At 60.0% G+C, this 115,343-nt stretch carries 97 protein-coding genes, 1 tRNA gene and 1 pseudogene (2 of these 99 running past the window's edge); 53 read left to right on the top strand and 46 right to left on the bottom strand.

The features are described from left to right. Positions 1-1,849 carry the 3' portion of an esterase EstP gene (gene estP / locus KVH01_RS07850; protein WP_217880971.1) on the top strand. Its footprint begins 74 nt before the window's first position, so the window shows 1,849 of its 1,923 coding nt (coding positions 75-1,923); its start codon lies off the left edge, out of view; it ends in the stop codon at positions 1,847-1,849. Between the two features lie 122 nt (positions 1,850-1,971). Here the strand turns inward: estP and trpE are convergent, their stop codons facing one another. From trpE to KVH01_RS07830, 4 genes are all read right to left on the bottom strand, one after another. Further along, positions 1,972-3,453: an anthranilate synthase component I gene (gene trpE / locus KVH01_RS07845; RefSeq protein ID WP_217880970.1), complete on the bottom strand. Its 1,482-nt coding sequence runs from the start codon at positions 3,451-3,453 to the stop codon at positions 1,972-1,974. Between the two features lie 68 nt (positions 3,454-3,521). Further along, a complete protein-coding gene (locus KVH01_RS07840; RefSeq protein WP_217880969.1) occupies positions 3,522-4,340 on the bottom strand; it encodes a phosphoglycolate phosphatase in 819 nt (272 codons plus the stop codon). Beyond that, positions 4,337-5,011 carry a ribulose-phosphate 3-epimerase gene (rpe, locus tag KVH01_RS07835; protein ID WP_043051161.1) on the bottom strand — a complete coding sequence of 225 codons (675 nt, stop codon included), beginning with the start codon at positions 5,009-5,011 and terminating at the stop codon, positions 4,337-4,339. The genes KVH01_RS07840 and rpe overlap by 4 nt, the downstream gene beginning before the upstream one ends. A gap of 83 nt (positions 5,012-5,094) precedes the next feature. Continuing rightward, positions 5,095-6,243, bottom strand: coding sequence for an iron-containing alcohol dehydrogenase (locus KVH01_RS07830; RefSeq protein ID WP_043051160.1), 1,149 nt, complete (start codon positions 6,241-6,243; stop codon positions 5,095-5,097). Positions 6,244-6,470: 227 nt separating this feature from the next. On the opposite strand from KVH01_RS07830, the gene KVH01_RS07825 reads away from it, so the two are divergent. Beyond that, a complete protein-coding gene (locus KVH01_RS07825) occupies positions 6,471-7,445 on the top strand; it encodes an alpha/beta hydrolase family protein (protein ID WP_217880968.1) in 975 nt (324 codons plus the stop codon). A gap of 145 nt (positions 7,446-7,590) precedes the next feature. On the opposite strand, the gene KVH01_RS07820 is transcribed toward KVH01_RS07825, so the two are convergent. The 3 genes from KVH01_RS07820 to KVH01_RS07810 are packed head-to-tail and all read right to left on the bottom strand — an operon-like array spanning position 7,591 to position 10,056. Further along, entirely contained in the window at positions 7,591-8,358 is a 768-nt protein-coding gene (locus KVH01_RS07820) for a TerB family tellurite resistance protein (RefSeq protein WP_217880967.1), read from the bottom strand. Position 8,359: 1 nt separating this feature from the next. Then, on the bottom strand, positions 8,360-9,034 hold the full coding sequence (gene murU, locus KVH01_RS07815; protein ID WP_217880966.1) for an N-acetylmuramate alpha-1-phosphate uridylyltransferase MurU: 675 nt from the start codon (positions 9,032-9,034) through the stop codon (positions 8,360-8,362). Continuing rightward, a complete protein-coding gene (locus KVH01_RS07810; protein ID WP_217880965.1) occupies positions 9,031-10,056 on the bottom strand; it encodes an aminoglycoside phosphotransferase family protein in 1,026 nt (341 codons plus the stop codon). Before KVH01_RS07810 ends, murU begins: the two co-directional genes overlap by 4 nt. Positions 10,057-10,186: 130 nt before the next feature. Here KVH01_RS07810 and KVH01_RS07805 point away from each other — a divergent pair, with 130 nt between their 5' ends. The 11 genes from KVH01_RS07805 to KVH01_RS07755 all read left to right on the top strand — a co-directional run bounded on the left by KVH01_RS07805 (position 10,187) and on the right by KVH01_RS07755 (position 24,286). After that, positions 10,187-12,964 carry an LPS-assembly protein LptD gene (locus tag KVH01_RS07805; protein ID WP_043049708.1) on the top strand — a complete coding sequence of 926 codons (2,778 nt, stop codon included), beginning with the start codon at positions 10,187-10,189 and terminating at the stop codon, positions 12,962-12,964. After that, on the top strand, positions 12,945-14,279 hold the full coding sequence (locus tag KVH01_RS07800) for a peptidylprolyl isomerase (RefSeq protein ID WP_152625184.1): 1,335 nt from the start codon (positions 12,945-12,947) through the stop codon (positions 14,277-14,279). The genes KVH01_RS07805 and KVH01_RS07800 overlap by 20 nt, the downstream gene beginning before the upstream one ends. Then, positions 14,276-15,265, top strand: coding sequence for a 4-hydroxythreonine-4-phosphate dehydrogenase PdxA (pdxA, locus tag KVH01_RS07795; RefSeq protein ID WP_217880964.1), 990 nt, complete (start codon positions 14,276-14,278; stop codon positions 15,263-15,265). The genes KVH01_RS07800 and pdxA overlap by 4 nt, the downstream gene beginning before the upstream one ends. After that, entirely contained in the window at positions 15,262-16,074 is an 813-nt protein-coding gene (rsmA, locus tag KVH01_RS07790) for a 16S rRNA (adenine(1518)-N(6)/adenine(1519)-N(6))-dimethyltransferase RsmA (protein ID WP_217880963.1), read from the top strand. The genes pdxA and rsmA overlap by 4 nt, the downstream gene beginning before the upstream one ends. A 190-nt stretch (positions 16,075-16,264) precedes the next feature. Continuing rightward, entirely contained in the window at positions 16,265-16,645 is a 381-nt protein-coding gene (apaG, locus tag KVH01_RS07785; protein ID WP_032879182.1) for a Co2+/Mg2+ efflux protein ApaG, read from the top strand. Then, a complete protein-coding gene (locus tag KVH01_RS07780; protein ID WP_217880962.1) occupies positions 16,645-17,496 on the top strand; it encodes a symmetrical bis(5'-nucleosyl)-tetraphosphatase in 852 nt (283 codons plus the stop codon). Before apaG ends, KVH01_RS07780 begins: the two co-directional genes overlap by 1 nt. Positions 17,497-17,505: 9 nt before the next feature. Further along, positions 17,506-17,835, top strand: coding sequence for a thiosulfate sulfurtransferase GlpE (glpE, locus tag KVH01_RS07775; protein ID WP_043049714.1), 330 nt, complete (start codon positions 17,506-17,508; stop codon positions 17,833-17,835). Between the two features lie 285 nt (positions 17,836-18,120). Then, complete coding sequence (locus KVH01_RS07770) at positions 18,121-20,043, top strand: PrkA family serine protein kinase (protein WP_003194732.1); 1,923 nt, start codon at positions 18,121-18,123, stop codon at positions 20,041-20,043. Positions 20,044-20,156: 113 nt separating this feature from the next. Continuing rightward, a complete protein-coding gene (locus KVH01_RS07765) occupies positions 20,157-21,428 on the top strand; it encodes a YeaH/YhbH family protein (RefSeq protein ID WP_217880961.1) in 1,272 nt (423 codons plus the stop codon). Next, positions 21,425-22,990, top strand: a complete 1,566-nt coding sequence (locus KVH01_RS07760) for a SpoVR family protein (RefSeq protein WP_043049715.1) — start codon at positions 21,425-21,427, stop codon at positions 22,988-22,990. The genes KVH01_RS07765 and KVH01_RS07760 overlap by 4 nt, the downstream gene beginning before the upstream one ends. Before the next feature lie 63 nt (positions 22,991-23,053). Continuing rightward, positions 23,054-24,286, top strand: a complete 1,233-nt coding sequence (locus KVH01_RS07755; protein WP_217880960.1) for a multifunctional CCA addition/repair protein — start codon at positions 23,054-23,056, stop codon at positions 24,284-24,286. Positions 24,287-24,358: 72 nt separating this feature from the next. Here KVH01_RS07755 and folK read toward each other — a convergent pair whose 3' ends face one another. Together folK and folB are read right to left on the bottom strand one after the other, a co-directional pair. After that, the gene (gene folK / locus KVH01_RS07750; RefSeq protein WP_217880959.1) at positions 24,359-24,877 is read right to left on the bottom strand and encodes a 2-amino-4-hydroxy-6-hydroxymethyldihydropteridine diphosphokinase; all 519 of its coding nucleotides are present in this window, start codon (positions 24,875-24,877) and stop codon (positions 24,359-24,361) included. Then, positions 24,868-25,221 (bottom strand): dihydroneopterin aldolase, encoded by a 354-nt coding sequence (folB, locus tag KVH01_RS07745; RefSeq protein WP_043049718.1) that lies wholly within the window; start codon positions 25,219-25,221, stop codon positions 24,868-24,870. Before folB ends, folK begins: the two co-directional genes overlap by 10 nt. Positions 25,222-25,295: 74 nt before the next feature. Between folB and plsY the strand changes: the two genes are divergently transcribed. Continuing rightward, complete coding sequence (gene plsY, locus KVH01_RS07740) at positions 25,296-25,865, top strand: glycerol-3-phosphate 1-O-acyltransferase PlsY (RefSeq protein ID WP_217880958.1); 570 nt, start codon at positions 25,296-25,298, stop codon at positions 25,863-25,865. Positions 25,866-25,897: 32 nt separating this feature from the next. Here plsY and tsaD read toward each other — a convergent pair whose 3' ends face one another. After that, complete coding sequence (tsaD, locus tag KVH01_RS07735) at positions 25,898-26,923, bottom strand: tRNA (adenosine(37)-N6)-threonylcarbamoyltransferase complex transferase subunit TsaD (RefSeq protein WP_217880957.1); 1,026 nt, start codon at positions 26,921-26,923, stop codon at positions 25,898-25,900. A gap of 203 nt (positions 26,924-27,126) precedes the next feature. Here tsaD and rpsU point away from each other — a divergent pair, with 203 nt between their 5' ends. From rpsU to pqqE, 14 genes are all read left to right on the top strand, one after another. Further along, entirely contained in the window at positions 27,127-27,342 is a 216-nt protein-coding gene (gene rpsU / locus KVH01_RS07730) for a 30S ribosomal protein S21 (RefSeq protein WP_002551877.1), read from the top strand. 443 nt (positions 27,343-27,785) lie between these two features. Then, complete coding sequence (gene dnaG, locus KVH01_RS07725) at positions 27,786-29,756, top strand: DNA primase (RefSeq protein WP_217880956.1); 1,971 nt, start codon at positions 27,786-27,788, stop codon at positions 29,754-29,756. Positions 29,757-29,823: 67 nt separating this feature from the next. Further along, a complete protein-coding gene (gene rpoD, locus KVH01_RS07720; protein WP_046069802.1) occupies positions 29,824-31,674 on the top strand; it encodes an RNA polymerase sigma factor RpoD in 1,851 nt (616 codons plus the stop codon). Positions 31,675-31,795: 121 nt separating this feature from the next. Further along, positions 31,796-35,539: an EAL domain-containing protein gene (locus KVH01_RS07715; RefSeq protein ID WP_217880955.1), complete on the top strand. Its 3,744-nt coding sequence runs from the start codon at positions 31,796-31,798 to the stop codon at positions 35,537-35,539. A gap of 15 nt (positions 35,540-35,554) precedes the next feature. Then, positions 35,555-35,631: transfer RNA gene (locus KVH01_RS07710), tRNA-Ile, on the top strand. 111 nt (positions 35,632-35,742) lie between these two features. Then, on the top strand, positions 35,743-36,189 hold the full coding sequence (locus tag KVH01_RS07705) for an Lrp/AsnC family transcriptional regulator (RefSeq protein WP_217880954.1): 447 nt from the start codon (positions 35,743-35,745) through the stop codon (positions 36,187-36,189). A 167-nt stretch (positions 36,190-36,356) separates the two neighbouring features. Beyond that, positions 36,357-38,039: a flavin monoamine oxidase family protein gene (locus KVH01_RS07700; protein ID WP_043049753.1), complete on the top strand. Its 1,683-nt coding sequence runs from the start codon at positions 36,357-36,359 to the stop codon at positions 38,037-38,039. Between the two features lie 10 nt (positions 38,040-38,049). Continuing rightward, positions 38,050-38,844, top strand: coding sequence for a carbon-nitrogen hydrolase family protein (locus KVH01_RS07695; RefSeq protein WP_217880953.1), 795 nt, complete (start codon positions 38,050-38,052; stop codon positions 38,842-38,844). Between the two features lie 48 nt (positions 38,845-38,892). Next, complete coding sequence (gene pqqF, locus KVH01_RS07690) at positions 38,893-41,268, top strand: pyrroloquinoline quinone biosynthesis protein PqqF (RefSeq protein WP_217880952.1); 2,376 nt, start codon at positions 38,893-38,895, stop codon at positions 41,266-41,268. A 158-nt stretch (positions 41,269-41,426) separates the two neighbouring features. Continuing rightward, positions 41,427-41,501: a pyrroloquinoline quinone precursor peptide PqqA gene (pqqA, locus tag KVH01_RS07685; protein ID WP_003194766.1), complete on the top strand. Its 75-nt coding sequence runs from the start codon at positions 41,427-41,429 to the stop codon at positions 41,499-41,501. Between the two features lie 71 nt (positions 41,502-41,572). Further along, positions 41,573-42,484, top strand: a complete 912-nt coding sequence (gene pqqB / locus KVH01_RS07680) for a pyrroloquinoline quinone biosynthesis protein PqqB (RefSeq protein WP_217880951.1) — start codon at positions 41,573-41,575, stop codon at positions 42,482-42,484. An 11-nt stretch (positions 42,485-42,495) separates the two neighbouring features. Beyond that, complete coding sequence (gene pqqC, locus KVH01_RS07675; protein WP_046069807.1) at positions 42,496-43,248, top strand: pyrroloquinoline-quinone synthase PqqC; 753 nt, start codon at positions 42,496-42,498, stop codon at positions 43,246-43,248. Further along, positions 43,245-43,520, top strand: coding sequence for a pyrroloquinoline quinone biosynthesis peptide chaperone PqqD (pqqD, locus tag KVH01_RS07670; protein WP_043049728.1), 276 nt, complete (start codon positions 43,245-43,247; stop codon positions 43,518-43,520). Before pqqC ends, pqqD begins: the two co-directional genes overlap by 4 nt. Further along, positions 43,513-44,643, top strand: coding sequence for a pyrroloquinoline quinone biosynthesis protein PqqE (gene pqqE / locus KVH01_RS07665; protein ID WP_043049729.1), 1,131 nt, complete (start codon positions 43,513-43,515; stop codon positions 44,641-44,643). The genes pqqD and pqqE overlap by 8 nt, the downstream gene beginning before the upstream one ends. Before the next feature lie 5 nt (positions 44,644-44,648). Here the strand turns inward: pqqE and KVH01_RS07660 are convergent, their stop codons facing one another. After that, entirely contained in the window at positions 44,649-44,807 is a 159-nt protein-coding gene (locus tag KVH01_RS07660) for a YqaE/Pmp3 family membrane protein (protein ID WP_003194776.1), read from the bottom strand. Positions 44,808-44,989: 182 nt separating this feature from the next. Then, on the bottom strand, positions 44,990-46,258 hold the full coding sequence (locus tag KVH01_RS07655; RefSeq protein WP_217880950.1) for an aspartate aminotransferase family protein: 1,269 nt from the start codon (positions 46,256-46,258) through the stop codon (positions 44,990-44,992). A gap of 209 nt (positions 46,259-46,467) precedes the next feature. Here KVH01_RS07655 and KVH01_RS07650 point away from each other — a divergent pair, with 209 nt between their 5' ends. Beyond that, positions 46,468-47,367 (top strand): LysR family transcriptional regulator, encoded by a 900-nt coding sequence (locus KVH01_RS07650; RefSeq protein ID WP_217880949.1) that lies wholly within the window; start codon positions 46,468-46,470, stop codon positions 47,365-47,367. Positions 47,368-47,593: 226 nt separating this feature from the next. Here KVH01_RS07650 and KVH01_RS07645 read toward each other — a convergent pair whose 3' ends face one another. The 10 genes from KVH01_RS07645 to bioB form a co-directional block, all read right to left on the bottom strand. Beyond that, positions 47,594-49,372 (bottom strand): acyl-CoA dehydrogenase C-terminal domain-containing protein, encoded by a 1,779-nt coding sequence (locus tag KVH01_RS07645; protein ID WP_217880948.1) that lies wholly within the window; start codon positions 49,370-49,372, stop codon positions 47,594-47,596. 119 nt (positions 49,373-49,491) lie between these two features. Next, complete coding sequence (locus tag KVH01_RS07640) at positions 49,492-51,264, bottom strand: acyl-CoA dehydrogenase C-terminal domain-containing protein (RefSeq protein ID WP_217880947.1); 1,773 nt, start codon at positions 51,262-51,264, stop codon at positions 49,492-49,494. Between the two features lie 90 nt (positions 51,265-51,354). Continuing rightward, positions 51,355-52,644 (bottom strand): GGDEF domain-containing protein, encoded by a 1,290-nt coding sequence (locus tag KVH01_RS07635; RefSeq protein WP_217880946.1) that lies wholly within the window; start codon positions 52,642-52,644, stop codon positions 51,355-51,357. Positions 52,645-52,961: 317 nt separating this feature from the next. Continuing rightward, on the bottom strand, positions 52,962-54,767 hold the full coding sequence (locus KVH01_RS07630) for a phenylacyl-CoA dehydrogenase (RefSeq protein ID WP_043049735.1): 1,806 nt from the start codon (positions 54,765-54,767) through the stop codon (positions 52,962-52,964). A gap of 318 nt (positions 54,768-55,085) precedes the next feature. Next, the gene (locus tag KVH01_RS07625) at positions 55,086-55,367 is read right to left on the bottom strand and encodes a hypothetical protein (RefSeq protein ID WP_044271747.1); all 282 of its coding nucleotides are present in this window, start codon (positions 55,365-55,367) and stop codon (positions 55,086-55,088) included. Positions 55,368-55,474: 107 nt separating this feature from the next. Continuing rightward, complete coding sequence (gene bioD / locus KVH01_RS07620) at positions 55,475-56,155, bottom strand: dethiobiotin synthase (protein ID WP_043049738.1); 681 nt, start codon at positions 56,153-56,155, stop codon at positions 55,475-55,477. After that, positions 56,152-56,964, bottom strand: coding sequence for a malonyl-ACP O-methyltransferase BioC (bioC, locus tag KVH01_RS07615; protein ID WP_043049739.1), 813 nt, complete (start codon positions 56,962-56,964; stop codon positions 56,152-56,154). The genes bioD and bioC overlap by 4 nt, the downstream gene beginning before the upstream one ends. Beyond that, positions 56,957-57,688 carry an alpha/beta fold hydrolase gene (locus KVH01_RS07610; protein ID WP_217880945.1) on the bottom strand — a complete coding sequence of 244 codons (732 nt, stop codon included), beginning with the start codon at positions 57,686-57,688 and terminating at the stop codon, positions 56,957-56,959. Before KVH01_RS07610 ends, bioC begins: the two co-directional genes overlap by 8 nt. Next, on the bottom strand, positions 57,681-58,862 hold the full coding sequence (gene bioF, locus KVH01_RS07605) for an 8-amino-7-oxononanoate synthase (protein ID WP_217880944.1): 1,182 nt from the start codon (positions 58,860-58,862) through the stop codon (positions 57,681-57,683). Before bioF ends, KVH01_RS07610 begins: the two co-directional genes overlap by 8 nt. Positions 58,863-58,941: 79 nt before the next feature. Then, on the bottom strand, positions 58,942-59,997 hold the full coding sequence (bioB, locus tag KVH01_RS07600; protein ID WP_043049742.1) for a biotin synthase BioB: 1,056 nt from the start codon (positions 59,995-59,997) through the stop codon (positions 58,942-58,944). A gap of 92 nt (positions 59,998-60,089) precedes the next feature. On the opposite strand from bioB, the gene KVH01_RS07595 reads away from it, so the two are divergent. The 5 genes from KVH01_RS07595 to rarD all read left to right on the top strand — a co-directional run bounded on the left by KVH01_RS07595 (position 60,090) and on the right by rarD (position 65,838). Then, complete coding sequence (locus KVH01_RS07595) at positions 60,090-60,827, top strand: ComF family protein (RefSeq protein WP_217880943.1); 738 nt, start codon at positions 60,090-60,092, stop codon at positions 60,825-60,827. 57 nt (positions 60,828-60,884) lie between these two features. Next, entirely contained in the window at positions 60,885-61,649 is a 765-nt protein-coding gene (locus tag KVH01_RS07590) for a TOBE domain-containing protein (RefSeq protein ID WP_217880942.1), read from the top strand. A gap of 79 nt (positions 61,650-61,728) precedes the next feature. Beyond that, a complete protein-coding gene (locus KVH01_RS07585; RefSeq protein WP_217880941.1) occupies positions 61,729-63,627 on the top strand; it encodes a PhoX family protein in 1,899 nt (632 codons plus the stop codon). 168 nt (positions 63,628-63,795) lie between these two features. Continuing rightward, on the top strand, positions 63,796-64,770 hold the full coding sequence (locus KVH01_RS07580) for a serine/threonine protein kinase (RefSeq protein WP_217880940.1): 975 nt from the start codon (positions 63,796-63,798) through the stop codon (positions 64,768-64,770). A gap of 183 nt (positions 64,771-64,953) precedes the next feature. Continuing rightward, positions 64,954-65,838, top strand: a complete 885-nt coding sequence (gene rarD / locus KVH01_RS07575; protein ID WP_217880939.1) for an EamA family transporter RarD — start codon at positions 64,954-64,956, stop codon at positions 65,836-65,838. A gap of 222 nt (positions 65,839-66,060) precedes the next feature. On the opposite strand, the gene KVH01_RS07570 is transcribed toward rarD, so the two are convergent. Beyond that, complete coding sequence (locus tag KVH01_RS07570) at positions 66,061-66,573, bottom strand: glycine cleavage system protein R (RefSeq protein WP_124402118.1); 513 nt, start codon at positions 66,571-66,573, stop codon at positions 66,061-66,063. 267 nt (positions 66,574-66,840) lie between these two features. On the opposite strand from KVH01_RS07570, the gene KVH01_RS07565 reads away from it, so the two are divergent. Beyond that, entirely contained in the window at positions 66,841-69,018 is a 2,178-nt protein-coding gene (locus KVH01_RS07565; RefSeq protein WP_217880938.1) for a malate synthase G, read from the top strand. A 161-nt stretch (positions 69,019-69,179) separates the two neighbouring features. Here KVH01_RS07565 and KVH01_RS07560 read toward each other — a convergent pair whose 3' ends face one another. Next, the gene (locus tag KVH01_RS07560) at positions 69,180-69,626 is read right to left on the bottom strand and encodes a response regulator (protein ID WP_043049748.1); all 447 of its coding nucleotides are present in this window, start codon (positions 69,624-69,626) and stop codon (positions 69,180-69,182) included. Positions 69,627-69,869: 243 nt separating this feature from the next. Between KVH01_RS07560 and KVH01_RS07555 the strand changes: the two genes are divergently transcribed. From KVH01_RS07555 to KVH01_RS29755, 9 genes and pseudogenes are all read left to right on the top strand, one after another. Continuing rightward, on the top strand, positions 69,870-71,792 hold the full coding sequence (locus KVH01_RS07555) for a putative nucleotidyltransferase substrate binding domain-containing protein (RefSeq protein ID WP_217880937.1): 1,923 nt from the start codon (positions 69,870-69,872) through the stop codon (positions 71,790-71,792). Then, positions 71,789-72,496 carry a 3'-5' exonuclease gene (locus KVH01_RS07550; RefSeq protein WP_217880936.1) on the top strand — a complete coding sequence of 236 codons (708 nt, stop codon included), beginning with the start codon at positions 71,789-71,791 and terminating at the stop codon, positions 72,494-72,496. The genes KVH01_RS07555 and KVH01_RS07550 overlap by 4 nt, the downstream gene beginning before the upstream one ends. Before the next feature lie 98 nt (positions 72,497-72,594). Further along, positions 72,595-73,113 carry an RNA polymerase sigma factor gene (locus KVH01_RS07545; protein WP_043049751.1) on the top strand — a complete coding sequence of 173 codons (519 nt, stop codon included), beginning with the start codon at positions 72,595-72,597 and terminating at the stop codon, positions 73,111-73,113. Next, complete coding sequence (locus tag KVH01_RS07540; protein WP_217880935.1) at positions 73,110-74,078, top strand: FecR domain-containing protein; 969 nt, start codon at positions 73,110-73,112, stop codon at positions 74,076-74,078. Before KVH01_RS07545 ends, KVH01_RS07540 begins: the two co-directional genes overlap by 4 nt. Positions 74,079-74,296: 218 nt before the next feature. Beyond that, positions 74,297-76,726 carry a TonB-dependent siderophore receptor gene (locus tag KVH01_RS07535; RefSeq protein WP_217880934.1) on the top strand — a complete coding sequence of 810 codons (2,430 nt, stop codon included), beginning with the start codon at positions 74,297-74,299 and terminating at the stop codon, positions 76,724-76,726. Positions 76,727-76,787: 61 nt separating this feature from the next. Further along, complete coding sequence (locus tag KVH01_RS07530; RefSeq protein WP_217880933.1) at positions 76,788-77,891, top strand: PepSY-associated TM helix domain-containing protein; 1,104 nt, start codon at positions 76,788-76,790, stop codon at positions 77,889-77,891. Next, entirely contained in the window at positions 77,888-78,070 is a 183-nt protein-coding gene (locus KVH01_RS07525) for a hypothetical protein (protein ID WP_124402125.1), read from the top strand. The genes KVH01_RS07530 and KVH01_RS07525 overlap by 4 nt, the downstream gene beginning before the upstream one ends. A gap of 112 nt (positions 78,071-78,182) precedes the next feature. Next, a complete protein-coding gene (locus KVH01_RS07520) occupies positions 78,183-78,812 on the top strand; it encodes a glutathione S-transferase N-terminal domain-containing protein (RefSeq protein WP_217880932.1) in 630 nt (209 codons plus the stop codon). Between the two features lie 22 nt (positions 78,813-78,834). Further along, positions 78,835-78,924, top strand: a pseudogene (locus KVH01_RS29755) (outer membrane lipoprotein carrier protein LolA); the annotation flags it as partial. 65 nt (positions 78,925-78,989) lie between these two features. On the opposite strand, the gene creD reads toward KVH01_RS29755, so the two are convergent. From creD to rloA2, 4 genes are read right to left on the bottom strand one after another with little or no spacing between them, the layout of a single operon-like run. Then, the gene (gene creD, locus KVH01_RS07515) at positions 78,990-80,339 is read right to left on the bottom strand and encodes a cell envelope integrity protein CreD (protein WP_217880931.1); all 1,350 of its coding nucleotides are present in this window, start codon (positions 80,337-80,339) and stop codon (positions 78,990-78,992) included. Between the two features lie 51 nt (positions 80,340-80,390). After that, entirely contained in the window at positions 80,391-81,830 is a 1,440-nt protein-coding gene (creC, locus tag KVH01_RS07510) for a two-component system sensor histidine kinase CreC (protein ID WP_217880930.1), read from the bottom strand. Next, entirely contained in the window at positions 81,830-82,498 is a 669-nt protein-coding gene (creB, locus tag KVH01_RS07505) for a two-component system response regulator CreB (protein WP_217880929.1), read from the bottom strand. The genes creC and creB overlap by 1 nt, the downstream gene beginning before the upstream one ends. Positions 82,499-82,506: 8 nt before the next feature. Then, on the bottom strand, positions 82,507-83,007 hold the full coding sequence (gene rloA2 / locus KVH01_RS07500; protein ID WP_057013965.1) for a retropepsin-like aspartic peptidase RloA2: 501 nt from the start codon (positions 83,005-83,007) through the stop codon (positions 82,507-82,509). Positions 83,008-83,180: 173 nt separating this feature from the next. On the opposite strand from rloA2, the gene KVH01_RS07495 reads away from it, so the two are divergent. Next, positions 83,181-84,059 carry an acyltransferase gene (locus tag KVH01_RS07495; protein WP_217880928.1) on the top strand — a complete coding sequence of 293 codons (879 nt, stop codon included), beginning with the start codon at positions 83,181-83,183 and terminating at the stop codon, positions 84,057-84,059. Between the two features lie 54 nt (positions 84,060-84,113). On the opposite strand, the gene KVH01_RS07490 is transcribed toward KVH01_RS07495, so the two are convergent. Together KVH01_RS07490 and KVH01_RS07485 are read right to left on the bottom strand one after the other, a co-directional pair. Next, complete coding sequence (locus tag KVH01_RS07490) at positions 84,114-84,818, bottom strand: hypothetical protein (protein WP_217880927.1); 705 nt, start codon at positions 84,816-84,818, stop codon at positions 84,114-84,116. A gap of 784 nt (positions 84,819-85,602) precedes the next feature. After that, a complete protein-coding gene (locus KVH01_RS07485; RefSeq protein WP_217880926.1) occupies positions 85,603-86,175 on the bottom strand; it encodes a DUF2780 domain-containing protein in 573 nt (190 codons plus the stop codon). Positions 86,176-86,311: 136 nt separating this feature from the next. Between KVH01_RS07485 and KVH01_RS07480 the strand changes: the two genes are divergently transcribed. Both KVH01_RS07480 and KVH01_RS07475 read left to right on the top strand, forming a co-directional pair. Continuing rightward, positions 86,312-86,770 (top strand): anti-sigma factor domain-containing protein, encoded by a 459-nt coding sequence (locus KVH01_RS07480; RefSeq protein ID WP_057022908.1) that lies wholly within the window; start codon positions 86,312-86,314, stop codon positions 86,768-86,770. A gap of 302 nt (positions 86,771-87,072) precedes the next feature. Beyond that, positions 87,073-87,468 (top strand): DUF3757 domain-containing protein, encoded by a 396-nt coding sequence (locus KVH01_RS07475; RefSeq protein WP_217880925.1) that lies wholly within the window; start codon positions 87,073-87,075, stop codon positions 87,466-87,468. Positions 87,469-87,569: 101 nt separating this feature from the next. On the opposite strand, the gene fdhA is transcribed toward KVH01_RS07475, so the two are convergent. The 8 genes from fdhA to KVH01_RS07435 form a co-directional block, all read right to left on the bottom strand. Next, on the bottom strand, positions 87,570-88,769 hold the full coding sequence (gene fdhA, locus KVH01_RS07470) for a formaldehyde dehydrogenase, glutathione-independent (RefSeq protein ID WP_005792122.1): 1,200 nt from the start codon (positions 88,767-88,769) through the stop codon (positions 87,570-87,572). A 182-nt stretch (positions 88,770-88,951) separates the two neighbouring features. Continuing rightward, positions 88,952-89,809 carry a formyltetrahydrofolate deformylase gene (purU, locus tag KVH01_RS07465; protein ID WP_005792124.1) on the bottom strand — a complete coding sequence of 286 codons (858 nt, stop codon included), beginning with the start codon at positions 89,807-89,809 and terminating at the stop codon, positions 88,952-88,954. A gap of 10 nt (positions 89,810-89,819) precedes the next feature. After that, positions 89,820-90,452 (bottom strand): sarcosine oxidase subunit gamma, encoded by a 633-nt coding sequence (locus KVH01_RS07460; RefSeq protein ID WP_217880924.1) that lies wholly within the window; start codon positions 90,450-90,452, stop codon positions 89,820-89,822. 130 nt (positions 90,453-90,582) lie between these two features. Continuing rightward, the gene (locus KVH01_RS07455) at positions 90,583-93,600 is read right to left on the bottom strand and encodes a sarcosine oxidase subunit alpha (protein ID WP_217880923.1); all 3,018 of its coding nucleotides are present in this window, start codon (positions 93,598-93,600) and stop codon (positions 90,583-90,585) included. Then, positions 93,597-93,899 (bottom strand): sarcosine oxidase subunit delta, encoded by a 303-nt coding sequence (locus KVH01_RS07450; protein WP_027605979.1) that lies wholly within the window; start codon positions 93,897-93,899, stop codon positions 93,597-93,599. The genes KVH01_RS07455 and KVH01_RS07450 overlap by 4 nt, the downstream gene beginning before the upstream one ends. A 156-nt stretch (positions 93,900-94,055) precedes the next feature. Then, a complete protein-coding gene (locus KVH01_RS07445) occupies positions 94,056-95,306 on the bottom strand; it encodes a sarcosine oxidase subunit beta (RefSeq protein WP_010207084.1) in 1,251 nt (416 codons plus the stop codon). Between the two features lie 22 nt (positions 95,307-95,328). Next, on the bottom strand, positions 95,329-96,582 hold the full coding sequence (gene glyA, locus KVH01_RS07440; protein ID WP_217880922.1) for a serine hydroxymethyltransferase: 1,254 nt from the start codon (positions 96,580-96,582) through the stop codon (positions 95,329-95,331). Between the two features lie 155 nt (positions 96,583-96,737). Beyond that, entirely contained in the window at positions 96,738-97,466 is a 729-nt protein-coding gene (locus KVH01_RS07435; RefSeq protein ID WP_217880921.1) for a TraX family protein, read from the bottom strand. 90 nt (positions 97,467-97,556) lie between these two features. Between KVH01_RS07435 and KVH01_RS07430 the strand changes: the two genes are divergently transcribed. Further along, positions 97,557-98,597 carry a threonine aldolase family protein gene (locus tag KVH01_RS07430; RefSeq protein ID WP_217880920.1) on the top strand — a complete coding sequence of 347 codons (1,041 nt, stop codon included), beginning with the start codon at positions 97,557-97,559 and terminating at the stop codon, positions 98,595-98,597. Between the two features lie 182 nt (positions 98,598-98,779). Next, positions 98,780-98,980 (top strand): hypothetical protein, encoded by a 201-nt coding sequence (locus KVH01_RS30415; RefSeq protein ID WP_046069846.1) that lies wholly within the window; start codon positions 98,780-98,782, stop codon positions 98,978-98,980. Between the two features lie 74 nt (positions 98,981-99,054). Here KVH01_RS30415 and KVH01_RS07425 read toward each other — a convergent pair whose 3' ends face one another. Continuing rightward, complete coding sequence (locus KVH01_RS07425; protein ID WP_217880997.1) at positions 99,055-100,872, bottom strand: flavin monoamine oxidase family protein; 1,818 nt, start codon at positions 100,870-100,872, stop codon at positions 99,055-99,057. A 276-nt stretch (positions 100,873-101,148) separates the two neighbouring features. Here KVH01_RS07425 and KVH01_RS07420 point away from each other — a divergent pair, with 276 nt between their 5' ends. Beyond that, positions 101,149-102,594, top strand: a complete 1,446-nt coding sequence (locus KVH01_RS07420; protein ID WP_217880919.1) for a purine-cytosine permease family protein — start codon at positions 101,149-101,151, stop codon at positions 102,592-102,594. Continuing rightward, positions 102,591-103,400: a nitrilase-related carbon-nitrogen hydrolase gene (locus tag KVH01_RS07415; protein WP_217880918.1), complete on the top strand. Its 810-nt coding sequence runs from the start codon at positions 102,591-102,593 to the stop codon at positions 103,398-103,400. The genes KVH01_RS07420 and KVH01_RS07415 overlap by 4 nt, the downstream gene beginning before the upstream one ends. A 4-nt stretch (positions 103,401-103,404) precedes the next feature. Here the strand turns inward: KVH01_RS07415 and gbcB are convergent, their stop codons facing one another. Continuing rightward, positions 103,405-104,505, bottom strand: a complete 1,101-nt coding sequence (gene gbcB / locus KVH01_RS07410) for a glycine-betaine demethylase subunit GbcB (protein ID WP_043046144.1) — start codon at positions 104,503-104,505, stop codon at positions 103,405-103,407. Positions 104,506-104,786: 281 nt separating this feature from the next. On the opposite strand from gbcB, the gene gbcA reads away from it, so the two are divergent. Both gbcA and KVH01_RS30410 read left to right on the top strand, forming a co-directional pair. Continuing rightward, positions 104,787-106,082 carry a glycine-betaine demethylase subunit GbcA gene (gene gbcA, locus KVH01_RS07405; RefSeq protein ID WP_043046145.1) on the top strand — a complete coding sequence of 432 codons (1,296 nt, stop codon included), beginning with the start codon at positions 104,787-104,789 and terminating at the stop codon, positions 106,080-106,082. Between the two features lie 761 nt (positions 106,083-106,843). Continuing rightward, positions 106,844-108,355 (top strand): lytic polysaccharide monooxygenase, encoded by a 1,512-nt coding sequence (locus tag KVH01_RS30410; protein WP_217880917.1) that lies wholly within the window; start codon positions 106,844-106,846, stop codon positions 108,353-108,355. 93 nt (positions 108,356-108,448) lie between these two features. Here KVH01_RS30410 and etfB read toward each other — a convergent pair whose 3' ends face one another. The 6 genes from etfB to KVH01_RS07370 all read right to left on the bottom strand — a co-directional run. After that, positions 108,449-109,219, bottom strand: coding sequence for an electron transfer flavoprotein subunit beta (gene etfB, locus KVH01_RS07395; protein ID WP_217880916.1), 771 nt, complete (start codon positions 109,217-109,219; stop codon positions 108,449-108,451). A gap of 10 nt (positions 109,220-109,229) precedes the next feature. Continuing rightward, positions 109,230-110,450, bottom strand: coding sequence for an electron transfer flavoprotein subunit alpha (etfA, locus tag KVH01_RS07390; RefSeq protein ID WP_217880915.1), 1,221 nt, complete (start codon positions 110,448-110,450; stop codon positions 109,230-109,232). Continuing rightward, the gene (gene dgcB, locus KVH01_RS07385) at positions 110,450-112,393 is read right to left on the bottom strand and encodes a dimethylglycine demethylation protein DgcB (protein ID WP_217880914.1); all 1,944 of its coding nucleotides are present in this window, start codon (positions 112,391-112,393) and stop codon (positions 110,450-110,452) included. Before dgcB ends, etfA begins: the two co-directional genes overlap by 1 nt. Before the next feature lie 172 nt (positions 112,394-112,565). Then, complete coding sequence (gene dgcA / locus KVH01_RS07380; RefSeq protein WP_124402142.1) at positions 112,566-114,626, bottom strand: dimethylglycine demethylation protein DgcA; 2,061 nt, start codon at positions 114,624-114,626, stop codon at positions 112,566-112,568. A gap of 16 nt (positions 114,627-114,642) precedes the next feature. Next, entirely contained in the window at positions 114,643-115,173 is a 531-nt protein-coding gene (locus tag KVH01_RS07375) for a DUF5943 domain-containing protein (protein ID WP_003194877.1), read from the bottom strand. A gap of 76 nt (positions 115,174-115,249) precedes the next feature. Continuing rightward, positions 115,250-115,343: the end of a dipeptidase gene (locus KVH01_RS07370; RefSeq protein WP_014720245.1), read on the bottom strand. 884 nt of this gene lie beyond the right edge of the window; the window shows 94 of its 978 coding nt (coding positions 885-978); the start codon falls outside the window, past its right edge; its stop codon occupies positions 115,250-115,252.

Here is a 115,343-nt window from a genome sequence, read left to right as displayed (position 1 = left end):
TCCGTCGCCATATTCAACGATGGTGGTTTTTGGTGACAGCCTGGCTGATGCCGGCCAGTTTCCCGATGGCTCGAATGGCTCCACGCTACGCTTTACCAACCGTACAGGCCCGACATTCCAGGGTGAATACGGCCTGGTTTCATCGACCCTGTTGGGCGCGAAACTGGGAGTAGCCCCCAACGACCTGAACGCCTCCACCTCACCGGTTCGCGCAGCCCAGGGCTTGCCAGATGGCAACAACTGGGCCGTCGGTGGCTACCGTACCGACGATATCCTCGACTCAATTACCTCGGTTTCAGATGCCGCCATCCCACCCGGCAACCCTGGTGCGGGCACAGTTTTGCGCAGCCGCCAGGGATATCTGCCAGCCAACGGCGGACGGGCCGACCCCAATGCACTGTACTTTCTCTCCGGCGGCGGCAATGACTTCCTCCAAGGCCGCGTACTCAGCCCGGAACAAGCGGTCGCCGCCGGCGGGCGCCTGGCTGACAGCGCCCAGGCGCTGCAACAAGCCGGTGCGCGTTACATCATGGTGTGGATGTTGCCCGACCTTGGGTTGACGCCCGCCATCAATGGCACCCCGCAGCAGGCCGCGACCTCGGCCCTGAGCAATATATTCAACCAGTCATTGGTTCAGCGCCTGTCGCACGTCGACGCCCAGGTTATCCCGTTGAATATCCCATTGCTGTTGAAGGAAGCTTTCGCCGATCCAGCGCGCTTCGGCCTGGCCACGGGGCAGAATTTGACCGGCACCTGTTTCAGCGGCAACAGCTGCACCGCTAACCCAACCTATGGCATTGGTGGTACCAACCCGGACCCGACCAAGCTGATCTACAACGACTCGGTCCACCCTACGGTGGCGGGGCAACAATTGATTGCCGACTACGCCTACTCGCTGCTGGCGGCGCCTTGGGAGCTGACCTTGCTGCCGGAAATGGCCCAAGGCACATTGCGCGCCCACCAGGACGAGCTGCGCAATCAATGGCAAGCAGACAACGGCAACTGGCAAGCCGTCGGTCAATGGCGTGCAATCGTGGCCGGCGGTGGGCAGCGTCTGGATTTCGACGACCAGAGCAGTTCGGCCAGTGGCGACGGCAGCGGCTACAACCTGAATATCGGCGGCAGCTACCGGCTCGATGAAAACTGGCGCGTAGGTGTTGCCGCCGGCCTGTATCGACAGACACTGGAAGCTGGCACCAACGACTCGGACTACAAGCTCAACAGCTACATGGGCACGGCCTTCGCTCAATACCAGCAAAATCACTGGTGGGCCGATGCCGCCGTGACCGGCGGCAAGCTGGACTTCGACAGCCTCAAGCGCAAGTTCGCCCTGGGCGTGAACGAAGCGTCCGAAAAAGGCGATACCGATGGCTGGCTCTGGGCCTTGAGCGGCCGACTGGGCTATGACCTTGCTGCACCGGGCAGCGACTGGCACCTGTCGCCGTTCATCAGCGCCGACTATGCACGCGTCGAAGTGAATGGTTACTCGGAGAAAAACAGCCGCTCCACCGCACTGACCTTCGATGATCAACAACGCGACTCCAAGCGTCTTGGCCTCGGCCTGCAGGGCAGCTACCGCATCACACCGCAAACCCAGGTGTTCGGCGAAGTGGCCCACGAGCACGAGTTCGAAAATGACACCCAGAAGGTGAATATTTCGCTCAACAGCGTGCAGGGAATCGACTTCAAGCTGGACGGGTATACGCCTCGCAGCAACTCTGACCGTTTGAGCCTGGGTGTCAGCCACAAGCTGACTCAGGACCTGGCGTTGCGGGCGGCGTATAACCTCAGGAAGGATGACAATTTGACCCAGCAAGGGGTCAATGTAGGGGTCAGTCTGGATTTCTAAATACTGCACAAAACAAATGTGGGAGCTGGCTTGCCTGCGATGGCGGTAGATCAGTCACTAAATATCTCGAGTGACACACCGCCATCGCGGGCAAGCCCGCTCCCACATTTTTTATTTCAGCTTTAGTCTTGTGGAGTTTGCTCCGCCAGCGCCACGGCACGGAACATCGCCCGGCGCTTGTTCAGGGTTTCTTCCCATTCAAGGGCCGGCACCGAGTCAGCCACAATCCCTCCTCCGGCCTGCACATGCAGCTCGCCGTCCTTGATCACCGCGGTGCGGATCGCAATCGCAGTGTCCATATTGCCGTTCCAGGCAAAATACCCCACGGCACCGCCATAGACACCACGCTTGACCGGCTCCAGTTCATCGATGATTTCCATGGCGCGGATCTTCGGCGCACCCGACAGCGTGCCCGCCGGCAGAATCGCCCGCAACGCATCCATCGCCGTCAATCCGGCTTTCAGTTCGCCGGTGACGTTGGACACGATATGCATCACGTTGGAATAGCGCTCGATGACCATCTTCTCGGTCAGTTTCACCGAGCCGATTTCAGAGACACGCCCGGTGTCGTTGCGGCCCAGGTCGATCAGCATCAGGTGCTCGGCGATTTCCTTGTCGTCGCTGAGCAGGTCTTCTTCCAGCGCCACATCCGCTTCTTCGGTCGCGCCGCGCGGGCGAGTACCGGCGATCGGGCGCACGGTGATCAGGTTGTCTTCGACACGTACCAGCACTTCCGGCGAACTGCCTACCACATGGAAGTCGCCAAAATTGAAGAAGTACATGTAGGGGGTCGGGTTGAAGCAACGCAGCGCCCGGTAGAGGTCAATCGGCGCAGCCTTGAAGTCGATGGACATACGTTGCGACGGCACCACCTGCATGCAGTCACCGGCAAGGATATATTCCTTGATGGTGTCGACCGCACGCTCGTAGTCGGCCTGGGTAAAGCTGGAACGGAACACCGGGTCGGCCGCCGGTGGTCGGCTGAGGTCCAGGCCGCGACGCGGGGTGATCGGCTGACGCAGTTTTTCCAGCAACGCTTCAAGGCTGGCCTGGCCTTGGTCGAAGGCGGCCTCTTGGGCAGGGTCGGCAAGAACAATCGCATGCATCTTGCCGGCAAGGTTGTCGAACACCACCACCGCGTCGGACACCATCAGCAAAATGTCCGGTACACCCAAAGGGTCCGGATTCGGACATTTCCCCAGGCGCTTTTCTACATAACGCACGCAGTCGTAGCCGAAATACCCCACCAACCCACCGTTGAAACGCGGCAGGCCAGGAATAGTTGGCACGTTGTAGCGTGCCTTGAAGGTTTCGACAAAGGCCAGCGGGTCGTCTACGTCATGGCTTTCGATCTCGACACCGTCATGGGTGATGCTCACATGATGGTCGTGTACCCGCAACACGGTGCGGCATGGCAAGCCGATGATCGAGTAACGGCCCCACTTCTCGCCGCCCTGTACCGACTCGAGCAGGTAGGAATTGGGCTCGTCGGCCAGTTTCAGGTAGATCGACAGTGGCGTATCGAAGTCGGCCAGGGTTTCGCAGGCCAGGGGAATACGGTTATAGCCGGCAGCGGCCAAACGCAGGAATTCTTCACGGATCATGGGGTGCCTCGTGGCATGAGGGACAAACGGTCAGGTAGGCAAACGTGCCGCAGCGCGGCGAGGATCAGTCAGGCGCGCCAACGCCAGCGGGCCAGGGCCTTGATGACTTTCATCCAGAGTTTGCGAGTAACCACCACGATGGCGTTTCCAGAAGGGGACGGATCAATGTCGGGCAACGTTATCTCAGCGCCCGCTCCCAGGCAACCGGGGATTAACAGTCGTAGGTCGTCAATCACCAGGGCCGGCGATTCTTCTGCAATCGGCCGCCCATGGTTGTAGCCGTAGCTCAGGGCCACGCACTTGACTCCGGCGGCCTTTGCCGCCAGTACATCGCTGCGCGAATCGCCGACAAACAATGATTGGGACGCGGGGATATTGGCCATTTTCATCACGAAGAACAGCGCAGCCGGGTCTGGCTTCTTCTGCGGCAAGGTGTCGCCACCGATGATCCAGCGGAAATAACGACCGATCTTCATCTGGTCCAACAAAGGTGCGACAAAACGCTCCGGCTTGTTGGTGATCAAGGCCATTTCCACCCCCTGCTTGCTCAACCATTTGAGCGTGTCACGCACACCGGGGTAGACAACGGTGAGCTCATGGCCATTTTCATAGGCCACATTGAACAACTCCAGGGCGTGTTCGGCCTCGACGTCATCCACGCCTTCGGCGTCGATATGGTTGGCAAGGGCCCGGCGCACCAGCATCTGCACACCGTTGCCCACCCATTCACGCACCGATTCGCCCCCCGCCGGCTTGCGTCCCAGCTTGAGCAGCATTTCATCCACCGCCGCCGCCAGGTCGGGCACCGAATCGATCAAGGTACCGTCCAGATCGAACATCACCAGCCGTGGCAGTTTGCCGGGGAACAACTGCTCAAAGCCGCTCATGGACGCGCCAGCGCCAGTTCGGCGCGCATCTTGTCGATGACGGCCTGGTAGTCCGGGGCATTGAAGATCGCTGAGCCAGCCACGAAGGTGTCAGCGCCAGCAGCAGCGATCTCACGGATGTTGTTGACGTTAACCCCACCGTCGATTTCCAGGCGGATATCGCGGCCGGACGCATCGATCAGTGCGCGAGCTTCGCGCAGCTTGTTCAAGGTGCCAGGAATGAACTTCTGCCCGCCGAAGCCTGGGTTGACACTCATCAGCAAGACCATGTCGACCTTGTCCATCACGTACTCAAGCACGCTCAGCGGGGTGGCCGGATTGAACACCAGGCCCGCCTTGCAGCCGCCTTCGCGGATCAGTTGCAGGGTACGGTCGACGTGCAGAGTGGCTTCCGGGTGGAAGGTGATATAGGTCGCACCGGCCTCAATGAAGTCACCAATAATGCGGTCCACAGGGCTGACCATCAGGTGCGCGTCGATCGGTGCGGTGACGCCGTACTTGCGCAGCGCGGCGCAGACCATCGGGCCGATGGTCAGGTTGGGCACGTAGTGATTGTCCATGACATCGAAGTGCACGAAGTCGGCGCCGGCGGCCAACACTTTGTCCACTTCTTCACCCAGGCGGGCGAAGTCGGCGGAGAGAATCGATGGAGCGATGACGAAGGGCTGCATGACGCACCTTTTTGAGCTAAATCACGATGGCGCGCATTGTATACCTCATGCTTTGCTGCGCGCACGGTGACCTATCTCAATGGTTAATAAGCCGCCCGGTAGATTTTCTCGATATCCGCCGCGCTGAGCTGACGCGGATTATTGCGCATCAGGCGCTCGATACCTGCCGCCTCCGTGGCCATGGACGCAATGGCATCCTCGGGCACTCCGAAACTGCGCAGCCCCGCCGGGATCTCCACTGCGGCACACAAGCGCGTCATGGCCTCCACGGCACGGTCGGCAGCATCGTTGACACTCAAGCCGGCCACGTTCACACCCATGGCCTGAGCAATATCCTGCATTCGTTCAACACATGCCAATTTGTTCCAATGCATCACATAGGGCAGCAGCAGCGCATTGCTCACACCATGGGCGATATTGAAGCGCCCACCCAGCGGATACGCCAGCGCATGCACGGCGCCGACCCCAGCGTTACCAAAGGCCATGCCGGCCATGAGGCTGGCGGTGGCCATGTCGTCACGGGCCTGCAGATTGGCCGGGTTGGCGTAAGCCTTGGGCAGCGCGCGGGCAATCAACTTGATCGCACCGATGGCCAGGGCGTCAGTAATTGGCGAGGCATTCAGTGACAGGTAGGATTCGATGGCGTGCACCAGGGCGTCCACACCACTGGCGGCAGTGACGCTGCGCGGGCAGGTCAGGGTCATTTGCGGGCTGATCAGCGCCACATCCGGCAGCAGGTAGTCGCTGACGATGCCTTTTTTCAACTGTGCGGCCTTGTCGGAAAGGATCGCCACATTGGTCACTTCCGAGCCGGTACCGGCCGTGGTGGGGATGGCGATCAGCGGCGGGCCCTTACGCGGCACCTGGTCGACGCCGAACAAGTCCGCCAGCGCGCCGTGGTAGCCGGCATAGGCTGCCACGCTCTTGGCAATATCAATGGCACTGCCGCCACCCACGCCAATAAGACCGTCATGCCCACCCTCGCGATACGCACGCATGCAGTCTTCGACGATGGCGATTTCCGGGTCAGGCAGCACACGATCAAAAATTTCGTAGGCGCGATCACCCAGGTGTTCCAGGGCCAACGCCACGGTGCCGGACTTGACCAGCGCGGCGTCGGTGACGATCAGCGGATTATCGACATCCAGGCGCGTGAGCTCAGCGGCCAGTTGTTCAATGGCGCCCGCACCGGTAAGCAGTTTGTGGGCGATCTTGAATGAGGAAGTACTCATGTGCGCGGCCTCTTATTAATGTTGGGCTGGCACAAGAATAGCTGTTCACAGGGTGTTGTCTGCCATTCATTGGTTGAATGGTCAGAGGGCTCAGGCATCGCCCTACCCTTCAAGGTAAAGCACCAACAGTCGATAACCCGCTGAAAGCGAAAACCACTCCTCGCGACGCTGACAAATACCGACCAACCCATTAGGCTGCTGGAACCACTTCTGGCCGGGAATCAACGATGCTTTTTCTCCACCGTTCGGCACTGCCAGCATTGTGCCTGTCGCTACTACTGACCAACACTTTGCCAGTACAGGCCGCCGACGCAGCGGCGCCCGCGGACGAAAAACCCGTTGAACGCCACCCCCTGCCCGAACGCAGCCAGGCAGAAGCCGGCGCGCTCGAGCGGCAGGTTCCCCATGAGCAACAACAACAGTTGCAAGCCGGCAGCGATTCGTTCCTGGCACTCTGGAAGCCCGCCAACAGTGCCGAAGCTGAAGGCGTGGTGATTATTGTGCCAGGGGCCGGGGAGAACGCTGACTGGCCGCAAGCCATCGCGCCCTTGCGGAGCAAGTTACCGGATGCCCACTGGGGTACCCTGAGCCTGTCGTTGCCGGACGTGAATGTTGACACACTGCCCCCACGCGTCATCGAACCGCCCAAGGCTGCGGTCGATACCAGCAGTAAAGAGGGCAGCACGGCCGCCAAACCCGTCGAACAGGCCGCCAGCGCCGAGGCGGAAGGCACTGACCCAGCGGTGGTGCCGGGTGCGGATGAACAGGACAAGACCGACGCCAAGCGTATCTTCGACCGTATCGACGCCGCCGTTGCCTTTGCCCAGACCCAGAGCGCCCGAAGCGTGGTCTTGCTCGGTCATGGCACCGGCGCCTGGTGGGCGGCACGTTACCTGAGCGAGAAACAACCCTCCCAGGTGCAGAAATTGGTCATGGTGGCCGGAAAGACGCCCGCCGCCCGTCAACCAGACCTGCAACAACTGGCGCCGAGCTTGAAGGTGCCTACGGCGGATGTGTTCTATCAAGACGACGCGCAGGAACGTAAAAACGCGCAGGAACGCATTCAAGCCGCCAAACGCTCGAAAAATGACGCCTATAAGCAGGTATCACTCACGGCTTTGCCCGGCAACAGCGCAGCAGAGCAGGAACAGTTGTATCGGCGGGTTCGTGGATGGCTGAGCCCGCAGGCCGGCGCCAACTGATCACAAATTCGAAATCAATATAGACCAATGTGGGAGGGGGCTTGCTCCCGATAGCGGTGTATCAGTCAACATATTCATTGGCTGACAGCTCGCAATCGGGGGCAAGCCCCCTCCCACATTAGCTTGGGTTTTCAGGCCAATAGCCTCAGCGAAAATCCCGCCGCTCGCGAATCAACGCATAGGCGTTATGCAGCTCCCGGGTGCGCTCCGTCGCCTCCCGTACCTGCGCGGGACTGGCACCGCTGCCGGCGATCTTGTCCGGGTGGTGACGACTGAGCAGGCGGCGGTAGGCGCGCTTGATCACCGAGGGTTCGGTGGTTGCCGTCACGCCTAGAATCCGCAACGCCTCCTGATAAGCCCCGCCACGACTTGCCAATGGCTTACGCTCCGGCGCGTAATCGACTGCCAGCGCCTGGAGTTGTTGCGGCGTCCAGCCCAGCCACCTGCCCCACTGGTCGATCAGATCGCGCTCGGCATCATCCGCCCGGCCATCCGCCCAGGCCATGCGCCAACAAGCACGCAAGACGCCTTCCGCCGCATGGGGCTGGGCCTTGAGTACACGCAGGTAACTGCGTACCCGGACACTGGCGGACTTACCACGGTTGAATGCCATGATGGCGCGGCGCTGGGCCGGCTCGTTCATGTCCAACGAGCGCATTTCCTGACGCGCCTGCTGGATATGCCCATCGACAACCCGTCCATTACTCTTGGCCAGTCGCCCCAACAGCACAAACAACAATTCGTCGTTGCGCAATGCCGGCCGCCCGCCCAGGCGTTCGCGCAACTGCGCCCAACTGTGCAGCTGCAGGCGACGATCCAACGCCTGCCCCAGCAATGCACCCAACAAGGCCCCCGGAATACTGGCAATGGCAAAGCCAGCCCCGGCGCCGATAAGCGTCCCTGGCCACAACATCCTACTGCCCCGCTGTCAGCAGAGTTTCGACCTGTGCCAGGCGCTCCAGCGTGCCGACATCAATCCAACGTCCTTTCATGTGCTCCCCCGTTACCCGCCCTTTAGCCATGGCCGCCCGCAACAGCGGGGCCAGCTTGAAGGCACCCGCGCTGCAACCCGCGAACAATTGAGGGTCGAGCACTGATATGCCACTGAAGGTCAGGTTATCGGCACCGGGCGCCGCATCATGAAGCACGCCCTGATCCAGGTAGAAATCACCACCAGAGGGATGATGCGCCGGGTTGTCGACCATCACCAGGTGCGCCAAGCCCTTGAGCGGTTGCTTGAGACGGGCGAAGTCGTAGTCGGTCCAGATATCGCCATTGACCACCAGGAACGGTTCATCCCCCAGTAACGGCAGGGCCTGGAAAATCCCGCCGCCGGTTTCCAGCGGTTCGCCCTCCGGTGAATAGCGGATGCGCAGGCCGAACTGCGCACCATCGCCCAGGTAGCTCTCGATCTGCTGGCCGAGCCAGGCGTGGTTGATCACGATATCGGTGAAGCCGGCCTTGGCCAGCGCTTCCAGGTGATATTCGATCAGACGCTTGCCACCTGCCTGTACCAGCGGCTTGGGCGTATGCAGGGTGAGCGGACGCATGCGCTCGCCTTTGCCCGCCGCCAGGATCATGGCCTTCATACGCTCGCCTCGGCGGGTTGGCGCAGGCTGGCAAGCAACTCGCCCAGTTCGCTCAACTCAGGCCGGTCGGCGAGCACTGCTTCTATATAAGCTAAGAAGCGCGGCACGTCCGCCAGGTAGCGTGGCTTACCGTCGCGGTGGCAAATGCGCGAAAAGATGCCTATGACCTTGAGGTGGCGCTGCACACCCATCAGGTCGCTGGCGCGCAGGAAGTCTTCAAAATCATCCTGCACGGGAATCCCCAACTTGCCGGCACGCTCCCAGTAGCCGCGCTGCCAATCCCGCACACGGGCCTGGGGCCAACTGATGAAGGCGTCCTTGAACAGGCAGGTAATGTCGTAGGTCACCGGGCCATAGACCGCGTCCTGGAAATCCAGCACGCCAGGGCTGGGCTCGCTGATCATCAGGTTGCGCGGCATATAGTCGCGATGCACCAGCACCTTGGGCTGCGCCAGGGCACTGTCGATCAACTGCTCGCTGACACGCTGCCAAAGGGCCTGTTGCTCGGTATCAAAGTCGATCCCCAAGTGCCGGCGTACATACCACTCAGGGAACAATTCCAGCTCGCGGCGCAACAAGGCCACGTCGTAGCTGGGCAGTGGTTGGTCCATCGGCAGTTGCTGAAACGCGAGCAGCGCATCGATGGCATCGGCAAATAATTGATCGGCGTTTTCACCGTCAATCACGTCCAGATAGGTTTTTCTGCCCAGGTCATTAAGCAAAAGAAAGCCACGGGGCAAATCTTCTGCATAAATTTTCGGCACATTTATTCCGGATTTCGCCAGCAGATGCGCGATATCGACGAAAGGTTTGCAGTTTTCCTGGGGAGGTGGCGCGTCCATGACAACGAACGTATGGTCACCGCCCTCCCAGCGGAAGTAGCGCCTGAAACTCGCGTCACTGCTGGCCGCGGTCAATGTGGCCGGGGGTACGGCACCCCAGTCCTGGGCGTTGAATAGGATTGGCAACTGCTCATCCAGCCAGACTTCCAGCTGTTGTAAACGTAGATCTTGCTCGGGCATTACAGAGGTCTCCGACGGCGCTAGCCGTCAAGCGGGGCATGCTTTATTATCACGCATCTTTTTCAGACCATCGAGAGGCGTGCGGCCCAAACCGCGGGCAGATGGCACGCAGGAAGCCCGGACTAATAAGATGGCATTGAAATCCCCCGCGTTTCGTAGAAAATTTCCGTTGCTGGTAACCGGCAGTCTGCTGGCCATGCAACCTTTCGCCACTTCACACGTGGTCGCCGCTGAGCAGTATGACTGCTCGGTCTCCGCTTCGGGTGCCTGGGATTGTGCGCCGAAGACCGCCGCCGCCCCGCTGCCGCCGCGCCCGGTGCATGACGGTTCCGCCGTCAGCTCGGCCAACGGTACGCCGCAAGGCGAAGCCGGCGGCAAGGTCGACGCAGAGCCGAAGACCATGCTGGTCACTGAATCCAAGGGCCGTGGCCTGCGTTCGCGCAGCGCCGACTACAGCCATCTGGACTGGGTGCCTCGCGAGAAGCTGACCGCAGCACAGCTGGCCGAAACCGGTCCTTACTGCAGTGGTGCCTACATCGAGCCTGTTCGTCCTGGCATGAACGACAAGACGAACAAGAGCGACGCGCCGACCTTCATCGGTGCCAAGGCCTCTCGTTACGAGCAGGAGCAGCAGGTTGCGACCCTGGCCGGTGACGTGGTCATGCGCCAGGGCAGCATGCAGCTGGAGTCGGACGAAGCCAGCCTGTACCAGGCCGAGAACCGTGGCGAGCTGAACGGCAAGGTGCGTTTGCGCGACAACGGTGCGCTGATCGTCGGCGACCACGCCGAGGTGCAGCTTGATACCGGCGCTGCCCAGATCGACAACGCCGAATACGTGATGCACAAGTCACGCATCCGCGGTAACGCGCTGTACGCCAAGCGTGCCGAGAACGCGATCATCCGTCTCAAGGACGGTACGTACACCACCTGCGAGCCGGACAGCAACGCCTGGCAGCTCAAGGGCAACAACATCACGTTGAACCCGGCCACCGGTTTCGGTACAGCCACCAACGCGACGTTGCGGGTCAAGAACATCCCGATCCTGTACACCCCTTACATCTACTTCCCGATCGACGACCGTCGTCAATCCGGCTTCCTGCCGCCGAGCTTCAGCACCGGTGGCGAGACGGGCTTCACCCTGGTGACGCCGTACTACTTCAACCTGGCGCCGAACTATGACGCTACGTTGTACCCGCAATACATGACCAAGCGCGGCTTGTTGATGGAGGGCGAGTTCCGCTATCTGACCAAGTCGAGTGAAGGGCAGTTTGGTGGGGCGTATCTCAACGACGACAATGACGAGCGCAAGAACCAGACCGATTACGAAAAAACCCGCTATATGCTCAATTGGCAGCATAAGGGTGGGTTGGATTCACGTCTGACTTCCCAGGTGGATTACACCAGGATCAGCGACCCTTACTACTTCCAGGATTTGAAGTCGTATGAGGAAGGGGTTGAGAGCCAGGACGCTCTGAACCAACAGGGCTCCCTGACGTATCGGGGCGACTCTTATCAGGCCCGCTTGAATGTGCAGGCCTATCAGTTGGCGACAATCACTCAGATCACGCCATATGACCGCCTGCCCCAGCTCACCTTGAATGGCCAACTGCCATTTCATCCGGGTGGCCTGGATTTCAGCTATGAAACCGAAGCCGTACGCTTTGATCGGGATCTGGAGAACGGTAACTTTACCGACGAAAACGGCCTGGTGTCGCGTCGACTCGATACCAACGTTACCGGCCTGACCCGTGCAAACGGTACGCGCCTGAACCTCGCGCCAGCTGTTTCGTATCCGATGAACTGGTCCTACGGCTTTTTGACGCCGAAGTTGAAGTACGTTTATACCAAGTACGATTTGGACCTTGACGGTACAGGTAAGAGCCAAATGGCTGCTGGAGGTCAGACCTTCAATAGCTCGCAGGATCGCTCAGTACCCATCGCAAGTATCGACAGCGGCCTTTACTTCGACCGCACGACCAATTGGTTCGGCAAAGACTACAACCAGACCCTCGAACCTCGTGCGTTCTACCTCTACGTGCCGAATAAAGACCAAACCGAGATCCCTGTTTTCGACACGAGCGAAAACTCGTTCAGCTACTCCTCACTGTTCCGGGATAACCGCTTCAGCGGCTCCGACCGCATCGGTGACGAGAACAAGCTGTCCTTTGGCCTTACCAGCCGCTGGATCGAAGAGAATGGTTTCGAGCGTCAACGCGCCTCCATCGGCCAAGCGGTGTACTTTAAAGACCGTGAAGTTCAATTGCCGGGCATCGATGCCAAGACGCGTGATGATGCGCATTCGAACGTTTCACCAGTTGCTCTGGAATACGAATTCCGTTTCAACCGCGACTGGCGCGCTACGGCCGACTACAACTGGGATACCGAAAGCCATAGCCCTCGTTCCGGTAGTGCGATGTTCCACTACCAGCCAGAAGACAATCCGAACAAGGTCGTCAACCTCGGCTACCGCTATCGTAATGACCAGGTCGTCTACAACCAACTGACCGGCAAATGGCAGTTCGGCGGCGACTTCGGCAGCCCTGGCCAAGAGAACTACGTGAAGGATTACTACAAAATCCAGCAACACGACTTCTCGATGATGTGGCCGATCATTCCTCAGTGGAACCTGATCACCCGCTGGCAGTATGACTATGCCCGCAACCGCACGCTGGAAGCCTTCGGTGGTTTCGAATACGACAACTGCTGCTGGAAGCTTCGTGTCATCAACCGTTACTGGGTTTCCAACGACGAATACACGCAGATCGCCCCTCAGAACGAAAAGGGTGACCACGGGCTCTTCCTCCAGATCGTCCTCAAAGGACTCGGCGGCCTGACCGGCGCCAAGGTAGAGAGCTTCCTCGACAAAGGCATTGAAGGTTATCGTGAACGTGAAGACAAAGCTTTCTGAGTGTTTGCGCCCGCTAGTGCTGGGCGCGCTGTTCCTGGGTACTGTGACGGCACACGCCGCGGTCCAACAGCTGGATAAAGTAGCGGCCATCGTCGATAACGACGTGATCATGCAGAGCCAGTTGGACCAACGGGTCAAGGAAGTCCAGCAAACCATCGCCAAGCGTGGCGGTGGCGTGCCGCCGACAAGTGTCCTGGAGCCCCAGGTGCTGGAGCGTCTGATCGTCGAAAACCTGCAACTGCAGATCGGCGAACGCTCCGGTATCCGAATCTCGGATGAAGAACTGAACCAGGCCGTCGGCACCATCGCTCAACGCAACAACATGAGCATTGATCAGTTCCGCGCTGCCCTGGCTCACGATGGGTTGTCCTATGAGGATGCCCGTGACCAGATCAAGCGCGAGATGATCATCAGCCGTGTGCGCCAGCGCCGTGTGGCCGAACGAGTCCAGGTGTCCGAACAGGAAGTGAAGAACTTCCTGGCCTCGGACCTTGGCAAGATGCAGCTCTCAGAAGAACTGCACCTGGCCAATATCCTGATTCCGACGCCAGACAGCGCCAGCGCTGAGCAACTGAATGCCGCAGCCGCCAAGACTCAAGCGGTGTACGACCGCCTGAAGGCCGGCGCTGACTTTGCCCAGACCGCGATTGCCGTCTCCGGCAGTGATAACGCACTGGACGGCGGTGACATGGGCTGGCGTAAAGCCGCGCAATTGCCGCCTCCGTTCGACCGTGAACTGAGCGCCATGAACGTGGGTGACATCACCCAGCCAGCACGTACGCCAGGCGGCTTCATTATCCTCAAGCTGCTGGGCAAGCGCGGCGGCGAGACCTCGCTGAAAGACGAAGTACATGTTCGCCACATCCTGGTCAAACCGAGCGAAATCCGCACCGAGGCACAAACCAAGGAACTGGCGCAGAAAATCTACGACCGTATCGAAAACGGTGAAGACTTCGCCACCCTGGCCAAAAGCTTCTCGGAAGACCCAGGTTCTGCCCTCAACGGCGGCGACTTGAACTGGATCGACCCAAAAGCCCTGGTACCAGAGTTCCAGCAGGTCATGGCCGACACCCCGCAAGGCGTATTGTCCAAACCGTTCAAGACCCAATACGGCTGGCATGTACTGGAAGTCCTTGGCCGTCGTGCCACGGACAACACCAACCAGGCCCGCGAACAGCAAGCCCTGACCGTACTGCGTAACCGCAAGTACGACGAAGAGCTGCAAACCTGGCTGCGTCAGATCCGTGACGAAGCTTATGTAGAAAACAAGCTGCCAGGCGCCGAGCAAACAGGCACCGACCAGGCCACCCAGTGAAACCCCAGCGTTTCGCGGTGACACCCGGCGAGCCGGCCGGCATTGGTCCAGACCTTTGCCTGCTGCTTGCCTCGCAACTCCAGCCACACCCCCTGATTGCCATCACCAGCCGCGACCTGCTCCTCGAGCGGGCCGCGCAACTGGGTGTGGCTGTCACCCTGCTGGACGTGGCGCCGGGCGACTGGCCCGACCTGCCGGCGCCCGCAGGCAGCCTGTATGTGTGGGATACCCCGCTGCACGCCAAGGTTGTTGCCGGGCAACTGGACAAGGCCAATGCGGCGTTTGTGCTGGAAACCCTGACCCGTGCGGGCCAAGGCTGTATCGACGGTGACTTCGCCGGCATGATCACCGCTCCGGTACACAAAGGTGTGATTAACGAATCCGGCATCGCCTTCTCCGGCCATACCGAATTCCTCGCCGAGCTGACCCACACCGCTCAAGTAGTCATGATGCTCGCCACCCACGGCCTGCGCGTCGCCTTGGTGACGACTCATCTGCCGCTGCGTGAAATCGCCGACGCCATAACCGTCGAGCGCCTTGAGCGTGTCACGCGCATCCTGCACGCCGACCTGCAACAGAAATTCGGCATTGCCCAACCGCGTATCCTGGTCTGCGGGCTCAACCCCCACGCCGGTGAAGGCGGTCACTTGGGCCATGAAGAAATCGACATCATTGAACCGACATTAGAGCGCCTGCGCCAAGAAGGCATGGACCTGCGCGGTCCATTGCCCGCAGACACTCTGTTTACCCCCAAATATCTGGAGCACTGCGACGCAGTGCTGGCGATGTACCATGACCAGGGGCTGCCCGTGCTGAAATACAAAGGCTTCGGCGCTGCAGTCAACGTGACGCTGGGCCTGCCGATCATCCGCACCTCCGTCGACCATGGCACTGCCCTGGACCTGGCGGGCAGCGGCAAGATCGATACCGGCAGCCTGCACGTGGCTCTGGAAACCGCCTATCAGATGGCCGAGACCCGTATATGACTGAGCATTACCAACACCGGGCGCGCAAGCGCTTCGGGCAGAACTTCCTGCACGACGCTGGCGTGATCGACCGCATCCTGCGCTCCATCCATGCCAAGCCCGAGGACCGCCTGCTGGAAATCGGCCCGGGCCAGGGCGCGCTGACCCAGGGCCTGCTGGCCAGCGGCGGGCAACTGGACGTGGTGGAACTGGACAAGGACCTGATCCCGATCCTGAACCAGCAGTTCGCTGGCAAGCCCAACTTCAACCTGCACCAGGGCGATGCGCTGAAGTTCGACTTCAATAGCCTGAATGCCGCCCCCAATAGCCTGCGGGTGGTGGGCAACCTGCCGTACAACATCTCCACACCGCTGATTTTCCACCTGCTGAACAACGCCGGGATCATCCGCGACATGCACTTCATGCTGCAGAAGGAAGTGGTGGAGCGCCTGGCCGCAGGTCCTGGCGGTGGTGACTGGGGCCGTTTGTCGATCATGGTCCAGTATCATTGCCGCGTGGAGCACCTGTTCAACGTCGGCCCGGGCGCCTTCAACCCGCCGCCGAAGGTTGATTCAGCCATCGTACGCTTGGTGCCGCATGCCGTGCTGCCCCACCCAGCCAAGGATCACAAGCTGCTGGAGCGCGTTGTGCGTGAAGCGTTCAACCAGCGCCGCAAGACCTTGCGTAACACCCTCAAGGCCCTGCTGAGCAATGCCGAGATCGAAGCTGCCGGCGTTGATGGCAGCCTGCGCCCCGAGCAACTGGACTTGGCCGCGTTCGTACGCCTGGCTGACCAACTGGCGATTCAGCCTGCTCCGACAGAAGAATAAGGCTCAACGCGATCCAATGTGGGAGGGGGCTTGCTCCCGATAGGGGAGTATCAGTGGATACATTTTCAACTGACACATCGCTATCGGGAGCAAGCCCCCTCCCACATTTGGATCACGTATCTGGCCTAGTGCCCACCTCATGGCCTAGACTGACCCGCATCTGCTGTCCCCTGCTTTTAAGGCCTCTTGCATGTCCGATCCTCGCTATCAGATCGACGTCAGCGTCGTCACCCGCTTCCTGGCGGACCAATCGCAACCCGAACAGAACCGCTTTGCCTTTGCCTACACCGTCACCGTAAAAAACAACGGGTTGGTCCCGGCCAAGCTGCTGTCGCGCCACTGGGTCATTACCGATGGCGACGGCCAGGTCGAGGAAGTGCGTGGAGCAGGCGTTGTCGGCCAGCAACCCTTGATCAACAGCGGCGCCAGCCATACCTACAGCAGCGGCACGGTCATGACCTCCAAGGTCGGCACCATGCAGGGCTCGTATCAGATGAAAGCTACCGACGGCCACTTGTTCGATGCAACGATCAAGCCCTTCCGCCTCGCGGTGCCCGGAGCCCTGCACTGATGGCGACGTACGCGGTCGGCGACCTGCAAGGTTGCCTTGAACCTCTCAAGCGCCTGCTCGAGCGCGTAGCCTTTGACCCCGCAAGCGATCGCCTGTGGCTGGTGGGCGACCTCGTCAACCGAGGCCCGCAGTCACTGGAAACCCTGCGCTACCTCTATAGCCTGCGTGACTCGCTGGTATGCGTGCTCGGCAACCACGACCTGCACCTGCTCGCGGCCGGCAATAACATCGAGCGCCTGAAAAAGGGCGACACCCTGCGCGAAATCCTCGAAGCGCCGGACCGCGCCGAGTTGCTCGACTGGCTGCGCCGGCAGAAACTCATGCACTACGATGAGGGCCGCAACATGGCCTTGGTGCATGCAGGCATTCCACCTCAGTGGACGCTGAAAAAAGCCCTCAAATGCGCCGCTGAAGTCCAAAGTGCACTGGCCGATGACACCCTGTACACCACCTACCTGGACGGCATGTACGGCAACGAACCGGTGAAGTGGGACAACGACCTCACGGGCGTAACCCGCCTGCGCGTGATCACCAACTACTTTACGCGGATGCGCTTCTGCACCGCTGAAGGCAAGCTGGACCTCAAGAGCAAGGAAGGCGCCGACACCGCGCTACCCGGCTACAAGCCATGGTTCGCCCATAAGGAGCGCAAGACCCGTGATACGAAGATCATCTTCGGTCACTGGGCCGCCCTGGAAGGCAAGTGCGACGAGCCCGGCGTGTTCGCCCTTGACACCGGTTGCGTGTGGGGCGGCGCCATGACCCTGATGAACATCGACACCGGCGAGCGCTTCGGCTGCCAGTGTGAGCCCCTCCTTTCCAATACCCAGCCGGCCGCCGCCAAGCCATAGGAGCCCGCCATGACCGATTTCAAACGTATCCCTCCCCAAGAAGCCCAAGCGCTGCGCGAGCAAGGTGCAGTGGTCGTCGATATCCGTGACCAGCCTACTTACGCGGCGGCTCACATCAGTGGCGCCAAGCATTTGGATAACGTAAACATTGCCGATTTCATCCGCGCCGCCGACCTCGATGCGCCGCTGATCGTAGCCTGCTACCACGGCAACTCCAGCCAGAGCGCAGCCGCATACCTGATCAGCCAGGGCTTCTCCGACGTCTACAGTCTGGACGGCGGCTTTGAGCTGTGGCGTGCGACCTACCCTTCGGAAATTTCTTCCGGCGATTCGCAATAATTTTTTTTACACCCCGCTATCCCGCGTGACGCTTGGGCTTGCGCCGTTTCTGACGAACGGCGCAACCAAACTAATTGCGCATCGCGCCTTGACCTCCCGGATTCCGAACTATCCTTAAGCGCAGGCCATCCGAATCAGGGGAGAGCCGGTACACCGGCGTACGGGTCATCGGTAGCGTTTCAGGGTGTTCTGGGGGGAAAACAGCCATTGGCGTCCGTCAATGACTGCCAGCATCGACTGATTGATCCGGCGTCGGCTCCACGTATCGAGCGAGGTGACGACGTCATGAGTATTTTCAGCCACTTCCAACAACGCTTCGCGTCCACGCAGCAGGAGGAACTCACCCTTCAAGAGTACCTCGAGCTGTGCAAGCAGGACCGCAGCACCTACGCCTCAGCCGCCGAACGCCTGCTACTGGCGATCGGCGAGCCGGAGCTGGTGGAAACCGCCAACAATTCGCGCCTGTCGCGTATATTTTCCAACAAGGTGATCCGCCGCTACCCGGCCTTTGAAGACTTCCATGGCATGGAAGAATGCATCGACCAGATCGTGTCCTACTTCCGCCATGCCGCCCAAGGCCTGGAAGAGAAGAAGCAGATTCTCTACCTGCTCGGCCCCGTCGGCGGTGGTAAGTCGTCCCTGGCCGAAAAACTCAAGCAATTGATCGAGAAGGTGCCTTTCTACGCGATCAAGGGCTCGCCGGTCTTCGAGTCGCCCCTGGGCCTGTTCAACGCCACGGAAGATGGCGCGATCCTTGAAGAAGACTTTGGCATTCCGCGGCGCTATCTCAATACCATCATGTCGCCGTGGGCTACCAAGCGCCTGGCCGAATTCGGCGGCGATATCAGCCAGTTCCGCGTAGTAAAACTCTACCCGTCAATCCTCAACCAGATCGGCGTCGCCAAGACCGAACCAGGCGATGAAAACAACCAGGACATCTCGGCGCTGGTGGGTAAGGTCGATATCCGCAAACTCGAAGAATTCCCGCAGAACGACGCCGACGCCTACAGCTACTCGGGCGCACTGTGCCGGGCCAACCAGGGCCTGATGGAATTCGTGGAAATGTTCAAGGCACCGATCAAGGTGCTTCATCCCCTGCTCACCGCCACCCAGGAAGGCAACTACAACAGTACCGAAGGCCTCGGCGCGATTCCGTTTACCGGGATCCTGCTGGCCCACTCCAACGAATCGGAATGGCACACCTTCCGCAACAACAAGAACAACGAAGCCTTCATCGACCGGATCTATATCGTCAAGGTGCCGTACTGCCTGCGGGTCAGCGATGAAATCAAGATCTACGACAAGCTGCTGTTCAACAGCTCCCTGGCCAAGGCCCACTGCGCACCCGACACCCTGAAGATGCTCGCCCAGTTCACCGTACTGTCGCGCCTCAAGGAGCCGGAAAACTCGAATATCTATTCGAAGATGCGCGTATACGACGGCGAAAACCTCAAGGACACCGATCCCAAGGCCAAGTCGATCCAGGAATACCGCGACACAGCGGGCGTGGACGAGGGCATGAACGGCCTGTCGACTCGCTTTGCGTTCAAGATCCTGTCCAAGGTCTTCAACTTCGACCCCCATGAGATTGCGGCCAACCCAGTGCACCTGCTCTATGTACTGGAACAGCAGATTGAACAGGAACAATTCCAGGCCGAAACCCGTGAACGCTACCTGCGCTTCCTCAAGGAATACCTGGCACCGCGCTACATCGAATTTATCGGCAAGGAAATCCAGACCGCATACCTGGAGTCCTACAGCGAGTACGGCCAGAACATCTTCGACCGCTACGTGCTGTATGCCGATTTCTGGATTCAGGATCAGGAGTACCGTGACCCGGAAACCGGCGAGATCCTCAATCGTGTAGCCCTCAACGAGGAACTGGAAAAAATCGAGAAACCCGCAGGCATCAGCAATCCGAAGGATTTCCGCAACGAAATCGTCAACTTCGTATTGCGTGCCCGCGCCAACAACAATGGCAAGAACCCTACCTGGCTCAGCTACGAGAAGCTGCGGGTGGTCATCGAGAAGAAAATGTTCTCCAACACCGAGGACCTGCTGCCGGTCATCAGCTTCAACGCCAAGGCCAGCAAGGAGGATCAGCAAAAACACAACGACTTCGTTACTCGAATGGTCGAGCGCGGCTACACCGACAAACAGGTACGGCTGCTCTCCGAGTGGTATCTGCGGGTACGTAAATCGCAGTAAGGCAGCGACAGGCGTGTGCTGCCAGGCAATCGACCTGGCAGTTGACCGCTTGTCCCGAAGCTTCCAGCTAGCCGCTTGAAGCTTGTAACGTGAAGCTGCCCGGAGGGCTCCCTATGAGCTATGTGATCGACCGACGCCTCAATGGCAAGAACAAAAGCACGGTAAACCGCCAGCGTTTCCTGCGGCGTTACCGTGACCACATCAAAAAGGCCGTCGAAGAGGCCGTTAGCCGCCGCTCCATCACTGACATGGAGCACGGCGAACAAATCAGTATCCCGGGACGCGATATTGACGAACCCGTGCTTCACCACGGCCGCGGCGGCAAACAGACCGTCGTGCACCCCGGCAACAAGGAATTCACCACCGGCGAACACATCCAGCGCCCACAAGGTGGGGGGGGCGGAAAAGGCCCGGGCAAGGCCGGCAACTCCGGGGAAGGCATGGATGAATTCGTATTCCAGATCACCCAGGAAGAATTCCTTGAGTTCATGTTCGAGGATCTGGAACTGCCCAACCTGGTCAAACGCAACCTGACCGGGACCGACACCTTCAAGACCGTACGCGCCGGGATCAGCAACGAGGGTAACCCATCGCGCATCAACATCATCCGCACCTTGCGTTCAGCCCATGCCCGGCGCATCGCCCTGTCCGGCAGCAGCCGCGCAAAACTGAAGCAGGCCAAGGAAGAGTTGGTACGCTTGAAGCGTGAAGAACCGGATAACTTCGGCGATATCCAGGAAATCGAGGCAGAAATAGAGAAGCTCAGCGCGCGCATCCACCGTGTGCCATTCCTCGATACCTTTGATTTGAAATACAACCTGCTGGTCAAACAGCCCAACCCCAGTTCCAAGGCCGTGATGTTCTGCCTGATGGACGTGTCCGGCTCCATGACCCAGGCGACCAAGGATATTGCCAAGCGCTTTTTTATCCTGCTGTACCTGTTCCTGAAACGGAACTACGACAAGATCGACGTCGTGTTCATTCGCCATCACACCAGCGCCCGGGAAGTGGATGAAGAAGAGTTCTTCTATTCGCGGGAAACCGGCGGCACCATCGTTTCCAGTGCACTTAAGCTCATGCAGGAGATCATGGCCGAGCGCTACCCCGCCAACGATTGGAACATTTACGCCGCCCAAGCTTCCGATGGCGACAACTGGAACGACGACTCGCCGATCTGCCGCGACATCCTGATCAACCAGATCATGCCGTTCGTGCAGTACTACACCTACGTCGAAATCACCCCCCGTGAGCACCAGGCCCTGTGGTTCGAGTACGAGCGCATCGGCGAAGTCTTTGCCGATACGTTCGCCCAGCAGCAACTGGTCTCGGCCGGCGATATCTACCCGGTCTTCCGTGAACTCTTCCAGCGCAGGTTAGTGACATGACCGCCAAAAAAGAGAACAAGCGCCAACCCATTTCCACCGGCTCCGAGTGGACCTTTGAATTGATCCAGGCTTATGACCGGGAAATCAGCCGCATTGCGGCGGGTTATGCCCTGGATACCTACCCCAACCAGATCGAGGTCATCACCGCCGAGCAAATGATGGATGCCTATGCCTCCGTGGGCATGCCGCTGGGTTACCACCATTGGTCCTACGGCAAACACTTCCTCAGCACCGAGAAGTCCTACACGCGAGGGCAGATGGGCCTGGCCTACGAGATCGTGATCAACTCCGACCCGTGCATCGCCTACCTGATGGAAGAAAACACCATCTGCATGCAGGCGCTGGTGGTGGCTCATGCCTGTTATGGGCACAACAGTTTTTTCAAGGGCAACTACCTGTTTCGCACCTGGACCGACGCCAGCTCGATCATCGACTACCTCGTGTTTGCCAAGCAGTACATCATGCAATGTGAGGAACGCCACGGTATCGATGCGGTGGAAGACCTGCTGGACTCCTGCCATGCACTGATGAATTACGGGGTCGACCGCTACAAGCGCCCGTATCCGATCTCGGCCGAGGAAGAGCGCCTGCGCCAGAAGGAGCGCGAGGAGCACCTGCAGAAACAGATCAACGACCTGTGGCGTACCATCCCCAAACGCGCCGACAAAAACAACGACAAGGACAATGCGCGCTTCCCCACCGAACCTCAGGAAAACATCCTGTACTTCCTGGAAAAACACGCACCGCTGCTGGAGCCTTGGCAGCGCGAGATCGTGCGCATTGTGCGCAAGATCGCCCAATACTTTTATCCACAGCGCCAGACCCAGGTGATGAACGAAGGTTGGGCGACCTTCTGGCATTACACTCTGATGAATGACCTGTACGACGAGGGCTTGGTCACCGATGGCTTCATGATGGAATTCCTGACCTCCCACACCAGTGTGGTATTCCAGCCCGGCTTCGACAGCCCGTATTACAACGGCATAAACCCCTATGCCCTGGGCTTTGCCATGTACCGCGATATCCGCCGCATGTGCGAACATCCAACGGACGAAGATCGCCGCTGGTTCCCGGAAATCGCCGGCAGTGACTGGTTATCAACCATCAAGTTCGCCATGAGCAGCTTCAAGGATGAGAGTTTTATCTTGCAATACCTCTCGCCCAAGGTAATTCGCGACCTCAAGCTGTTCAGCATTCTCGATGACGACCTCAAGGACGACCTGGTGGTACCGGCCATCCACGACGAACCGGGGTACCGCATCATTCGCGAAACCCTGGCCGCCCAGTACAACCTGGGCAATCGCGAGCCTAACGTGCAGATCTACAGCATCGATGTACGCGGCGACCGTTCGCTGACCCTGCGTCACCAGCAGCATGATCGCAAGCCTTTGGGCGAATCCACCGAGGAAGTGCTCAAGCACCTGCATCGACTGTGGGGGTTCGACATCCACCTGGAAACGCTACAGGGCGATCAGGTCATGAAAACCCATCATGTGCCGCCGCGCAGCGATCACAACGACAATGACTACGGCCGCCTGGACATGGCCGTCGTTCATCTCTGAAGCAGCAAAGCCTCCATTGACCAGGCACAGGCGTTATCCTGTGGCGCTAATGGAGGCTTTTTCATGAAAATCTACAAAGTCGGCGGCGCCGTGCGTGATCGCCTTCTGGGCATCAAGGTCACCGATATCGACCGCGTCGTCGTCGGCACAACCACCGAGGAAATGCTCGCCAAAGGCTATAAGCCGGTGGGCGCCGATTTCCCGGTATTCCTCGACCCAAAAAACGGTGATGAATACGCCCTCGCCCGCACCGAACGCAAGAGCGGCCGGGGTTACGGTGGCTTTGTGTTTCACGCTAGCCCCGACGTTACGCTGGAAGAGGACCTGATCCGGCGTGACCTGACGATCAATGCCATGGCGGAAGATGACGATGGCAACCTGACCGATCCTTATCACGGCCAACGCGATCTTGAAGCGCGCATCTTGCGTCATGTTTCTCCCGCATTCGCCGAGGATCCACTCCGAGTGCTGCGTGTTGCCCGCTTTGCCGCACGTTATGCACACCTAGGCTTCAAAGTCGCACCTGAGACGCTGGAATTGATGCGTCAGCTCAGTGATTCCGGCGAACTCGAGGCCCTTACCCCCGAGCGCAGCTGGAAAGAAATCTCACGAGCACTGATGGAAGATCAACCCCAGGTATTTATTCAGGTACTACGCGACTGTGATGCGCTGAAGACCCTGATGCCGGAGGTAAACGCACTGTTTGGTGTGCCCCAACCCGAGGCGCATCATCCGGAAATCGATACCGGCGTTCACACTTTGAGCGTGCTGGAACAAGCCGCTTTGCACAAACAACCACTGACAGTACGCTGGGCCTGCCTGCTGCACGATTTGGGTAAAGGCCTGACGCCTGTGGATAAGTTGCCGCAGCATATTGCCCACGAACACCGCGGCTTAAAGCTGATCAAGGCGGTGAATGAGCGCTTCAAGGTGCCCAGGGATTGCCAGGAATTGGCATTGCTGGTGGGCGAATTTCATACCCACGGTCATCGCGCACTGGAACTCAAAGCCTCGACATTACTGGAATTACTGCAGAGTTTTGACCTGTACCGGCGGCCGCAACGCTTCGAAGAGTTTGTAGTAGCCTGCGAAATGGATGCCCGTGGCCGCAAAGGCTTTGAACAACGCAGTTATCCACAGGCAGATTATTTGCGCGGCGCGGCAAAGGTTGCACGCGAAGTACCGGTTGCACCATTGCTGGAAAAAGGTTTCAAAGGCCCAGAGCTGGGAGCGGCACTCAAGCGCGAACGGCTGAACGTGCTGAAAGCCTACAAGGAACAACACAAGCCTTTGTAGGAGCGAGCTTGCTCGCGAAAAACGTCAACGATAACGCAGCGCCCTCAGGTTTTTCGCGGGCAAGCTCGACCCCTACAAGAGAGCTGGCGGTGTCAGTTGTCGGCCTTGCCACTTAAAGCCGACAGGCGCCAGCACTTGGTCGATCTGAGCATCGCGCCACAGCTCGGCCATTGTCTTGCCGGCCTCAGGGTGCACACGATCGGGCGCCATCATCGACAACGGCCACAACACGAAAGCGTTTCTGAGGATTTCTGCCCGCGGCAGGATCAACCCATCGAAATTTCCCACCAAATCGCCATACAGCAACACATCGATGTCCAGCGGCAGGCCTTTGCGATCAGGCGCATAGCGACCGTTATCGGCCTCGATGAATTTCAGCCGGCGATCCAGCTCCATCAACGGCAAGTCGGTATAAGCCGACACCACCAGATTAAAAAAAGGCCCACTCTTGATCCCCACTGGCTGGCTTTCGAACACTGGCGAACAGCGCATGTCCGTCAAGAAACCCGCCAGGGCATCGAGGCCGGCGCTCAGACGCCTTTCGCGCTCGATATTGCTGCCAAGCCCAAGGTAAATCCGAGTCAAAGACATCCGCGCTCGATCTCCACGCCCACGCCCTTGGCAGCCGGCACGGCGCCCGGCTTGGTCAATTTGAGGTGCAGCCAGGGAATTTGGAATTCGCTCATCAGCACTTCGGCCAGGCGCTCGGCGAAGGTTTCTACCAACTGATACTGGGACTGCTCGGCAAAAGCCTGGATACGGGAGGAAACACTGGCGTAATCCAGCGCCAGGGTCAGGTCATCACCAGCGGCGGCCGGGCGATTATCCCAGGCGAAGTTCAGGTCCAGGCGCAGGCATTGCCGGATCCCGCGCTCCCAGTCGTAGGCCCCGATCACGGTGTCGACTTCCAGGCCTTCGATAAACACTCTGTCCAAGTACTCTTCTCCGCAGCACGACAAGGGCGCTATGCCCCGTTAGAATCAGGGCGTCCTCGCCCGGAATAGTTAGCATGTTTTGGTCACTGGCGATTCTCGCCTACCTGCTCGGCTCGCTGTCCTTCGCCATTTTGCTCAGCCGCCTGACGGGAAATCCCGACCCGCGAATGAGTGGCTCGGGCAATGCCGGTGCCACCAATATGTTGCGCCTGGCCGGCAAGAAGCTCGCCATCCTTACCCTGCTGGGCGACGTGTGCAAGGGCTTGTTGCCCGTGCTGATCGCGAGCGTCCTCGGCCTGACCTTGCAACAGCAGGCCTGGGTGGGCGTATGCGCCGTCCTGGGCCACCTCTTCCCGCTGTACTTCCACTTTCGCGGCGGTAAAGGCGTTGCCACGGCAGCCGGGATGCTGCTGGGCATCTACCCACCGGCGGCGTTACTGGCAATGCTCGCCTGGCTGCTGACCTTCTACCTGACCCGAACCAGCTCGCTGGCCGCGCTGATCGCTACACCGCTGACCCTGCCGCTGTTGGCCTGGCAGGCACCGGAAGCCTTGCTGCCGATGAGTGTGCTGACACTGCTGATCGTCTGGCGTCACCGCGGCAATCTACGCGACCTGTTTGCCGGTCGCGAACGGCATTTTTAATTACCCCAGATGAACCAGGTTCAGGTAGAGCCTTACAATGGCGGCAGTTGCTCCATCGGCCAGCGCGCCTGCACGCTGATCGCCAGACTCTCATGCTGCCCGGCCTGCAGGCGCTGGCAACCGGCATAGGCGATCATGGCGCCGTTATCGGTGCAGAACTCCGGACGTGCATAGAACACATGGCCATTCATGTCACCAAGCATTTTTTCCAAGGACGCCCGCAGCGCCTTGTTGGCACTGACGCCACCGGCAATCACCAGTCGCTTCATACCCGCCTGCTTCAAGGCGCGCTTGCACTTGATGGTCAAAGTCTCCACCACGGCCTGCTGGAATGCCAGCGCGATGTCGCAACGGGCTTGCTGACCGTCGTCCCCGGCACTGACGCTCTGCTGCCATGTGTTCAACGCGGAGGTTTTCAACCCACTGAAACTGAACATCAGGCCGGGCCGATCACACATCGGCCGCGGGAAAATATAGCGACCCGCCACGCCTTTCTCGGCAAGACGGGCGATTTCCGGGCCACCTGGATAATTGAGCCCCATCATCTTCGCAGTTTTATCGAAAGCTTCGCCGGCGGCATCGTCCAGGGACTCACCCAGCAAGGTGTATTGGCCGATACCATCGACCTGAACCAGCTGCGTATGGCCGCCCGAAACCAACAAAGCGACGAACGGGAACTTCGGTGGTGTTTCTTCCAGCATGGGCGCCAGTAAATGGCCTTCCATATGGTGCACACCAAGCGCCGGGATGCCCCAGGCAAAAGCCAGCGCCTGGGCACAAGAGGCCCCAACCAGAAGGGCTCCGACCAATCCAGGGCCCGCGGTGTAGGCGATGGCATCGATCTCGGTCGCCACACAATCGGCCTCGTCCAGCACCTGGCGAATCAACGGCAGCATGCGCTTGACGTGATCACGGCTGGCAAGCTCCGGCACCACGCCACCATAGGCGCGGTGCAGGTCGATCTGACTGAACAGCGCGTCGGCCAAAAGCCCGCGTTCACTGTCGTATAGGGCGACGCCGGTTTCGTCGCAGGAGGTTTCAAGTCCCAGTACTAGCATGGGTTTGCGCCTTGTAGAGGCTGAATTCGAAGGCGCGCATGATAGTCCCCGCTCCCCCTCCCGACTAGCGGTTTTCGATCAGAGGCTTTGCATTCCGGGCAATGAGGGGTTAACATCCGCAACCCTTAAAAACCGACGACCTCAGCCGCGAATTTTTTGCGACGAGAACGTTGATTCCCGGTAATGAAAGAAGGTAGCTCTGGATGCCAGCCGTCAAAGTAAAAGAGAACGAACCCTTCGACGTAGCTCTGCGTCGTTTCAAGCGCTCCTGCGAAAAAGCCGGTGTTCTGGCTGAAGTTCGTAGCCGCGAATTTTATGAGAAGCCAACTTCTGAGCGTAAGCGTAAAGCAGCAGCCGCTGTTAAGCGTCACGCCAAGAAAGTTCAGCGCGAACAGCGCCGCGCCGTTCGTCTGTACTAATACACAGACGTTCGTAGCAAGCTTCTGCCAAGCCCGGCCCTCAGCCGGGCTGTTGGCATTTGCGGATATCGCTTGATGCTTCACCGTCGACGCCGCACATGCGACCGAGACACTGTTTCAAACGTCAGGGCTGGCTCTTTTGCCAGCAGTGCGCGTCTCTTCTGACGAGCCTTACAAGGCTACTGACGAGCACACCTATTCTTCAAGCAGGCGATCAAATGTGTCGACTGTGCCCATCGATGCGTTTCCGAGGCCTTTCATCGGCCAGGACCGGACGCCCGGGCAACATTTCCATGCCGAAAACTGATCAGAAACTATCGTCAGTGAATGCTCGGCAGATACACTTCCTGACAACCCATGCAGACAATGATGATCGAGCACTCGATACGTGCGCTTGAACACTTCACGGGCCCTCATTTACACGCAGTGATGACGAGAACGCCATGGCCGGGCTGATTCCCCAGAGCTTTATTGACGACCTTCTGAACCGCACCGACATCGTCGATGTTGTCAGCTCACGCGTACAACTGAAAAAAGCCGGCAAAAACTACACTGCCTGCTGTCCGTTCCATAAAGAAAAAACCCCATCGTTCAGCGTCAGCCCCGACAAGCAGTTCTATTACTGCTTCGGTTGCGGCGCCGGCGGTAACGCCCTTGGCTTCCTGATGGACCATGACAACCTGGATTTCCCCCAGGCCGTCGAGGACCTGGCCAAAGCCGCCGGCATGGAAATCCCCCGCGAAGAAAGCGGCCGCCCGCACAAACCCAGGCAGCCCACCGACTCGCCGCTCTATCCGCTGTTGACAGCTGCTGCTGATTTTTATCGTCAGGCGCTCAAGAGCCATCCGCAGCGCAAGGCCGCCGTCGACTACCTCAAGAGCCGCGGCCTTACCGGTGAAATTGCCCGCGACTTCGGCCTGGGGTTCGCCCCGCCGGGCTGGGACAATCTATACAAGCACCTGAGCAGCGATACCCTCCAGCAAAAAGCCATGATCGATGCCGGCTTGTTGGTGGAGAACGCCGAGACCGGCAAACGCTACGATCGCTTTCGCGACCGCGTGATGTTCCCGATCCGCGACAGCCGTGGCCGTATCATCGCCTTTGGTGGCCGTGTGCTCGGAGACGATAAGCCCAAGTACCTGAACTCCCCGGAGACCCCGGTGTTCCACAAGGGCCAGGAACTCTACGGCCTGTTCGAAGCGCGCAAGAACAACCGCAACCTCGACGAGATCATCGTGGTTGAAGGCTATATGGACGTGATCGCCCTGGCCCAGCAAGGCCTGCGCAACGCGGTGGCAACCCTCGGCACCGCCACCAGCGAAGAGCACTTGAAGCGCCTGTTTCGCGTGGTGCCCAGCGTGCTGTTCTGCTTCGACGGTGACCAGGCCGGCCGCAACGCCGCCTGGCGAGCACTAGAGGCCACGCTGTCGAGCCTGCAGGACGGGCGCCGCGCACGCTTCCTGTTCCTGCCCGAAGGCGAGGACCCGGATACACTGGTGCGCTCGGAAGGCACCGACGCGTTCCGTGCGCGCATCAATCAACATGCGCAACCACTGGCAGATTATTTTTTCCAACAACTGACCGAAGAAGCCGACCCGCGCTCCCTCGAAGGCAAGGCCCATATGGCCACCCTCGCCGCGCCGCTGATCGACAAGGTCCCGGGCGCCAACTTGCGCACCCTGATGCGTCAGCGCCTGCTGGAAATCACCGGCCTGAGCGGCGAAGCCGTAAGTCAGCTGGTGCACAGCGCACCACAGGATGCGCCGCCGGCCTACGACCCCGGCATGGATTACGACGCCATGCCGGACTATGCCGACTTCCACCAACCCCAGGAGGCCTTTGCGCCCCAGCAGGAGTGGACGCCGAAGAAACCCGGCGCAGGCGGCAAGAAATGGGACAAGAAACCCTGGAGCAAAAACGGTAAGCGCGGTGATCGCGATGAAGCCTACGCTCCACGCACGCCGGTGGCGGTAGAAGCCCCGACACTTATTGCGCTACGCACATTGATTCACCACCCGCAATTGGCGGGCAAGGTTGAAAGCGCCGACCATTTTGCCAACGAGAGCAACACCTATGCCCAGGTGCTTATTGCCCTGATAGAGGCGGTGCAAAAAAATCCTAGGCTAAACTCAATTCAGCTGATGGCTCGTTGGCACGGCACGGAACAGGGCCGTTTATTGAAAGCCCTGGCGGAAAAGGAGTGGCTAATTGACGGCGATAACCTTGAACAACAGTTTTTAGACACCATTAATAGGTTATCTACGGGTCAACATACGCAGACCCTAGATGAACTCATCAAGAGAGCCAGGCAGCCGGGATTGTCGGCTGAAGAGCAAATTCAGATAGCAAAACAGATGCGTGACCTCTTAAAACAGAATGTTTCCGCATCAAACCCGACCTCAGCTGGCGTGTGAGGTCATAGCTCGGGTATAATCCTCGGCTTGTTTTTTGCCCGCCAAGACCTTCAGTGGATAGGGTGTTATGTCCGGAAAAGCGCAACAGCAGTCTCGTATCAAAGAGTTGATCACACTAGGTCGTGAGCAGGGTTACCTGACTTACGCGGAGGTCAACGACCATCTGCCTGAGGATATTTCAGATCCAGAGCAGGTGGAAGACATCATCCGCATGATTAACGACATGGGGATCAACGTATTCGAAGTCGCGCCAGATAAGGACTCCCTTATGCTGGCCGACGCTGATACCGACGAGGCCGCCGCTGAGGAAGCTGCTGCCGCGCTGGCTGCAGTAGAGACCGATATCGGCCGCACGACGGACCCCGTACGCATGTATATGCGTGAAATGGGTACCGTCGAGCTGCTGACACGCGAAGGCGAAATCGAAATCGCCAAGCGTATCGAAGAGGGCATCCGTGAAGTGATGGGCGCAATTGCGCACTTCCCTGGCACGGTTGACCACATTCTCTCCGAGTACACTCGCGTCACCACCGAAGGTGGTCGCCTGTCGGACGTCCTGAGCGGTTATATCGACCCGGACGACGGCATTGCGCCGCCTGCTGCCGAAGTACCGCCGCCTGTCGACCCGAAAGCCCCTAAAGCGGACGACGACACCGACGACGACGAGGCTGAAGCCAGCAGCGACGACGAAGATGAAGTCGAAAGCGGTCCGGACCCTGTTGTCGCGGCCCAGCGTTTTGGTGCGGTTTCCGATCAAATGGAAATCACCCGCAAGGCTTTGAAGAAGCACGGCCGTGGCAACAAGCAGGCAATCGCCGAGCTGGTAGCCCTGGCTGAGCTGTTCATGCCGATCAAGCTGGTGCCCAAGCAGTTCGAAGGCCTGGTTGAGCGCGTTCGCAGCGCACTTGAGCGTCTGCGCGCCCAAGAGCGTGCAATCATGCAACTCTGTGTACGTGATGCGCGTATGCCGCGTACTGACTTCCTGCGCCAGTTCCCGGGCAACGAAGTTGACGAAAGCTGGACCGACGCACTGGCCAAGGGCAAGGCGAAATACGCCGAGGCCATCGGTCGCCTGCAGCCGGACATCATCCGCTGCCAGCAGAAGCTGATCGCGCTGCAGACCGAAACCGGTCTGACGATTGCCGAGATCAAGGACATCAACCGTCGCATGTCGATCGGTGAGGCCAAGGCCCGCCGCGCGAAGAAAGAGATGGTTGAAGCGAACTTGCGTCTGGTGATCTCCATTGCCAAGAAGTACACCAACCGTGGCCTGCAGTTCCTCGATCTGATCCAGGAAGGCAACATCGGCCTGATGAAGGCAGTGGACAAGTTCGAATACCGTCGCGGCTACAAGTTCTCGACTTATGCCACCTGGTGGATCCGTCAGGCGATCACTCGCTCGATCGCCGACCAGGCCCGCACCATCCGTATCCCGGTGCACATGATCGAGACCATCAACAAGCTCAACCGTATTTCCCGGCAGATGTTGCAGGAAATGGGTCGCGAACCGACCCCGGAAGAGCTGGGCGAACGCATGGAAATGCCTGAGGATAAAATCCGCAAGGTATTGAAGATCGCTAAAGAGCCGATCTCCATGGAAACGCCGATTGGTGATGACGAAGACTCCCACCTGGGTGACTTCATCGAGGACTCGACCATGCAGTCGCCAATCGATGTTGCCACCGTTGAGAGCTTGAAAGAAGCGACCCGCGACGTACTGTCCGGCCTCACTGCCCGTGAAGCCAAGGTACTGCGCATGCGTTTCGGCATCGACATGAATACCGACCACACCCTTGAGGAAGTCGGTAAGCAGTTTGACGTGACCCGCGAGCGGATTCGTCAGATCGAAGCCAAGGCGCTGCGCAAGTTGCGCCACCCGACGCGAAGCGAGCATCTGCGCTCCTTCCTCGACGAGTGATACCAGAACCCCCGGCCCAGGCCGGGGGTTTTGTTTTGCATAGATAAAATTTTTTGCAACGCCCCTCCTCTGAAATGCCCGTCTACACTCGAATCATTCCCCGTGCCATAACGAGACCGTTATGCCCAGATTGCCGACCGTGTTACTACTGTCGCTGCTGACCTGGACCGCAACGGCTGGCGCGTTGACTCTTACGGATGATGAGCGTAGCTGGTTGACGGACCATCAGGAGCTGCGCCTTGGCGTGGACGCGTCCTGGCCCCCCTTCGAGTACCGTGATGAAAACAGCCGTTACCAGGGCCTGGCCGCTGATTATGTACGCCTGATCCAGGACCGCCTGGGCGTGCGGATCAAGCTGGTCGAGCCAGCCAACTGGACCGCAGTGCTTGAACAAGCCCAAAGCAACCAGATCGACCTGCTACCGGGCATCATGTCCACCCCGGAGCGCCAAAGCTTCCTGGCCTTCACACGTCCCTACCTTGACTTCCCCATTGTCATCCTTGCCCATGAAGGTGGCGCGAAACCACGCAACCTCAAGGATTTGTACGGCCTGAAAATTGCCGTAGTGGAAAACTACGCGCCCCATGAGTTGCTGCGTACCCACCATCCGGACCTGAATCTCGTCGCAATGCCCAACGTCAGCTCGACGCTGCAAGCCCTGGCCACCGATGAAGTGGATGCGGTAGTCGGCGACCTGGCCTCCAGTGTCTGGAGCCTGCGCCAACTCAAACTCGATGGTTTGTACGTAAGTGGTGAAACGCCCTACCGCTACCAACTGGCGATGGGCGTCCCACGGGCTGAAAAAATACTGGTGGGCATCCTGGACAAAGTCCTCGCCGACCTCAGCCCAGCCGAAACCGAAGCGATCCAGCAACACTGGGTCGGCAGCTTCACGGATCACCGCACACTCTGGGCGGACCTGCTGACATACGGTCTGCCAACGGTATTGCTACTGAGCACCGTGTTGGCAGTAGTGATTCGGATCAACCGCCGGCTCAGCTCGGAAATCTCCCGTCGGGTCGCCCTTGAGCAAGAACTGCGTAGCAGCGAATACCACTATCGTGGCCTGGTGGAAAGCTTGTCTGCCATTGCCTGGGAAGCGAGCATCAGCGATTTCACCTACAGCTATGTGTCACCCCATGCCGAAGACCTGCTCGGCTATCCCCGCGCCCATTGGCTGATTCCCGGATTCTGGCGCAATATTATCCATCCCGCCGACCTGACCCGAGCCGAGGCGTATTGCTACAGGGAAACCCGTGCCAACCGCGATCATAGCGTCGACTACCGAGTGATTACCGCTGATGGCCGCTGCCTGTGGGTTCGCGATATCGTCAGCCTGATCGAACATGGCCATGAGCCGGTGCTACGTGGCTTGATGATCGACATCAGTGAAGCCAAACGCACCGAGGAAGCCCTGCAACTGTCCGAGCAGAAGTTTGCCTCAGTGTTTCAGCAATGTCCGGACATCCTGGTGATTGCGCGGCTGTCCGATGGCTGCTTGCTGGAGGTCAATAAGGCATTCGAGGACCAGATTGGCCTGAGCGCCAACGAGGTCATAGGCAAAACCGCTACTGAACTGAATATATGGGGCATTCAAGGGGTAGAACCGGACTTGCTGCACCGGGTGCAGACCACCAGTATCCGCAATCTGGAAATGCAATTTCACCGCAGCAACGGCCAGGCATTTACCGGGCTGATCTCGGCTGAGCCCTTCCAACTCGATACCACCGAAGCGCTGGTAGTGGTGGTGCGCGACATCACTCAACTCAAGGAAACCCAACAGCGGCTGCAAACCTCCGAAGAGAAATTTGCCAAGGCGTTCCATGCCTCCCCTGATGGCCTGCTGCTGAGCCGCCAGAGCGATGGACTGCTGATTGAGGTAAACGAAGGTTTCAGCCACCTGACCGGCTTCACCAGCGCCACTTCACTTGATCAGTCAACTTTGGACCTGGGTATCTGGGTCGACCTCAACGAACGTAAACAGCTGCTGGAGTTAATGCGACGCGACGGCTTTGTCCGCGATTTCATCTGCCGTATTCGTCGCGCCGACGGCCAGATTCGTCTCTGCGAGGTGTCCAGCCGCCCTCTACCGATCGGCGACGACGATTGCATGCTGACCATCGCCCGGGACATCACCGAACGCCAGTTAATGCAGGAAAAATTGCAACAAGCCGCCACGGTCTTCGAAAGCACCGCCGAAGGCGTCTTGATCACCGACACCCGCCAGAACATCAGCGCCGTCAATCGCGCCTTCAGTGAGATTACCGGCTACAGCGAGGCCGAAGCCCTCGGCCATACCCCGCGCCTGCTCGCCTCCGGCCTGCATGACAGCGCTTTCTATGCGGCCATGTGGCACCAACTGACGGCCCACGGCCACTGGCAAGGTGAGATCTCCAACCGCCGCAAAAACGGCGAGGTGTATCCAAGTTGGCTGACCATCAGCGCCGTGCGTAACCACGACCAATTGATCACACATTTCGTGGCCGTGTTTGCTGACATTTCCAGCCTCAAGCTGGCCCAGGCGCGCCTGGATTATCAGGCCCACCATGATCCGCTGACCGGCCTGCCCAACCGCACCCTGTTCGAGAGTCGGCTGCAGGCCGCCCTCAACGGCCAACAGGAAAGCGGCAAACAGGGAGCGGTGTTGTTTCTCGACCTCGACCGCTTCAAACACATCAATGACAGCCTGGGCCACCCGATAGGCGACCTGCTGCTCAAAGACATCGCCGTACGCCTCAAGGAGCAACTGCGTGACGTGGACACCGTGGCCCGCCTGGGTGGCGATGAATTCATCATCCTGCTTCCCGGTTTGCAACAGGCCAGCGATGCCCAGCACCTTGCGAATAAACTGCTCGATTGCTTTACACCGCCGTTCCAGGCCGCAGAGCACGAGTTCTTTATCAGCGCCAGTATCGGCACCAGCCTGTATCCACAGGACGGCACCGACGTCGCCACCCTGGTCAAAAACGCCGATGCCGCGATGTACCGCTCCAAAGCCAAGGGCCGCAACCGGGTCGAACACTACACCCGCGACCTGACCGCCCAGGCCAATGAACGCGTAGCGCTGGAACACGAGCTGCGTCGCGCCATCGAACGTGACGAATTGAGCCTGTATTACCAACCCAAGCGCAGCCTGGTGACCCAGGAACTGATCGGCGCCGAAGCGTTGATACGCTGGCACCACCCGACCTTGGGCGAAGTCCCGCCTGAACACTTCATTGCCCTGGCCGAAGAGAACGGCATGATCCTGCAGATTGGCGACTGGGTACTTGAACAGGCCTGCCGCCAGCTGCATGTATGGCAACAGGCTTTCGACGATTTCGGTCCACTGTCGGTCAATCTTGCTGGCGCTCAATTGCGGCACCCCAAGCTGCTGTCACGCATCGAACAGTTGCTGCACGATTACCGCCTGGAACCCGGCTGCCTGCAGCTGGAGATCACCGAAAACTTCATCATGAGCCAGGCCGAAGAAGCCCTGGGGGTGCTGCATCAACTCAAGCGCCTGGGCGTCCAATTGGCAATCGACGATTTCGGCACCGGTTATTCTTCCCTCAGCTACCTCAAGCGCCTGCCCCTGGACTTCCTCAAGATCGACCAATCCTTCGTCCGCGGCCTGCCCGATGACCCACACGACGTCGCCATCGTGCGCGCCATCATCGCCCTCGGCCACAGCATGCAATTCACCATCATCGCCGAAGGTGTGGAGAACACTGCACAGCAAGCCTTCCTCGCCGCAGAAGGGTGTGAACAGATGCAAGGCTACATCGTCAGCCTGCCCCTGCCACCGGCGCTTTTTGCCGCAAACTTCCTTCGTACAAGGCAGGAGGATTTTTCGGATGGCACACTGAAGAAACCATCGTTATAATCCGCGGCCTACTGAGGGCCTATAGCTCAGTTGGTTAGAGCAGGGGACTCATAATCCCTTGGTCGTAGGTTCGAGTCCTACTGGGCCCACCAAACAAGAAAGCCGCGCATTGCGCGGCTTTTGCGTGTCTGGCGTCGCGGTTCTTTCAGCCGGACCAAGCCTGTACCATGCTTGCTCATTGCCGTCCGCACTGGAGCCTCCCCTTGTCCCCCCTAGACGAAATCGACCGCCAGCTCATCGCCGCCTTGCAGCTCAACGCTCGCGAAAGCGTGGCCATGCTCGCCCGCCAGTTGGGCATTGCGCGCACCACGGTGACGTCGCGCCTGGCGCGCCTGGAGAAAACTCAGGTGATCACCGGGTATGGCGTGCGCCTGGGCCAACGCGTTGCAGATGGGGGGTTACAGGCTTATGTGGGGATTACCGTACAACCGCGTTCCGGCAAGGAGGTGCTGCGCAGGCTGAGTGCCATGGCGCAAGTACAGCAGTTGTGCGCGGTGAGTGGCGAGTTCGATTATGTGGCCTGGCTGCGCACCGATTCGCCGGAGCAGTTGGATCAACTGCTCGACCAGATCGGTACTGTCGACGGTGTGGAAAAAACCACCACCTCGATCATCCTCAGCAACAAACTGGATCGCGGCCAACCAATCTGACCACTGGATTCGTCACATTGACAAAAATCAGTGCAATCCGACGACACATTGCGTCTTATTAACGAACGCAACGCTCCCTAAACTGGCTGCCATCTTTTCCTATACTCAACGGGCCATATCCCGCCGAGCCGTCAGTAAGGTCAGCCATGAGCATTCCGTCCAGCACCATCAGCAAGACCAATCGCCACCCCGCAGACGGCAAGAAACCCATCACCATTTTTGGCCCGGATTTCCCGTTTGCCTTTGATGACTGGATCGAACACCCCGCCGGGCTGGGCAGTATTCCCGCCGCCCACCATGGCGCCGAGGTGGCGATCGTGGGGGCCGGTATCGCTGGCCTGGTTGCAGCCTACGAGCTGATGAAGCTGGGCCTCAAGCCGGTGGTGTATGAAGCCTCGAAGATGGGTGGGCGTTTGCGCTCCCAGGCGTTTGAAGGCGCCGAGGGCATCATCGCCGAGCTGGGTGGCATGCGTTTTCCCGTGTCGTCCACCGCGTTCTACCATTACGTGGACAAGCTGGGCCTGGAGACCAAACCCTTTCCCAACCCACTGACCCCGGCGTCCGGCAGTACCGTGATCGATCTGGAAGGCCAGACCCACTACGCGCAAAAACTCTCGGATTTGCCGGCTCTGTTCCAGGAAGTGGCCGATGCCTGGGCCGATGCCCTGGAAGCCGGCTCGCAGTTCGGCGACATCCAGCAGGCGATCCGCGACCGCGATGTACCGCGCCTCAAGGCTCTGTGGAACAAACTGGTGCCGCTGTGGGATGACCGTACCTTCTACGACTTCGTTGCTACCTCCAAGGCCTTCGCCAAATTGTCGTTCCATCATCGCGAGGTGTTTGGCCAGGTCGGCTTCGGCACGGGTGGCTGGGACTCGGACTTCCCCAACTCCATGCTGGAAATCTTCCGTGTGGTGATGACCAATTGCGATGACCATCAACACCTGGTCGTCGGCGGCGTGGCGCAAGTGCCCATGGGCATCTGGCGCCACGTGCCGGAACGCTGCGCCCACTGGCCCGCCGGCACCAGCCTCAGCTCGCTGCATAGAGGCGCACCAAGGGCAGGCGTGAAACGCATTGCCCACGCCGCCGACGGTCGCTTCGCCGTCACCGACAACTACGGCGACACCCGTGAATATGCCGCGGTATTAACCACCTGCCAGAGCTGGTTGCTGACCACCCAGATCGAATGCGACGAAACCCTGTTCTCGCAAAAAATGTGGATGGCCCTGGACCGCACGCGCTACATGCAGTCATCGAAAACCTTTGTGATGGTCGACCGCCCATTCTGGAAAGACAAAGACCCGCAAACCGGTCGCGACCTGATGAGCATGACCCTCACCGATCGCCTGACCCGCGGCACCTATCTGTTCGATAACGGTGACGACAAACCGGGCGTGATCTGCCTGTCCTACTCGTGGATGAGCGATGCGCTGAAAATGCTGCCCCAGCCTATCGATAAGCGCGTCAAACTGGCCCTCGACGCGTTGAATAAGATCTACCCGAAAGTCGATATCAAGGCACGCATCATCGGCGACCCGATTACCGTTTCCTGGGAAGCCGACCCGCATTTCCTCGGCGCGTTCAAGGGAGCCCTGCCCGGTCACTATCGCTACAACCAGCGCATGTATGCGCACTTCATGCAGAAGGACATGCCCGCCGAACAACGGGGGATCTTCATCGCCGGCGATGATGTTTCCTGGACCCCGGCCTGGGTGGAAGGCGCGGTACAGACCTCGCTCAATGCGGTCTGGGGCATCATGACCCACTTCGGTGGCAGCACCCACCCAGAGAACCCGGGGCCAGGTGATGTGTTCGATGAAATCGGGCCAATCGCCCTCGCCGAGTAAGGAGTTGACCATGCGTGTCGCCCTGTACCAATGCCCGCCGCTGCCGCTGGATGTGGCCGCCAACCTCCAGCGTCTGCACCAGGTGGCCCATGAAGCGTGCGACGCCGATGTGCTGGTGCTGCCGGAGATGTTTCTCAGCGGCTATAACATCGGCGCCGAAGCCGTTGGTGCCCTCGCTGAGGCGCAGGATGGCCCGTCGGCACAAGCGATTGCCGAACTGGCGCAGAGTGCCGGGCTGGCGATTCTATACGGCTACCCGGAGCGGGCCGAAGATGGCCAGGTCTACAACGCCGTGCAGTTGATCGACGCCCAGGGCAAGCGCTTGTGCAACTACCGCAAGACCCACCTGTTTGGCGACCTCGATCACTCGATGTTCAGTGCCGGTCCGGATGATTTTCCCGTGGTGGAATTGAACGGGTGGAAGGTAGGCATGCTGATCTGCTACGACCTTGAGTTTCCGGAAAATACCCGGCGCCTGGCCATGGCCGGTGCCGAACTGATCCTGGTGCCCACTGCCAACATGGTGCCGTTCGACTTTGTCGCCGACGTCACTGTGCGTGCACGAGCCTTCGAAAACCAATGTTTCGTGGCCTATGCCAATTACTGCGGGCATGAAGGCGACATTCAGTACTGCGGGCAAAGCAGCATTGCCGCGCCGGATGGCCAGCGACTCGCCCAGGCCGGCCTGGATGAAGCATTGATTGCCGGCACGCTGGATCGTCAATCGATCCTCGACGCCCGCGCCGCCAATCACTACCTGCACGACCGTCGCCCGGAACTCTACGGCGCACTGCACAAGCCCTGACCCGGTGGGTTTGCTAGCATAGGCACTTCCCATGCCTCGGAAGTGCCCATGCCTGCGCCGGTTCACCCTCACCCCATCCACCTGACCCTGGCCAATGGCCTGCGGGTTGCCCTGCGTCATGCGCCGCGCCTGAAACGTTGCGCCGCGGTTTTACGGGTGGCTGCTGGCAGTCATGACGTGCCATTGGCCTGGCCGGGGCTGGCGCATTTTCTTGAGCATCTGCTCTTTCTCGGTACCGAGCGCTTTCCGGCGGGCGAAGGGCTGATGGCCTATGTGCAACGCCACGGTGGACAGGTCAACGCCAGCACCCGTGAGCGCACCACTGATTTCTTCTTCGAATTGCCGGTTTCGACCTTTGCAGATGGGCTGGCACGCTTGGCGGATATGCTGGCCCATCCACGTTTGACACTCGATGATCAACGGCGTGAGCGCGAAGTGCTGGAGGCGGAGTTTGTGGCCTGGTCCCAGGATGCCCAGGCTCAACTACAAGTGGCATTGATGAAGGGACTGGCGGCGGATCATCCGCTACGAGGTTTTCACGCCGGCAACCGCGACAGCCTGCCGGTGGAAAGTGACGCCTTCCAGCACGCCCTGCGCGACTTCCACGGGCATTTTTATCAAAGTGGGCAGATGACCTTGAGCCTCGCTGGCCCGCAATCGCTGGCAGACCTGCAAGCCTTGGCCCAGCAATTCAGTGACGAACTGACCCCGGGGCCACTGCATCCGCAAGCCGCTCCCCCCGCCTTGATGCACGGCCCAGCACACAGCTATCAACACATTGCCAATCAGCACCTGCATCAGATCATCACCTGTAACGCCCCACGTGAAGCGCTGGAGTTCCTCTGCACCTGGCTCAACGCTTCGGCACCAGGCGGGTTGCTCGCGCAGCTCAAAGCACGACAACTGGCCACCGCAGTGCACGCGTCCGTGCTGTATCAGTTCGCGGGCCAAGCGGTGCTGGATATCGACTTCGCCCTCGATACCAGGAATGAATCGGCCACGCAGATTGAAGCGTTGCTGTACGACTGGCTGAGTTTTTTCGCACGCAGCGACTGGACAGCCTTACGCGAAGAGTTCGCCTTGCTCAACGCTCGTCAACAACAGGTCCAAGGCGCCCTGGCATTGGCTCGCAACGACACCGAAGACCTTTCGGAGCAAGGCGTCACAGCCCTCAAGGCCATGCTCGACGGGCTGCACCTGCCCGCCGCTGAGCACAACTGGCAGCTGCCACCGATCAACCCCCTGCTGCGTCCGTCGGCCAAGGAAGAACGCGCCGGCTTGATCCGTGGCCAAACCAGCGCCCACCGTGGCTTGCGTAGCTTTGCCCAGGATCGCTCACGGGGTCGCAGGGAGCTAACGGCGCTGATATTCAGCCAGGCCTTGGCGGATGACACCGACGAAGGCGCGTTGTACCTGCACTGGCGGTTTGACGCTGGCGTCCCCACCGGGCTCGAACCCGCGCTGCAGCCGTTGCGCGAACATGCTCGCCAGGCGGGCGTCGAGTTGTCTTGCGAAACCATTGCCAATGATTGGCTGGTGAAAATGCATGGTCTTCACGAACCGATGCCGGCGGTGCTCGAAGAACTGGCACGTTGCCTGAACAGGTGCGATGAACCGCTATCCCCGCCCGAACCTGTGCCGCTGATCGCCATTCGTGAATTGCTCAAGGCGTTGCCTGCTTGCTGCGCCGGGGTGCAGCCCGAGCCCTTGGAAGCACAAGCGTTGTGGTCTGGCGCACGCTGGCAGGGGCTGGGCTCTGGCCTAGCCACCGCGAGTCAAGCGGCAATCAAAATCGCAGCCGCCCATTTGCCAGGGCAGCCGGCGAACATCCCGTATACACCTCAGCCAATCGACGGCCAACACCTCTGGCACGAGGTCAACACCGACTCCAGCGAAGCCGCCTTGTTGCTGTTTTGCCCAACGCCGAGTCTATCGCTGGCCGATGAAGCCACATGGCGGTTACTCGGACATGTGCTCCAAGTGCCGTTCTATCAGCGTTTTCGAGTCGAACTGCAAATCGGCTACGCCGTGTTCAGTGGTATCCGACAAATCAACGGGCAAACCGGCCTGTTGTTTGGCGTGCAATCGCCCAGCACGTCCCTGGACGGGATTGTCGAGCAACTGCATACCTTCCTGGGGCAACTGCCGTCCTTGATCGAACGCAGTCCAGTCTTGGGCAACCAGGCCCTGGCGCAGCAGTTCACCGCCCAGGCACTGCCCGTCAGCCAAGCCGCCGACTTGCTTTGGCACGCGCACCGGGCGGGTCATTCGTCGGGATACCTGGATCAACTTCATCATCTGATTCAAAGCCGCACACGCGAGGACTTGCAACGCGCAGCCCAGCAGCTCAATAACGCTGCTGGCGGCTGGCGCTGCGTGGCGAACGGGCCGCATGTCAACGATGATTGGCAAGCTGCGCAATGATCATTGCCAACCCTGCAACAGGCTTTTTCCACCCAGACAGCGCTAACTTGAAAAGAATTGCGTAATATTCCCTGGCAATATCTGAACATCTCCAATGGGAGGTGGACTATATGTATTACTTGGTAGTGAACGTCCCATCCCTTGATAGGAGTAAGAATATGACCTGGTCCAAACCTGCTTACACTGATCTGCGTATCGGTTTCGAAGTCACCATGTACTTCGCCAGCCGTTGATTGGCTGAGTAATACAACGCCTCGGTTCGCCCGAGGCGTTTTTGTTTTGAGCTTTGCCTGATGGAGCGATCATGTTTGTCCAGATTCTAGGTTCCGCCGCCGGCGGTGGCTTCCCGCAGTGGAACTGCAACTGCGTGAACTGCGCAGGTTTTCGCGATGGCAGCCTGCGGGCCCATGCGCGCACCCAGTCGTCCATCGCGATCTCCGACGATGGCGTGAATTGGGTACTGTGCAATGCGTCGCCGGACATCCGTGCGCAACTCCAGGGTTTTGCGCCCATGCAACCCGGCCGCGCCCTGCGCGACACCGGCATCAGCGCGATCATCCTGATGGACAGCCAGATCGACCACACCACCGGCCTATTGAGCCTGCGCGAAGGCTGCCCACACCAAGTGTGGTGCACCGACATGGTCCATGAAGACCTGAGCACCGGCTTCCCGTTGTTCACCATGCTGACCCACTGGAACGGCGGCCTGGCCTGGAACCGCATCGAGCTGGACGCCAGCTTCACCATCCCGGCCTGTCCCAACCTGCGTTTCACCCCGCTGCCGTTGCGTAGCGCTGCACCGCCCTACTCGCCGCACCGCTTCGACCCACACCCAGGCGACAATATCGGCCTGATCGTCGAAGACCTGCGCACCGGCGGCAAGCTCTTCTACGCCCCGGGGCTGGGCAAGGTCGACGCACCGCTGCTGGACATAATGGCCCGCAGCGATTGCCTGTTGGTGGACGGCACAATGTGGGATGACGATGAAATGCAGCGCCGCGGCGTCGGCACCCGCACCGGACGCGAGATGGGCCACCTGGCACAGAACGGCCCTGGTGGCATGCTGGAAGTGCTGGAGCAGTTGCCCAAGCAGCGCAAGGTGCTTATCCACATCAACAACACCAACCCGATCCTCGATGAAGACTCTCCCGAGCGAGCCGAGCTGGTGCGGCGCAATGTCGAAGTGGCTTACGACGGCATGAGCATTGAATTGTAGGAGCGACCGAAGTGACTGATACAGCATTGACCACGGCTGAATTCGAAGCAGCCCTGCGGGCCAAGGGCGCCTTCTACCATATCCATCACCCCTATCATGTGGCGATGTACGAAGGCCGCGCCACCCGCGAGCAAATCCAGGGCTGGGTCGCCAACCGCTTCTACTATCAGGTCAATATCCCGCTGAAGGACGCCGCGATCCTGGCCAATTGCCCGGACCGGGAGATCCGCCGCGAGTGGATCCAACGCCTGCTTGACCACGACGGCGCCCCCGGTGAAGACGGCGGTATCGAAGCCTGGCTGCGCCTGGGCCAAGCCGTGGGCCTCGACCCGGACCAACTGCGCTCCCAGGAACTGGTGCTGCCCGGCGTACGCTTTGCGGTGGACGCCTACGTCAACTTCGCCCGCCGCGCCAGCTGGCAGGAAGCCGCCAGCAGTTCACTGACTGAGCTGTTTGCACCACAGATCCACCAGTCGCGCCTCGACAGTTGGCCGCAGCATTACCCCTGGATCGACCCGGCCGGCTACGAATACTTCCGCACCCGCCTGGGCCAGGCCCGTCGCGACGTGGAACACGGCCTGGCGATTACCCTGCAGCACTACACCACCCGTGAGGGCCAGGAACGGATGCTGGAGATCCTGCAGTTCAAACTGGACATCCTGTGGAGCATGCTCGATGCCATGAGCATGGCCTACGAACTCAAACGCCCGCCCTATCACAGCGTGACCGAGCAGCGGGTCTGGCATAAAGGGATCACCCTATGAACTTTGATCGCAGCAAGAAACCGACCTGGCGCCAGGGCTATCGCTACCAGTACGAACCCGCGCAGAAAGGCCACGTGTTGCTCTACCCTGAAGGCATGATCAAGCTCAACGATAGCGCCGCATTGATCGGTGGCTTGATCGACGGCGAGCGCGACGTGGCAGCGATCATCGCCGAGCTGGATAAGCAATTCCCCGGTGTGCCTGAGCTCGGTGAAGATATCGAGCAATTCATGGAGGTCGCCCGTGCTGAGCACTGGATCACCCTTGCCTGAAAAACCAGAGGTCGGCTTACCGCTGTGGTTGCTGGCCGAGCTGACTTACCGCTGCCCGTTGCAGTGCCCGTATTGCTCCAACCCGCTGGATTTTGCCGAGCAGGGCAAGGAGCTGAGCACCGAGCAATGGATCAAGGTGTTTCGCGAAGCCCGCGAGATGGGCGCCGCGCAGCTGGGTTTCTCCGGCGGTGAGCCGCTGGTGCGACAGGACTTGGCCGAGCTGATCGCTGAAGCCCGCAAGCTGGGCTTCTACACCAACTTGATCACCTCCGGCATTGGCTTGACCGAGCAAAAGATCAGCGACTTCAAGAAAGCCGGTCTGGATCACATCCAGATCAGCTTCCAGGCCAGCGACGAACAGGTGAACAACCTGCTGGCCGGTTCGAAAAAGGCCTTCGCGCAAAAGCTGGAAATGGCCCGTGCGGTGAAAGCCCATGGCTACCCTATGGTGCTGAACTTTGTTACCCACCGGCACAACATCGACAAGATCGACCGCATCATCGAGCTGTGCATTGCGCTGGAGGCAGATTTTGTCGAACTCGCCACTTGCCAGTTCTATGGCTGGGCCCAGCTCAACCGCGTGGGCTTGTTGCCGACCCGGGAACAACTGGTGCGCGCCGAACGCATCACCAACGAATACCGCGCCAAGCTGGAAGCCGAAGGGCACCCGTGCAAGCTGATCTTCGTGACGCCAGACTATTACGAGGAACGCCCGAAAGCCTGCATGAACGGCTGGGGCAGCATCTTTCTGACCGTGACACCGGACGGCACTGCCCTGCCCTGTCACGGCGCCCGACAGATGCCGGTGCAATTTCCCAATGTGCGCGACCACAGCATGCAGCACATCTGGTACGACTCGTTTGGCTTCAACCGCTTTCGTGGCTACGACTGGATGCCCGAGCCGTGCCGTTCATGCGATGAAAAGGAAAAGGACTTCGGCGGCTGCCGTTGCCAGGCCTTCATGCTGACCGGGGACGCCAGCAATGCCGACCCCGTGTGCAGCAAGTCCGAGCAGCACGGCATCATCCTTCAGGCGCGGGAAGAAGCCGAACACGCCACCCAGACCATCGAGCAACTGGCCTTTCGCAATGAGCGCAACTCACGGCTCATTGCAAAAGGCTGAGGGCCTCAGCGCTTGGCGATGATGTACACCGCGTGAATGATGCCGGGAAAGTAACCGCACAGGGTCAGCAGGATATTCAGCCAGAAGGCACCGCCGAAACCTACTTGCAGGAACACACCCAGTGGCGGCAGCAGAATGGCGATGATGATACGAATGATGTCCATGGGTCAGCTCCATAAAATCGGCTCGTGTGAGCCGTGTAGCTAATCGACCTTGGGGGTTCGTGAGGGTTCAGTGGGATCTGGCACTGCGCCATCCTTTATTGAGCAGACAAAAAAACGCCCCCAGCCAAAAGAATCAGGCTGGAGGCGCCGCGTATGCCGCGAGACGGTTCTGAAATACAGGCTTAAACGGCAATGCCCCTGCGACATTGCAGTTGGGCAGTGCGCACCCGTGAAAAGGCGCGGGCCAGGCGTTGGAGCATTTCGTCGATATTGTTTTTGCTGACGGTCAGGGCCGGGGTGAAGCGCAGGCAGTCGGGCTGTGGAGCGTTGAGGATAAGTCCCTCCTGCAAGGCGGCTTTTACCACCGCATCCGCAGAATCATCCGATAACGTAAGCCCCCACATCAGGCCATTTCCGCGCAATGGGCCGTGGCCGTAGCGATAGGCCAGGCGGGCGAGACCTTCGCCCAGGTAGCAACCCGACTCGCGTACATGCTCTAAGAAGCCGTACTCCAGCACTGTATCCGTCACGGCCACACCGGCCGAAGCCATCAGCGCATTGCCATGGTGGGAGCCGCCCAATTCCCCCACATCCAAGCAACAGGCTTTGCCCCGCGCCAGCAGCGCCGCCAATGGCACACCGCCGCCCAGGCCTTTGCCCAGGACGATGATGTCGGCGCGTACGTCGTACTGTTGTTCGGCGAGCACAGTGCCGCAACGGCCGATACCGGTTTGCACTTCGTCGAGGATCAGCAGGATCCCCAGTTCGCGACACAGCCGCTCGACGCCCTTGAGGTAGTGCTCGGTCGCAGGGATCACACCGGCTTCGCTCTGAATCGGCTCCAGCATGATGGCTACCGTCTGGGCATCTACGGCGGCATGCAAAGCGGGTAGGTCGTTGAAAGAGACGTGGCTGAACCCTGGCAGTTGTGGTTCGAAGCGGTTGCCCAGCGTGCCGGCCGAAGCCGCCAGCGCCGCGAAGCCGCGACCATGGCAACCGTTGGCCGCGCTGATAATCCGATGGGCACCGCCGCGATGCAGCTGCCCCCATTTGCGCGCCAGCTTGATCGCCGCCTCGCAGGCTTCAGCGCCGCTGTTGAGCAGGTAAGCCTGATCGCTGCCGGTATGCCGGCAAAGACGCTCGACGAGATTGAGTTGGGCACGATTGTGCAGGCCAGTGCCGGGGTTGATCAGCGCCTGGGTTTGCTCGGCCAGGGCTTTGATCAACACCTGCGGGCTATGACCGAGACTGTTGGCAGCATTGCCTTGGCTGAAATCCAGGTAGGCACGCTCATCGCTGTCCCACAGCCAGGAGCCTTGGCCACGCACGAATACTTGAGGCGGGCGCGCCACGGTGGGCATGAGGGATTCAGTGGAACGGTTGTCGTGCGGCGGATCCAGGATCAGATCGTCAAGGCTCGGCGCTGGCCGACGCATGTTGAACAGGTTCACACGTCAGCCCCGATGGCAACCGGACTTTGGTCGGCACACCCTGACCAACCCACCTGGAGATTTTTTGCCTTGCCTATGCAAACGCTGTCAACACAAACGCTATTCATTGTCCGATCCGGCCCTGTAAGCCCTGCGAATAGGCGCTAGACTAGGCGTCTACAGGGCCAGCCGCCATTTCGATTTTCCAGCATTTTCGATAAGCAAATCTTATGGATTTCAAGCAACTGCGTTATTTCGTCGCGGTGTATGAAGAAGGCCACGTAGGCCGTGCCGCGGAGCGCCTGTCGATCTCTCAGCCAGCCTTGTCGCAACAGATTCGCCAACTGGAGCAGAACCTCGATGTGAGCCTGTTCGAGCGCAGCAGCAAGCGCCTGTTACCGACGCTGGCGGCGCACACCCTATACAACCATGCATTGCCGCTCATTGATGGCATGCAGCAAGCCGTCGAGGCGCTGCGCAACTTCAAGGGCCAGGCCATGCGCACCCTGGCCATCGGCGTGCTGCAAACCGTGCACACCAGCCTGGTGCCGCAGATGCTCGAGCGCGTGCGCAAGGCCCAGCCCCATCTGGTGGTGCAGATCTACGAATTGACCGGGCTTGAGATCGAGCGCCGATTGCTCAACGGCGCGCTCGACATTGGCATCAGCTACCTGCCGCCACGTCAGCCGGGCCTGCACGGCGTGTTGCTGTATGAAGATGAGTTGAAGGTGGTGATTCCCGAAGACCATCCGTTGCGCGAATTCAAGAAAGTCTCGTTGAAACAGGCAGCCGAACTGCCGATGTTGCTGCTGGGGGAGGAGTTTCAAGTCAGGCAGATCTGGCAGGGCCAGTTGGCCAACCTGGGACGGCGCCCGCAGGTGCAGGCCGAACTCAATACCATGGTGGGCATTCTCGACAGCCTGCCTCACACCCGGCTGGCGACGGTACTGCCGGGCCGCTCCCAGGACGAACACAACAGCAAGGCGCTGCTGTGGAAACCGTTGAGTGAACCCAGGGTGGCGCTGAAGGTAGGCTTGGTATGCCGCGATGTGCAGCGCCAGCAGGCGACGATGGCGTTGCTGCGCACCTTGCTCGAAGATGTGATGAATGCCCCGCAGGCAAGTGCCTGACTTTTTCGCGGGCAAAAGAAAACCCCGCCGAAGCGGGGCTTTGCAGACTGTTTCCCTGACATCCATTTCACTCCGCCGTCCTGGCAGAATCCTACGTGTCCGTGTTGTTGCTTTGCGCTTCCTGCGCGACGTCCATGTGAAGTAGATTAGCCGTGGATCCAATTTGGCGATAGAGGACGAATAGCAGCACGTCATGTAAGAGAATGCTTACATGCCCTCCTCGCCCTTAAAACAAGGCCTCATCCATCAGGAACAACGATTCGCTACCGGCTTTTACCGACGCACTCAACGAGTGGATACGCGGTAACAAGCGGGCGAAGTAGAAGCGTGCGGTGCCCAGTTTGCTGGCGTAGAACGCTTCCTCGTTCTCCTTGCCCAACGCGGCCTTGGCCATGCGCGCCCACATGTAGGCGTAGGCCATGTAGCCGAACGCATGCAGGTACTCCACCGACGCCGCACCGATTTCATTCGGGTTGTGCTTGGCGCGATCCAGCACCCAGGCCGTCAATTCATCCAGGTTATCCACCGCAGCGCTGAGCGGCTTGGTGAACTCGGCCAACTCTGGGCCCGACTCAGCGATGAACTGGCGGATCTCATCGGCGAACAGGGTGTAGAAAGCACCGCCGCTGCCGACGATCTTGCGGCCCATCAAGTCCAGGGCCTGAATGCCATTGGTGCCTTCGTAGATCTGGGTGATGCGCACGTCACGCACCAACTGCTCCTGGCCCCACTCGCGAATGTAGCCATGGCCGCCGAATACTTGCTGGCCGAGCACGGTAGTTTCCAGGCCCAGGTCGGTGAGGAAGGCCTTGGCAACGGGGGTCAGCAATGCCACCAGGTTATCCGCGCGCTCCCGAGCAGCTGCATCGTCACTGAACTTGGCGATGTCCAACTGCGTCGCCACATAAGTGGAGAACGCCCGACCGCCTTCGTTTGCTGCCTTCATGGTCAGCAGCATGCGGCGTACATCCGGATGCACGATGATCGGGTCTGCCACTTTGTCCTTGGCCTGTGCCCCCAGTGGGGAGCGGCTCTGCAAGCGGTCGCGGGCATATTCAATCGCGTTCTGATAGGAACGCTCGCCGGAGGCCAAGCCCTGGATCCCCACCCCCAGGCGCTCATAGTTCATCATGGTGAACATCGCCGCCAGGCCGCGGTTGGGCTCACCCACCAGGTAACCCACCGCCTCGTCGAAATTCATCACGCAGGTCGCGGACGCCTGAATCCCCATCTTGTGTTCAATCGAACCACAGGTTACCGGGTTACGCGCGCCCAGGCTGCCATCGGCATTGACCAGGAACTTCGGCACCAGAAACAACGAGATGCCCTTGGGCCCGGCCGGTGCATCCGGCAGCTTGGCCAGCACCAGGTGGATGATGTTTTCGGTCAGATCGTGTTCGCCACCGGTGATGAAAATCTTGGTGCCGCTGACTTTGTAGGAGCCGTCTGCCTGAGGCTCGGCCTTGGTGCGGATCATTCCCAGGTCGGTGCCGGCATGGGCTTCGGTCAAGCACATGGAACCGGCCCACTCACCGGAATACATCTTCGGCAGGTAGGCTGCCTTGAGCGCTTCACTGGCGTGGGTGTTGATCGATACACAGGCGCCGGAAGTCAGCATCGGGTACAGGCCGAATGCCAGGCTCGACGAGTTGATCATTTCTTCGACCTGCGCCGACACCGCCTTGGGCATGCCCATGCCGCCATAGGTCGGGTCGCCGCCCACTCCCACCCAACCGCCTTCGGCATAGGTGCTGTAGGCCTGGGGGAAGCCGTCCGGGGTGCTGACTGCGCTGTCCTTCCAGTGGCAGCCTTGCTCATCGCCGCCGCGGCTGAGGGGGGCGATGGATTTGGCGGTGACTTTGCCGGCTTCTTCGAGGATCGCCTCAACGGTTTCGGCATCAACGCTGTCTGCCAACGCCGGCAACTGGGACCAAGTCTTGGCGACCTCAAAAACTTCGTTGAGGACGAAGCGCATATCACGCAACGGCGCTTTGTAATCAGCCATGGCAAACCTCGTGAGAACGTGAAAAGTGATTCGATAGGATCGGTTTTACAAGCTCCGAGTGTACCCGAACAACTTTTCAGACACATAGGGTCCACTTGTGACCGACAGGTATTTTTAAGTCACTCCAGCTGGAATGCCGCCCCGGAAAGACTCATCAGGCATTCGCTGCCCGCTTCCACGGCGGCGCGGTGGGTGGTGGTACGCGGCAGTAGACGCTTGAAGTAGAAATCGCACGTGGCCAGCTTGGCCTGGGTGAACGCGGCGTCGTCCTGAGACTGGGCGGCAATCGCCATGCGCAACCACAGGTAAGCCAGGATGATATAGCCGCTGTACATCAGGTAATCCATCGCCGCGGCGCCCACTTCGTCAGGATTTTTCATCGCCGCCATCCCGACTTTGGTGGTCAACTCACCCCACTCCTGATTGAGCTGATTGAGCCGCGCCACATGCGCTTTCAATTGCGGATGCTCGGCCTGCGCCCCACAGAACTTATGCACGATCTTGGTAAACCCGCGCAGCAGTTTGCCTTGGCTACCCAGCACTTTGCGCCCCAGCAAATCGAGGGCCTGGATACCGTTGGTGCCTTCATAGATCGGCGCAATCCGCGCATCGCGTGCCAGTTGCTCCATGCCCCACTCACGAATATAGCCATGGCCGCCAAATACCTGCATGCCATGGTTGGTCACCTCCAGACCGGTTTCGGTCATGAAAGCCTTGCAGATCGGCGTAAGGAAGGCCAACAAGTCTTCGGCCTCCTGGCGATGGCCGGCGTCGCTGCCCAGATGAGCAGTATCGAGCAGTTGCGCGGTAAAGTAGGTCAGTGCGCGGTTGCCCTCGTTAAAGGCTTTCATGGTCAGCAGCATGCGGCGTACATCAGCATGCACGATAATCGGGTCAGCAGCTTTCTCCGGGGCTTTGGCGCCGGTCAGCGAGCGCATTTGCAGGCGCTCACTGGCATATTTGATCGCGCCCTGGAAACTTGCTTCACCATTGCACAGGCCCTGCATGCCGGTGCCCAGGCGGGCGTGGTTCATCATGGTGAACATGCAATTGAGGCCCTTGTTCGCCTCGCCAATCAAAAATCCCTTGGCGCCATCGAAATTCAGCACGCACGTGGCCGAAGCCTTGATGCCCATCTTGTGTTCGATGGAGCCGCAGTGCACTGCGTTGCGCTCACCCGAGCCCGCATGGAACTTGGGCACGATAAACAGCGAAATTCCCTTGGTACCCGCAGGCGCATCCGGCAACTTGGCCAACACCAGGTGGATGATATTGGCGCTCATGTCGTGCTCACCGGCCGAGATGAAGATCTTGCTGCCGGTGATTGCATAACCCCCATCGGCCTGGGGCACGGCGCGGGTCTTGATCAGGCCCAGGTCGGTGCCGCAGTGGGCTTCGGTCAGGCACATAGTGCCGGTCCATTCGCCAGCGGTGAGCTTGGTCAGGTAGGTAGCTTTCTGTTCGTCGGTACCGTGGGCGTGGATAGCCGACATGGCGCCGTGGGTCAGGCCCGGGTACATGCCCCAAGAGGTATTGCTGGAACCGATCATCTCGCTCAACACCAGGCCCAGGGAATGGGGCAAGCCCTGGCCGCCGTAGGCCGGGTCCGCCGCCACGCCGTGCCAGCCGCCTGCCACGTATTGGGCGAAGGCTTCCTTGAAGCCCTTGGGTGTGGTCACCACGCCATTGTCGAAATGGCAGCCCTCTTCATCGCCACTGCGGTTGAGTGGCGCGAGCACGTTTTCGCAGAACTTCGCGCCTTCCTCAAGGATCGCACTGACCATGTCCGGGCTGGCGTCCGTTGCGCCCAGGGCCGCGTAATGGCCGTGGAAATCGAACACGTTGTCGATCAGAAAGCGCATGTCGCGCAAGGGAGCTTTGTACTCAGGCATGGCAATGTCTCCGGCAGCAGATGCTTCCAAGCTACTGCTGGCACCGCCTGTGGACAATCACTGTAGCGCTGCTGAATACAGCGCCATTACTCAACCGGCAGCGCTTTGCATGCGTACCGCGCCACGTCGGGTTCGGCCGGCCGCGACCACACAGTTACGCCCCGCGCCCTTGGCGGCGTACAACGCCTGGTCGGCGGACTTGAGCACTTCCTCGGGGCTGCGCTGATCGGCCTGGCGCTCGGCCACACCGATGCTGACCGTCACCGACACACTGGATGCGCCGCTACCCGCACGCCGCTGGCGGCCTTGATGGTCGTCATGGGGGCGGTCCGGGTTGCGCAACTTGATAGCGTAGCCGGCGATGATCTCGCGGATCTCCTCCAGATGCGGCACGCATTCATCCAGGGTCTTGCCGGCAAACACCACGGCAAACTCTTCACCGCCATACCGGTAGGCTCGCCCGCCGCCGCTGACCTTGGACAACTTGCTCGCCACCAGACGCAACACCTGGTCTCCCACGTCATGGCCATGGGTGTCGTTGAAACGCTTGAAGTGGTCCACATCGCTCATCGCCAGCACATAGTTGCGCCCCAGCCGCTGCATGCGCTCGTTGAGGGCCCGTCGCCCGGGCAAGCCGGTCAGCTCGTCGCGAAATGCCATTTGATAGGCCTCATGGGCCACACCGGCGGCGATCATCAGCATCACCTGGCTGCACATGATGTTAAGGGTGAATGGCAGGATGAAGGTTTGCGGCAACATCCAGAACATCCCCAGCAACCCCACCAGTTGCGCGGCGTGCAGCGGGCGCGGCTGGTACCAGTACTGTGCGGCCAGGGTGATGAAGCCGATCAGGAACATGGGGTATGACAGTTGGATCAGGCTCATCCAGGCGCCATGCAGCACCGGCCAGCGAATCTCCGCCAGCCAGCCCAGCAAGGCCTGGGGGAAGCTTTGCTCCAGCGCCAGCGCCACACTGCCCACCGCCAGCAGAACCGCGCAGCGGGCGACGAAGTCACGGAACAGATGGGTCTTTTCTTGCCACAGCGCATAGATGCTGAACAGCAATGGCAACAGCAGGCAGCACAGATGGAACACCACGGCAGCGTCTTCACGCACGCGGCCATTGTCGCGGTAGAAATCGGTCTGGGTATCCAGCAGAAAATAGGCGACGTACACCGTGACCATCAGGAACAGTTCACGCTGGCGTCGATACACCGCGCAATAGGCGCCGCCGAGCAGCAGGACCAGGGTGGGCAGCACGTTGAACAGCGAGGTGAAGAAGACGCTCAGGTCCTTGACGTACGCAGCCGAGAGCCCGGCCAGCAACAGCAGCAGCGAAGGGAGGAAATGGCTGAAACGTACAGCGGAGACGCGTGACAAGGGTAAAGCTCCGACCCGCTAACAAATAATGGCACTGTGCCTCCAATCGATCAGTAAAGCACAACCGACCGACCATGTATCACATTGCCATCACTGTAACGGCAGCGGGTTGCAATCCCTGAGTGCATCACTGCGGTTTTTTATGCACGCCTTCTGTAGGAGCGAGCTTGCTCGCGAAGATCCCATAGGCACCGCGCTTATCCAGAATGCCCGCGTTATCGTTAACGACCTTCGCGAGCAAGCTCGCTCCTACACAAGTGCAAAAAAACCGCCGCGTCCCGAAGGAGGCGGCGGTTTTTTAAAGAGCCCGGTAAGGCTTAGTAAGCCAGGCCGAAGTCTTCTTCTTTCATGTCCATCAGGTTGCTGGCGCCCGACAGCATGGTCGCCACGTGGGTGCGGGTACGCGGCAGGATGCGCTGGAAGTAGAAGCGTGCGGTCTGCAACTTGGCAGTGTAGAACGCTTCTTCGGTGGTGCCGGCAGCCAGCTTCTCGGCGGCCAGGCGTGCCATGTCGGCCCAGAAGTAAGCCAGGCACGCATAACCGGAATACATCAGGTAGTCCACCGAGGCGGCACCGACTTCTTCACGGTCTTTCATCGCAGCCATACCGACCTTCATGGTCAACTCGCCCCACTCTTTGTTCAACGCCGCCAGCGGAGCAACGAACTCTTTGACAGCCTCGTTACCTTCGTTGGCCTGGCAGAACTTGTGCACGATCTTGGTGAAGCCCTTGAGCGCTTCGCCCTGGGTCATCAGCACTTTACGGCCGAGCAAGTCCAGGGCCTGGATGCCGGTGGTGCCTTCGTACAGCATCGAAATGCGGCTGTCGCGAACGTTCTGCTCCATGCCCCACTCGGCGATAAAGCCGTGGCCGCCGTAGATCTGCACGCCGTGGTTGGCCGATTCAAAACCGACTTCAGTCATGAACGCCTTGGCGATTGGAGTCATGAACGCCAGCAAGCCGTCGGCCTGTTTCTTGGCTTCGTCGTCGGTGCCGTACTTGACGATATCCACTTGCTTGGCGGTGAAGTACACCATCGCACGATTGCCTTCGGCGAAGGCTTTCATGGTCAGCAGCATGCGGCGCACGTCAGGGTGCACGATGATCGGGTCGGCGGCTTTGTCCGGCGCTTTCGGGCCAGTCAGGGAGCGCATCTGCAAGCGATCACGGGCATATTTCAAGCCGCCCTGGAAGCCGATCTCGGCGTGGGACAGGCCCTGCAGCGCAGTCCCCAGGCGAGCGGTGTTCATGAAGGTGAACATGCAGTTCAGGCCTTTGTTCGCCGGGCCGATCAGGAAACCGGTGGCCGCGTCGAAATTCATCACGCAGGTGGCGTTGCCGTGGATGCCCATCTTGTGTTCCAGGGAGCCACAGGTCACGGCATTGCGTTCACCCACTGAACCATCGGCGTTGGGCAGGAACTTGGGCACGATAAACAGCGAGATACCCTTAGTGCCGGCCGGTGCATCCGGCAGGCGGGCCAGTACGATGTGGACGATGTTGTCGGCCATGTCGTGTTCACCGGCCGAGATGAAGATCTTGGTACCGGAGACTTTGTAGGAACCGTCGGCCTGAGGCTCGGCCTTGGTGCGCAACATGCCCAGGTCGGTGCCGCAGTGCGGCTCGGTCAGGCACATGGTGCCGGTCCATTCGCCCGACACCAGTTTGGTCAGGTAAGCCTCTTGCTGCTCAGGGGTGCCGTGCTCGGAAATGGTGTTCATCGCACCGTGGGAGAGCCCTGGGTACATGCCCCACGACCAGTTGGCGGCCCCCACCATTTCGCTCACCGCCAGGCCCAGGGATTCCGGCAGACCTTGGCCGCCGTGCTCCACATCGTGGGCCAGGCTTGGCCAGCCGCCTTCGACGAATTGCTTGTAGGCTTCTTTAAAGCCAGTAGGGGTTTTGACGCCTGACTCACTCCACGTACACCCTTCGATGTCGCCCACGCGGTTCAACGGTGCCAGTACTTGCTCACAGAACTTGGCGCCTTCTTCGAGGATGGCGTCAACCATGTCCGGGGTAGCGTCCTGGCACGCCGGCAGGCTCTGATAGTGCGCTTCATAACCGAGCAGTTCGTCACGAACGAAGCGAATATCACGCAAGGGGGCCTTGTAGTCAGGCATAGCGATAAACCTCTGCTGATGTATCTGGGATGAACAACCGCGTGGATTTGTTATGGCGGTCAAACAGGTGTTTGAAACATACGTTTACGACCTAGGGTTGTCAAGCATCGGTCAGCTGCCGTTTGTCTTGACGCGGGTCAGCGTCAGGCACGCTAAGGCCTGCGGCGGGATGCCACACAGAACTTTTAGGAAAGATGAAGTTTTTTGTAGGAGCGAGCTTGCTCGCGAAGGACATCAGCACACCGTGCTAGTCCAGGCGGTACGCGTTATCGTTGGCGTTTTTCGCGAGCAAGCTCGCTCCTACAGGGTGGGACGGGATCAGGCGTAGGTATCGATCAAGGTACCGAGCATTTCATCCGAAGCCTTGGCGACTTTCGCCCCCAGCTCGACTTGAAACTTGCCCTGGGCCATTTCCACCATGTTGCTTGCCGAGTTGGACGCTTGGGCGCGGTCATTGGCTTGCAGACGGTCGCTTTGCGCGGCCGATGGCTGGGTGGTCGCGGCGCTGGCAATCTTGCCGGCCGCCTGGTCGACACGGTTCTGCCCGGTCTGAATGCTGCTCAGGCCCGAATAAAACGCGCTGCTTCCAGAGATGTCCATGGCGTAAGCCTGCCTTTGAGAAAATCGTGAAGCCCGATTGAACCAGACATCCTGGCAAAAGGCCCGTCAAAAACACTAATGGCATATTGCCTTAGCGATAGCCAAAATCAGTCAAGCAGGTCCAGCTCCAGGTACTCGGCCACTGCGGCGGCCCCGGCATGTTTGAGTTTCGGCACTCGCCCCAGGCAAGGCGCGGGCAAGCGCTCAGCCAGGGTTGCGAGATTTTCTTCCAGACGGGAGGTCTTGGGGTCGATGATGTTCGCCACCCAACCCGCCAGCGGCAAGCCGTCCCGTGCGATGGCTTCGGCGGTGAGCAACGCGTGGCTGATACAACCCAGGCGCACCCCAACCACCAGGATCACCGGCAGCTTGAGCGCTATGGCCAGATCCGACAGGTTGGCCTGGTCAGCCAAGGGTACGCGCCAACCGCCCGCGCCTTCGATCAAGGTGAAATCTGCCCCCCGTGCCAGGACTTGCTGCATGGGTTTGAGCAGTGATTGCACCGTCAACGCGACACCCGCCTCGCGCGCAGCCAGATGCGGCGCGATAGCCGGCTCGAATGCTACCGGGTTGACCTCGGCATAGCTCAGCGACACGGAACATTCGGCCAACAGCGCCAAGGCATCGGCATTGCGCAAGCCTTGGGCAGTCAGTTGGCAACCCGACGCCACCGGTTTTCCGGCTGCCGTACTTTTACCTGCCAGCCTGGCGGCATGCAGCAGGCCAGCCGCAATAGTGGTTTTGCCCACATCGGTGTCGGTGCCGGTGATGAAATAAGCGGCGCTCATGCAGGTTTCTCCAATACGGCATACACCACTTGGTAGGTAGCGGGCAGGCCCTGGGCCTGGCGCAACTGCTCGTAAGCCTCGACCAATGCCATAATCCGTGCGCGGCCCGTTAACCCTCCCGGGCGGCCAGGATTGAGGTTATGGGCGCCCAAAGCCTTGAGTTCGTGGGTCAGGCTGCGCACATCCGGGTAATGCAGCACATGGGGCTGCCGCTCCAGGCTTATCACCCGCAAACCACTGGCCGCACACAGTTGTTGATAAGCCTCGAAAGTGCGGAAGCGATTGACGTGGACCAAGCCGTCCGCCGCCCGCCAGCTTTCGCGCAGTTCATCCAGGGTGCCTGTGCACAGGCTCGCGAAGGCCAGCACACCGCCCGGTTGCAATACCCGACGAGCTTCACTGAGTACTGCATCGAAATGTGCGCACCATTGCACCGCCAGGCTGGAGAAGAGCAACTCGACGCTGTCAGCCTTAAGCGGCAAGCGTTCCGCATCACCGGCGATGAAGTGCTGCGCACCGCCCAAAGGCCGCGCATGGTTGAGCATGCCTTCGGCGATATCCAGCGCGATGCCTTCGCTTACAGGCAAACGCTCACCCAGTACCCGGCTGAAATAGCCCGTGCCGCAGCCCATATCCAGCCAGCGTTGTGGCCAAAGGTTGGATGGCAAACGGTTGAGCAATTCATGCCCCACCGCCCGCTGCAACTCGGCCACGCTGTCATAGCTGGCCGCTGCACGGGAAAACGAGGCGGCGACGTGGCGCTTGTCCGGCAATGCGCCAGGCAGACAGGGATGGGATAAATCAGTCATCAACACACTCATGCAAAAAAGCCTGGATGGCCCCCGCTACACCGTGGGGGTCTTCCAGGAGAAACGCGTGACCGGCCTGTTCAATCAGGCCGACTTCTACATCGGGGAGCAATGCCAGCAGGTCACTGGCGGCTTCGGCAGGCACCAGCCCATCCAAGCCGGCAAACACATGCAACTGCGGCCCGCGAAATGCCTGCAAGGCGGCTCGGGTATCCAGTTGGGCCAGCAGCTCCAGGCCTGGCATCAAGACGCTCGGGGATGTATTCGGCGCACCGCTGACCAGCAATCGCGACAGTCCGCGGGGGTCTGCAGCGCCCTTGGCGCACAGCAGGCCGAAGCGCTTGAGCGTGACCTGGGAGTCGGCATTGCAGCCCGCCAGGAATGCATCGAAGGTCTCGGCCGGCATCCCGTGGGGCCAGCCGTCGTGGGCGACGAAACAGGGGTTGCTCGCCAGAGTCAGCAGACCGCAGCAACGCTCGCCGCGCCGCGCCGCCAGTTCTGAAGCGAGCATGCCGCCCAAGGACCAACCACCGAGCCAGACGTTGTCCGGCAGCGTGGCATCGAGCTCGTCGAGCCATTCACCCACATCACTGGAATCCAGCGCCGGCAAAGGCTCGATTTGTACCCGCAGATGCTCGTTCAGGCCGTGCAGTGCAGCGGCCAGCGGCTCCAGCGGCGACACACCAAGCCCCCAGCCGGGCAGCAATATCAGTCGATTACGCATGGTCGCGCTCCGAGGCGCCTAACAAGCGGAAACACTCTTCCAACCCGTTTAACAATAGCTGCACCTGCGCCTCGCTGTGGGCTGCCGTTAATGTCACCCGTAAGCGAGCAGTTCCGGCGGGCACGGTAGGCGGGCGGATCGCAGTTACCATCAGGCCGCGCTCGCGCAACATTTGCGACAGGCGCAACGCCCGGGCGCTGTCACCAATCAGGATCGGCTGGATCGGCGTAAAGCTGTCCATCAACGCCAGACCCATCTGCTCTGCGCCCTGGCGGAACTGGCGGATCAACCCGTTGAGGTGATCGCGGCGCCACTGTTCATGGCGCAACAGCTCCAGGCTTTTCAGAGTGGCGCAGGCCAGTGCCGGGGGTTGGCTGGTGGTGTAGATATACGGGCGGGCAAACTGGATCAGGCTTTCGATCAACTCCTCGCTGCCAGCCACAAATGCCCCGGCGGTGCCGAAGGCCTTGCCCAAGGTGCCAACCAGCACCGGCACGTCGTCCTGGCTCAAGCCAAAATGTTCGACGATACCGCCTCCATGGGCGCCCAGCGGGCCAAACCCATGGGCGTCATCCACCATCAGCCAGGCACCTTTGGCCTTCGCTTCACGGGCCAGCGCGGGCAGATCGGCCAGGTCGCCGTCCATGCTGAACACACCATCGGTGACCACCAGCGTACTGCCAGTGGCCTTCTCCAGGCGCTTGGCCAGGCTGCCCGCGTCGTTATGCAGGTAGCGGTTGAACCGCGCTCCGGACAGCAAGCCGGCATCCAGCAATGACGCGTGGTTGAGACGGTCTTCCAGCACCGTATCGCCCTGCCCCACCAATGCCGTGACCGCGCCGAGGTTGGCCATGTAGCCGGTAGTGAACAGCAGCGCACGCGGGCGCCCGGTCAAATCAGCCAGGGCTTCTTCCAACTCATGGTGCGGCGTGGCGTGGCCCACCACCAGATGCGAAGCGCCACCGCCCACGCCCCAACGGGCCGCTCCGGCGCGCCAGGCCTCGATCACCTGCGGGTGATTGGCCAGGCCCAGGTAATCGTTATTGCAGAACGCCAACAATGGCTGGCCATCCACCACCACTTCGGGCCCTTGAGGGCTCTGCAGCAGCGGGCGTTGACGGTATAGATGTTCGGCACGGCGGGCAGCGAGGCGCGCGGCGAGATCAAAAGACATGCAGGCCTCGATTTGGCGGGTTCAACTGGATCAAATAATGTGGGAGCAAGCCCCCTCCCACATTGGGCCCCCATTTCAATCAGACGACAGCGTTATAGAACTGCTCGCTGCTCTTTTGCTCCACCAGCGCCTGCTCGATCGCCGCTTGGTGCACTTCATCGGCATGCTCTTCGCGAGCTTCAGGCAGGATGCCCAGGCGTGCGAACAGTTGCATGTCCTTGTCAGCCTGCGGGTTGGCGGTGGTCAGCAGTTTGTCGCCGTAGAAGATCGAGTTGGCGCCGGCAAAGAACGCCAGGGCCTGCATCTGCTCGTTCATGGCCTCGCGGCCGGCGGACAGGCGCACGTGGGATTTCGGCATGAGGATGCGCGCCACCGCCAGCATGCGGATGAAATCGAAAGGGTCGATGTCGTCGGCGTTCTCCAGCGGCGTACCGGCAACCTTTACCAACATGTTGATCGGCACCGACTCCGGGTGCTCGGGCAGGTTGGCCAACTGGATCAGCAGGTTGGCGCGGTCGTCAAGGGACTCGCCCATGCCGAGGATGCCGCCCGAGCAGATCTTCATCCCCGAATCACGCACGTAGGCCAGGGTTTGCAGGCGCTCGCCGTAGGTACGGGTGGTGATGATCGAACCGTAGAACTCCGGCGAGGTATCGAGGTTGTGGTTGTAGTAATCCAGGCCAGCCTGGGCCAGGGCCTCGGTCTGGTCCTGGTCGAGGCGCCCGAGGGTCATGCAGGTTTCCAGGCCCATGGCCTTCACGCCTTTGACCATCTCCAACACGTAGGGCATGTCCTTGGCCGACGGGTGTTTCCACGCCGCGCCCATGCAGAAGCGCGTCGAGCCGATGGCCTTGGCGCGGGCGGCCTCTTCGAGGACCTTCTGCACTTCCATCAGCTTTTCTTTTTCCAGGCCGGTGTTGTAGTGGCCCGACTGCGGACAATATTTGCAATCTTCCGGGCAGGCGCCGGTCTTGATCGACAGCAAGGTCGATACCTGCACGCGATTGGCGTCGAAATGCGCGCGGTGCACGGTCTGCGCCTGGAACAACAGGTCATTGAATGGCTGCACGAACAGGGCTTTGACTTCGGCTAAGGACCAATCGTGACGCAGGGTGGCAGAGGTGCTGGCGCTCATGGGCGATTCCTTGATTATTCTTTGGCAAGCGCTGCGGGAAGGGCAATACCCACAGGCACGACACGGATGCCCGGCATATTTAAGGAAGAATCATGCACTGTCAACCTGAGCACAAACACCAAGTCTACATCTGGTCAAAAATTATACAGAGCTGCTTGATCTGCGATGAATGCACTGAGTCAGTCGAAAGTGTGTGCAATGCCTGCGAAACAGAATTGCCATGGCTGATAGAGCAGTGTGAGCGCTGCGCCCTGCCCTTGCCGATGGAAGGGTTAATATGCGGGCAGTGCCAGAGGCACCCACCGGCTTTCAAGCAGGTCGTCACGCCATGGACCTATAACTTTCCCATCGACACCCTCATCAGCCGCTTCAAGCATCAGGCCCGTTGGCCGCTGGGGCGCATGCTGGCACGCCTGCTAGCGCAACACCTGCAACACCGCTTCGACAACGCTGAACTTGACCGACCCGACCGCCTGTTGCCGGTGCCCATGGCCCGTAAACGTCTGCGCGAGCGCGGCTTTAATCAAGCGTTGATGGTGGCCCGCTGGCTCAGTAAAGCTCTCGATATTCCCTACCATGAACACGCGTTATTACGCCCTCATGAAACCGTCGCGCAGCAAGACTTGGATGCCAAGGCGCGCAAACGCAACCTGCTCAACGCCTTTGCCCTGGCACCCGACGCCCACGTAGCAGGGCAACACCTGGCATTGGTAGACGACGTACTCACCACCGGCGCCACGGCCCACAGCCTGGCGCGATTGTTGATAGGTGCCGGCGCACGCCAGGTCGACATTTATTGCCTGGCCCGCACACCCAGACCCGGCGCCTGACTTGACTCTCCTGCGCCAGGACGGCAACGTCCGCTCATCTCATCCAGACGTATGCCCATGTCCCTGCCCAGCCCCCTCAACCAGCACATCATCCGTCGCCCCCAGCGCATTGCCCTGCTGGGGCATATCGCCGAGCAGGGTTCCATCACCCGTGCGGCCAAAAGCGCCGGGTTGAGTTACAAGGCTGCCTGGGACGCCATCGACGAGCTGAACAACCTGGCGCAAAAACCGCTGGTTGAACGCAGCGTCGGTGGCAAGGGTGGTGGCGGCGCCAAGCTGACGCAAGAAGGTGAACGGGTGTTGCGCCTCTACCAGCGCCTGCAAGTGTTGCAGGCCGAGCTGCTCGGTTCGGACGAAGCGGCCAGTGACTTCAACCTGCTCGGCCGCTTGATGCTGCGCACCAGTGCGCGCAACCAATTGCACGGCCAGGTCATCGCCATCGACAGCCATGGGCGCAATGACATGATTCGCCTGCAGCTGGCCGGCGGTCTGCATCTGGACGCGCAGATCACCCACGACAGCACCCAACGACTGGAACTGCAGATCGGCGTGGAAGTGGTCGCCCTGATCAAGGCCGGGTGGCTTGAGTTACTGGCGATCGGGCAGACTGAAACACCTGGACACAATTGCATGAGCGGTGTGATCGAGACGATTCTCGACGCGCAGGACGGCCCCAGTGAGGTGCGTGTCGCCCTGCCCAACGGCCAGGTGCTATGCGCGCTGGCACCGCCCGCTGCGCTCCAGGCCCTCAATGCGATCGAGGGTCAGCCAATCCGCGTGCAATTTGCCCCCAGCAACGTGTTGCTCGGCACGCCGGTGTAGTGGGCGAACGTCTTCAAACTGCAACAATCTGGTCACAAGTGCTGCTTAAGGTGTCTGCAAAAACCGCAGGGAGCCTGAGATGAGCCTATTAGAAGAAAACCAAGCCACTGACCTTGAACAGATGGTCGGCCTCACCCGTCGTCGCTTTATCGGCGCAGGTGCCCTGTGCGGCGCGGCGATGTTCCTGGGTGGCAACTTGCTGAGCCGCAGCGCCCTGGCTGTGAATGCCACATCTGCCAGCCCATTGCTGGGCTTCGCCAGCATCGCCGCCGCCACCAGCGACACCATCACCCTACCCCCTGGCTACAGCGCTTCGGTGTTGATCAGTTGGGGCCAGCCACTGCACAAGAACGCGCCGGCTTTCGACCCGTCCGGCAATGGTACGGCCAAGGCGCAGGAACAACAGTTCGGCGACCACAACGACGGCATGAGCCTGTTTCCCTTCCCGGGCGACAACAACCGCGCGCTGATGGCGATCAACAACGAGTACACCAACTATCGCTACCTCTTCGCCCACGGCGGTGCACCGCAATCGGCTGAAGAGGTACGCAAGGCCCTGGCCAGCGAAGGCGTGTCGGTCATCGAAGTACGGCGCAAGGGCGACACCTGGCAGTTCGTCCAGGACTCGCGCTACAACCGGCGCATCCACGGCAATTCACCGATCCGCTTGAGCGGCCCCGCCGCCGGCCATGACTGGCTGAAAACCCGCGCCGACAAAAGCGGCAAGCAAGTCCTCGGCACGTTCCAGAACTGCGCCAACGGCAAGACCCCCTGGGGCACCTACCTGACCTGCGAAGAGAACTTCACCGACTGCTTCGGCAGCAGCAACCCGCAACAAGCTTTCGACGCCGGGCAGAAGCGCTACGGCGTGGTAGCCGCCAGCAAAGACATCAACTGGCACCCGCACGACCCACGCTTCGACATGGCCCAAAACCCCAATGAACTCAATCGCCATGGCTGGGTAGTGGAAATCGACCCATTCGATCCGCAATCCACTCCGGTCAAGCGCACGGCACTGGGTCGCTTCAAGCACGAAAACGCCGCCCTCGCCGAGACCCGCGACGGCCGCGCCGTGGTGTACATGGGCGACGATGAGCGCGGTGAGTTCATCTACAAATTCGTCAGCCGCGATCAGATCAACCACGACAATCCGAAAGCCAACAAAGACCTGCTCGACCACGGCACCTTGTACGTGGCCATCTTCGACGTCGGCGACGGCGATGCCGATCGTCCCAAAGGCAAAGGTCAATGGGTTGAACTCACCCATGGCAAAAACGGCATCGACGCCAGCAGCGGTTTCGCCAACCAGGCCGAGGTGCTGATCCACGCACGCCTGGCCGCCAGCGTGGTGAAAGCAACACGCATGGACCGCCCGGAATGGATCGTGGTCAGCCCCACCGACGGCCAGGTTTATTGCACCCTGACCAACAACGCTAAACGCGGCGAAGACGGCCAGCCGGTGGGCGGGCCCAACCCACGGGAGAAAAACCTCTACGGCCAGATCCTGCGTTGGAAGGCCGACGCCGATAACCACGGCGCCACGGACTTCACCTGGGACTTGTTCGTGGTGGCCGGCAACCCTGGCGTGCACGCCGGTACGCCGAAGGGTGGTTCATCCAATATCAGCCCCCAGAACATGTTCAACAGCCCCGACGGTCTGGGTTTCGACAAAGCGGGGCGCCTGTGGATCCTGACCGATGGCGACTACAGCAATGCTGGCGACTTCGCGGGCATGGGCAATAACCAGATGCTGTGTGCCGACCCGAGCACCGGGGAAATCCGCCGTTTCATGGTTGGGCCGGTGGCGTGTGAGGTGACAGGCATCAGCTTTGCACCGGACCAGAAGACCTTGTTCGTGGGGATTCAGCATCCGGGTGAAACCGGTGGTTCGACCTGGCCGGAGCATTTGCCCAATGGCAAGCCGCGTTCGTCGGTGGTGGCGATTCGGCGGGATGATGGTGGGGTTGTCGGCGCCTGACAGGGCCTCATGGGGGCGAGCCCCCTCCCACAATTCTGAATTGCGAATACATTCAAGTGTGGGAGGGGGCTTGCCCCCGATTGCAATAGCACAGCCACCACCTATCCCTGCCCCGGTGCGTTACCATACCCGGCCCGACGCGGCGCCCTGCTGCGCGCAGGAGTTCGCATGGCCCACCCGTTTGAAACCCTCACCCCTGACCTGGTCCTTGACGCCGTTGAAAGCATCGGTTTCCTCAGCGACGCACGCGTATTGGCACTCAACAGCTACGAAAACCGCGTGTACCAAGTGGGTATCGAAGACGCCGAGCCGCTGATCGCCAAGTTCTACCGGCCCCAGCGCTGGACCAACGAGGCGATCCTGGAAGAACACCGCTTCACCTTCGAACTGGCCGAATGCGAAGTACCGGTCGTAGCGCCGCTGATCCACAACGGCGAAAGCCTGTTCGAACACGCAGGTTTCCGCTTCACTCTGTTCCCGCGCCGTGGCGGCCGGGCGCCTGAGCCGGGCAATCTCGACCAGCTCTATCGCCTCGGGCAATTGCTGGGCCGTTTGCACGCAGTGGGTTCCACCCGCCCGTTCGAACACCGTGAAGCTCTGGGCGTGAAGAATTTCGGTCACGATTCCCTCAACACCTTGCTTGAAGGCAACTTCATTCCCAAGAGCCTGCTGCCGGCCTACGAGTCCGTGGCCCGTGACCTGCTCAAGCGCGTGGAAGAGGTGTACAAGGCCACGCCGCACAAGAACATTCGCATGCACGGCGATTGCCACCCGGGCAACATGATGTGCCGCGACGAGATGTTCCATATCGTCGACCTTGACGACTGCCGCATGGGCCCGGCGGTGCAAGACCTGTGGATGATGCTCGCCGGCGACCGTCAAGAATGTCTGGGCCAGCTGTCGGAACTGATGGATGGCTACCAGGAGTTCCACGATTTCGACCCGCGCGAACTGGTCCTGATCGAACCTCTGCGCGCCCTGCGCCTGATGCACTACAGCGCCTGGCTGGCACGCCGCTGGGATGACCCGGCGTTCCCCCACAGCTTCCCGTGGTTCGGCAGCGAGCGGTATTGGGGCGATCAGGTGCTGGCGTTGCGTGAGCAGCTATCGGCGCTCAACGAAGAACCCCTCAAACTCTTCTAACCGCTTTTGCTTTTAATGTGGGAGGGGGCTTGCTCCCGATAGCGGATTATCAGGTGCCATATTTCTCAACTGACAGTCCGTATCGGGAGCAAGCCCCCTCCCACATAAAGCAAAGCGGGCCCCACTGCTGCACAAATATCCTTACAATCGCGCTTTGTTAGCTGCCTAAGCAAGGATTCTGCAATGCAAGCCGCCAACCCTCGCAAGGGGTACATCCTGGGCCTGAGTGCCTACGTCATCTGGGGTCTGTTCCCGCTCTACTTCAAAGCCATCGCCAGCGTACCCGCCGCCGAGATCATCGTGCACCGTGTGCTGTGGTCAGCGCTGTTCGGCGGTTTGCTGCTGGTGGTGTGGAAACATCCCGGCTGGTTCCGCGAGTTGCGCGACAACCCCAAGCGCCTGGCGATCCTGGCTCTCAGCGGTTCGTTGATTGCGGCTAATTGGCTGACCTACGTATGGTCGGTGAACAGCGGGCGCATGCTCGAGGCCAGCCTGGGTTACTACATCAACCCGCTGGTGAATGTGCTGCTGGGCATGCTGATCCTCGGTGAACGCCTGCGGCGCCTGCAATGGATAGCGGTGGGCCTGGCGGCGGTGGGCGTTGCGCAACAGGTCTGGCAGGTCGGCAGCTTGCCATGGGTGTCGCTGGTGCTGGCGTTGACCTTCGGTTTCTATGGCCTGATTCGCAAGCAGGCGCCGGTCAAGGCATTGCCCGGGCTGGTGGTGGAGACCTGGATGCTGGTGCCGATTGCCGTGGCGTGGTTGCTGTTCAACCCGTCGGCCCATAGTGCGCAACTGGAATTCTGGAGCACCTCCGAAGCCTGGTGGCTGGTGGCCGCAGGCCCGGTCACGCTGATCCCACTGGTGTGCTTCAACGCCGCCGCTCGGCATTTGCCCTACACCGCACTGGGCTTTTTACAATACGTCGCGCCGACCCTGGTGCTGTTGGAAGCCGTATTGCTGTTCGGCGAACATCTGGCGCCGGCCACACTGATGGCCTTCGCTTTCATCTGGGCCGGCCTGGCGGTGTACAGCCTGGATGCCTGGCTGAGCGTGCGCAAACGCTGATCAAATAATGTACAACCCCCTGCAAGCCACGGCCTTCGTGGCTTGCAGCGTTCCACCCCAAGGTTATCCACAACCTGATCCCCGCCATGTGTGCACAAGTCCTTGAAACTGCTCGTTTTTTGCTCAACTAGCGGAGAAGCACGGCCGGCGTGGGCTGGCGCCGGGTCTCTACAGGTTATCCACAGGCCCATGCAAGATTTCCATGCATAACCTTGTGGATCGTTACTCCTCCTGACGCAGCTCCACCATCAAGTCATCGGCCAAGGTTTCCAGCGATGCTTGCAAAGTCTCCAGCGACAGGCTCGCTGGCACCTGCAACAACGCTTCGGCATTAAACAGCGGATCACCACTCATGGGCGCCGGGCGCACATCGGTACTCAGGCGTTCCAGATTGACGCCCTGCTGGCTCAACAGCGCGGTGATCTCACGCACAATGCCCGAGCGATCATTGCCCACCAGCGTCATCACAATCGACTTGGACACCGACGCTTGCCCGGTGCTGCCCTCGCCCACCAGCGCACGTATGCCATGCGTGGATAAATCCTCCAACGCGCCCACCAACGCCTGACGCTGCTCGGCCGGCACGCTGACCCGCAGGATCCCGGCAAACTGCCCGGCCATATGTGCCATGCGGCTTTCCAGCCAGTTACCGCCGTGGGCGGCGATGGTCTGGGCGATGCGTTCCACCAGCCCGGGTTTGTCGGCAGCGATAATTGTGAGTACAAGATGGTCCATGGCAACGCCCTCTGGAATTCAATCTACAAGGTGGACCCGGGAGCCCTCGAAAACAAATCGTGTACCATTTTTAGATTTATCTGGAACAATCTAATAGTTTTTTGAGAACATCTGATTCTCCACTGTGACCGTACGACCAAAGTGGGTCGCTAAACGACGTATTTAGTCTAATTTTCACAACCGCAAGTCATCATGTAGTATGCCCAACCGTGCACTACATAATGAAAATCTGAAAAAGCGCATAAGCTCCGCAGAGTGAGGCAAGCAATGACTGAACACGTTCAAGTCGGTGGCCTGCAGGTCGCCAAAGTCCTGTTCGACTTCGTGAACAACGAAGCCATTCCCGGTACCGGCATCACTGCCGACCAGTTCTGGGCCGGTGCTGATAAGGTTATCCACGACCTGGCACCGAAGAACAAAGCCCTACTCGCCAAACGCGACGATTTCCAGGCGCGGATCGATACCTGGCACCAGACGCACGCCGGCCAGGCGCATGACCCGGTGGCCTACAAAGCCTTCCTGCAAGACATCGGATACCTGCTGCCAGAGGCCGCAGACTTCCAGGCCTCGACCCAAAACGTCGACGATGAAATCGCGCACATGGCCGGCCCCCAGCTGGTAGTGCCGGTGATGAACGCCCGCTTCGCCCTCAACGCCTCGAATGCGCGCTGGGGCTCGTTGTATGACGCGCTCTATGGCACCGACGCCATCAGCGAAGCCGACGGTGCCGAGAAGGGCAAGGGCTACAACAAAGTGCGTGGCGACAAGGTCATCGCCTTCGCCCGTGCGTTCCTTGACGAAGCCGCGCCGCTCAGCGCCGGCAGCCACGTCGACTCTACAGGTTACAAAATCGTCGATGGCAAGCTGATCGTCAGCCTCAAAGGCGGCAGCAACAGCGGCCTGCGCGACGATGCGCAATTGATCGGCTTCCAGGGCCCGGCGGCCGAGCCGATTGCGATCCTGCTCAAGCACAACGGCCTGCACTTCGAGATCCAGATCGACGCCAGCACCCCAGTCGGCCAGACCGATGCGGCGGGCGTCAAAGACGTGCTGATGGAAGCCGCGCTGACCACCATCATGGACTGCGAAGATTCCGTCGCCGCCGTGGATGCCGATGACAAGGTGGTGATCTACCGCAACTGGCTCGGCCTGATGAAGGGCGACCTGGCCGAAGAAGTCGCCAAGGGCGGCAAGACCTTCACCCGCACCATGAACCCTGATCGCGTGTACACCGGCGTGGATGGTCAGGACGTGACGCTGCACGGCCGTTCGCTGCTGTTCGTGCGCAACGTTGGCCACCTGATGACCATCGACGCAATCCTCGACAAAGACGGCAACGAAGTGCCGGAAGGCATTCTCGACGGCCTGCTCACCAGCCTGGCGGCGATCCACAGCCTCAATGGCAACAACACACGCAAAAACAGCCGCACCGGCTCGGTGTACATCGTCAAGCCGAAGATGCACGGCCCGGAAGAAGCCGCGTTCACCAACGAGCTGTTCGGTCGCATCGAAGACGTGCTCAACCTGCCACGCAACACCCTCAAAGTCGGGATCATGGACGAGGAGCGCCGCACCACGGTCAACCTCAAGGCCTGTATCAAGGCGGCCAGCGAGCGCGTGGTGTTTATCAACACCGGCTTCCTCGACCGCACCGGCGATGAAATCCACACCTCCATGGAAGCCGGCGCGATGGTGCGCAAGGCGGCCATGAAGGCGGAAAAATGGATCGGCGCCTACGAGAACTGGAACGTCGATATCGGCTTGAGCACTGGCCTGCAAGGTCGTGCACAGATCGGTAAAGGCATGTGGGCGATGCCCGACCTGATGGCCGCGATGCTCGAACAGAAAATCGCCCACCCACTGGCCGGCGCCAACACCGCCTGGGTGCCGTCGCCGACCGCAGCGGCGCTGCATGCGCTGCATTATCACAAGGTCGACGTATTCGCCCGCCAGGCTGAACTGGCCAAGCGCGAGCGTGCGTCGGTGGACGACATCCTCACCATTCCCCTGGCCAGCAACACCGACTGGTCTGAGGAAGAGATCCGCAACGAACTGGACAACAATGCCCAGGGCATCCTTGGTTATGTGGTCCGTTGGATCGACCAGGGCGTCGGCTGCTCGAAAGTGCCGGATATCAACGACATCGGCCTGATGGAAGACCGCGCCACCCTGCGTATCTCCAGCCAGCACATCGCCAACTGGTTGCGCCACGGCATTGTCAATGAAGCCCAGGTGATGGAAAGCCTCAAGCGCATGGCGCCGGTGGTGGACCGCCAGAATGCCGGGGACGCGTTATACCGCCCACTGGCTCCGGATTTCGACAGCAACATCGCGTTCCAGGCGGCGGTGGAGTTGGTGATTGAAGGGACCAAGCAGCCTAATGGGTATACCGAGCCGGTGTTGCACCGCAGGCGTCGGGAGTTCAAGGCTAAAAACGGCCTGTAATGAAAAAGCCCTGATCGAGAGGTCAGGGCTTTTTAGTTGGGTTGAGGGTGACTGAACTAGCGCAATCGGGAGCAAGCCCCCTCCCACATTCTTGAAGTGTTCGCAGTTCAACATGTGGGAGGGGGCTTGCTCCCGATGAGGCCATCACAGCCTCACAAAAATCAGGATGCCATCCCCAACTCCCGCTTCACCAACTTCGCCAACTTCACGCTATCAATCGGCTTGAGCAAGAAATCCACCACGCTCAAATGCATCGCATCGATCACATCCGGCGCCTCCGCGTCCCCCGACATGATGATGATGGGCAGCGCCGCCCGGGTCGACTCACGCACCTGGCGAATCAACTCCAGACCGTTGCTGGGCTGCATGCGCAGGTCAGTGATCAGCAAACCGATGGAGCTGCTCGATTTCAACAAATCCCACGCCGCCGCACCACTGTCGGCGGTCATGCAGCGAATACCGTCCAGCCCCAGAATCTCCGCCAGCAGTTCACGCGCATCCTTGTCGTCGTCCACGATCAGCACGCGTTGTGGCGGTAAATCAGGCTCCAGCATCACGGCGCTCAGCGCCTCGCGCTCGGCATCACTCAAAATATCGTGGTCGGTCATACGTTTCTCAGCGGTTCTAATCAATCTCCCAGCACTCGTCAGACATCTGCGGAAGGGCGAACAATGTGCACTTCGTCGGAAAGTTTGCCTAGTGGGCGTTCTACGGGGTTCGGACGATAGTCATGTAAGGCTTTTCCCTAGTTTTGCGCGGTTCTCATCAACCTAGACTTACGTCCAATGGGCACCCGCCGTGCAGGCGTCGACCATGCAGCACGATAACGACAAAAAACTGCGGTCACTGTTATGAGTAAAGCTGATGCATTCGCACAGGCAGGAAAAACTGCGGTGTTGCAGAACATCCACGGCACCCTGCAATTCCTGCAACGCTTCCCGCCATTCAACCAGATGGAGCAGGCGCACCTGGCATTTCTGGTGGAACAGTGCCAACTACGCTTCTACGGACCCGGCGACAGCATCCTCAAACCCTCTGGTGGCCCGGTCGAGCACTTTTATATCGTCAAGCAGGGCCGCGTCGTCGGCGAACGACCGGACTCGGCCGACACCACCTTCGAAATCACCACCGGCGAGTGCTTCCCCCTCGCCGCGTTGCTGGGCGAGCGCGCTACCCGCACTGAACATAAAGCCGCCGAAGACACCTTTTGCCTGTTACTGAACAAGCCCGCGTTTATCAAGCTGTTCGCCCTTTCCAGCGCTTTTCGGGATTTCGCTTTGCGTGGGGTCAGCAGCCTGCTCGATCAGGTCAACCAGCAGGTACAGCAAAAAGCCGTGGAAACCCTCGGCACCCAATACTCGCTGAACACTCGACTGGGCGAATTGGCCATGCGCCACCCGGTCACCTGCAGCCCGCACACGCCTTTGCGTGAAGCGGTGACGCTGATGCACGAGCAGCAAGTCGGCAGCATTGTGATTGTCGACGAGCACAAGGCGCCACTGGGCATTTTCACCCTGCGTGATCTACGCCAGGTGGTGGCCGATGGCACCAGCGATTTCAGCCAGGGCATTGAAGCTCATATGACCCAGGCGCCATTTTTCCTGAGTCCGGACCACAGCGCCTTCGATGCGGCCATCGCCATGACCGAGCGGCATATCGCCCATGTGTGCCTGGTCAAGGACCAACGCCTGTGTGGCGTAGTATCCGAGCGTGACCTGTTCTCCCTGCAACGTGTGGACCTGGTGCACCTGGCCCGCACCATCCGCAACGCGCCCCGAGTGGAAAACCTGGTGGCGATTCGCGGTGAGATTGGCCAGTTGGTGGAGCGCATGCTCGCCCATGGCGCGTCGTCCACCCAGATCACCCACATCATTACGCTGCTCAACGACCACACCGTGTGCCGCGTGATCGAACTGACCCTCGTGGAAAAAGGCGACCCCGGTGTGCCGTTCAGTTGGCTGTGTTTCGGCAGCGAAGGCCGCCGCGAGCAAACGCTGTACACCGACCAGGACAACGGCATCCTGTTCGAGGCCAGGGACGCTGTCGAAGCCGCCGAAATCCGTGGCCGCTTGCTGCCCCTGGCGCAGCACATCAACCAGAGCCTGGCGCTGTGCGGCTTCAGCCTGTGCAAGGGCAATATCATGGCCGGCAACCCCGAGCTGTGTTTGTCGCGAGTGGAGTGGGCACGGCGCTTCGGTGCATTTATTCGTGAGGCGACGCCGGAAAATCTGTTGGGCTCAAGTATCTATTTTGATTTGCGCGTGGTGTGGGGCGATGAGCGCGGTTGCGAGCAACTGCGCCAGGGCATTCTCGACCAGGTGGCCGATAACCGTTTGTTCCAGCGCATGCTGGCCGAAAACGCACTGCGCCAGCGCCCGCCGGTAGGACGTTTGCGCGAGTTCGTGCTGACCCGTAAAGGCGGCGAGAAAGCTACCCTGGATCTCAAGGTGCAGGGCCTTACCCCCTTCGTAGACGGTGCGCGCTTGCTGGCCCTGGCCAATGGCATCCACGCCAACAACACCCTGGAACGCCTGCGCCAGTTGGTGGCCAAGCAAGTGATCGAGCCGCTGGATGGTGCCGCCTATGAAGAGGCCTACCACTTTATCCAGCAGACCCGTATGCAGCAGCACCAGTTGCAGACCCGTGAAAACCTGCCCTATTCCAACCGCGTCGACCCCGACAGCCTCAACCATCTGGACCGGCGTATCCTGCGTGAAGCCCTGCGCCAGGCCCAGCGCCTGCAAAGCAGCCTGACCTTGCGGTATCAGCTGTGAGTCTGTTCAGTTGGTTACACAAGAAAAAACCTGGGCTGGATGCCGCGCAACAGCAGCGCCTGGCGCAATTGCCCAAGCCTGGCGCATTGGGCGACGGCTCGCTGCGCAGCCAGCGCTGGGTAGTGGTAGACCTGGAAACCAGCGGCCTGAACCTTAATCGTGACCAGGTGCTGTCCATCGGCGCCGTGGTCATCGAGGACGGTGCGGTGGATTTTTCCCAACTGTTTGAACGCACCCTGCAACGTACCGACACCAAGCTCAGCCCCAGCGTGTTGATCCACGGGCTCGGCCCCGGCGCGATTGCCGCCGGCAGCGACCCGGCCGAGGCGCTGCTGGATTTCATGACGTTCGTGGGCGACAGCCCGTTGCTGGCCTTCCATGCGCCCTTCGATCAACACATGCTGGGCCGGGCGCTCAAGGACAGCCTGGATTATCGAATGGCCCACTCCGTGCTGGATGTAGCCGACCTGGCTCCTCTGTTGTGCCCCGACGTCACGCTGCGCGAAGCCGGCCTGGACGACTGGCTCAACCACTTCAAGCTTCAAGCAGGCGAACGCCATCACGCCAGCGCCGACGCACTGGCTACGGCGGAGCTGATGCTGATCCTGTTCAGCCGTGCCAGGCAGCAGCAGATCGACACGCCCCAGGCTCTGCTAGAGCGTTTGGCCCAATGGAAACGCCGTCAACAAGCGCCATCCTTTTAATGGCATCCCGACAGACGCCAATTGCACCCACCTCACGCCTCTGACACAATCGCGAATAATTCTCGTTAGTTAAAGCCCCTTATTTATTCGGTGATGCCGTGTCGTCGGTCCAGACTCCACACAGTGAGCTTGTTGGCGCGTTGTATCGCGACCATCGCGGCTGGCTGCTGGCCTGGCTGCGGCGCAACGTGGCCTGCCCAAGCCGCGCCGAAGACCTGAGCCAGGACACCTTCATGCGCCTGCTGGGCCGGGATGAGCTGCGCGAACCTCGTGAACCCCGGGCGTTCCTGGTGGCCATTGCCAAGGGTTTGCTGTTCGACTACTTCCGCCGCGCCGCCCTGGAACAGGCCTACCTCACCGAATTGATGCTGATCCCGGAAAGCGAACACCCTTCGCCGCAAGAACAGCACCTGATCCTCGAAGACCTCAAGGCCATCGACCGTCTGCTCGGCAGGCTGTCGAGCAAGGCCCGCGCCGCTTTCCTCTATAACCGCCTCGACGGCCTGGGCCATGCAGAAATCGCCCGGCGCCTCGGCGTGTCGGTGCCCCGTGTGCGCCAGTACCTGGCCCAGGGCATTCGCCAGTGCTACATCGCGCTGTACGGCGAGCCGTCGTGACCGCCGTCAGTGCCAAACCGGTGTCAGCGCGGGTGCTGGATGCCGCGATTGCCTGGCAACTGTCCCTCGACTCGGGCGAGGGCAGCGCGGTGGAACGCGAGGAATTCGCCAAATGGTTGGCCAGCGATGAGGAACATGCCCGCGCCTGGCGCCAATTGGGCATGCTCGACCAGCGTTTCAGCGTGGCCTCGGGCCCGGCGCGGGCGGCGTTGCTACAATCGCGCCAAGGCATTCGCCAGCGCGTGCGCAAGCTGGGCCGTGGCCTGGCGAGTATCGTGCTGGTGTGCGGCCTGGCGCTGTTTGCCGGCGAGCGGTACGTGCCGATCCACTATTGGCTGGCCGACCAGCGCACCGCCACCGGCGAGCAACGTACACTGAAACTGGCAGACGGCACGCAGATCAACCTCAACACCCATAGCGCCATTGATGTGCGCTTCGACGAAAAACGCCGGTTGATTGTGTTGCAGGAAGGCGAAATCCTCGTCGAAACCGGCCACGACGATGCGCGCCCGTTCTATGTGCAAACCCGCGACGGCAGTCTGCGAGCGCTGGGCACGCGGTTTATCGTCAAGCGCGAAGACCAGGCTACGCGCCTGAGCGTATTGCACTCTGCGGTGGCTGCCCAACCTGAGGCGCTGCATCAGGAACAGGTGTTCAAGGCCGGTCAGCAGGTGTTGATGCGCAGCGACGGCCTGGGCCCGACACTGGCCGTCACCCCGGCCTCCGATGCCTGGACCCGCGGCATGCTGGTGGTCGACAACGCCCGCCTGGGGGATGTGGTCAATGAACTGAGTCGCTACCGCACCGGCTACCTGGGTGTGGATAAAGGCGTAGCCGACCTGCGCATCACCGGCAGCTTCCCGCTGCACGACACCACCCTGGCGTTGAATGCGCTGTTGCCGACCTTGCCCGTGCAGATCGAGCAGCACACGCCGTGGTGGGTGACCGTAACTGCCAAGCCTTAGATTCTGTGGTGACCGGGCAATCGCCATCGGGAGCAAGCCCCCTCCCACAGTTGACCGCGTTCAGCCAGGTAAAACGCGGTCAACTGTGGGAGGGGGCTTGCTTCCGATGAGGCCCTGAAACAAACCACCAAAAAAATAGTTTCACCTGGCCCTATCACTTTTCGCTTCTCGTTCGGCACCTAGGCAATTGAGAAATATTTCCATTCAGGAGCCGCCCTATGTCCCGCATGCTAGACACCTTGTTGCGCCCCAGCCTGTTAGCTCTGGCCATCGCCCTCGGCACCCCGCTGACCAGCACCGCACTGGCCGCCGCTGAACAAGCCTCCAGCATGCGTGCCTACAACCTGCCGGCCGCGCCATTGGCCGCCACCCTGAACCAGATCGCCAGCCAGGCCGGCCTGGCGCTGACCCTCAACCCGACACTTGCCGCCGGCAAGACCTCGGCCCCGGTCAAGGGCCAGTTCGATGCGCAGGGCGCGCTGCGTGAAGCGTTGCGCGGTACTGGGTTGCAGTTGGAACAAAGCAGTGCGGGCACTTACACCTTGGTGCCGGTTCCGGAAGGCGTCGTGGCCTTGCCGACTACCAATATCACCGGCCAGGACAGCTATGAGAGCGCTTGGGGGCCGGTGGAGGGCTACCTCGCAAAGCGCACCGCCGCCGGCACCAAGACCGACACCGCGCTGGTCGAGGCGCCACGCTCGATCTCGGTGGCTACCCGCGAGCAGATGCAGGACCGCAACGTCCAGAACCTCGACGACGCGGTCAAATACATGCCCGGCATCGTGTCCGCCAGCTACGGCAGCGACACCCGTTACGACTGGATGCGTGTACGCGGCTTCGAGCCGACGCAATTCCTCGATGGCCTGCCACTGCCACGCGGGGTGTATGCCAACCCGAAAGCCGAAACCTGGAATCTGGATCGCCTCGCCTTGCTGCGCGGCCCGGCCTCATCGGTTTACGGCCAGACCCCACCGGGCGGCCTGCTGGACATGGTCAGCCGTCGTCCCAGCGCCGAACAGAGCAGCGCCATCCAGGTGCAATACGGCAGCGACAATTATCGCCAGATCAACTTCGCCAGCACCGGCAGGATTGATGACGAAGGCCAGTTTCTCTATGGCCTCAGCGGCGTGGTACGTGATGCCGGTACGCAGGTCGACCATATCGACAACAAACGCTACAACATCGCGCCCAGCCTGACCTGGAACATCGATACCGATACTAAGCTGACCTTGCTGTCGCAGTTCACCCGTGACGATACCGGTGCCACCAGCCAGTTCCTGCCGATAGTCGGCACCAAGATCAAGTCGCCACTGGGTGACGTTTCGCATCATAAGAACCTGGGCGATCCGGACTACGAATTCTACGACCGTACCTATTACGCACTCGGCTACGCATTCGAGCACCGTTTCAACGATACTTGGCAGTTCAAACAGAATCTGCGTTACACCAAATCAGAATTGTCGTTCCAGCAATTAACCGTAGGTGCCTATGGCTGGGCGCCGGTCGACGCTGCGGGCAATATTGACCGCTCGTCGACCAATGTGGACGAGAACATCGGACAGTTGGCGGTAGATAACAACTTTCAGGCCGACTTTGCCACCGGCGACGTCACCCACACCCTTCTGCTCGGACTGGACCACCAGCGTACCGATACCTCTTACTTGTCGATCTACGGGACGGCCGGAAGAGTCAACATCTTCAACCCGGTCAACACCACGCCGGTTGAACGCCCCACACGCTCCGGTGCTTTTTACGACTACAACCAGAAAACCATCCAGACCGGCCTTTACGTCCAGGACCAGATGGCTCTTGATAACTGGCGCCTGACCCTGGGCGGCCGTGAAGACTGGGTGCACCAAGGCACCACGTACTTCAACAAAAACGATGCGACCAATACTGACCGCAGTAAGAACTTCAGCGGTAATGCGGCACTGAGCTATGTGTTCGACTCAGGCTTCGTACCGTACATCTCCTACGCCGAATCGTTCCAGCCAGCGAGCAACGCCAGCGCCTCCCCTACAGAGTCCTATAAACCCACCGAGGGCAAACAGTGGGAATTGGGGATCAAGTACCAACCGCCGGGCTCGAACACGCTGCTCAGTGCCGCGGTGTATGACTTGACCCAGAAGAACGTTCTGGTCAGCAGTTTCCAGTCCGGTGGAGTGTCTGTCACCGACCAGACCGGCGAAGTGAAAGTCAAAGGCCTGGAGCTGGAGGCCATCTCTGACGTCACCGAAAACCTCAAGGTAATCGCGGCGTATACCCTGGCAAAATCCGAAGTGCAAAAAGGCGACTTCAAAGGCAACCGCCTGCAATTGATGCCCAACCAGCAAGCCTCGCTGTGGACCGACTACACCTGGCACACTGGCGCGCTCGACGGTTTCGGCATTGGTTTTGGCGTCCGCTACACTGGCAATACCTACGGCGACCAGGCCAACACCTGGGCCGGCAAAGCCAACGCCTACACGGTGTTCGACGGCACTGTGCACTACGACCTCGGCCGCCTGGACAAAAGCCTCAAGGGTGCGTCGGTGAAAGTGAACGCGACCAACCTGTTCAACAAGGATTACATCTCCACCTGCGACGGTTCCTACTGCTACTTCGGCGACCAACGCAGCGTAGTCGCCAGCGCCACGTATCAGTGGTAATCGCTTGCGTTAACCACCAGGCCGTCACCGTGGCGGCCTTGGTGTGTCTGAAGGCTAGAAAATGAAAAGCAAAACCATCCGCCGCTGGTCCTTCATCCACACCTGGACCAGCCTGATCTGCACCGTATTCCTGCTGCTGCTCGCCCTCACTGGCCTGCCGCTGGTGTTCCACCATGAGATCGACCATCTGCTGGGCAACGAGCCCGAGTTGGCGCAGATGCCCGCCGATACGCCCCGGCTCAACCTTGAACAGCTGGTGGCCAAGGCCCAGGCTCATCGTCCCGGCGAGGCCATGCAGTACCTGGCCTGGGACGAAGACGACAAGAACGGAGTGATCGCGATCATGGCGGCCACGGCAGGCACCGAGCCGAATTCGTCCCATACCTTCATGCTCGATGCCCGAACCGGCGAAACGGTCGAAATGCCCTCGGCCAATGGCGGCCTTACCCTGTTCCTGTTGCGCCTGCATGTGGATATGTTCGCCGGCCTGCCGGGCAAGTTGCTGCTGGCATTCATGGGTGTTCTGTTTGTGCTGGCGATTATTTCGGGCACGGTGTTGTACCTGCCGTTCATGCGCCGCTTGAAATTTGCCACCGTGCGCCAGGACAAGTCCACCCGCCTGCGCTGGCTCGACCTGCACAACCTGATTGGCGTGGTTACCCTGACCTGGGCGCTGGTCGTGGGCGTGACCGGCGTGATCAGTGCCTGCGCCGACCTGCTCATCGCCGCCTGGCGCCAGGACAGCCTCAGCGCCATGATCGAACCCTACAAAACCGCCGCGCCGCTGACCCATCGCGCACCGGCCACCGAGTTGCTGAGCATTGCCGCCAAGGCCGCGCCCGGTATGGAGCCGGACTTTATCGCCTTCCCCGGCACGCGTTTTTCCAGTGAACACCACTACGCCGTATTCATGAAGGGCAGCACCCACCTGACTTCTCATCTGCTCACGCCAGTGCTGATTGACGCCAGCACCCTGGCCGTTACCGCCATCGCCGAGCGACCGTGGTACATGGACGCCATGGGCCTGTCCCAACCGCTGCACTTCGGTGATTACGGCGGCATGCCGATGAAGATCCTGTGGGCGGTGCTGGATGTGCTGACCATCGTCGTGCTGGTGAGTGGGATTTACCTGTGGATCGTGCGGCGCAAGGCGGCCAAGGTATGAAGCCGCGGCAGTCGAATTTCTGGAAGGTGTTTGGCATACCAATGGGGATTGGCCTGCTCAGCGCCGCAGGGTTGTTTGCGGCGCTGCTGGGGGACGGGGTGTGGGATTCATTGAGTTGGGTGGGGTTGGGCATACCTGCGGCCATTGGTGCCTGGGCGTTGGGCAAGCGGCGCGGCTGAGGGCCTCATCGGCGGCAAGCCCCCGATGAGGCTCTCAGGATCACTAAAAATCCCCCTCGCCAGCCACTGCGCAAGCCTCTACGCTAGCCACAGTCCATTTCGAGGAATGCCCATGTCCGCCCCCAGCATGACCTTGTTCCACAACCCCGCTTCACCCTTCGTACGCAAAGTCCGCGTGCTGCTGATCGAGACCGGCCAGCAGGACCGCGTGGCCCTGCACGCCTGCCTGCCGACCCCGGTCAACCCGGACGCCCAAGTGGTGCAAGGCAACCCCGTGGGCAAGATCCCGGCCCTGCGCCTGGCCGACGGTTCGGTACTGCATGACAGCCGGGTAATCCTCGACTACTTCGATCACCAGCATGTGGGCAACCCGCTGATCCCCCGCGATGGCTCGGCCCGCTGGCGGCGCCTGACCCTGGCCTCGATGGCCGATGGCATCATGGATGCCGCCGTGCTGGTGCGCTATGAAACCGCCATGCGCCCGGTGGAAAAGCATTGGAACCAATGGCTGGATGAACAGCGCAACAAGATCCGCCGCGCCCTCGCGGAGCTGGAACAGGACGCAATTGCCGAACTGACCAGCCATTTCGATATTGCCGCCATCAGCGTGGCCTGTGCCCTGGGTTACCTGGACTTCCGTCACCCAGGCCTGCAATGGCGCTCGGACAATCCCAAGCTCGCCGCCTGGTACGCCGAGGTCAGCCAGCGGGCTTCGATGCTGCAGACCCAGCCGCCGGTTTGACGAGCCCTCTGTAGGAGCGAGCTTGCTCGCGAAAATCGTCAACGATAACGCGGGTCACCTGACTAAACACGGTGTCCATGCGTTCTTCGCGAGCAAGCTCGCTCCTACAGTGAGCGGCGGTGTGATTGAGGAAGTTGACCATCCTGTCCTTCAGCTGCTGATCTTCGCGCAATCCGATCATTGCTCCTCCTCCACCTTACGCTTACCCACCCCATACCAATCCAATTTTCGCGTCAGCACCATCACCGTACCCAGCAGGCCAAACAGCAACAGCGAGCCCATCAGCAGCGCGTAATCCTCGGCACTCAGCAGCCCGTACAGCAAGCCATACAATGCCGCCAACCCCGCCGAAAACCCCAGCCCATGGGCAACGCTGCGCAGCACATGGCACACATAGAAACCAATCAACAAAACGCAAGCACTGGCGGATATCAGATAAGCCAGGGCAAAGCCCACATGCTCGGACAACGACAACAGCAGCAGATAGAAGAACGCCAGCGCGACGCCCACCAGCGCGTACTGGATCGGGTGCACCGCCAGGCTCTTGAGCACTTCGAACAGGAAGAAGCCGGCAAAGGTCAGGGCGATAAACAGCAGCGCGTATTTGATCGCACGGTCGCTCTTGAGGTACTGGTCCACCGGGTCGATGAAATTCACGCCAAAGCTGCGGTTGGTGAAATCCTCGCAGCCTTGCCCATCCAGGCAGCTTTGCAGCGCCTGCTCAAGGTTGGTGGAAAAGAATGAAGTCTGCCAGTTGGCGCTGAAGCCCTGGTCGGTGACTTCCCGTTGAGCCGGCAGGAAGTTGCCGATAAAACTCGGGTGCGGCCAGTTGGACGCCAGCGATACCTGGCTGGCCTTGCCCACCGGCACCACTTGCAGTTGTTCGGTGCCCTGCAGGCGCAGGTCGAAGGCGAACTCCAGTACCACAGGTTGCTTGCCGTCCTGCTCCGGCAACGTCACATGCACGCCCTCGCCCAGCCAGTCCACTTGGGAGCCCGGCGAAAATTCCAGGCGCTGATCACCCAGTTCCAGCTTCAGGGCGTTTTCAATCCCGCGAATATCGCTGATACCCACCGCCAGGAACGCCGGTTCAAAACGGTAATCGGCAAAGTTTTCGGTGATGCCCAACTGCGCAGGCAACTCGAAACGCCCGCTGATACGGTTGTCGGCATGGAACAATCGCGCCTGGTAGATGCCCCGTGCCCGCAGCTCGGTTTGCACCTTGCCGTCGAGCTCAAAGCGGTCCGGCAGAAAGTACAAACGCCCGCGCTCTTCACGGGTTTCTTCGTAGCGTTTGTTGAGCTTTTCATTGAGCTTCCATTCGCGCACGGTCTTGCGATACGGCACCACCATGACCGGCCCGGCCAGGCGCTGGGCGTAGCTGGAACTGCGGGCGATGTCCATCAAGACGCCGTCGCGCAGTTGCTGGCGGTCGCTGATGATGCCGTTGATCATCAACAACGGAATCAACAACAGCAGGATCAGCAGCGCAATCGCGCCAAGTTTGAAAAGCAGGCTGCGGTTCATGGGTCTCTCCCTGTTTGAATGGGGAGAGTCTGAGGAAGACGTGTGGGGGATTTATGTGGGTAATGTGGAGACTGTGTGGAGATGCAGCACCGCTTGCACCCCGCCAGGCACATTGCCGATCTGCAACGAGCCGCCGTGCAGCTTCACCACTTCCTCGACAAAGTTGAGGCCCAGGCCGGTACTTTTGCGCCCGCTGGCCGGACGTGGCAACGAGTAGAAGCGCTCGCTCAAACGCGGCAAGGCGTAGTCGGGAATGGCCTCGGCCTGGTTGAACAGGCTGACTTGCACATCGTTATGCCGCACCTGCGCACTGAACCGCAGCGCACCACCGGGCGGGGTGAAATCCAGGGCGTTGTCCAGCAGATTGCCCAGGGCCTGGCGCAGCAGGAAGGGTTCGCCAAACACCTTCACGTCGGCGGCAATCGCTTGCTCGACGTGCAAGCCGGCGCCTTCTATCCGCGCACACTGGGCCTTGAGTACGTCCTCGACCATGGCCGCCAGCGGGATGCTCGACTGCTCTTCCAGCCCCTGGCGTTGTTCCACCTGGGCCAGGTTGAGCAAGCGCTCGATCAACTGCTGCAGGCGCGCACTTTCGCTGTCGATGTTGCCGACAAAACGCTGCTGCTGTTCACGGCTCATATCGCCCTGCAACAGCTCCGCCGCGCCACGAATCGCTGCCAACGGACTTTTCAGTTCATGGGTCAGGGTGTGCACGTAACGCTCGACATAAGCTTTTCCCTCCAACTGCGTGCGCATGTGCTCCACGGCGGTGGACAACTGCTTCAACTCGCCGCCCCGATAATGGGGCAACTCGGCGCGCCGCCCTTCGCTGACCGCCTCGGCATAAGCCGTCAACCGCCGCAGCGCAACGCTCAACCACCATGACAACACAGCGCCCAGCAGCAAGCCGAGCACCACCAGCCCGGCGCCGTACCACAGCAGACGGCGCTCGGTGCGGTCCACATAGGGTTGCAATGAACTGTTGGGCTTGGCCACGGTGACCACGCCGATAATCTGGCCGTTATCGCGAATCGGCGCGCCCACGTGCATCACCGATGAGGCAGGATCCTCCACAGCGCTGCGGGTGGAGCGCGCACCGTATTCGCCGCGCAGGGTCAGGTACACGTCGTTCCATTTCGAATAGTCCTGGCCCACCGCTTCGCCCGTGGAGTCGAGCAGCACCGTGCCCTTGGCATCGGTGACGTAGATGCGGTGGTTGACTTGGTTTTTCGGCAAGCCCCAGATCGTCGCTCCCGGCTGGCGGCTGCCATAGGCCTTGAGCAGCGCCGGCCAATGGCTCTGGCCGAGGGTGCCGTTCTTCACATCCTCACGCAGGATTTCAGCCAGCAGGTTGGCGGTGTCCACCAGGGTTTCTTCGGTGGACTGGCGCACGCCGGGGCGGATTTCCTTCATCACCGTATTGAGCACAAAGTAACCAGTCAGCCCGATAAACAACGCATACACCAGGAAGATCCGCAGCCCCAGGCGCATCAGCCGTTGCTCGGGCTGTAGCTGTAGCCGAGGCCGCGGTGAGTCTGGATCGGCTCGGCGTCCGCCGCCACGCTGCGCAGTTTGCTGCGCAGGCTTTTGATATGGCTGTCGATATTGCGCTCGTAACCCGCATCGGCCGGCACACCCACCGCGTCCAGCAATTGTTCGCGGCTGAACACGCGCTCGGGTTGTTCCAGCAGACTTTGCAGCAGGCGGAACTCATGGCGCGTGAGGCTCAACGGGTGCCCGCGATAATTGATCTGCATACGCTCCAGGTCGACCTGGAACTGCGTCGGCGCCACGCCTGGGCCGACCCGCTTGAGGATCGCCCGGACCCGCGCCGCCACTTCCCGTGGGCTGAAGGGCTTGACCACATAATCGTCGGCACCGATTTCCAGCCCTACCACCCGATCGATCTCGGCATCCCGGGCACTAAGGAACATCACCGGCACTTCACTGAACCGACGCAGTTGCTTGCAGGTTTCAAAGCCGGTGATGTCCGGCAGGCCGATGTCGAGGATGATCAGGTCGGCCGGGCTCTGGCGCTGATGCTCCAGCGCCGCCTGGCCGAGGGTCAGCCAGGTGGTGGTGAAGCCCTCGCCTTGCAAGGCAAAGATCAGCGTGTCGGCTATCGCCGCTTCGTCTTCGACAATCAGGATGTGCGGCATGGGTTCAATCAGCAGTCCGGTTTGTCGGCAGTGTAGCGACGTGCCGGGTTCACCGCCGCGCCAAATTCACGCAGCGCCTTGGCGCCGATCAGCAGCGGGTAATTGAAGCTGCTGCGGTCCGTGAGGTTGACCTCGACGGTGCGCTTGACGTTGCCCAGGCACATTTCCAGATCGACTACCGGGCGCTTGGCCACGGCAGGTTCGTCCTTGTCGTCGTCTTCGTCGGCACGGCTCTTGATCTTGCTGATGCGCGACACCTTATGCTCGTAGACTTTGTTGCCGGCGTCCTTGCCGCCGAGGCGGAAACGCACCCAATCATCGCCGTCGCGGGTGAAGGTCTCGATGTCCCGGGCCGACAGCGAGGCGGTCAGCGCACCGGTATCCATCTTGGCCTTGAAGGTTTCGCCGATCTCCGGCAACTGAATGTATTCGTAGCGACCGTAGAGGGTCGGTTCAGCGGCCATGACAGGCAGGGCCACTAGAGCTAGGGAGGCAAATAACAGTTTCACGAAGTGAGTTCCTCGGAAAGAAGTAGGCGGATTCTAGACCGCAAACGCGGCACTTAGTTAGTGACGGCCACCCTACACGGCACATTGTGAAACATTCGTGCACCGATTTGCGATTTGGCCTCTAGACTCAGCTTGCTTATGATGGCCCGCCCACAAGATTCCAAGAGTTATTTATGCGCCGCCTGCTCACCGGCTGTTTCGTCACACTGCTGCTATTGCTCAACACCCTGGTACTGTTCGGACCGCTGATGGTGTTTGCCCTGCTCAAGCTGGTGGCCCCGGGTCGCTTTCGCGACTACATGTCCTGGGCGGTGATGTGGATCGCCGAGACCTGGGCCGAGATCGACAAGCTGATCTTTTCGCTGTGCATCCCGACCCAGTGGGATATCCGTGGTGGCGACGACCTGCGCGGTGATACGTCCTACCTCGTCATCAGCAATCATCAATCCTGGGTCGATATTCCGGCGCTGATCCAGGCACTGAACCGGCGCACGCCGTTCTTCAAGTTCTTCCTGAAAAAAGAGCTGATCTGGGTACCCTTCCTCGGCCTGGCCTGGTGGGCGCTGGACTACCCGTTCATGAAGCGCTACACCAAGGCGTTCCTGGCCAAGCACCCGGAACTGGCGGGCCAGGACTTGAAGATCACCAAAGAGGCCTGCGAGCTGTTCAAGCGCCAGCCGGTGACGGTGGTCAATTACCTGGAGGGCACAAGGTTCAGCGAGGCCAAACGCACACAGCAGGGTTCGCCATTCGCGCGCCTGCTCAAGCCAAAGGCCGGTGGAGTGGCATTTGTGCTGGCGGCCATGGGTGAACAACTGGATGCGGTACTCGACGTCACCGTGGTCTATCCACAGCAAAAGATTCCAGGGTTTTGGGAACTGATCAGCGGCGCGGTACCGAAGGTGATCATTGATATCCGCACCCGCGAGCTGGACCCTGCGCTGTGGCAGGGAGACTACGAGAATGATCCGGCGTTTCGCCAGACCCTCCAGAGCTGGGTGAACCAGCTCTGGAAAGAGAAAGACCAACGCCTTGAAGAGTTCTTCAAATGAGTGCGCCAAGATCAATCATCAGGCCCGGACATCTCAGGGTATCCAGACCGAGGCTCAAGCCTGAGAACGTATGCTGTCCAGCAGTGCTGCCTTTAGCTTTTCAGGGTCATTGCCCATAGCGCCAGTGAGACCCTGCAAAGCCGAACTCAAAGCTGAAACGGCCTGTTTGACATCTGTTTGGGTCGCATCATCGTCCAGGAGTTTCTTGAGAGCCGTAACCACACTGTCAGCTTTAGTGTCCAATGAGATCTCTTCGGGTCGGCCGTCTGCCCCTATCACAAAAGACGTACCGCCAGCAGGTGGCTCCATACCGGCCGGCATCTCCTTGGCCATGGTGACCTCTTTGGCCTCGCCGTTTTCTCCTTTCACAAAAGACTTGCCGCCAGCAGGTGGCTCCATACCGGCTGGCATCTCCTTGGCCATGGTGACCTCTTTGGCCTCGCCGTTTTCTCCTTTCACAAAAGACTTGCCGCCAGCAGGTGGCTCCATACCGGCTGGCATCTCCTTGGCCATGGAGGACCCCAGGGTAAACTTCTCTAACTTTTGCAGCCCTTTCAATAGGTTATCTGCCGCCCGTTGAGAGTTAGGCCCATCAGACGCTGCCTTAAAGTCATGACGCAAGTCCTGCAACAAACTCGCCGGAACGCCTATGAGTCGCGCTATATCTCCAATCTGACTAGGCTTTTCGCTCTGCACTTCGTTGTTGAGTTGGTTGTACGTATTCTGAAATGCTGACAGCAGCGGATTAACAGTAGTCATTCGATCACCACTAAGTTAGTTGATTGACCTTTACAGATCACCTATCGCAACACTACGAAAGGTATTAACTCAGTGGCAGGCACGCATCCTACCGTTCCCTAATATTCGCAAAAATTATCTCCGCCAAGCAGCCTAACTCTAACTACTGCAACATCGAGCGTTTCGGAGTTTTTAAATCCATGGGCCTGCCCCGCAAGTGTTCGCCGCCCAAGCGTTTAAGTTCACCAAACAAGCTTGCTGGTTATTCAAGCACCAACCATTGCGTTGTTCGGTCGACAATAAAAGACTCCGCGACCTGAATTGGGCCTGCGGAGTTGGAAAGCGATTTGGTGCAGTCCAGGCCGGCCTGATTTACCTCACCGAATACGACCTGCCGCGACTCGCCCACTGGCTGACATTCGGGTTCACGCCGGCAAATACACGGAAACTCTCGACCAAATATTGCAATGACTAAGGTGAGCCGTGCTTTTTACAGACTCGTCAGGGTCAATTCCCAGCTCTTCTAAGCGCTCACGCATAGCCTGTTCCTCCGGGCTATATTGAAGATCAGGCACATCGACATTTCTTCGGGGACGTGACAATTGTTTTTCAATCATACTGACACCGCTTGACTCAGAATTAATGAAGCCTTCCAGATTCGTGGGTAACGGACCTGAAAGGCAACAATGTGTGGCGTCACGCTGCCTACAGTTCCCTACAGCCCAATGTTTTTTTTCACGTACGAACTAAACCACTAACATCGATAAAAATGACTGGCACCTGTACGAAAGCCACCTCAATACACCTAGCTACCCGTACCCCACGCCTGGGACAGCTTGCTCAACACTGAATGGCTGGCACCTTGGCCACCCAGGTATTGCAGAATCACGGGCGCAAACTGGCTGACCATCCCACTGTCCATACCCAATGCGCTGAACGCCGTATCCAGGTCGTTGGTGTCCTTCACACTCCCCAGCAAACCATCAAGGCCGCTAGTCTTGCTGCCACCGCTCTGGCCGAGCATGCCGCTCAAGGCGCCGAGACTGTCCAATGCGTTGTTGCCCGACAACTGATCTAGGCCCGGAACACTGTTGCCCAATTGCGAATAGTCGTTGCCACTCAGTTTGTTCTTGGCCAGGCCCAGCATCGCGCCGGTACCACCAACAGCCTGTTCGGGGGTGATGTTGAGTTGCGAAGTCAGGGCGCTGAGCAAGCCGGCCGTCTCGGACGACGGTGCAGCGGCTGCGGCCTTGTTGTTACCGCCTTGCATGCCCGAGATGGCATTGGCCGCTTCGCCAAGGCTGAAGCCTGCGGCGAACACCGGGCCTGCTGCCAGGGTCATCAGGCAGGAAAGGGCGAAACCGCGTGAAATTTTCATCAAGACAACCTCTAAATGTAGGAGCAAAAGCAGGTGTTCGACTGGGTATCTCGTCGGTTGTTCCAAGGCCGATCTGGAACCCATCGGGGATAAGCGGGTCCATGCACTGACTACAAAATTTGTCAGGAAGAGACTTATGACTGCGATCCAACCCCAAGTGATTGAGCAAAAGCCTCCGTTCTGGAGCCGCCCACGCCTGTTCATCGGCGCCTGTGTGGTGGTGGTTGCCGGCATTGGCGGCGCGCTCTACACCCAGGACAGCGTCAAATCCGCGGCGACGTTGGTGACCACTACCCAACAGCCGGCTGCCCAGATCATGGCTCACAAGGATTACCTGGAAGTGCAGCCGATTGCCTCCACGGCGCCAGCACCGGACCAGAGCCTGGAGCTGTGGGCCATTCCTGAAGGCGGCACGCCTATTTCGCTAGGACTGCTGCCGGAAGATGGCAAGGGCATCATTGGCCTTAACCCGCGCCAGCAGGAATCGATCAGCAAGCCGGTAGAGTTGATGGTGAGTGCGGAGACCAAGGGTGGCTCGGTGAGCAAACAGCCGACAGGCCCGACCGTCTACCAAGGCGCGCTGGCCACACGCTGATCCCCTAAACACCATAAAACCCTTGTGGGAGGGGGCTTGCTCCCGATAGCGGTAGGTCAGTCACAACAGGACTGACTGAACCTCCGCTATCGGGAGCAAGCCCCCTCCTACATTTGGCTTTCGGTGCCTTAGATTATTTGCTCATGACAGTCATCGGCGTCATTGAGTGGCATTCGAACTAGAGATTAAGTTACTTATAACCAATTACTCTTATCAACTGTCATTTCTGACAGTAGACGCTACTGATATGGCATACGAGGATCCCAGCTCCATTAGCAACTGATACCAGAAGGATTTGAATCATGAGAATTGCACTGACGGCGGGAGCTTTCGCAATGCTTGCCTTGACCGGGAATGCCTATGCGGCCACAGCAACTTGCCCACCTATCTCAACCATCAAGCAAACTGAAATGGGGGAAGGGGGCTATTCCTACTCGGCGCCAGGCCCCAACGGCCTCACTTGGGAAGGTGAGAATAAAGAAGCAAAACCCAGCTACTTGGACGAATCTAAATTCACCGATGCCAAGTACAAAGACGAAACCAAAGCGGTCATTTGCAGCTATGAGGGATCGGGTGATGCCGGTGTCAGAGTCGCGTTGAAACCCGTCAACAGCTGGGCTGCAGCGCCGGGTACACAATGGAATGACGACTTCTGCAAAAATTCGGACATTTCCAAATGTTCGTTCATTTACAACTGATCTACTACGTCAATAAGCAGAGCGCGCGCCCACTGGCGTGAGCACTGGTTACAAAATGAAAAGGGCGACACACTGGTCGCCCTTTTTATTTGCCCAACGTGTTACGCCGCACTGAACAACTTATGCGGATCAATCACAAACTTCTTCGGTACGCCCGCATCGAATTCGCCATACCCACGTGGCGCATCATCCAGGCTGATCACCTGCACGCCGACGATCTCGGCAATGTTGATACGGTCCCACATGATCGCCTGCATCAACTGGCGGTTGTACTTCATCACCGGCGTCTGCCCCGTGTGGAAGCTGTGGGATTTGGCCCAGCCCAGGCCAAAGCGAATGCTCAGGCTGCCCATTTTCGCAGCAGCATCCACAGCACCCGGGTCCTCGGTCACATACAGGCCGGGAATACCGATCTTGCCGGCCACACGCACCACACCCATCAATGAGTTCAGCACGGTGGCCGGAGCTTCGGCCTTGACGCCGTCGTGGCCATGGCCGCGTGCTTCAAAGCCCACGCAGTCGACTGCGCAGTCCACTTCCGGCTCGCCCAACAATGCGGCGATTTGTTCGTGCAACGGCGTATCGGTGGACAGGTCGACAATTTCAAAGCCCTGGGCCTTGGCGTGGGCCAGGCGGATTGAGTTGACGTCGCCGATGATCACAACCGCCGCGCCCAGCAGGCGTGCCGATGCCGCCGCCGCCAGGCCGACCGGGCCGGCGCCCGCGATGTACACGGTGCTGCCAGGGCCAACGCCGGCCGTGACGGCGCCGTGGTAACCGGTGGGCAGGATGTCGGAGAGGCAGGTCAGGTCGCGGATTTTCTCCATGGCCTTGTCGCGATCCGGCAGTTTCAGCAGGTTGAAGTCGGCGTACGGCACCAGCACGTATTCGGCCTGGCCACCGGTCCAGTCGCCCATGTCTACATAGCCATAGGCACCACCGGCGCGGGCCGGGTTGACGGTCAGGCATACGCCGGTGTGTTGTTCCTTGCAGGAGCGGCAGCGGCCGCATGCCACGTTGAACGGTACGGAAACCAGGTCGCCGATTTTCAGGTTTTCAACGTCACTGCCCTTCTCGATCACTTCGCCAGTGATCTCGTGTCCGAGCACCAGGCCGGTCTGGGCAGTGGTGCGGCCGCGCACCATGTGTTGGTCGGAGCCGCAGATGTTGGTGGAGACCACGCGCAGGATGACGCCGTGCTCGATCTTCCTGCCACGGGGGTCCTGCATTTTTGGATAGTCGATTTTCTGTACTTCGACCTTGCCGTTGCCGAGATACACGACACCACGATTACCAGACATGCTTTCACCTCGCTGTTGTTTTTGTGGAACTGCGTTGCACCTTTGGATGGGCAGCGCGTTTAAGTGCTCGGGTACAGATGCTGTTTTTGCGTTGTTTGTGAGGGCCTCATCGAGGGCAAGCCCCCTCCCACATTTGAAATGCATTCTCCTGTGGGCGGGGGGCTTGCTCCCGATGGCGCCAGTCAGAGCACCACCGTCCGATTGGCGTTCAAAAACACTCGCCGCTCAATGTGATACCCCACTGCCCGGGCCAAGGTCAGCCCTTCGATATCGCGCCCCTTGGCAATCAAGTCCTCGGGATAGTGGCTATGGTCCACCACCTCCACCCCCTGGGCGATGATCGGGCCTTCGTCCAAGTCGTTGTTGATGTAGTGCGCCGTCGCGCCCACCAGCTTCACGCCCTTGTTGTAGGCCTGGTGATAGGGCTTGGCGCCCTTGAAACCCGGCAGCAACGAGTGATGGATATTGATGGCCTTGCCATCCAGCTTGCGGCACAGTTCCGGCGACAGCACCTGCATGTAGCGCGCAAGGATGACCAGCTCGGCGCCGGTGTCTTCCACCACCTGCCACACCTGGCGCTCCTGGGACGGTTTGTCGTTGGGGTCCAGCGGAAAATGGTAGTAGGGAATCTGGTGCCAGTCGGCCAACGGCTTGAGATCGGGATGGTTGGAGACCACCGCAACCACGTCCATCGACAGTTGCCCGATGCGCTGGCGATAGAGCAGGTCATTGAGGCAGTGATCGGCCTTGGAGACCATGATCACCACTTTCGGCCGGTAGTTCGGCGCGGTCAGCTCGAAAATCATGCCAAAGGCTTCACCACGTGTCGCCAGGCCGTCGCGAAACGCCTGCTCGTCGAAACCATCAGGCTGACGGAATTCCACACGAATGAAAAACCGGCCGGAGAGGCGGTCATCGAACGAATGGTGTTCAGTGACATAGCAGCCCTGCTCGAACAAATAGCGGGTGACCGCGTCCACCGTGCCGAGCACGCTGGGGCAGTCGGCAGTCAAAATCCATGTATCGGGTGCGCGGCTCATGGGTCACTCCTCAGGCTTGAACGCTCAGGCCGAACTCGGCCGAGGCGTCCTGCAACCACAACCACCAGTAATCCGAGAAGCTGCGACGAATCACCAGCTCCCAGGTGTCTTCAGCGGTATGGCGGATCACCAGTTGCGACTTGGCAAACACTGTGCCCACCGCTTTGCCCACCGGGAAGTTGTTGGGGTGTACGTCGTAACTGGTGGACTTCATCAGCACGTCGCGCACGTTGGGGCCGCTGAGCTCAAGGAGCTGCTGGCCGCCGCTGACATTGACGACCTGGATATGCAGCTCACCCAGGGCGGCGCGCAGGTTCTGTTCGGCGGCGAATTCTTCACCGCCTGGCACGATCAGCAACCACTCATCCGGGCCGAGCCATTGCAGGCTGGTTTCGCCTTTGACGACCACGCTCAGCGGGCCGGGAAGCTCAATGCCGACGGCCTTGTGTACGCCAGCGGCGAAGGCAGCATCATGGCCATCGCCGCGGATGGTCAGGTGGCCGAGAAGCTTTTTTTCGCGCACGGTCACGCCGGCGTTCTTGCGGCCCTTGCCAACCAGGCTGGCGAGGTCGGCATGATGCAGCGACGACTCGGCCTTGGCGCTGGTGGTGGGGCGTTGTTGGTAAACGTTGGCTGCTGTCATAAAGCACCTTTCCTGAATTCTGTTGTGAGGCTGATGGCCTCATCGGGAGCAAGCCCCCTCCCACATTTTGATTTGTGAATACCTTCAAATGTGGGAGGGGGCTTGCTCCCGATGGCCGCGACGCGGTCTATCAGATGTTCTGGCGATCTCCTTTCGGATCGAAGAACACCGAAGACACAATCTCCGCCTCAATCACGCTGCCATCGGCCTGCGGTGAGAACACCCGCTCGCCGATGCGCTTCAAGCCGCCCTTCACCACACCCATGGCGAACGAATAACCCAGGGAGTTGTGCGCATAGCTTGAAGTGACATGGCCGACCATCTTCATCGGGATCGTCTGCTTCGGATCGAACACCAACTGCGCGCCTTCCGGCAGCCACACGTTAGGGTCAATCGGCTTCAAGCCCACCAGTTGCTTGCGCTCTTCACGCACGCAGTCTTCGCGATTCATGCCACGCCAGCCGATCCACGAGAACGGTTTGGTGCGGCCCACGCACCAGCCCATGTTCAGGTCGTCCGGGGTCATCGAGCCGTCGGTGTCCTGCCCAACGATGATGAAGCCCTTCTCGGCACGCAATACGTGCATGGTCTCGGTGCCGTACGGGGTCAGGTTGTACTTCTTGCCGGCCTCGACGATCTGTTCCAGCACGCCCATGGCGTAGTCGGCCTGCACGTTGACTTCGTACGACAGCTCACCGGTAAACGAAATACGGAATACCCGCGCCGGTACGCCGCCAACCAGGCCTTCCTTCCAGGTCATGAACGGGAAGCCGTCCTTGTCCAGGTCGATGTCGGTGACCTCACTCAGCAACTTGCGGCTGTTGGGGCCTGACAACGTCATGGTCGCCCAGTGGTCGGTGACCGAGGTGAAGTACACCTTAAGGTCCGGCCATTCGGTCTGTTGGTAGATTTCCAGCCACTGGAGAACGCGCGCCGCGCCGCCGGTGGTGGTGGTCATCAGGAAGTGGTTGTCGGCCAGACAGGCAGTGACGCCGTCGTCGAAGACCATGCCGTCTTCCTTGCACATCAGGCCGTAGCGCGCCTTGCCCACGTCGAGCTTGGTCCAGGCATTGCTGTAGATGCGGTTGAGGAACTCGCGGGCATCCGGGCCCTGAATATCGATCTTGCCGAGGGTGGAGGCATCCAGCAGGCCGACGCTGTCGCGCACCGCCAGGCATTCGCGTTTCACCGCGGCATGCAAGTCTTCACCGTTGCGCGGGAAATACCAGGGGCGTTTCCACTGGCCGACGTCTTCAAATTCAGCGCCATTCTTCACATGCCAGGCGTGCAAGGCGGTGTAGCGCACCGGTTCGAAGATGTGCCCACAGTGACGTCCCGCTATCGCACCAAAGGTCACAGGCGTGTAGTTGGGACGGAACATGGTGGTACCCATCTGCGGGATGGTCACGTTCAGCGAGCGTGCGGCAATCGCCAGGCCGTTGACGTTACCCAGCTTGCCCTGGTCAGTGCCAAAGCCCAGTGCGGTGTAGCGCTTGACGTGTTCCACCGACTCGAAACCTTCGCGCGTGGCCAGTTCGATGGCAGCAGCGGTGACGTCATTTTGCAGGTCGACAAATTGCTTTGGCGCCCGTGCGGTAGCTTTCTCGTGGGGCACCTGGAACAGCGCCAGGGTCGGTTCTTCCAGGCGGCTCAAGGCCTTTGGCAGCGTACCTTCCACCGGGGCAAAACCGGCTTCGCTGGCGGCGCGCACGCCGCCTTCAAAACCATCGGCCAGGGAATCGCCAAGCCCATAGACGCCGTTGATGCCGCCGACGCATACGCGTTTCTGTGGTGCTTCACCCGGTACGAAACCGAGGATGTCTTCGCGCCAGGTCGGCTTGCCGCCCAGGTGCGAGGCCAAGTGAACCACCGGGCTGTAGCCGCCGGAACTGGCCACCAGGTCGCAGTCCAGCCATTCGCCGGGGCTGGTGACCTTATGCGCTTTGACATCGATGGCGGCGACGCGCACACCGGTCACATGCTTGCTGCCACGGGCTTCGATCACGGCGCTGCCGGTGAGGATGCGAATGCCTTTGGCGCGGGCTTCTTCAACCAGGGCGCCGCGGGGGTTGTGGCGCGCATCGGCCACGGCCACCACTTGCAGACCGGCATCGAACCAGTCCAGCGCTACGCGGTAGGCATGGTCATTGTTGGTCGACAGCACCAGCTTTTTACCCGGTGCCACGCCATAGCGACGCACGTAGGTAGAAACCGCACCAGCGAGCATATTGCCCGGCACGTCGTTGTTGCCGTACACCAATGGACGCTCGCACGCACCCGTCGCCAGCACCACGCGCTTGGCACGTACGCGGTGGATGCGCTGGCGCACCACACCAATCGGCGCACGGTCACCGAGGTGATCAGTGAGGCGCTCGTGAATGGTCAGGAAGTTATGGTCGTGGTAACCATTGACGGTCGCGCGGGGCAGCAGCACCACGTCCGGCAGGGCTTTGAGTTCAGCGATCACGCTGGCAACCCATTCGGTGGCCGGCTTGCCGTCGAGGCTTTCGCGAGAGTCGAGCAGCGAACCACCGAACTCTTCCTGCTCATCGGCGATGATCACCCGCGCACCGCTGCGAGCGGCCGCCAGTGCAGCAGCGAGACCGGCAGGGCCTGCGCCCACTACCAGCACATCGCAGTGATGGTTGAAGTTGTCGTAGGTGTCCGGATCATTCTCGGTCGGCGAGCGGCCAAGACCGGCGGCCTTACGGATGTACTTCTCGTAGGTCATCCAGAACGATTGCGGGTACATGAAAGTTTTGTAATAAAAACCCGGCGGCATCAGCTTGCCGCCGACCTTGCCGAGAATCCCCATCATGTCGTTGTTGACGCTCGGCCAGCCGTTGGTGCTGGTGGCGACCAACCCCTGGTACAGCGCCTGCTGGGTAGCACGCACGTTGGGAATCTGGGTGGCTTCGGTGGCGCCGATCTGCAGCACTGCGTTCGGCTCTTCGGCGCCGGCAGCGAAGATGCCCCGTGGGCGCGAATACTTGAAGCTGCGACCGATGATGTCGACGCCGTTGGCCAGCAACGCGGCGGCCAGGGTATCGCCTTCAAAGCCTTTGTAAGTCTGGCCGTTGAAGCTGAAAGTCAGGACTTTATTGCGGTCGATGCGGCCACCGTTGGACAGGCGATTGATCTGGCTCATACCTTCTCTCCAGAAGCCTTGGCGGTGAACTGGGGTTTTTCGCCAATCTTGTAGGTTTCAAGAATTTCGTAGGTGACGGTGTCGCGGGTGGCGTTGAAATACTGGCGGCAACCGGCGGCGTGGATCCACAGCTCGTGGTGCAGGCCACGGGGATTGTCGCGGAAGAACATGTAGTCGCCCCACTCTTCATCGGTGCAGGCGTTCGGGTCCAGCGGGCGCGGGATATGCGCTTGGCCGGACGCGTGGAATTCCTCTTCGGAGCGCAGTTCGCCACAGTGAGGACAGAAGATATGCAACATAGGGAATTTCTCCTCTCAAGCGCCGTGAAAACGTAGCGAGCGAAGGCAAGACAAGGCAAAAACAGGGGAGAAAGCGGAGCTTAGTTTACTAAGTGAGCATTTCGAGCCTGTTTTTAACGCAGTATTGCCGAGCGCAGTAGTTTTCATGGCGCTTTGTTAGTGGGCGACGGCTGCGGCGCCATGTTCATCGATCAACGCACCGTTGTGGAAACGGTCGATGGAGAAAGGTGCGGCCAATGGGTGCATTTCACCCTTGGCCAGGCTGGCGGCAAATACGTTGCCTGAGCCCGGAGTGGCCTTGAAGCCACCGGTGCCCCAACCGCAGTTGAAGAACATGTTCGGTACCGGGGTCTTGGAAATGATCGGGCAGGCGTCCGGCGTGGTGTCGACGATGCCGCCCCACTGGCGGTTCATGCGCACCCGCGACAGCACCGGGAACATCTCGACGATGGCCTGGATGGTGTGCTCGATCACCGGGTACGAGCCGCGTTGGCCGTAGCCGTTGTAGCCGTCGATACCGGCGCCGATCACCAGGTCGCCTTTGTCGGACTGGCTGATATAACCGTGCACGGCGTTGGACATGATCACGCTGTCGATAATCGGCTTGATCGGCTCCGACACCAGGGCTTGCAGCGGGTGGGATTCGATCGGCAGGCGGAAGCCCGCCAGCGAGGCCATGTGCCCGGAGTTACCGGCAGTGACCACACCGACGCGCTTGGCGCCGATAAAGCCCTTGTTGGTTTCCACACCGATGCACACGCCGTTTTCCTTGCGGAACCCGATCACTTCGGTCTGCTGGATCAGGTCCACGCCCAAGGCGTCAGCAGCGCGGGCAAAGCCCCAGGCCACAGCATCGTGACGGGCTACGCCGCCGCGTCGTTGCACAGTTGCGCCCAAGACGGGGTAGCGGGTATTTTTCGAGCAATCCAGGTACGGAATTTCATCCGCTACCTGCTTGGCATTGAGCAACTCGCCATCCACGCCGTTGAGGCGGTTGGCGCTGACGCGACGCTCGGAATCACGGATGTCTTGCAGGGTGTGGCACAGGTTGTAGACGCCGCGCTGGGAGAACATCACGTTGTAGTTCAGGTCCTGGGAAAGGCCTTCCCAGAGCTTCATCGCATGCTCATACAAATGCGCCGACTCGTCCCATAGGTAGTTGGAACGCACGATGGTGGTGTTGCGCGCCGTGTTACCACCACCGAGCCAGCCCTTCTCGACCACGGCCACGTTGGTGATGCCGTGCTCCTTGGCCAGGTAGTAGGCGGTCGCCAGACCATGCCCGCCGCCGCCGACGATAACCACGTCGTAGACCTTTTTAGGGGTCGGCGTGCGCCACATCTTCTGCCAGTTTTCGTGATGGCTGAGGGAGTGCTTGAAGAGGCCGAAGCCTGAGTAGCGTTGCATAGTCATTACTCCAAAACCGCGCTCAGCGATAAACCGGGAAATCAGCGCACAGGGCAGACACGTGCTTGGCCACGTTGGCCTCGACATCGGCGTCGCCGAGGTTGTCGAGGATGTCGCAGATCCAGCCAGCCAGCTCGACGCACTGCGGCACTTTGAAACCGCGCGTGGTTACCGCTGGGGTACCGATACGCAGGCCCGAGGTCACGAACGGCGACTGCGGGTCATTCGGCACGGCGTTCTTGTTGACAGTGATGTGGGCGCGGCCGAGGGCGGCGTCTGCCTCTTTGCCGGTGAGGCCCTGGCGGATCAGGCTGACCAGGAACAGGTGGTTGTCGGTGCCGCCGGAGACCACATCGTAGCCACGCTTGATGAATACTTCGGCCATGGCCTGGGCGTTATCGATCACTTGCTGCTGGTAAGCCTTGAAGCCAGGCTCCAGCGCTTCCTTGAAACACACGGCCTTGCCGGCGATCACGTGCATCAGCGGGCCGCCCTGGGCGCCAGGGAACACCGCGGCGTTGAGTTTCTTTTCGATGGCTTCGTTGGCCTTGGCCAGGATCAAGCCGCCCCGTGGACCGCGCAGGGTCTTGTGGGTGGTGGTGGTGACCACGTCGGCGTAAGGCAGCGGGTTCGGGTACAGGCCAGCAGCCACCAGGCCAGCGACGTGGGCCATGTCAACGAACAGCAGCGCACCGACCTTGTCGGCGATGGCACGGAAACGCGGGAAATCCAGGGTCTTGGAGTAGGCAGAAAAACCTGCCACGACCATCTTCGGCTTGTGCTCCACCGCCAGACGCTCGACTTCATCGTAGTCGATCAAGCCAGTGTCGGTGTTGATGCCGTACTGCACCGCGTTGTACAGCTTGCCCGAGGACGACACTTTGGCGCCGTGGGTCAGGTGGCCGCCGTGGGCCAGGCTCATGCCCAGAATGGTGTCGCCGGCGTTGATCAACGCAAGGTACACCGCGCTGTTGGCCGAGGAGCCTGAGTGCGGTTGCACGTTGGCGTAATCGGCACCGAACAGTTGTTTGGCGCGTTCGATGGCCAGGGCTTCGACCTTATCCACATGCTCGCAGCCACCGTAGTAGCGCTTGCCCGGATAGCCTTCGGCGTATTTGTTGGTGAGGCCGCTGCCTTGAGCTTCCATCACGCGCTTGCTGGTGTAGTTCTCCGACGCGATCAGCTCGATATGATCTTCCTGGCGCTGCTCCTCGGCATTCATCGCCGCCAGCAGTGCGTCGTCATATCCCTGGATCTGGTCTTGTTTGCTGAACATCGCGTCTCTCCCAGCCTTTCGTATTGTTGAGGCCCGTGCAGGGCCCTTTGATGCGATGGTAGGGCTGGCGCAGACAGGCCAAATGCCTGCGCACGCCACGCAAAGGTGCGTTTACGACATTGATTGGAACAACACCGAACAAATGTGGGAGGGGGTTAGGCGATGATCTGACGGACGAGTAGCAACAGGAGGAAGTGCAGCGGATAGAGGGTGTAGGCCCAGCGGCGCATTGCTGGCGGTGAGGCGCTGCGGGCGTGTCGCAATAAGACCACGCCCGCCAATGGCGCAATCAGACAGATCGCCAACCCCGAGAGCGCCACAGGCGTGCCGCTATTGAGCAAGATTTGCCATTGGTTGGCCGCCACACAGAGCAAACCCGGCAACACGCTCAAATACCAAGGACGACGGAACACCAACAGCATCGCCAATGGCAGCAATACACCAAAGAAACCGAACATCAACTGAGTTGAAAATACCGCCGCCGTTGTGACGGCGATCAGCGCCAATCCTCGATCAACCAACGTCTTCTGCTGCCAACCTCGGGCAACCAACAGGCCCAACGCCAGGGTCGGCAACACATTCAATGTATCGGCATCATCGATAAACATTCGATACGGCACTTCGCTGATCACGCTAAACAGCAGCAACCAACCCAAGTAGCGCCAATGACCGGTCACCGGAGCGTTCCGGAGCCGATGCACATTGGCCGCAATCGCCAGGCAAAACCACGGGAACGCCAGGCGCCCCGGCACATACAGGCCATCCAGGCTTAACCCGACGTAGCGCAGGTGGTCCAGCACCATGCTCAGCAGCGCCAGCCACTTGAGCAAGTCCAATGCGCCATCGCGGACGCGTCCTACAGGAGCCGTTAGAGTACCGTGCATAATTCCCCAGTGACTTTGCATTTACAGGGCGTGCGCCTTCCTCACAATCTTGGTTAAAGTGCGCACCAACATCGACCACAGGAATGGGCCATGACCGACAAGAGCCAACAATTCGCCAGTGACAACTATTCCGGCATCTGCCCGGAAGCCTGGGCCGCCATGGAACAAGCCAACCACGGCCATCAACGCGCCTACGGCGATGATGAATGGACCCACCGAGCCGCCGATGGTTTTCGCAATCTGTTCGAGACCGACTGCGAAGTGTTCTTCGCCTTCAACGGTACGGCAGCCAACTCCCTGGCGCTGTCCTCGCTGTGCCAGAGCTACCATAGCGTGATTTGCTCGGAAACTGCCCACGTCGAAACCGACGAATGCGGCGCGCCGGAGTTTTTCTCCAACGGCTCCAAGCTGCTCGTCGCTCGCACTGAAAACGGCAAGCTGACCCCGGATTCAATCCGCGAGATTGCCCTCAAGCGCCAGGACATCCACTACCCCAAGCCGCGTGTGGTCACCCTGACCCAGGCCACCGAAGTCGGCAGCGTCTACACCCCTGAGGAAATCCGCGCTATCAGCGTCACCTGCAAGGAGCTGGGCCTGAACCTGCATATGGACGGCGCGCGGTTCGCCAACGCCTGTGCGTTCCTCGGTTGCTCACCGGCTGACCTGACCTGGAAAGCCGGTGTGGACGTGTTGTGCTTTGGCGGTACCAAGAACGGCATGGCAGTGGGTGAAGCCATCCTGTTCTTCAACCACAAGCTGGCTGAAGACTTCGATTACCGCTGCAAGCAGGCTGGCCAGTTGGCGTCGAAAATGCGCTTTCTGTCGGCCCCATGGGTGGGCCTGCTGGAAAACGATGCCTGGCTCAAGCATGCGCGCCATGCCAATCACTGCGCGCAACTGCTGAGCAGCCTGGTATCGGACATCCCCGGTGTGGAACTGATGTTCCCGGTACAGGCCAACGGCGTGTTCCTGCAGCTCTCGGAACCGGCCATTGTGGCGTTGACGGCCAAGGGCTGGCGCTTCTACACCTTCATCGGCAAAGGTGGTGCACGCTTCATGTGCGCGTGGGATACCGAGGAAGAGCGTGTAAGAGAATTGGCTGCGGATATTCGGACAGTGATGGGCGCATAACCGTGATGGATAATGGCGGTAAGCTGAGATTGTTTTTTGATATTTCTGACAGCAGCGCGTTTGAATTTTGTTGACTAGCCTCTGGTTACCCGCAAGAAGATGCCGCTGCAGAGGCCATCTTTCGGGAACAACTGCCAGCCGAGAAATCGGCCGGAAACGGAAATCCAGCAGAGAGCCAAACCATGGAATATCAAAGCAACGCCAGCATCCTTAAAAGCGACGACACTGCCAGTACCACGGTGATTGATTGGGATGAATTCAGGACGCACGCAAAGGTCGGGGACACTATCCGCGAGCCGTCCAGGACGTTGAGGATCTACGATAAAGTCTATGAATTGACAGCATCAGGCCAACATTTCGTGGTTCATATCTACGCCCAATAACCCTTTACGCCTAAAGGCCGCGCCGGAGATTCATGGCCTCCGACGCGGAACCGAACTGACGTACCAGCCCTTACTTACAAAGCCTTCGGCTGGAGCGCCGCCCATTCATCGATGGGGCCTGGGTTATTGATAAAGGTACCTCCACCGAACTTCACCGCCAGTTTATTAACCGCGTTCAGGGCAGTGGTCACCGCGCCTTCCCCCCAGCCACCGGTAAAGGACACATCATCTCCAGCAAGAATGAACCCATCGGGACTCGGGCTATGCACATCGTTCATAAACTGGGAAAACAACAGGCGCTGGTATTCGTACTGCCCTGGCAGGTTCATTTTGAAGGCGCTTAGAAAAAACGGCTGCTCTTCCCAATTGATTTCGACAAATGGGTCTGTCATGCCGAACTCTGCGCCAAGGTCTAGCTGATGGTGGGCATACACCGAGTCCAGCAAGGTTGAACATACCGCCACATGGGACGGCAACGGCGCGGCACGGTCACCCAGGAACTTGAGGCTGTCGTCATTCCAGGCGTAAGACAAAAACATCCCACAGCCCTTGTACGAACCTTTACTCGCAGCGTAGTCCAGCAGATAGGTGCCCCGGGTAATTCGATCCGACAACGTCACACTCATCTTGTGTTGGTGATCCATTCCGACATCGGTCCAGAAAGGTCGCTTGGTTTGCGCAAATACCTTGGCCGACTGCATGTAGTGGGTGTACATCACCGCTTCCCATTCTTTAGTCGACAAAAGGTCATTCATCTGACTGAAGCGACCGGCACCATCCATGTAACGGAATTTGTCCAGTATCCGCTTGTGGGGGGTATAGACCACGGCGGGGAAGACGTATCGGCTCTCAATCTTCTGGACATGATCATAAATCCACACGTCGAACTGATCGTCCTCTGATCGCCGTATGATTTGCCGCACTTCTTGATTCAACATCTGCGGAATGACTTGAGCACTCAGACTCTCGACAGTAGTTCCCGCCGGCCAGTGGTCCATGCTGTCGCCCATCGTGTCCGGGCTACGTGACAACAACCGGCGCGGCAGCTCACTTGAGCCGTCGTACATCAACTTATGGTTGGTATCCAGGCCGGTGTACAACACCCGCAGCACTTCCAGAAAACTGTTTGGGTAGTCAGTATTCCATCCCCCGGTACCAAAACCGATCTGGCCGAACAGGTCGATATCCTCGCGACTCCATTTTGCCTGCTCCACCATGGCCGCAAAAAAGCTCAGGTTGTCCCAACCTGCGTCCAAAATGGCGTTCCACAGCGTCTTGATCTTCGCCTGATCAATGCTGTCCTCGGACATTGCCGCTTCCATCTCGCGGAAATTGATCGGCTGTTGTTCCAGGAAAATATCGAACAGTTTACGTTCGATTTCGACATATTTATCGGGCAATTTATCGCGTTCGTAATAGACCTGTTGCTGCTGGTAATCGACCACTGTACTGGGCGTGGAAGCCGCGCCGGGGTTGGGAAAGTCAGTCGAATTGGCTGACATGCCAACCTTGTCGAAATAGTGCATCAGCGCCTTGCCGGAAACGGGAAAACGCATGGCGCCCATTTCACATATAACGCTGTTGCCGGGGTCCTGCGGATCACCTGCCACATGGGAATAGAACCGCCCACCAATACGGTCACTGGCCTCCACTACCACAGGGTGCAACCCCATGCGCATGGCTTCATAAGCCGCCACAGCGCCGGCTACTCCCGCCCCCATAAGTACCTGGCGGCAACTCGTACTGCTGGAAACCCGCCCCAACGGCCTGTCGTCGCTGACGGCCTGATTGAGAAAACGGGAGTAATGAAAGGGGAAGTCTGGGATAAGCGCTGTGACATCTTTGGCCAACAAACGCGCGGCACCTTGAGAACGAGAAGGAATAGCAGATATGTTGATCATCCTTGGTGTGTCAAAGGACGTCCGCCTACATCTTCACTGCAAAGGGCGACTACGACGAGTTCGATCTTCAGCGTAGACGCTTGTAGGAAATCTCTCTATATCAACTAGAAATAAAAGGTACGTGCGTAAGGCAAGCCTTGCTTAGACTGGACTTGCGCAATCAGTTCAGAAATTCCTGAAGTGATTATTTGCGAATGCCGATTCAAATGTACTTTTGCTTACAAGACTCTCCGTGGTCTCACTCAATAAAAACAGACCGTGATATCTATGAACACGCCCCCAGAACGATCAACTGCTGCGTCTTCCAGCACGCTGAAAGTTGAAACCCGCTCCATTGACTATGTGCCGCGCCATGAACGCCACGGCAAGGTTTGGCATCAAGCGCCGTTCTGGTTCACAGGCAACTTCGTACTGACCACCATGGTCACCGGCTTTACCGGCGCGGCGCTGGGCCTGAGCCTGATGTATGCGATCCTGGCGATTGTCATCGGCGTGTGCCTGGGCACCTTTGCCATGGCCTTCCACGCCAATCAAGGCCCACGCATGGGCTTGCCGCAAATGGTCCAGTCACGGGCACAATTCGGCTTGCGCGGGGCAATCGTGCCCTTTATCGCAGTGGTCTTCGTTTATATCGGTTTCAACGTCTTCAACGTGATTCTCGCAACAGACGCGATCAACACCGTGCTGCCCGGCGAGCGCGCCCCCTGGTACGCCTTGATGATTATCCTGGCAGTGATCATTGCAGTAGTCGGCCACGACCTCCTGCACACCGTACAACGCTGGCTGACCTACGTGATGATCAGTGTTTTCACCGTACTGACGGTGGCTGCCTTGATGAGCCTGCAAGCCGATTCGGCGGTGGTGGGCGCGCACTTTTCCTGGTCAGCCTTCTTGATTCAACTGTCCGCCGCCGCGGGCTACCAGATCAGCTACGCCGTGTACGTGTCGGATTACTCGCGCTATCTGCCGCACACCACGCCCACGCGCAGCGTTGTCACCTGGACCTACCTGGGCGCCGCCGGCTCAGCGCTGTGGCTGATGTCATTGGGGGCTTTCCTCGCGTCGGCCCTGCCCTCTCCGGATGCTATCGCCAGCGTGCAGGCCGTGGGCAACCAAGTGATACCCGGCTTTGGCACCTTTACCGTATTGATCGCGGTGCCTGCGCTGGTGGGCATCATGGCGGTCAACTGCTATGGCGCCATGCTCACCGGCATCAGTGCCATCGACGGCTTCATCTCGATCAAGCCGCGCCTCAAGAGCCGAATCATCGGCATCAGCTTGGTGGCCGCGGTCATTTTCGTGATCGCCCTGAGCATCCCGGAGAGCTACCTGCACAGCTTCAATAACTTCGTCCTCTTGATGCTGTATTTCCTGGTGCCTTGGACGGCGGTAAATCTCGCGGACTACTATGCTGTACGCAAAGGACGCTACGCAATCAGCGACCTGTTCAACCCTGGCGGCATCTACGGTCGCTGGTCGAGCGCCGGCCTCACCGCGTATTTCTTCGGCATCGCGGCGATGGTCCCGTTCATGTCCCTGGGTTTTTACCAAGGCCCGGTCGCACTATGGCTGGGCGGTGCCGACATTGCATTCGTGGTTGGCCTGGTGGTCTCGGCGTCGACTTACTGCATCATGGCCCGACGCCTCGATCACGCCCGTGAAGCCCGCGCCGTGGAGGCCAGTGAACGGCTGTTGGAAGGAGAGGAGTCATGACATCGATAACGGTCGTTTGCCATCAACTGGCCCCCCGTATTGGCGATCTTGATTACAACCGGGCGCTCAGCGAAAGCGCAATCCGTGGCGCAAGTGGGGCACAGGTCATCGTCCTGCCCGAACTGATGCAAAGTGGTTACGCCTTCGAAAACCGAGGGGAAGCCCATGCGGCTTCCGAGACAGATGACGGCCCGACCCTGAGCCTATGGCGGGCCTTGGCCAGTGAACTGGATATCATCATCGTCGCCGGCTTCTGTGAGCGCCTGAGTGCTGGACGGGTCGCCAATAGCCTCGCGTTGATCCAACCCGCAGGCCGGCTGACGGTGTATCGCAAAGCCCACTTATGGAACCGGGAAAAGCTGATCTTCACGCCCGGCACCGAACCACCGCCGGTCGTCGAAACCAAGATCGGCCGGGTCGCCGCGATGGTCTGCTACGACCTGGAACTGCCTGAGTGGGTGCGCCTGGCCGCCTTGGCCGGCGCCGACCTGCTGTGCGCCCCGGTGAACTGGCCGGACGGTCCACGCCCGGCCGACGAGCGGCCGGGGGAGATTGTTCGCGTCCAGGCCAATGCTGCGGCCAATCGCATGTTCATTGCCGCCTGTGACCGCTACGGCGAGGAGCGCGGTATAAACTGGGTGGGCGGCTCGACCATTGTCGATGCCAACGGTTACCCGTTGGCCGGCGCAGTCTCCCATCAGAGGGAACAGCGGCTAGTCGCTCAACTGCCTCTGGCCGAGGCCAGAGACAAGTTCATCAGCGAGCATAACCACGTTCACCAGGATCGCCGACCGGGCTTGTACTGACCTCTCAAAACTCAATCCGCACATCCCCCTTCGGCACACTGCAGCACGACAGGATGTAGCCTTCGGCCTCGTCCTCCTCGGTGATCCCGCCGTTGTGCTCCATCTCCACCTCGCCGCCCAGCTTCATCACCTTGCATGTCCCACAGATACCCATGCCACAGGCTTTGGGGATCAGCAGGCCGAGCTTGGCGGCCGCGGCGTGCACCGTTTCGCCTGGTGCCACACGGATGCTCTTGCCGGAGGCAATGAACTCCACTTGGTGCAGGTCCGCCAAATCTATCTCCGGCGCATCCGCCGCTTGTTCGGCCTGTTCCACCGCATCAGCCCGCGCCTCCGGTGGTGTCGCGCCAAAGGACTCTTCGTGATAGCGCGCCATATCGAAACCAGCGGCTTCGAGCAGGCGCTTCACCGCGCTCATGTAGGGCGTCGGGCCGCAACAGAACACTTCGCGCTCGAGGAAATCCGGCACCATCAGTTCCAGCATCTTGTGGTTCAGGTAACCACGATAACCGGCCCACGGTTCGCCCAATCCATGCTTCTCGCAGATCAGGTGCAGGCTGAAGTTGTCGATCCGCGACGCCATGTGCTCCAGTTCGCGGTGGTAGATGATGTCCTTGGGCGAGCGGGCGCTGTGAACAAAGGTCATGTCGACATTCGCGTTGGTGTCGTAGAACCAACGAGCCATGGACATGACTGGGGTGATACCGACGCCGCCGCTGAGGTACAGCACTTTCGGGCTGGGAAAGTCGATGGCATTGAACAGCCCCACCGGGCCGTGCACCGCCAGCTCCTGCCCTTCATGCAGCGTGTCGTGCAGCCAGTTGGAGACCTTGCCGCCCGGTACGCGCTTAATGGTCACCGAAAAGCTGTAGGGCACCGAGGGCGAACTGGAAATCGTGTACGAGCGCATGATCGGCTGGCCTTCGATTTCCAGCTCCAGGGTCACGAATTGCCCGGGCTTGAAAAAGAACAGGATCGGCTGGTCAGCCATGAAGCAGAAGGTGCGCACGTCCCAGGTTTCCTGGATGACTTTGACGCAACGGACGATGTGTCGACCATTGGCCCAGGTCTGGGTGGTTACCGGATTCAGGAAATTGCTAGACATGTTGTTCTCCACCGCCGACGTCGGCCTTATGGTGGCGATTCTGCGTAACGCCGGAGCCACCCATTTACCTATCTGCGACATTCACATACTTACGGCGACCAGCCCCCAACTACCGGGGGTTGCGCGTCGGGATCAGATTGGGCCATGTCGCCCATGGATAAGGTTCGACGCAACGCCGGGCCCACACTCGCTCCCAACAAAGACGCTTTCTTTACGCCTTGCAACGCAACAACCGTAGCCACTTATCCCGGCCACACAGAATGGCCACGAGGACACATACGATGGACGTCACCGCAACCTTAAGCTTGGGCGATCCGCTGGAACCCGCACGCAAGGCCACCGCGCAAATGCTGCACGAGCGCGAGCGCACCTATTCGCTGCCGCAGCCGTTTTACTCTGATGAGCGGCTGTTTGATATCGACATGCAGGAGATCTTCCAGAAAGAGTGGTTGATCGCCGGCATGACCTGCGAAATCCCCGCCAAGGGCAACTACCTGACCCTGCAAGTGGGCAAGAACCCGATCATCGTGATCCGTGGCGCCGAAGGCGTGGTGCATGCATTCCACAACGTGTGCCGCCACCGTGGCTCACGCTTGTGCACCAGCGACAAGGGCAAGGTCGCCAAGCTGGTCTGCCACTACCATCAGTGGACCTACGAGCTGGACGGTCGCCTGCTGTTCGCCGGCACCGAGATGGGCGCAGACTTCGACATGAAGCAGTACGGCCTCAAGCCGGTGAACGTGAAGACTGCCGGCGGCTACATCTTTATCAGCCTGGCCGAGAACCCGCCGGCCATCGATGACTTCCTGTCGACCCTGAATCACTACATGGAACCCTACGACATGGAAAACACCAAGGTGGCGATCCAGACCACCTTGTTCGAAAAAGCCAACTGGAAGCTGGTGCTGGAAAACAACCGCGAGTGCTACCACTGCAACGCGTCGCACCCCGAACTGCTCAAAACCCTGCTGGAATGGGACGACGTCACCGACCCACGCGCCGACCAGGCCTTCAAGGACCACGTGGCTGCCTCCGCCGCCGCCTGGGACGCGGAGAAGATTCCTTACGCCCACGCCAGCTTCGGCCTGCGTAACCGCATTGTGCGCATGCCGCTGCTCAAGGGAACCGTGTCCATGACCCTGGACGGCAAACAGGGCTGCGCCAAGCTCATGGGCCGTATCAAGAACCCGGACCTGGGCTCGATGCGTATCCTGCATCTGCCGCACTCCTGGAACCACTGCATGGGTGATCACATCATTGTGTTCACCGTATGGCCGATCAGCGCCCAGGAAACCATGGTCACCACCAAGTGGATCGTGCACAAGGACGCCGTGGAAGGCGTGGACTACGACGTGGAGCGCATGCGCCAGGTATGGGACGCCACCAACGACCAGGACCGCCGCCTGGCCGAAGAGAACCAACGCGGCATCAACTCCACCGCTTACCAGCCGGGCCCGTACTCCAAAACCTATGAGTTTGGCGTGGTGAACTTTGTGGATTGGTACAGCGAGCGCATGTTGAACAACCTGGGCGCCGCTCCAGCTCCGTACCTCAAAGGTGTGGCTGCACACGAATAACTGACATGCCGTAGACCAACTGTGGGAGGGGGCAACACCCCGATAGCGGCGCACCAGCCAATGACGTATTTGGCTGAGCTACTGCGATCGGGGCAAGCCCCCTCCTACATTAAAATCTCAGCCGTTCAAAATTCGACCAACAATAGCCAAGCCCTCTGCGGTAGGGGCCTCCAGCCTTCGCCCAACAACTTATCCACAGAGACGCCCACAGCTATTGTGGGCAAGTACTCGGTGCTACCCAAATTAACTCAGGAAAATCCGTGACTTAATCAAGTTCAAGAGTTTAGGCAGCATCTGATCATATATTGATCAACTCTTTGAAACCCTTAATCTACGTGGCTTTCAGCGGTACGCAAACACCTTATCCACAGAACCGCCAACAGACTTTGGGGGCAACTTTGGCAATGCTGTGGAAAAGCACGCCAGATTCGCATAAATCTAGCTATCCAACATGTTCAGAGGGCAAATACGCGACCTTGATCAAATTTCGACCAAAGCCACTAACCCCCTGTCTCATAAGGGCTGTAGCCAATAGCAAACATCTTATCCACAGCCAGGCTCACAGTGTTTGTGGGTAACACTTAGTCAGCCAGACGCTTTACCACCGCCCCTGTTTCGCCGCTCATCTACACTCATCAGTGTGCAGCCCATCGAACCGATGAAATGACTGTCCGTGCGGGCGCAATGACCCAGCACCTTATGCACACATCGAATCGTTCCAGCAGTTCGGAACTGACTATCTGAATTGAAGGAATACGCGCATGAATATATTCACGAAAAAAATTGGTACAGGGGCGCTGGCGGTGATGTGTCTGCTACCGCTTGTAGGGTGGGCACATGGTTCGCTGGACATTCCGCCGTCACGCGCAGTGAACTGCCAGGCAACCGGGGGCTACTGGCAATCCGAGGATGGCTCTGCCATCGTCGACAGGGGTTGCCGAGAATCCGCCAGGATATTTAACACCCCCGCCGAAAAAGTATTTGCAGCCCAACAATGGAATGAAGTCGCTCATATTCCTGGCATCAACAACCCCTCGCTGGATCAAATCAAGGCCGTAATCAAAGATGGGCTGATCTGTTCTGCAAATGACCCTAGAAAAGCCAGCCTGGACCAACCTACGCCCTACTGGACCAAGACGGATGTCGTACCCGGACATTCATTGACCATGCGTCTGATCGGTACGGCTCCCCACGTGCCCAGCAAATTTTATGCGTTTGTCAGCAGGGTCGGCTTCAATACGGCCACTGACACACTGAAATGGAGCGATCTGGTGCAGTTGGGCCAGGTCGAGACGTTCACTGTCGCCAGGACAGACTGGCAGACGCCACCCAGAATAGCGGGGGCAGCAGGTTTCTTCGAAATTGCCAGAACGATTCCAACGGGCCTATCGGGTAACGGCCTGATCGTCGGTATTTGGGTAAGGAATGACCCGAATGGAGAGTTTTTTATTTCGTGTGCGGATGTGAGTTTCCAGGGAGGAAGCATACCCGAGCAATTTCACAATATCGGCACATTTATCGCCGCAGAGATGCAGACCCTGAAGCCAGGCGACTCCGTACACTTCCGCATCTTTGATAACAAGGGTGAGAGAAAGGAGCTGGTGGATATCACCCATAAGATCACCACGGCTAATTTGGCGCCCGGCAAATGGGGCAAAGAAATAGCCGATAAAATCGATCCCGCCATTGCCAGAATTGGCGAGCGGAATGGCCAGGATATCGTGTTCAACCAGCAAAACCCGCTGATCAACGCGACGTTTGCCACGGTAAAAGATTACAGCCAGGCGATGTCGATTATTGCCGGGCAAGATCCAGGCCCGGTGGATCCGGCGCCACCGGTGGCACGCATCAACGGCCCGACATCCCTGAAATCGGGGCAGGCCTTTACGTTCAGCGGTACGCAATCGACTGGCGCCAACGGCCCTGTGCGTTATGAGTGGGCAGTTCCGGGCATGACTGGCGCAGAAGACGCTGCGACAGTCAGTGGCCAAGCCCAAACGGTTTCCGAACCGACACCGCTCAAGGCAAGGCTGACGGTTAAAGACCAGGAAAATGGCAAAACCGACACGGCTGAATTTGGCTTTACCGTTCTCCCCGCAGACCCTGGACAGTACCCGGCCTATGTGCCGGGAGGTCTACACGAAGCGGGCAAAACCTACTCCCATCAGGGTAAAAACTATAAGTGCAAATACGCCGCGTGGTGCTCAGGGTCGCCACAATATTACGAGCCCGGCAAGGGCCTGGCCTGGCAAGAGGCGTGGGACGAGCAATAAGACCACGTATCCCCGCCTCACTACGCCGCACAGACCGTGCGGCGTTTTTTGCCCTGTATCACTTGAATGCGGCACCTGCGTTCCCCCCACTGCTCAGCGAACCACGCCCTCCTCAAGCAGTAATTGGAGAATCGCCTGGGCGCCCTCTTCATTGCTGACGCCCTTGAGCACTCGTCCACCGCCTCCGCTGGCCTTGGCCGTCGCCGCTTTCATACGGTCGGCGCCACTCTTGGCCTTGATCACCTTGAGGCGCTTGGGTCGCGGCTTGGCTGGTTGCAGTTGCGCCCCTGTGAATAACTCATCCTGCTCGATCTCGACTTCATGGGCCGCCAGCTCCCCGCGTTGAGCCGGGCCATAGGCGCTCTGGCGGGGCTTGGGCGCTGCGTTATCCACCGTCGCGAGAAACGGCAGGCGCACCTTCAGGCGCCGCCGCTGGCCACGGGGCAACGCTTGCAGCACATGCGCCACGCCAGCCTCGATGGATTCCACCTGGGCCAACCCTACAATCAGCGGCCAGCCCAATTGTTCGGCCAACAGGAACGGCAGCATGCCCGAGCCTTCACCGGTTTCGGCCTGGCTGCCGGTGAGTACCACTTGGGCACCGGCATCGCGCAGATACTCACAGAGTACCGGCAAGGCATCGGAGCCTGGCGGTTGCTCCAGTACCTGCAGTTGCGGCAGGCCCATGCCCAGGTAGCTGCGCAGGATCGGTTCAGCGATGTTGCCGGCGTGCAGCACCTGCAACTTATCCCCAGCCATTTGCAGACCCAGCTCGACGGCACGCGCATCCTGCTCCGCACGGCGCGGACGCCCCGAAGTGGGGTGGGCGCCGATGGATACCAGGCTGATTACATTGCTTGTCATGGTCATGTCCCTAAGCTGCATCGCGCTTGGCGCCGTTGCGGTAGGTCTCGACCGCATCAATCAAGGCTTGCAGAATCGCGGCGCTCTCGCCGATTACCGACAGGTCGGCACGCTTGATCATGTCGCAACCCGGGTCAAGGTTGATTGCCACCACCTTGTCGCAGGCACCGATGCCTTGCAGGTGCTGGATCGCCCCGGAGATGCCCACTGCTACATAAACCCTTGCCGTGACCCAGGTGCCACTGGCGCCCACCTGCCGATCACGCGCCATGAAGCCATCGTCCACCGCCACCCGCGAGGCGCCTTCGGTGGCGCCCAGGGCCGCGGCGGTCTGGTGGAACAGCGCCCAGTCCTTCACGCCGTTGCCGCCGGAGAAAATGAACTCGGCCTCGGCCATCGGAATCGCCGCCGGGTCCACCGCTACCGCGCCGAGATCTTCGATGCGTGGCAGGCTGCGCGCCAGGCTTGTGGATAACTCCACGGGCAACACTTCATGGCGTGTATCACTGACCGGATCGGCACATTCGGCAGCAGCCAGAATCAGGCGTGGCAATGGTCGAGCCAAGTCTTCCTGGCCTGCGCCGGCACGGCCGATGCAGGTCTGTTCCTTGATTTGCCACACCCGCGTGGCCGGGCGCTCCTTGAGGCTGGCGGCAAAGCGCCGGCCCAACTCGCCACCGCCACTGCGGCTATCCGGCAGCAACCAGTGACGCGGGTTGAACTGGTTATCCACAGCACGCAGACCTTGCACACGCTGCTCGGGTGAATAACCGTCGAATTCATGGCCCTCCAACACCAGCAGGCGGTCGACGCCGGCGGTGGAAAACCCGGCTTCCTTGTGTTCGCCGAACACCACCGCCAGCACTGCGCCGTCGCTGCCGGCCAGTTGCCGCGCCAGGCCAAGCAGGTCACGGTCGTGGCTGCTCAGGCGGCCACCGACCATGTCCGGCACCACGTTGATGTAGAACGCCGGCGCAGGCACCTGATGCAGCGGCAATTGCACTTCTACTGCTGCCGTGCGCTTGGCTGCGCCGCCCTGCTGGGCGCCGCTGCGGTCGATACGCTTGATGCCGTTGGGGCCGATAAAACCGACGCCATGCACATTCTTGCGGATGATCCCGTTAGGGCCCATCCAACTGTGTTGTACCGGCTGCATGGCCGCATGCAGCGGGTGCAGGCGGTTACGGGCGATCCATTCGGCCCGTGGGTCGCGGCGAATAATGTCGCTCATCAGTGCACCTCCGCAGGTTCACGTTTGATCGGGGTCTTGACCGGTGCCGGATCCTCAAGCAAAGCGTCGGCCACCAGCTCCGCGATGTCTTTGATCAATGGCCGCGGTTCGACCACGCCCTCAAGCATCGCCGTACATTGCGGGCAACCTACAGCCACCAGCTCGGCACCGGTTTCGCGGATGTCATCCATGCGCATATCCGGGATACGTTGCTTGCCGGGAATATCGGTGATCGGCGCGCCGCCACCGCCACCGCAGCAGCGCGAACGGAAGCCCGAACGTTGCATTTCCTTGACCTCGATGCCGAGCGCCCGCAGCACTTGACGCGGTGCCTCGTATTCGCCGTTGTAGCGGCCCAGGTAACAAGGGTCGTGGTAGGTCACGCTATCGCCCTTGTGCTGGCCCAGGTTCAGCGCGCCTTCGCCGATCAGTTCGGCCATGAAGGTGCTGTGGTGTTGCACGAGGTAATTGCCGTTGAACGCACCGTACTCGTTTTTCAGCACATGGAAACTGTGGGGGTCGCAGGTGACGATACGCTTGAAGCTGTACTTGGCCAGGGTCTGGATATTGCGTGAGGCCAGCAGTTGGAAAGTCGCTTCGTCGCCCAGGCGCCGCGCTACGTCTCCGCTGTCGCGCTCTTCCAGGCCGAGCACCGCGAAGTCGACCTTGGCGGCCTTGAGCACTTTGACGAATGCGCGCAGGGTGCGCTGGTTGCGCATGTCAAAGGCACCATCACCGACCCAGAACAGTACCTCGCAGCTGCCTTTGTCGCTCAGCAGCGGCAGGTTCAAGTCCGCGGCCCAGTTCAGGCGGCCGCCAGGCGCGAAGCCGCCTGGGTTATCGGTGGCGATCAGGTTTTCCAGGACTTCGGCGCCCTTGTTCGGCGTTGCGCCTTTTTCCAGGGTCAGGTGACGGCGCATGTCGACGATGGCATCCACGTGCTCGATCATCATCGGGCACTCTTCCACGCAGGCGCGGCAGGTGGTGCACGACCACAACGTCTCGGCGTCCACCAGGCCGTTGACGATCGGTTGATGGGGGTTGCCGCCATGCTCGCCTATGGATTTGCCCGGATACGGGCTGCCGGCGAACTTGGCATCGGTGCCGCCGGCCAGGCCGACCACCATGTCCTGGATCAGCTTTTTCGGGTTCAGCGGCTGGCCGGCAGCAAAGGCCGGGCACGCGGCTTCGCATTTGCCGCACTGTACGCAGGCGTCGAAACCAAGCAGTTGGTTCCAGGTGAAATCCTTGGGTTTTTCCACGCCCAGCGGTGCAAATTTATCGCTCAGGTCCAACGGTTTCAACCCAGTGGAGCGGCCACCGCCAAAGCGTTCGGCGCGACGATGCCAGGCCAGGTGCAGGGCACCGGCGAAGGCGTGCTTCATCGGCCCGCCCCAGGTCATGCCGAAGAACATCTCGGACACGCCCCACAGCACGCCCACACTCAATAGCGCAGCGAGCAGCCAACCGCCGAAGTCCGCTGGCAGGATCCCGGCCACCGGCAAGGTCACCAGGAAGAAGCTCACCGAGAAGGCCATCAGGCTTTTCGGCAAGCGCATCCACGGCCCCTTGGACAGACGCGCCGGCGGATTGCGCCGACGCAGGTACATAAAGATCGCGCCGACAAACATCAATGTCGACGCCAGCAGCAGCGCATAGCCAAGAATGCGGCTCTGCAGGCCGAAGCCGTGCACCACAATCGCCAGCAGCGCCGACAACACAAAGCCAAGCGCCGTGGCGACGTGGGTGTTGGCGATGTATTTGTCGCGGGCGACCACGTGGTGCAGGTCGACCATGTAGCGCTTGGGCATGGCCAAAAGACCGCCAAGCAAGTCGACTTTGGATGCACGCCCACGGCGCCACATGTTCACGCGGCGCAGGGCGCCAAGGACCGCAAGGCCCAGGGCAGCAAACAAGAGGATTGGCAGCAAGGTGTTCAACATGATGAAGCTCCCACAGACCACACAGGTCTACTGTGAAACTGGCCTTGAATGTGGGAGGGGGCTTGCTCCCGATGGCGGAGTGTCAGTTGATACTGTTGTAGCTGACCCACCGCTATCGGGAGCAAGCCCCCTCCCACATTTTGACCCAGTCCCACATTGGTTCGGTGTCGGGTCAGAAATCCTTGCACAGGCGCAGGGCGTCATAGATCGCAGCGTGGGTATTACGCTGCGCTACACAGTCACCGATGCGGAACAGCAAGTACCCCTCGCCCGCCTCGCTCAGGCACGGCTGCGGCTTGATCGCAAACAAGGCTTCGACGTCGATCTGGCCTTTGTTGCGCGAACCTTCCTTGAGCCCGTAATAGATGGCTTCGTCCGGACGCACGCCGTTCTCCACCACCACCTGGTCGACCACTCGTTCTTCTTTGGCGCCGGTGTATTCGTTCTCCAACACCGCCACCAGCTTGTCGCCCTCGCGATAGACCTTTTCCAGCATCATGTCGCCGGTCATGATCACTTCCTTGGGGTACATGCTGCGGTAGTAAGTCGGGAACGACGTACCGCCAACTGCCACGCCGGGTTTGATGTCATCGGTGACGATTTCCACCTGGCAGCCTTTGTCGGCCAGGAAGTCGGCCACCGACATGCCGGTGAACTCACAGATGGTGTCGTACACCAGCACGTTCTTGCCTGGCGCGACTTTGCCGTCGAGTACATCCCAACTGCTCACCACCAAACCTTCGGCGGCACCCCAGTGCTCGTTCTGCTCGATGAACGGATGTCCGCCGACAGCGAGCACTACCACATCCGGACGCAGGTCCAGGATGGTCTCGGCATCCGCCGCTACGCCCAGGCGCAGGTCGACTTTCAAACGCGCCAGCTCCAGTTGGTACCAACGAGTGATACCGGCGATCTGGTCGCGTTGCGGGGCTTTCGAGGCAGTGGTGATCTGCCCGCCGATAAATTCTTTCTTCTCGAGCAGAGTCACATCGTGGCCACGTTCGGCGGCGACCCGCGCAGCTTCCATCCCCGCCGGGCCGGCACCGACCACCACGACTTTGCGTTTGGGTCCGGTGGATTTTTCGATGATGTGCGGCACGCCCATGTACTCACGGGAGGTCGCGGCGTTCTGGATGCACAGTACATCCAGGCCCTGATACTGGCGGTCGATGCAATAGTTGGCGCCGACGCACTGCTTGATCTGGTCGATCTGGCCCATCTTGATCTTGGCGATCAGGTGCGGGTCGGCGATGTGCGCACGGGTCATGCCGACCATGTCCACATAGCCGCCTTCCAGAATACGCGTGGCCTGGTTCGGGTCCTTGATGTTCTGCGCGTGCAGCACCGGAACCTTGACCACTTCCTTGATACCGGCCGCCAGGTGCAGGAATGGCTCCGGTGGATAACTCATGTTGGGGATCACGTTGGCCAAGGTGTTGTGGGTGTCGCAACCCGAGCCCACTACGCCGATGAAATCGAGCATACCGGTATCGTCGTAATACTTGGCGATCTGCTTCATGTCCTCATGGGACAGGCCGTCCGGATGGAACTCGTCACCGCACAGGCGCATGCCCACGCAGAAGTCATCACCGACTTCTGCACGCACGGCTTTCAAGACTTCCAGGCCGAACTTCATGCGCCCTTCGAAGCTACCGCCCCATTCATCGGTACGCTTGTTGACCCGAGGGCTCCAGAATTGGTCGATCATGTGCTGGTGCACCGCGGACAGTTCCACACCGTCCAGTCCACCGGCCTTGGCACGCCGCGCGGCCTGGGCGTAGTTGCCGATCACACGCCAGATTTCTTCTGGTTCGATGGTCTTGCAGGTGGCACGGTGCACGGGCTCACGTACACCGGACGGCGACATCAGGGTCGGCCAGTTGAAGCCGTCCCAACGCGAGCGACGGCCCATGTGGGTAATCTGGATCATGATCTTGGCGCCATGCTTGTGCATGGCGTCGGCCAGGTTCTGGAAGTGCGGGATAATGCGGTCGGTAGCCAGGTTCACCGAGCTCCACCACTCCTGGGGGCTGTCGATGGCCACCACCGAGGAGCCGCCGCAGATCGCCAGGCCAATACCGCCCTTGGCTTTCTCTTCGTAGTACTTCACATAGCGGTCGGTGGTCATGCCGCCGTCGGTGGCATACACCTCGGCATGGGCGGTACTGAGCACGCGGTTGCGGATGGTCAGTTTGCCGATCTGGATCGGCGCGAACATTGCTTCGAAAGCCATGGCAGGGTTCCTCGACTTACAACGGCTTGACGGTGAACAGCCCGTCGTCATGGCCCTCTTCGGAGCCTCCGTAGACTTGTTCGGCGACGGTGCGGATGTTGCTGCCGCGCGCTTGCAGAATCTGGTCCATGGCCCCGGCAAACCAGCCGGTGAACATGTAGTCGACTTTGCGCCCGACCTTGCCGTACACGTAGACGAACGCCGAGTGCTCAAGCTTGACGCTGGCGGTGCCTTTATCCAGGTCGATGTCCTGGATCTTGAACAGGCCCCAGCCGCGCTGCGACAGGCGCTTCATGTAGTGCTCGAACACCGCTACACCTTCCAGGCCGTGGCATTCGGCTTCTTTTTCACACCAGTGCCAGGCGGATTTGTAGCCGGCCTTATAAAGGATTTCGGCATAGGCGTCGGCGCCCAGTACTTCTTCGATACCCATGTGGTTATTGACGAAGAAATGCCGCGGCACGTACAGCATCGGCAGGGCATCAGAGGTCCAGACACCGGTTTCGCTGTCAACTTCGATAGGTAATTGCGGGGCGATCTTGGCCATGGAAACTTAACTCCAGAAATTTGTTTTGATGCCCCCGGCGTCGGATGGCCGGGGGAAAAGAAGTGTCAGCGGTGGCTTATTCGCCCCAAACGTCCTTGAGCACGTTGACCCAGTTCTCGCCCATGATCTTGCGTACCACGCGCTCGCTGTGGCCGCGCTTGAGCAGGGTC

The organism is Pseudomonas khavaziana (genome assembly GCF_019145205.1).
In the GTDB taxonomy this organism is placed as follows: domain Bacteria; phylum Pseudomonadota; class Gammaproteobacteria; order Pseudomonadales; family Pseudomonadaceae; genus Aquipseudomonas; species Aquipseudomonas khavaziana.
The sequence above is the reverse complement of the archived record's forward strand: the minus strand, read 5'-3'. Positions and strand labels throughout refer to the sequence as shown.

Excerpts from the sequence above, each read along its gene's own strand:
- fdhA (WP_005792122.1), bottom strand. The coding sequence starts at position 88,769 with ATGTCTGGTAATCGTGGTGTCGTGTATCTCGGCAACGGCAAGGTCGAA.
- KVH01_RS07455 (WP_217880923.1), bottom strand. The coding sequence starts at position 93,600 with ATGAGCCAGATCAATCGCCTGTCCAACGGTGGCCGCATCGACCGCAAT.
- KVH01_RS07460 (WP_217880924.1), bottom strand. The coding sequence starts at position 90,452 with ATGACAGCAGCCAACGTTTACCAACAACGCCCCACCACCAGCGCCAAG.
- KVH01_RS07435 (WP_217880921.1), bottom strand. The coding sequence starts at position 97,466 with ATGCACGGTACTCTAACGGCTCCTGTAGGACGCGTCCGCGATGGCGCA.
- rarD (WP_217880939.1), top strand. The coding sequence starts at position 64,954 with ATGCAAGCCGCCAACCCTCGCAAGGGGTACATCCTGGGCCTGAGTGCC.
- rpe (WP_043051161.1), bottom strand. The coding sequence starts at position 5,011 with ATGCAGCCCTTCGTCATCGCTCCATCGATTCTCTCCGCCGACTTCGCC.
- murU (WP_217880966.1), bottom strand. The coding sequence starts at position 9,034 with ATGAAGGCCATGATCCTGGCGGCGGGCAAAGGCGAGCGCATGCGTCCG.
- dgcB (WP_217880914.1), bottom strand. The coding sequence starts at position 112,393 with ATGTTGAACACCTTGCTGCCAATCCTCTTGTTTGCTGCCCTGGGCCTT.
- pqqB (WP_217880951.1), top strand. The coding sequence starts at position 41,573 with ATGTTTGTCCAGATTCTAGGTTCCGCCGCCGGCGGTGGCTTCCCGCAG.
- KVH01_RS07520 (WP_217880932.1), top strand. The coding sequence starts at position 78,183 with ATGTCCGCCCCCAGCATGACCTTGTTCCACAACCCCGCTTCACCCTTC.
- KVH01_RS07430 (WP_217880920.1), top strand. The coding sequence starts at position 97,557 with ATGACCGACAAGAGCCAACAATTCGCCAGTGACAACTATTCCGGCATC.
- KVH01_RS07585 (WP_217880941.1), top strand. The coding sequence starts at position 61,729 with ATGAGCCTATTAGAAGAAAACCAAGCCACTGACCTTGAACAGATGGTC.
- KVH01_RS07490 (WP_217880927.1), bottom strand. The coding sequence starts at position 84,818 with ATGACTACTGTTAATCCGCTGCTGTCAGCATTTCAGAATACGTACAAC.
- KVH01_RS07755 (WP_217880960.1), top strand. The coding sequence starts at position 23,054 with ATGAAAATCTACAAAGTCGGCGGCGCCGTGCGTGATCGCCTTCTGGGC.
- KVH01_RS30410 (WP_217880917.1), top strand. The coding sequence starts at position 106,844 with ATGAATATATTCACGAAAAAAATTGGTACAGGGGCGCTGGCGGTGATG.
- rsmA (WP_217880963.1), top strand. The coding sequence starts at position 15,262 with ATGACTGAGCATTACCAACACCGGGCGCGCAAGCGCTTCGGGCAGAAC.
- glpE (WP_043049714.1), top strand. The coding sequence starts at position 17,506 with ATGACCGATTTCAAACGTATCCCTCCCCAAGAAGCCCAAGCGCTGCGC.
- KVH01_RS30415 (WP_046069846.1), top strand. The coding sequence starts at position 98,780 with ATGGAATATCAAAGCAACGCCAGCATCCTTAAAAGCGACGACACTGCC.
- KVH01_RS07695 (WP_217880953.1), top strand. The coding sequence starts at position 38,050 with ATGCGTGTCGCCCTGTACCAATGCCCGCCGCTGCCGCTGGATGTGGCC.
- KVH01_RS07625 (WP_044271747.1), bottom strand. The coding sequence starts at position 55,367 with ATGGACATCTCTGGAAGCAGCGCGTTTTATTCGGGCCTGAGCAGCATT.
- bioC (WP_043049739.1), bottom strand. The coding sequence starts at position 56,964 with ATGACTGATTTATCCCATCCCTGTCTGCCTGGCGCATTGCCGGACAAG.
- KVH01_RS07580 (WP_217880940.1), top strand. The coding sequence starts at position 63,796 with ATGGCCCACCCGTTTGAAACCCTCACCCCTGACCTGGTCCTTGACGCC.
- tsaD (WP_217880957.1), bottom strand. The coding sequence starts at position 26,923 with ATGCTAGTACTGGGACTTGAAACCTCCTGCGACGAAACCGGCGTCGCC.
- KVH01_RS07590 (WP_217880942.1), top strand. The coding sequence starts at position 60,885 with ATGTCCCTGCCCAGCCCCCTCAACCAGCACATCATCCGTCGCCCCCAG.
- KVH01_RS07810 (WP_217880965.1), bottom strand. The coding sequence starts at position 10,056 with ATGCCCGAGCAAGATCTACGTTTACAACAGCTGGAAGTCTGGCTGGAT.
- etfA (WP_217880915.1), bottom strand. The coding sequence starts at position 110,450 with ATGAGCGACATTATTCGCCGCGACCCACGGGCCGAATGGATCGCCCGT.
- KVH01_RS07420 (WP_217880919.1), top strand. The coding sequence starts at position 101,149 with ATGAACACGCCCCCAGAACGATCAACTGCTGCGTCTTCCAGCACGCTG.
- dgcA (WP_124402142.1), bottom strand. The coding sequence starts at position 114,626 with ATGGCTTTCGAAGCAATGTTCGCGCCGATCCAGATCGGCAAACTGACC.
- KVH01_RS07560 (WP_043049748.1), bottom strand. The coding sequence starts at position 69,626 with ATGACCGACCACGATATTTTGAGTGATGCCGAGCGCGAGGCGCTGAGC.
- pqqD (WP_043049728.1), top strand. The coding sequence starts at position 43,245 with ATGAACTTTGATCGCAGCAAGAAACCGACCTGGCGCCAGGGCTATCGC.
- KVH01_RS07630 (WP_043049735.1), bottom strand. The coding sequence starts at position 54,767 with ATGCCTGACTACAAGGCCCCCTTGCGTGATATTCGCTTCGTTCGTGAC.
- KVH01_RS07650 (WP_217880949.1), top strand. The coding sequence starts at position 46,468 with ATGGATTTCAAGCAACTGCGTTATTTCGTCGCGGTGTATGAAGAAGGC.
- KVH01_RS07415 (WP_217880918.1), top strand. The coding sequence starts at position 102,591 with ATGACATCGATAACGGTCGTTTGCCATCAACTGGCCCCCCGTATTGGC.
- KVH01_RS07535 (WP_217880934.1), top strand. The coding sequence starts at position 74,297 with ATGTCCCGCATGCTAGACACCTTGTTGCGCCCCAGCCTGTTAGCTCTG.
- KVH01_RS07660 (WP_003194776.1), bottom strand. The coding sequence starts at position 44,807 with ATGGACATCATTCGTATCATCATCGCCATTCTGCTGCCGCCACTGGGT.
- gbcA (WP_043046145.1), top strand. The coding sequence starts at position 104,787 with ATGGACGTCACCGCAACCTTAAGCTTGGGCGATCCGCTGGAACCCGCA.
- KVH01_RS07450 (WP_027605979.1), bottom strand. The coding sequence starts at position 93,899 with ATGTTGCATATCTTCTGTCCTCACTGTGGCGAACTGCGCTCCGAAGAG.
- KVH01_RS07565 (WP_217880938.1), top strand. The coding sequence starts at position 66,841 with ATGACTGAACACGTTCAAGTCGGTGGCCTGCAGGTCGCCAAAGTCCTG.
- KVH01_RS07555 (WP_217880937.1), top strand. The coding sequence starts at position 69,870 with ATGAGTAAAGCTGATGCATTCGCACAGGCAGGAAAAACTGCGGTGTTG.
- dnaG (WP_217880956.1), top strand. The coding sequence starts at position 27,786 with ATGGCCGGGCTGATTCCCCAGAGCTTTATTGACGACCTTCTGAACCGC.
- pqqF (WP_217880952.1), top strand. The coding sequence starts at position 38,893 with ATGCCTGCGCCGGTTCACCCTCACCCCATCCACCTGACCCTGGCCAAT.
- KVH01_RS07475 (WP_217880925.1), top strand. The coding sequence starts at position 87,073 with ATGAGAATTGCACTGACGGCGGGAGCTTTCGCAATGCTTGCCTTGACC.
- KVH01_RS07525 (WP_124402125.1), top strand. The coding sequence starts at position 77,888 with ATGAAGCCGCGGCAGTCGAATTTCTGGAAGGTGTTTGGCATACCAATG.
- bioD (WP_043049738.1), bottom strand. The coding sequence starts at position 56,155 with ATGAGCGCCGCTTATTTCATCACCGGCACCGACACCGATGTGGGCAAA.
- KVH01_RS07780 (WP_217880962.1), top strand. The coding sequence starts at position 16,645 with ATGGCGACGTACGCGGTCGGCGACCTGCAAGGTTGCCTTGAACCTCTC.
- KVH01_RS07645 (WP_217880948.1), bottom strand. The coding sequence starts at position 49,372 with ATGGCTGATTACAAAGCGCCGTTGCGTGATATGCGCTTCGTCCTCAAC.
- gbcB (WP_043046144.1), bottom strand. The coding sequence starts at position 104,505 with ATGTCTAGCAATTTCCTGAATCCGGTAACCACCCAGACCTGGGCCAAT.
- bioB (WP_043049742.1), bottom strand. The coding sequence starts at position 59,997 with ATGAGCGCCAGCACCTCTGCCACCCTGCGTCACGATTGGTCCTTAGCC.
- KVH01_RS07610 (WP_217880945.1), bottom strand. The coding sequence starts at position 57,688 with ATGCGTAATCGACTGATATTGCTGCCCGGCTGGGGGCTTGGTGTGTCG.
- KVH01_RS07715 (WP_217880955.1), top strand. The coding sequence starts at position 31,796 with ATGCCCAGATTGCCGACCGTGTTACTACTGTCGCTGCTGACCTGGACC.
- etfB (WP_217880916.1), bottom strand. The coding sequence starts at position 109,219 with ATGACAAGCAATGTAATCAGCCTGGTATCCATCGGCGCCCACCCCACT.
- creC (WP_217880930.1), bottom strand. The coding sequence starts at position 81,830 with ATGCGCCTGGGGCTGCGGATCTTCCTGGTGTATGCGTTGTTTATCGGG.
- rpsU (WP_002551877.1), top strand. The coding sequence starts at position 27,127 with ATGCCAGCCGTCAAAGTAAAAGAGAACGAACCCTTCGACGTAGCTCTG.
- KVH01_RS07445 (WP_010207084.1), bottom strand. The coding sequence starts at position 95,306 with ATGCAACGCTACTCAGGCTTCGGCCTCTTCAAGCACTCCCTCAGCCAT.
- KVH01_RS07840 (WP_217880969.1), bottom strand. The coding sequence starts at position 4,340 with ATGAGCGGCTTTGAGCAGTTGTTCCCCGGCAAACTGCCACGGCTGGTG.
- folK (WP_217880959.1), bottom strand. The coding sequence starts at position 24,877 with ATGTCTTTGACTCGGATTTACCTTGGGCTTGGCAGCAATATCGAGCGC.
- KVH01_RS07825 (WP_217880968.1), top strand. The coding sequence starts at position 6,471 with ATGCTTTTTCTCCACCGTTCGGCACTGCCAGCATTGTGCCTGTCGCTA.
- KVH01_RS07640 (WP_217880947.1), bottom strand. The coding sequence starts at position 51,264 with ATGCCTGAGTACAAAGCTCCCTTGCGCGACATGCGCTTTCTGATCGAC.
- KVH01_RS07480 (WP_057022908.1), top strand. The coding sequence starts at position 86,312 with ATGACTGCGATCCAACCCCAAGTGATTGAGCAAAAGCCTCCGTTCTGG.
- apaG (WP_032879182.1), top strand. The coding sequence starts at position 16,265 with ATGTCCGATCCTCGCTATCAGATCGACGTCAGCGTCGTCACCCGCTTC.
- KVH01_RS07765 (WP_217880961.1), top strand. The coding sequence starts at position 20,157 with ATGAGCTATGTGATCGACCGACGCCTCAATGGCAAGAACAAAAGCACG.
- KVH01_RS07570 (WP_124402118.1), bottom strand. The coding sequence starts at position 66,573 with ATGGACCATCTTGTACTCACAATTATCGCTGCCGACAAACCCGGGCTG.
- KVH01_RS07485 (WP_217880926.1), bottom strand. The coding sequence starts at position 86,175 with ATGAAAATTTCACGCGGTTTCGCCCTTTCCTGCCTGATGACCCTGGCA.
- KVH01_RS07595 (WP_217880943.1), top strand. The coding sequence starts at position 60,090 with ATGCACTGTCAACCTGAGCACAAACACCAAGTCTACATCTGGTCAAAA.
- KVH01_RS07820 (WP_217880967.1), bottom strand. The coding sequence starts at position 8,358 with ATGTTGTGGCCAGGGACGCTTATCGGCGCCGGGGCTGGCTTTGCCATT.
- creB (WP_217880929.1), bottom strand. The coding sequence starts at position 82,498 with ATGCCGCACATCCTGATTGTCGAAGACGAAGCGGCGATAGCCGACACG.
- KVH01_RS07530 (WP_217880933.1), top strand. The coding sequence starts at position 76,788 with ATGAAAAGCAAAACCATCCGCCGCTGGTCCTTCATCCACACCTGGACC.
- purU (WP_005792124.1), bottom strand. The coding sequence starts at position 89,809 with ATGAGCCGCGCACCCGATACATGGATTTTGACTGCCGACTGCCCCAGC.
- KVH01_RS07830 (WP_043051160.1), bottom strand. The coding sequence starts at position 6,243 with ATGAGTACTTCCTCATTCAAGATCGCCCACAAACTGCTTACCGGTGCG.
- trpE (WP_217880970.1), bottom strand. The coding sequence starts at position 3,453 with ATGATCCGTGAAGAATTCCTGCGTTTGGCCGCTGCCGGCTATAACCGT.
- KVH01_RS07770 (WP_003194732.1), top strand. The coding sequence starts at position 18,121 with ATGAGTATTTTCAGCCACTTCCAACAACGCTTCGCGTCCACGCAGCAG.
- rpoD (WP_046069802.1), top strand. The coding sequence starts at position 29,824 with ATGTCCGGAAAAGCGCAACAGCAGTCTCGTATCAAAGAGTTGATCACA.
- KVH01_RS07805 (WP_043049708.1), top strand. The coding sequence starts at position 10,187 with ATGGCATTGAAATCCCCCGCGTTTCGTAGAAAATTTCCGTTGCTGGTA.
- KVH01_RS07375 (WP_003194877.1), bottom strand. The coding sequence starts at position 115,173 with ATGGCCAAGATCGCCCCGCAATTACCTATCGAAGTTGACAGCGAAACC.
- bioF (WP_217880944.1), bottom strand. The coding sequence starts at position 58,862 with ATGTCTTTTGATCTCGCCGCGCGCCTCGCTGCCCGCCGTGCCGAACAT.
- glyA (WP_217880922.1), bottom strand. The coding sequence starts at position 96,582 with ATGTTCAGCAAACAAGACCAGATCCAGGGATATGACGACGCACTGCTG.
- creD (WP_217880931.1), bottom strand. The coding sequence starts at position 80,339 with ATGAACCGCAGCCTGCTTTTCAAACTTGGCGCGATTGCGCTGCTGATC.
- KVH01_RS07760 (WP_043049715.1), top strand. The coding sequence starts at position 21,425 with ATGACCGCCAAAAAAGAGAACAAGCGCCAACCCATTTCCACCGGCTCC.
- plsY (WP_217880958.1), top strand. The coding sequence starts at position 25,296 with ATGTTTTGGTCACTGGCGATTCTCGCCTACCTGCTCGGCTCGCTGTCC.
- KVH01_RS07495 (WP_217880928.1), top strand. The coding sequence starts at position 83,181 with ATGCGCCGCCTGCTCACCGGCTGTTTCGTCACACTGCTGCTATTGCTC.